100 protein-coding genes and 8 pseudogenes (2 of these 108 running past the window's edge) are annotated in these 115,343 nt (G+C 49.6%); 53 read left to right on the top strand and 55 right to left on the bottom strand.

What is annotated here, in order from left to right; translation table 11 throughout:
• Positions 1-801 carry the 5' portion of a 7-bladed beta-propeller protein YncE gene (yncE, locus tag HA51_RS04295; RefSeq protein WP_084932322.1) on the bottom strand. 258 nt of this gene lie to the left of the window's left edge, so the window shows 801 of its 1,059 coding nt (coding positions 1-801); the start codon lies at positions 799-801; the stop codon falls past the left edge of the window.
• Positions 802-1,063: 262 nt separating this feature from the next.
• On the opposite strand from yncE, the gene HA51_RS04300 reads away from it, so the two are divergent.
• The 3 genes from HA51_RS04300 to HA51_RS04310 all read left to right on the top strand — a co-directional run bounded on the left by HA51_RS04300 (position 1,064) and on the right by HA51_RS04310 (position 4,484).
• Entirely contained in the window at positions 1,064-2,797 is a 1,734-nt protein-coding gene (locus HA51_RS04300; RefSeq protein WP_084932325.1) for an ABC transporter ATP-binding protein, read from the top strand.
• A gap of 202 nt (positions 2,798-2,999) precedes the next feature.
• Positions 3,000-3,554 carry a pyridoxamine 5'-phosphate oxidase family protein gene (locus tag HA51_RS04305; protein WP_169718768.1) on the top strand — a complete coding sequence of 185 codons (555 nt, stop codon included), beginning with the start codon at positions 3,000-3,002 and terminating at the stop codon, positions 3,552-3,554.
• Positions 3,555-3,917: 363 nt separating this feature from the next.
• On the top strand, positions 3,918-4,484 hold the full coding sequence (locus HA51_RS04310; RefSeq protein ID WP_245840155.1) for an alpha/beta hydrolase family protein: 567 nt from the start codon (positions 3,918-3,920) through the stop codon (positions 4,482-4,484).
• 457 nt (positions 4,485-4,941) lie between these two features.
• Here HA51_RS04310 and HA51_RS04315 read toward each other — a convergent pair whose 3' ends face one another.
• The 6 genes from HA51_RS04315 to HA51_RS04335 are packed head-to-tail and all read right to left on the bottom strand — an operon-like array spanning position 4,942 to position 9,602.
• Positions 4,942-5,256 (bottom strand): ASCH domain-containing protein, encoded by a 315-nt coding sequence (locus HA51_RS04315; protein ID WP_084932328.1) that lies wholly within the window; start codon positions 5,254-5,256, stop codon positions 4,942-4,944.
• A 34-nt stretch (positions 5,257-5,290) separates the two neighbouring features.
• The gene (locus HA51_RS04320; protein ID WP_245840156.1) at positions 5,291-6,070 is read right to left on the bottom strand and encodes an SAVED domain-containing protein; all 780 of its coding nucleotides are present in this window, start codon (positions 6,068-6,070) and stop codon (positions 5,291-5,293) included.
• Positions 6,071-6,081: 11 nt separating this feature from the next.
• Entirely contained in the window at positions 6,082-6,357 is a 276-nt protein-coding gene (locus HA51_RS27440) for a hypothetical protein (RefSeq protein WP_245840157.1), read from the bottom strand.
• Between the two features lie 8 nt (positions 6,358-6,365).
• Positions 6,366-6,836, bottom strand: coding sequence for a Mov34/MPN/PAD-1 family protein (locus HA51_RS04325; RefSeq protein ID WP_084932330.1), 471 nt, complete (start codon positions 6,834-6,836; stop codon positions 6,366-6,368).
• The gene (locus tag HA51_RS04330; protein ID WP_084932333.1) at positions 6,829-8,562 is read right to left on the bottom strand and encodes a ThiF family adenylyltransferase; all 1,734 of its coding nucleotides are present in this window, start codon (positions 8,560-8,562) and stop codon (positions 6,829-6,831) included. Before HA51_RS04330 ends, HA51_RS04325 begins: the two co-directional genes overlap by 8 nt.
• Positions 8,559-9,602, bottom strand: a complete 1,044-nt coding sequence (locus HA51_RS04335; RefSeq protein WP_084932335.1) for a nucleotidyltransferase domain-containing protein — start codon at positions 9,600-9,602, stop codon at positions 8,559-8,561. Before HA51_RS04335 ends, HA51_RS04330 begins: the two co-directional genes overlap by 4 nt.
• A gap of 182 nt (positions 9,603-9,784) precedes the next feature.
• Here HA51_RS04335 and HA51_RS04340 point away from each other — a divergent pair, with 182 nt between their 5' ends.
• Positions 9,785-9,988, top strand: a complete 204-nt coding sequence (locus HA51_RS04340) for a type 2 periplasmic-binding domain-containing protein (RefSeq protein ID WP_211282904.1) — start codon at positions 9,785-9,787, stop codon at positions 9,986-9,988.
• Positions 9,989-10,002: 14 nt separating this feature from the next.
• Here the strand turns inward: HA51_RS04340 and HA51_RS27445 are convergent.
• A pseudogene (locus tag HA51_RS27445) lies at positions 10,003-10,284 on the bottom strand (hypothetical protein).
• 917 nt (positions 10,285-11,201) lie between these two features.
• Here HA51_RS27445 and HA51_RS04350 point away from each other — a divergent pair.
• Together HA51_RS04350 and HA51_RS04355 are read left to right on the top strand one after the other, a co-directional pair.
• Positions 11,202-12,371 (top strand): FRG domain-containing protein, encoded by a 1,170-nt coding sequence (locus tag HA51_RS04350; RefSeq protein ID WP_245840158.1) that lies wholly within the window; start codon positions 11,202-11,204, stop codon positions 12,369-12,371.
• A gap of 209 nt (positions 12,372-12,580) precedes the next feature.
• Positions 12,581-14,263, top strand: coding sequence for a protein kinase domain-containing protein (locus HA51_RS04355; protein ID WP_158087357.1), 1,683 nt, complete (start codon positions 12,581-12,583; stop codon positions 14,261-14,263).
• A 398-nt stretch (positions 14,264-14,661) separates the two neighbouring features.
• Here HA51_RS04355 and HA51_RS04365 read toward each other — a convergent pair whose 3' ends face one another.
• Positions 14,662-15,432, bottom strand: a complete 771-nt coding sequence (locus tag HA51_RS04365) for a GntR family transcriptional regulator (RefSeq protein ID WP_084932342.1) — start codon at positions 15,430-15,432, stop codon at positions 14,662-14,664.
• A gap of 79 nt (positions 15,433-15,511) precedes the next feature.
• Between HA51_RS04365 and HA51_RS04370 the strand changes: the two genes are divergently transcribed.
• The 10 genes from HA51_RS04370 to HA51_RS04415 all read left to right on the top strand — a co-directional run bounded on the left by HA51_RS04370 (position 15,512) and on the right by HA51_RS04415 (position 25,735).
• Positions 15,512-16,792, top strand: a complete 1,281-nt coding sequence (locus tag HA51_RS04370; RefSeq protein ID WP_084932344.1) for a M20 family metallopeptidase — start codon at positions 15,512-15,514, stop codon at positions 16,790-16,792.
• A gap of 21 nt (positions 16,793-16,813) precedes the next feature.
• Positions 16,814-18,412 carry an ABC transporter substrate-binding protein gene (locus HA51_RS04375; RefSeq protein ID WP_084932346.1) on the top strand — a complete coding sequence of 533 codons (1,599 nt, stop codon included), beginning with the start codon at positions 16,814-16,816 and terminating at the stop codon, positions 18,410-18,412.
• 9 nt (positions 18,413-18,421) lie between these two features.
• On the top strand, positions 18,422-19,369 hold the full coding sequence (locus HA51_RS04380) for an ABC transporter permease (RefSeq protein WP_084932348.1): 948 nt from the start codon (positions 18,422-18,424) through the stop codon (positions 19,367-19,369).
• Positions 19,362-20,189 (top strand): ABC transporter permease, encoded by an 828-nt coding sequence (locus HA51_RS04385; RefSeq protein ID WP_045815319.1) that lies wholly within the window; start codon positions 19,362-19,364, stop codon positions 20,187-20,189. Before HA51_RS04380 ends, HA51_RS04385 begins: the two co-directional genes overlap by 8 nt.
• Complete coding sequence (locus HA51_RS04390; protein WP_084932350.1) at positions 20,189-21,826, top strand: dipeptide ABC transporter ATP-binding protein; 1,638 nt, start codon at positions 20,189-20,191, stop codon at positions 21,824-21,826. The genes HA51_RS04385 and HA51_RS04390 overlap by 1 nt, the downstream gene beginning before the upstream one ends.
• A 10-nt stretch (positions 21,827-21,836) precedes the next feature.
• Positions 21,837-23,063: a M20 family metallopeptidase gene (locus HA51_RS04395; protein ID WP_084932352.1), complete on the top strand. Its 1,227-nt coding sequence runs from the start codon at positions 21,837-21,839 to the stop codon at positions 23,061-23,063.
• Positions 23,063-24,178 carry a M24 family metallopeptidase gene (locus HA51_RS04400; RefSeq protein ID WP_084932354.1) on the top strand — a complete coding sequence of 372 codons (1,116 nt, stop codon included), beginning with the start codon at positions 23,063-23,065 and terminating at the stop codon, positions 24,176-24,178. Before HA51_RS04395 ends, HA51_RS04400 begins: the two co-directional genes overlap by 1 nt.
• Before the next feature lie 139 nt (positions 24,179-24,317).
• Positions 24,318-24,761, top strand: coding sequence for a type II RES/Xre toxin-antitoxin system antitoxin (parS, locus tag HA51_RS04405; RefSeq protein ID WP_084932704.1), 444 nt, complete (start codon positions 24,318-24,320; stop codon positions 24,759-24,761).
• Entirely contained in the window at positions 24,758-25,228 is a 471-nt protein-coding gene (locus tag HA51_RS04410) for an RES family NAD+ phosphorylase (RefSeq protein WP_084932356.1), read from the top strand. Before parS ends, HA51_RS04410 begins: the two co-directional genes overlap by 4 nt.
• 186 nt (positions 25,229-25,414) lie before the next feature.
• Positions 25,415-25,735, top strand: a complete 321-nt coding sequence (locus tag HA51_RS04415; RefSeq protein ID WP_084932358.1) for a contact-dependent growth inhibition system immunity protein — start codon at positions 25,415-25,417, stop codon at positions 25,733-25,735.
• A gap of 241 nt (positions 25,736-25,976) precedes the next feature.
• Here the strand turns inward: HA51_RS04415 and HA51_RS04420 are convergent, their stop codons facing one another.
• Positions 25,977-26,237 carry a hypothetical protein gene (locus HA51_RS04420; protein ID WP_084932360.1) on the bottom strand — a complete coding sequence of 87 codons (261 nt, stop codon included), beginning with the start codon at positions 26,235-26,237 and terminating at the stop codon, positions 25,977-25,979.
• A 440-nt stretch (positions 26,238-26,677) separates the two neighbouring features.
• Here HA51_RS04420 and HA51_RS04425 point away from each other — a divergent pair.
• Positions 26,678-26,964: pseudogene (locus tag HA51_RS04425) on the top strand (damage-inducible protein J).
• Positions 26,961-27,266: a type II toxin-antitoxin system RelE/ParE family toxin gene (locus tag HA51_RS04430; protein WP_084932362.1), complete on the top strand. Its 306-nt coding sequence runs from the start codon at positions 26,961-26,963 to the stop codon at positions 27,264-27,266. Before HA51_RS04425 ends, HA51_RS04430 begins: the two are co-directional and overlap by 4 nt.
• Before the next feature lie 249 nt (positions 27,267-27,515).
• On the opposite strand, the gene HA51_RS04435 is transcribed toward HA51_RS04430, so the two are convergent.
• On the bottom strand, positions 27,516-28,340 hold the full coding sequence (locus HA51_RS04435) for a shikimate 5-dehydrogenase (protein WP_084932364.1): 825 nt from the start codon (positions 28,338-28,340) through the stop codon (positions 27,516-27,518).
• Between the two features lie 144 nt (positions 28,341-28,484).
• Here HA51_RS04435 and HA51_RS04440 point away from each other — a divergent pair, with 144 nt between their 5' ends.
• The 3 genes from HA51_RS04440 (at position 28,485) to HA51_RS04450 (ending at position 32,925) form a co-directional block, all read left to right on the top strand.
• Positions 28,485-30,248, top strand: coding sequence for an SgrR family transcriptional regulator (locus tag HA51_RS04440; RefSeq protein ID WP_084932366.1), 1,764 nt, complete (start codon positions 28,485-28,487; stop codon positions 30,246-30,248).
• Between the two features lie 1,136 nt (positions 30,249-31,384).
• Positions 31,385-31,789 (top strand): hypothetical protein, encoded by a 405-nt coding sequence (locus tag HA51_RS04445; RefSeq protein WP_084932368.1) that lies wholly within the window; start codon positions 31,385-31,387, stop codon positions 31,787-31,789.
• Between the two features lie 11 nt (positions 31,790-31,800).
• On the top strand, positions 31,801-32,925 hold the full coding sequence (locus HA51_RS04450) for a hypothetical protein (protein ID WP_084932370.1): 1,125 nt from the start codon (positions 31,801-31,803) through the stop codon (positions 32,923-32,925).
• A 210-nt stretch (positions 32,926-33,135) separates the two neighbouring features.
• On the opposite strand, the gene HA51_RS04455 is transcribed toward HA51_RS04450, so the two are convergent.
• Positions 33,136-33,792, bottom strand: a complete 657-nt coding sequence (locus tag HA51_RS04455; RefSeq protein ID WP_084932372.1) for a hypothetical protein — start codon at positions 33,790-33,792, stop codon at positions 33,136-33,138.
• 211 nt (positions 33,793-34,003) lie between these two features.
• Here HA51_RS04455 and HA51_RS04460 point away from each other — a divergent pair.
• A pseudogene (locus HA51_RS04460) lies at positions 34,004-34,713 on the top strand (transposase); the annotation flags it as partial.
• Positions 34,689-34,871 (top strand): annotated as a pseudogene (locus HA51_RS27450) (ISNCY family transposase); the annotation flags it as partial. The pseudogenes HA51_RS04460 and HA51_RS27450, both read left to right, overlap by 25 nt.
• 423 nt (positions 34,872-35,294) lie before the next feature.
• On the opposite strand, the gene HA51_RS27455 reads toward HA51_RS27450, so the two are convergent.
• Both HA51_RS27455 and HA51_RS04465 read right to left on the bottom strand, forming a co-directional pair.
• Complete coding sequence (locus HA51_RS27455; protein ID WP_245840159.1) at positions 35,295-35,645, bottom strand: hypothetical protein; 351 nt, start codon at positions 35,643-35,645, stop codon at positions 35,295-35,297.
• A complete protein-coding gene (locus HA51_RS04465; protein ID WP_245840160.1) occupies positions 35,629-38,568 on the bottom strand; it encodes a P-loop NTPase fold protein in 2,940 nt (979 codons plus the stop codon). The genes HA51_RS27455 and HA51_RS04465 overlap by 17 nt, the downstream gene beginning before the upstream one ends.
• Before the next feature lie 1,004 nt (positions 38,569-39,572).
• On the opposite strand from HA51_RS04465, the pseudogene HA51_RS27460 reads away from it, so the two are divergent.
• The 8 genes and pseudogenes from HA51_RS27460 to HA51_RS27295 all read left to right on the top strand — a co-directional run.
• Positions 39,573-39,715, top strand: a pseudogene (locus HA51_RS27460) (ISNCY family transposase); the annotation flags it as partial.
• 401 nt (positions 39,716-40,116) lie between these two features.
• A complete protein-coding gene (locus tag HA51_RS04470) occupies positions 40,117-41,142 on the top strand; it encodes a LacI family DNA-binding transcriptional regulator (protein ID WP_245840161.1) in 1,026 nt (341 codons plus the stop codon).
• A gap of 404 nt (positions 41,143-41,546) precedes the next feature.
• Positions 41,547-42,275, top strand: coding sequence for a gluconate 2-dehydrogenase subunit 3 family protein (locus tag HA51_RS04475; RefSeq protein WP_084932374.1), 729 nt, complete (start codon positions 41,547-41,549; stop codon positions 42,273-42,275).
• A 16-nt stretch (positions 42,276-42,291) separates the two neighbouring features.
• Positions 42,292-44,061: a GMC family oxidoreductase gene (locus tag HA51_RS04480; RefSeq protein ID WP_084932376.1), complete on the top strand. Its 1,770-nt coding sequence runs from the start codon at positions 42,292-42,294 to the stop codon at positions 44,059-44,061.
• Between the two features lie 2 nt (positions 44,062-44,063).
• Positions 44,064-45,377, top strand: a complete 1,314-nt coding sequence (locus tag HA51_RS04485) for a cytochrome c (protein ID WP_084932378.1) — start codon at positions 44,064-44,066, stop codon at positions 45,375-45,377.
• Between the two features lie 538 nt (positions 45,378-45,915).
• Positions 45,916-47,094, top strand: a complete 1,179-nt coding sequence (locus tag HA51_RS04490; RefSeq protein WP_084932381.1) for a Gfo/Idh/MocA family protein — start codon at positions 45,916-45,918, stop codon at positions 47,092-47,094.
• Positions 47,095-47,104: 10 nt separating this feature from the next.
• The gene (locus tag HA51_RS04495) at positions 47,105-48,046 is read left to right on the top strand and encodes a sugar phosphate isomerase/epimerase family protein (RefSeq protein ID WP_084932383.1); all 942 of its coding nucleotides are present in this window, start codon (positions 47,105-47,107) and stop codon (positions 48,044-48,046) included.
• Between the two features lie 107 nt (positions 48,047-48,153).
• A pseudogene (locus HA51_RS27295) lies at positions 48,154-48,304 on the top strand (sugar porter family MFS transporter); the annotation flags it as partial.
• A 104-nt stretch (positions 48,305-48,408) separates the two neighbouring features.
• On the opposite strand, the gene HA51_RS04500 reads toward HA51_RS27295, so the two are convergent.
• The 3 genes from HA51_RS04500 to HA51_RS04510 form a co-directional block, all read right to left on the bottom strand.
• Positions 48,409-49,878, bottom strand: coding sequence for a sugar porter family MFS transporter (locus HA51_RS04500; RefSeq protein WP_084932386.1), 1,470 nt, complete (start codon positions 49,876-49,878; stop codon positions 48,409-48,411).
• Between the two features lie 478 nt (positions 49,879-50,356).
• Positions 50,357-51,184 carry a sugar phosphate isomerase/epimerase family protein gene (locus HA51_RS04505; RefSeq protein ID WP_084932388.1) on the bottom strand — a complete coding sequence of 276 codons (828 nt, stop codon included), beginning with the start codon at positions 51,182-51,184 and terminating at the stop codon, positions 50,357-50,359.
• A 13-nt stretch (positions 51,185-51,197) separates the two neighbouring features.
• On the bottom strand, positions 51,198-52,202 hold the full coding sequence (locus HA51_RS04510) for a LacI family DNA-binding transcriptional regulator (protein WP_084932390.1): 1,005 nt from the start codon (positions 52,200-52,202) through the stop codon (positions 51,198-51,200).
• Positions 52,203-52,555: 353 nt separating this feature from the next.
• Here HA51_RS04510 and HA51_RS04515 point away from each other — a divergent pair, with 353 nt between their 5' ends.
• Entirely contained in the window at positions 52,556-53,479 is a 924-nt protein-coding gene (locus HA51_RS04515) for a substrate-binding domain-containing protein (protein ID WP_084932392.1), read from the top strand.
• Positions 53,480-53,869: 390 nt separating this feature from the next.
• On the opposite strand, the gene HA51_RS04520 is transcribed toward HA51_RS04515, so the two are convergent.
• The 9 genes from HA51_RS04520 to HA51_RS04560 form a co-directional block, all read right to left on the bottom strand.
• Positions 53,870-55,141 (bottom strand): Glu/Leu/Phe/Val family dehydrogenase, encoded by a 1,272-nt coding sequence (locus HA51_RS04520; protein ID WP_084932394.1) that lies wholly within the window; start codon positions 55,139-55,141, stop codon positions 53,870-53,872.
• A 111-nt stretch (positions 55,142-55,252) separates the two neighbouring features.
• Complete coding sequence (locus tag HA51_RS04525; RefSeq protein ID WP_084932396.1) at positions 55,253-55,873, bottom strand: TetR/AcrR family transcriptional regulator; 621 nt, start codon at positions 55,871-55,873, stop codon at positions 55,253-55,255.
• 29 nt (positions 55,874-55,902) lie between these two features.
• A complete protein-coding gene (locus HA51_RS04530; RefSeq protein WP_084932398.1) occupies positions 55,903-57,054 on the bottom strand; it encodes a pyridoxal phosphate-dependent aminotransferase in 1,152 nt (383 codons plus the stop codon).
• A gap of 18 nt (positions 57,055-57,072) precedes the next feature.
• The gene (locus tag HA51_RS04535; RefSeq protein WP_084932400.1) at positions 57,073-57,882 is read right to left on the bottom strand and encodes an SDR family oxidoreductase; all 810 of its coding nucleotides are present in this window, start codon (positions 57,880-57,882) and stop codon (positions 57,073-57,075) included.
• A 3-nt stretch (positions 57,883-57,885) separates the two neighbouring features.
• Positions 57,886-59,568, bottom strand: a complete 1,683-nt coding sequence (locus HA51_RS04540) for a hydantoinase B/oxoprolinase family protein (protein ID WP_084932402.1) — start codon at positions 59,566-59,568, stop codon at positions 57,886-57,888.
• A complete protein-coding gene (locus tag HA51_RS04545; RefSeq protein WP_084932403.1) occupies positions 59,568-61,655 on the bottom strand; it encodes a hydantoinase/oxoprolinase family protein in 2,088 nt (695 codons plus the stop codon). Before HA51_RS04545 ends, HA51_RS04540 begins: the two co-directional genes overlap by 1 nt.
• Positions 61,656-61,694: 39 nt before the next feature.
• The gene (locus HA51_RS04550) at positions 61,695-63,035 is read right to left on the bottom strand and encodes an MFS transporter (RefSeq protein WP_084932405.1); all 1,341 of its coding nucleotides are present in this window, start codon (positions 63,033-63,035) and stop codon (positions 61,695-61,697) included.
• A 64-nt stretch (positions 63,036-63,099) separates the two neighbouring features.
• A complete protein-coding gene (locus HA51_RS04555) occupies positions 63,100-63,732 on the bottom strand; it encodes an RraA family protein (RefSeq protein ID WP_084932408.1) in 633 nt (210 codons plus the stop codon).
• Positions 63,733-64,251: 519 nt separating this feature from the next.
• Positions 64,252-64,935: a substrate-binding domain-containing protein gene (locus HA51_RS04560; RefSeq protein ID WP_158087358.1), complete on the bottom strand. Its 684-nt coding sequence runs from the start codon at positions 64,933-64,935 to the stop codon at positions 64,252-64,254.
• Positions 64,936-65,537: 602 nt separating this feature from the next.
• On the opposite strand from HA51_RS04560, the gene HA51_RS04565 reads away from it, so the two are divergent.
• Positions 65,538-67,946 (top strand): membrane-bound PQQ-dependent dehydrogenase, glucose/quinate/shikimate family, encoded by a 2,409-nt coding sequence (locus tag HA51_RS04565; RefSeq protein ID WP_245840162.1) that lies wholly within the window; start codon positions 65,538-65,540, stop codon positions 67,944-67,946.
• A gap of 66 nt (positions 67,947-68,012) precedes the next feature.
• Here the strand turns inward: HA51_RS04565 and HA51_RS04570 are convergent, their stop codons facing one another.
• Entirely contained in the window at positions 68,013-69,158 is a 1,146-nt protein-coding gene (locus HA51_RS04570; protein WP_084932414.1) for a phytanoyl-CoA dioxygenase family protein, read from the bottom strand.
• A gap of 137 nt (positions 69,159-69,295) precedes the next feature.
• Here HA51_RS04570 and HA51_RS04575 point away from each other — a divergent pair, with 137 nt between their 5' ends.
• The 4 genes from HA51_RS04575 to HA51_RS04590 all read left to right on the top strand — a co-directional run bounded on the left by HA51_RS04575 (position 69,296) and on the right by HA51_RS04590 (position 72,324).
• Entirely contained in the window at positions 69,296-70,312 is a 1,017-nt protein-coding gene (locus HA51_RS04575) for a LacI family DNA-binding transcriptional regulator (RefSeq protein WP_084932417.1), read from the top strand.
• Positions 70,313-70,755: 443 nt separating this feature from the next.
• Entirely contained in the window at positions 70,756-71,085 is a 330-nt protein-coding gene (locus HA51_RS04580) for a TIM barrel protein (RefSeq protein ID WP_211282905.1), read from the top strand.
• On the top strand, positions 71,085-71,894 hold the full coding sequence (locus tag HA51_RS04585) for an SDR family oxidoreductase (protein WP_084932419.1): 810 nt from the start codon (positions 71,085-71,087) through the stop codon (positions 71,892-71,894). The genes HA51_RS04580 and HA51_RS04585 overlap by 1 nt, the downstream gene beginning before the upstream one ends.
• A gap of 73 nt (positions 71,895-71,967) precedes the next feature.
• A complete protein-coding gene (locus HA51_RS04590; protein WP_084932421.1) occupies positions 71,968-72,324 on the top strand; it encodes a hypothetical protein in 357 nt (118 codons plus the stop codon).
• A gap of 106 nt (positions 72,325-72,430) precedes the next feature.
• On the opposite strand, the gene HA51_RS04595 is transcribed toward HA51_RS04590, so the two are convergent.
• From HA51_RS04595 to HA51_RS04605, 3 genes are all read right to left on the bottom strand, one after another.
• Positions 72,431-72,880 carry a cyclophilin-like fold protein gene (locus tag HA51_RS04595; RefSeq protein WP_084932423.1) on the bottom strand — a complete coding sequence of 150 codons (450 nt, stop codon included), beginning with the start codon at positions 72,878-72,880 and terminating at the stop codon, positions 72,431-72,433.
• A 186-nt stretch (positions 72,881-73,066) separates the two neighbouring features.
• Positions 73,067-73,804 carry an SDR family oxidoreductase gene (locus HA51_RS04600; RefSeq protein WP_084932425.1) on the bottom strand — a complete coding sequence of 246 codons (738 nt, stop codon included), beginning with the start codon at positions 73,802-73,804 and terminating at the stop codon, positions 73,067-73,069.
• A 151-nt stretch (positions 73,805-73,955) separates the two neighbouring features.
• The gene (locus tag HA51_RS04605) at positions 73,956-74,414 is read right to left on the bottom strand and encodes a (R)-mandelonitrile lyase (RefSeq protein ID WP_084932427.1); all 459 of its coding nucleotides are present in this window, start codon (positions 74,412-74,414) and stop codon (positions 73,956-73,958) included.
• 202 nt (positions 74,415-74,616) lie between these two features.
• Here HA51_RS04605 and HA51_RS04610 point away from each other — a divergent pair, with 202 nt between their 5' ends.
• Positions 74,617-75,558, top strand: a complete 942-nt coding sequence (locus HA51_RS04610) for a LysR family transcriptional regulator (protein WP_084932430.1) — start codon at positions 74,617-74,619, stop codon at positions 75,556-75,558.
• A gap of 230 nt (positions 75,559-75,788) precedes the next feature.
• Here HA51_RS04610 and ydfG read toward each other — a convergent pair whose 3' ends face one another.
• From ydfG to HA51_RS04630, 5 genes are read right to left on the bottom strand one after another with little or no spacing between them, the layout of a single operon-like run.
• Positions 75,789-76,538 (bottom strand): bifunctional NADP-dependent 3-hydroxy acid dehydrogenase/3-hydroxypropionate dehydrogenase YdfG, encoded by a 750-nt coding sequence (gene ydfG, locus HA51_RS04615; protein WP_139810635.1) that lies wholly within the window; start codon positions 76,536-76,538, stop codon positions 75,789-75,791.
• A 15-nt stretch (positions 76,539-76,553) separates the two neighbouring features.
• A complete protein-coding gene (locus HA51_RS26870) occupies positions 76,554-76,739 on the bottom strand; it encodes a tautomerase family protein (protein ID WP_139810636.1) in 186 nt (61 codons plus the stop codon).
• Between the two features lie 9 nt (positions 76,740-76,748).
• Entirely contained in the window at positions 76,749-77,297 is a 549-nt protein-coding gene (locus HA51_RS04620; protein WP_084932432.1) for a YbhB/YbcL family Raf kinase inhibitor-like protein, read from the bottom strand.
• A 21-nt stretch (positions 77,298-77,318) separates the two neighbouring features.
• A complete protein-coding gene (locus tag HA51_RS04625) occupies positions 77,319-77,612 on the bottom strand; it encodes a putative quinol monooxygenase (protein WP_084932434.1) in 294 nt (97 codons plus the stop codon).
• Between the two features lie 22 nt (positions 77,613-77,634).
• Positions 77,635-78,216: a cupin domain-containing protein gene (locus HA51_RS04630; RefSeq protein WP_084932437.1), complete on the bottom strand. Its 582-nt coding sequence runs from the start codon at positions 78,214-78,216 to the stop codon at positions 77,635-77,637.
• Positions 78,217-78,370: 154 nt separating this feature from the next.
• Between HA51_RS04630 and HA51_RS04635 the strand changes: the two genes are divergently transcribed.
• Genes HA51_RS04635 through HA51_RS04645 form a run of 3 tightly spaced genes read left to right on the top strand, consistent with a single transcriptional unit; the run spans position 78,371 to position 79,336 of the window.
• A complete protein-coding gene (locus HA51_RS04635) occupies positions 78,371-78,703 on the top strand; it encodes a PadR family transcriptional regulator (RefSeq protein WP_084932440.1) in 333 nt (110 codons plus the stop codon).
• 1 nt (position 78,704) lies between these two features.
• Positions 78,705-79,067, top strand: a complete 363-nt coding sequence (locus HA51_RS04640) for a hypothetical protein (RefSeq protein WP_084932442.1) — start codon at positions 78,705-78,707, stop codon at positions 79,065-79,067.
• A 14-nt stretch (positions 79,068-79,081) separates the two neighbouring features.
• Positions 79,082-79,336, top strand: coding sequence for a hypothetical protein (locus HA51_RS04645; RefSeq protein WP_139810637.1), 255 nt, complete (start codon positions 79,082-79,084; stop codon positions 79,334-79,336).
• A 6-nt stretch (positions 79,337-79,342) separates the two neighbouring features.
• Here HA51_RS04645 and HA51_RS04650 read toward each other — a convergent pair whose 3' ends face one another.
• The 3 genes from HA51_RS04650 to HA51_RS04660 form a co-directional block, all read right to left on the bottom strand.
• A complete protein-coding gene (locus HA51_RS04650; RefSeq protein WP_084932447.1) occupies positions 79,343-80,179 on the bottom strand; it encodes an aldo/keto reductase in 837 nt (278 codons plus the stop codon).
• Positions 80,160-81,488, bottom strand: coding sequence for an NTP/NDP exchange transporter (locus tag HA51_RS04655; RefSeq protein ID WP_245840163.1), 1,329 nt, complete (start codon positions 81,486-81,488; stop codon positions 80,160-80,162). Before HA51_RS04655 ends, HA51_RS04650 begins: the two co-directional genes overlap by 20 nt.
• 202 nt (positions 81,489-81,690) lie before the next feature.
• Positions 81,691-82,215: an outer membrane protein assembly factor BamB family protein gene (locus HA51_RS04660; RefSeq protein ID WP_245840164.1), complete on the bottom strand. Its 525-nt coding sequence runs from the start codon at positions 82,213-82,215 to the stop codon at positions 81,691-81,693.
• Positions 82,216-82,234: 19 nt separating this feature from the next.
• On the opposite strand from HA51_RS04660, the pseudogene HA51_RS04665 reads away from it, so the two are divergent.
• A pseudogene (locus HA51_RS04665) lies at positions 82,235-82,639 on the top strand (aldehyde dehydrogenase family protein); the annotation flags it as partial.
• Between the two features lie 500 nt (positions 82,640-83,139).
• A complete protein-coding gene (locus HA51_RS04670; protein WP_084932454.1) occupies positions 83,140-84,414 on the top strand; it encodes a Glu/Leu/Phe/Val family dehydrogenase in 1,275 nt (424 codons plus the stop codon).
• Positions 84,415-84,702: 288 nt separating this feature from the next.
• Here HA51_RS04670 and HA51_RS04675 read toward each other — a convergent pair whose 3' ends face one another.
• The 3 genes from HA51_RS04675 to HA51_RS04685 all read right to left on the bottom strand — a co-directional run bounded on the left by HA51_RS04675 (position 84,703) and on the right by HA51_RS04685 (position 88,555).
• The gene (locus tag HA51_RS04675; RefSeq protein WP_084932457.1) at positions 84,703-85,551 is read right to left on the bottom strand and encodes a DMT family transporter; all 849 of its coding nucleotides are present in this window, start codon (positions 85,549-85,551) and stop codon (positions 84,703-84,705) included.
• A 143-nt stretch (positions 85,552-85,694) separates the two neighbouring features.
• Positions 85,695-87,293 carry an acetolactate synthase large subunit gene (locus HA51_RS04680; protein ID WP_211282906.1) on the bottom strand — a complete coding sequence of 533 codons (1,599 nt, stop codon included), beginning with the start codon at positions 87,291-87,293 and terminating at the stop codon, positions 85,695-85,697.
• 56 nt (positions 87,294-87,349) lie between these two features.
• Positions 87,350-88,555: an amino acid aminotransferase gene (locus tag HA51_RS04685; RefSeq protein WP_084932459.1), complete on the bottom strand. Its 1,206-nt coding sequence runs from the start codon at positions 88,553-88,555 to the stop codon at positions 87,350-87,352.
• Between the two features lie 187 nt (positions 88,556-88,742).
• Between HA51_RS04685 and HA51_RS04690 the strand changes: the two genes are divergently transcribed.
• A complete protein-coding gene (locus tag HA51_RS04690; protein ID WP_084932461.1) occupies positions 88,743-89,210 on the top strand; it encodes an Lrp/AsnC family transcriptional regulator in 468 nt (155 codons plus the stop codon).
• 141 nt (positions 89,211-89,351) lie between these two features.
• Here HA51_RS04690 and HA51_RS04695 read toward each other — a convergent pair whose 3' ends face one another.
• The 7 genes and pseudogenes from HA51_RS04695 to gatZ form a co-directional block, all read right to left on the bottom strand.
• Positions 89,352-89,666 (bottom strand): hypothetical protein, encoded by a 315-nt coding sequence (locus HA51_RS04695; protein WP_084932463.1) that lies wholly within the window; start codon positions 89,664-89,666, stop codon positions 89,352-89,354.
• Between the two features lie 13 nt (positions 89,667-89,679).
• Positions 89,680-90,537, bottom strand: a complete 858-nt coding sequence (locus tag HA51_RS04700; RefSeq protein WP_084932466.1) for a tagatose bisphosphate family class II aldolase — start codon at positions 90,535-90,537, stop codon at positions 89,680-89,682.
• Positions 90,537-91,600: pseudogene (locus tag HA51_RS04705) on the bottom strand (zinc-binding dehydrogenase). The gene HA51_RS04700 and the pseudogene HA51_RS04705 overlap by 1 nt, the downstream one beginning before the upstream one ends.
• Positions 91,601-91,643: 43 nt before the next feature.
• The gene (locus HA51_RS04710; protein ID WP_084932469.1) at positions 91,644-93,026 is read right to left on the bottom strand and encodes a PTS galactitol transporter subunit IIC; all 1,383 of its coding nucleotides are present in this window, start codon (positions 93,024-93,026) and stop codon (positions 91,644-91,646) included.
• A 4-nt stretch (positions 93,027-93,030) separates the two neighbouring features.
• Positions 93,031-93,315 (bottom strand): PTS galactitol transporter subunit IIB, encoded by a 285-nt coding sequence (gatB, locus tag HA51_RS04715; protein ID WP_084932471.1) that lies wholly within the window; start codon positions 93,313-93,315, stop codon positions 93,031-93,033.
• A gap of 34 nt (positions 93,316-93,349) precedes the next feature.
• Entirely contained in the window at positions 93,350-93,808 is a 459-nt protein-coding gene (gene gatA / locus HA51_RS04720; protein ID WP_084932475.1) for a PTS galactitol transporter subunit IIA, read from the bottom strand.
• A complete protein-coding gene (gene gatZ / locus HA51_RS04725; protein WP_084932478.1) occupies positions 93,801-95,096 on the bottom strand; it encodes a tagatose-bisphosphate aldolase subunit GatZ in 1,296 nt (431 codons plus the stop codon). The genes gatA and gatZ overlap by 8 nt, the downstream gene beginning before the upstream one ends.
• Before the next feature lie 296 nt (positions 95,097-95,392).
• On the opposite strand from gatZ, the gene HA51_RS04730 reads away from it, so the two are divergent.
• A complete protein-coding gene (locus tag HA51_RS04730; RefSeq protein ID WP_084932481.1) occupies positions 95,393-96,172 on the top strand; it encodes a DeoR/GlpR family DNA-binding transcription regulator in 780 nt (259 codons plus the stop codon).
• Between the two features lie 24 nt (positions 96,173-96,196).
• Here the strand turns inward: HA51_RS04730 and xylB are convergent, their stop codons facing one another.
• The 3 genes from xylB to HA51_RS04745 all read right to left on the bottom strand — a co-directional run bounded on the left by xylB (position 96,197) and on the right by HA51_RS04745 (position 99,843).
• Positions 96,197-97,717, bottom strand: a complete 1,521-nt coding sequence (gene xylB, locus HA51_RS04735) for a xylulokinase (protein WP_084932483.1) — start codon at positions 97,715-97,717, stop codon at positions 96,197-96,199.
• An 87-nt stretch (positions 97,718-97,804) separates the two neighbouring features.
• Complete coding sequence (locus HA51_RS04740) at positions 97,805-98,644, bottom strand: SDR family NAD(P)-dependent oxidoreductase (protein ID WP_084932486.1); 840 nt, start codon at positions 98,642-98,644, stop codon at positions 97,805-97,807.
• On the bottom strand, positions 98,641-99,843 hold the full coding sequence (locus HA51_RS04745) for an MFS transporter (RefSeq protein WP_084932489.1): 1,203 nt from the start codon (positions 99,841-99,843) through the stop codon (positions 98,641-98,643). Before HA51_RS04745 ends, HA51_RS04740 begins: the two co-directional genes overlap by 4 nt.
• Positions 99,844-99,973: 130 nt before the next feature.
• Between HA51_RS04745 and HA51_RS04750 the strand changes: the two genes are divergently transcribed.
• Both HA51_RS04750 and HA51_RS04755 read left to right on the top strand, forming a co-directional pair.
• Complete coding sequence (locus HA51_RS04750) at positions 99,974-100,912, top strand: LysR family transcriptional regulator (protein ID WP_084932491.1); 939 nt, start codon at positions 99,974-99,976, stop codon at positions 100,910-100,912.
• 561 nt (positions 100,913-101,473) lie between these two features.
• Entirely contained in the window at positions 101,474-103,699 is a 2,226-nt protein-coding gene (locus tag HA51_RS04755) for a FepA family TonB-dependent siderophore receptor (protein WP_084932493.1), read from the top strand.
• Positions 103,700-103,770: 71 nt separating this feature from the next.
• Here the strand turns inward: HA51_RS04755 and HA51_RS04760 are convergent, their stop codons facing one another.
• The 4 genes from HA51_RS04760 to HA51_RS04775 form a co-directional block, all read right to left on the bottom strand.
• Positions 103,771-104,556 (bottom strand): SDR family oxidoreductase, encoded by a 786-nt coding sequence (locus HA51_RS04760; RefSeq protein ID WP_084932495.1) that lies wholly within the window; start codon positions 104,554-104,556, stop codon positions 103,771-103,773.
• A 66-nt stretch (positions 104,557-104,622) separates the two neighbouring features.
• Entirely contained in the window at positions 104,623-105,408 is a 786-nt protein-coding gene (locus tag HA51_RS04765) for an SDR family NAD(P)-dependent oxidoreductase (protein WP_084932498.1), read from the bottom strand.
• Positions 105,409-105,505: 97 nt separating this feature from the next.
• Complete coding sequence (locus HA51_RS04770) at positions 105,506-106,852, bottom strand: MFS transporter (protein ID WP_084932501.1); 1,347 nt, start codon at positions 106,850-106,852, stop codon at positions 105,506-105,508.
• 161 nt (positions 106,853-107,013) lie between these two features.
• A complete protein-coding gene (locus tag HA51_RS04775; protein WP_158087359.1) occupies positions 107,014-108,330 on the bottom strand; it encodes an MFS transporter in 1,317 nt (438 codons plus the stop codon).
• A gap of 421 nt (positions 108,331-108,751) precedes the next feature.
• On the opposite strand from HA51_RS04775, the gene HA51_RS04780 reads away from it, so the two are divergent.
• The 6 genes in view from HA51_RS04780 to HA51_RS04805 are tightly spaced (at most 53 nt apart) and all read left to right on the top strand, a layout consistent with a single transcriptional unit that may run on beyond the window.
• The gene (locus tag HA51_RS04780; protein ID WP_084932506.1) at positions 108,752-110,134 is read left to right on the top strand and encodes an MFS transporter; all 1,383 of its coding nucleotides are present in this window, start codon (positions 108,752-108,754) and stop codon (positions 110,132-110,134) included.
• Positions 110,135-110,179: 45 nt separating this feature from the next.
• Positions 110,180-111,214, top strand: coding sequence for an NAD(P)-dependent alcohol dehydrogenase (locus HA51_RS04785; RefSeq protein WP_084932508.1), 1,035 nt, complete (start codon positions 110,180-110,182; stop codon positions 111,212-111,214).
• Between the two features lie 52 nt (positions 111,215-111,266).
• A complete protein-coding gene (locus HA51_RS04790) occupies positions 111,267-112,124 on the top strand; it encodes a class II fructose-bisphosphate aldolase (protein ID WP_139810638.1) in 858 nt (285 codons plus the stop codon).
• Positions 112,125-112,177: 53 nt separating this feature from the next.
• Entirely contained in the window at positions 112,178-113,167 is a 990-nt protein-coding gene (locus HA51_RS04795; RefSeq protein WP_139810639.1) for a carbohydrate kinase family protein, read from the top strand.
• 31 nt (positions 113,168-113,198) lie between these two features.
• Complete coding sequence (locus HA51_RS04800; protein ID WP_084932516.1) at positions 113,199-114,323, top strand: mandelate racemase/muconate lactonizing enzyme family protein; 1,125 nt, start codon at positions 113,199-113,201, stop codon at positions 114,321-114,323.
• Positions 114,324-114,353: 30 nt separating this feature from the next.
• A protein-coding gene (locus HA51_RS04805) for an aldehyde dehydrogenase family protein (RefSeq protein WP_084932518.1) crosses the window boundary here: on the top strand, positions 114,354-115,343 show its 5' portion. Its footprint extends 453 nt past the window's final position; the window shows 990 of its 1,443 coding nt (coding positions 1-990); it begins with the start codon at positions 114,354-114,356; its stop codon lies off the right edge, out of view.

Below are 115,343 nucleotides of genomic sequence, written 5' to 3' on the forward strand. Positions count from 1 at the left end.
ATGAATGAGCTTACCGGAATCCAGTTGGACGACCAGCACATCTCGGGTGTTGGTATCGGCGATGTAGCCAATCCCCTTCTGAGTGTTGAGGGCGATATTCAGAAAATAATGATTAGTTTCTGCCGGGTCGACTTTTACCTTTGAGATGAGATCCGAGGACAGGCCATCCAATGTCAGGATTTCCCCTTTCCCGGTCACGGCATACACTTTATTGCCGGCTTCATCGACCGCGAAACCAACAGGCTCCATGTTTTCGAGCGTTTTGATCAGTTGTTGTTTCTGAGTATCTACCACCCACAGCAGTCCTTTGTCTTTACCACCAATACCCGATACGTACAGGCGATGGTGTTTTTTATCGAGAACCACTTCACGCACATGCGCTTTTTTCTCCGGAACGGCATCATCGCTCAACTGAATCGTGCGCAACTCTTTTCCGGTTTGGCTATCCAGCAAGGTGACGGAGCCATCCAGCGCGTTGCCGAGATACAGCAGGTGGTGCGCTTCATCCAATGCTACGGAAAACGTGCGACGCGTTGTAGGGATTCTCGAATCAACATGCAGCGAATCAGCGGCCAGCTGAAACACCATGCCAGACGTTTTATCCTTGTCAAACGAGGGCGATGATGCGACGAAGAGTGCATTACGATCTTTAACGAAAGCCATTTCATAGACACCATGCCCCAAGGGCTGCATCTTAAAATCCGCTTCATTTACAGGCTTAGCCATCCCAGAGGCAGAAACCATAAGTTGAGAGACCGCAAGGGAGAGTAGGGCACGCTTTGTAATTTTTTTGATAAGCATGAGATATTTCTTTACAGTTAATTACACGAAGCGGAATGATAATCACTATCAGTATCGTTATCAATAAGGAAAATTGACGAATTGTGGATTCAGCCTGGTGACAGCTTCTCGGCGGATTAACATGACACCGCAGCCAGAGTCAGGCTAAGGTTTGAACCGCCTGCCATGGATTAACGGTGAAGTGAAAGGTGTGCATTTCCGAAGATTATGTAGCGCCACTCATTAATGAAGTTATCGATTATAAAATCACAAGGAGGACGCTATGTTGCGCCGTTTTTTTAATTATTACCTCCCGTACAAACGGCTGTTTTTTCTGGATTTTGGTTGCGCGATAGTAGCTGGACTGCTGGAGCTCTCTTTTCCCATGGCAGTGCGAATGTTTATTGATAAATTACTGCCTGCCCAAAACTGGGAATTAATTGTCATTGCCTCCATCGCGTTATTAGCTATCTACCTGGTTAACACCGGTCTTATGGCCATTGTGAATTACTGGGGACATGCATTAGGCGTGGGTATCGAAACAGATATGCGCCGGGAAGCGTTTGAACATCTGCAAACTCTATCGCTGCGCTATTACGATAATACTAAAACCGGCCATATCATTACCCATGTCACCAAAGACCTTGAAGAAGTCGGCGAGATAGCCCATCACGGCCCGGAAGATCTGTTTCTTGCCATAATGACGTTTATCGGCGCGTTTATTCTGATGGTCAATATACATCTCAACCTGGCACTGATTACGCTGGTTCTCGTACCGGGTATGGTCTGGCTGGTCAGCCGCTATGGCGGTCAGATGACACAGACTTGGCAAAATCTTTTTCATCAGGTGGGTAATTTCAACACCCGCATTGAAGAAAGTATTGGCGGTATTCGGGTCGTAAAGGCGTTTGCCAATGAACATCAGGAATCCAAGCTGTTTACCCAGGATAACGCGCTGTATAAAAAAACCAAACTGCGCGCGTACCGCATCATGACCACAAGTATGACACTGAGTTACCTTTCAACGCGCTTAACTCAGCTGGTTATCATGGTCGCCGGAACGGCTTATGTGCTGCGAGGTGAGCTGAGCTATGGCGGGTTCGTCGGCTTTCTTTTGCTGACTGAAGTATTCTTCCGGCCTGTCGAAAAAATTTCGGCGGTTCTGGAGAGTTATCCAAAAGGCATCGCGGGTTTTCGCCGCTTCACCAACCTGATCGATACGCTGCCTGATATTGTTGACCGTCCTGATGCCCAAAGCGTAGCCACCCTGAAGGGCGATATTGTTTTTGATCATGTCTCTTTCGGCTATAGCGACACCCATCAGGTACTAAAAGACATCTCACTGACGATAAAAGCCGGGGAAACGGTCGCGTTCGTTGGGCAAAGCGGGGCGGGCAAAACCACGCTTTGTGCGCTGATCCCTCGTTTTTATGATATTCAGGACGGCGCCATTCGTATTGATGGCGTAGATGTGCGCGATTACCAGCAACGCGCACTGAGGAATCAGATAGGTATTGTGCAGCAAGATGTCTTTTTGTTCGGCGGCACCATTCGCGAGAATATTGCCTATGGCCGACTGGACGCCAGTGAAAGTGAAATCTTACAAGCGGCGCAACGAGCCCATCTCGACACCCTGATCAACAGCTTACCTGACGGATTAGATACCGTTGTGGGTGAGCGCGGAGTGAAACTCTCTGGCGGCCAAAAGCAGCGTCTGTCGATTGCCCGTGTCTTTCTGCGTAATCCGCCTATTTTGATACTGGATGAAGCAACCTCGGCTTTGGATACCGCGACAGAGCAGTCCATTCAACAATCGCTGAATGAGCTTTCACAAGGCCGCACCTCGCTGATTATCGCGCACCGCCTGTCAACCATACAGCATGCGGATCGCATTGTGGTCGTCGGAGATCAGCAGATTATTGAGGAGGGCAGCCATGATGCTCTGATGGCGAAGCAAGGCGTATACGCCGGGCTTTATCAGGCCCATCTGGCTGGAAAGTCCATCGCGACTTTTTGACGGGTCCGCGGCTTTACCTTGGATGGCGTAGAAGAGCAGGGTGGGGTGACGCACAGGTTTAATGAGGCCTGCTAGTGTTTTAAGGACACTGCAGGCAAACAAAGGGGCATTCGTGCTTTTGCGAGATATTGAAAACGGCTCAATTCCCTTCTCTTTTCTTCAATCACCCAATGCCGTTTGATCCTTCCAACTGGAGTAAGACATGACATTGCGTCTAGATGAGATTGATAGCGATAGCTGGAATGCACTGGAAAACGCCGTGAAAGACCCTGAAAGCGGTTTTCACTTCTTAACGGTGGCATCTGTGGATCAACATGGCAAGCCGCAGGCAAGGACAATGGTACTGCGTAATGTTAACCGCAAGCACCGCACGCTGGAGATACATACCGATATGCGTAGCCCGAAATGGCAGACATTGGGAAGCAACCGAGACGTATCGGTGTTGGGCTACAGCAACAGAACTCAGCTGCGACTGCAGGGAACCGCAGAACTCCACGTCGCGCACAGTGAAGTGGCTGCAAACGCATGGCAACAGTTATCGCGCAGGACTCAAAAAACCTATGCTGGAGCTGCGCCAGGAAGTGATATTGATACTTCACCTAACGAAGTAGGCAATCCCGAGAATCATTTTGGCGTGCTGCTTATCAGAATTTCATTACTTGATTGGTGCAGGTTGGCGCGTGAAAACAACCAAAGAGCCTTGCTGCAATATAACGTTGCCGGGACCCTGACCAGCTGCAAATGGGTAAATCCCTAGCTCAGGCGCGCACGCTTTTTCGGGGAGGGGGGGCATGACGAGATTTAGAAGGTTTTTAACCGGCTCAGCTGGCGTTCTGTAACGGTTCAGGGCTTGTGAGTTGTATCCAAAAACAAGACTGATCCGCAGTTAATTCGGCAGGGTTAAGATCATCGGCAGCCTGAATACATTCCCACTCTGCGGGCTCACTACCAAGTCGATGAGGGAAGGCCCGGCTAAACAGCAGCTATAGAGACAGGCTTTGCACCTCGCACACAAAAACACACAGGAATATTTTCTCCTTGAACAGCCCAGGCCGCACGATGCGGAAGGTCGGAACTAGGGTGGTGATTAGAATGTATGCTGTAACTATTGGATTCTTCGTTGCGGTGGGTGTTCCCCCGCTTTCTTTCGTCTCCTAACGTCTTTTTGCCAGGAGTGAGGCAGGAAATCGAAGAGTTTCTGGTCAGAAACAAGCTCGCCTTCGCAGACGGAGAAACCGTGATAACGGGCCACATGGATGAAGCTGAAAAGAAAGCCTTCATTTTGACACTCGACAGGATGGCGGAAAAAAGGAAGAAAACAGGGAAAGAGATAAGGGTCACTATCCCCCGCGTGTTAAATAATGAAGAGTCAAAATGCTTCTTTGAAGCCAACAGGGTGCTGTATCCGAAGATGGATATAAGAATCCCGTTTCTCACGGTCAGAGAAATCCTCAGATACAGACCCGCCCTGGATGCCGCGAAAGTGGTTTGCCCGACGCTGGTCGTCACTGCAGAGAACGATACCGTGAATCCACCTTCACAGGGGCTGGCATTATTTAATGCGGCAGGCGCCCGCGAGAAACGTTTATACCAGCAGAAAGACGCCCGCCATTACGACATGTACACGGGGATGTTTTTTAAGAAGGCCGTTCTTCTTCAGACCGAATGGTTTAATAAATACTTATAAAAGTGGTGTTGTTATTTCCCCCACCAGGGATTTTTTATAAAAGGCAACATGATCACCCGCTAATATTCACTCCGGTCCTGCTTTCAGTGCAGGACTCTTTCAGCCAACATTAACACGCCTGTTGATGACGCGCTCAACCAACCACTATGGCAGCTCTGGCTGCCCCCTTCCCAGAATTATTCACGCCCTGAATCCACCTGTGTTTTCTGCCTTCTTATACTCATATAACTAGGCGTTGGCCCCAAACAGGTTCAGCTCGATTCGGCCAAACTTTTCAACCCCATCAGCGACCGCTCTCTTAACAGCTGCGTAATTGCATGTGACTTGACTACCCGTTTGCATTTTACTTGACCTTCGCCAACAAAATGCAACCAGGTTGACAGGCAGCGAATAGCGGACCTTTTGTTTATGGCTACTGAAAACTCTATCCGTTAAACCTAACTTCCAAACGAGCAACCTACGTAAGAGGTACAAGATGGTGTATCACAGCTACCTCTGAATCAAGCCGTATGTCCGGATAGTGCTCCCGCATACCGCGTAGAAGCACATCATCAGGCCATTCCTCTAGCTTGCCCAGATAACACGCGACAGTGAAAAGCTTCATTGTTTTAACTTTAGTCACTTGCACTACAAAAGTGTCTGTATCGTCATCTGCATTCACATACTGCATCGGTCCCGGAATGATTTTTTCTTCACGCCAGCGAATGGTGTGTTGTTTCTTACCTGAACGCACATCAGGAATTAGTCGGGAGACTATCTTGAGGCTCTGCACTAATTGATCTCCTGTTAACCAGCCATCACCTAAATTAACTCACATCTCGACCAGTAATTCTTAAAGACCATTCATATTTATTGGCTGTGGAGTTCCAGTGCCATATTGTTACTATGCCATGTAAACCCTCTTGGTAGAGACTACCCAACCTGACGACAACTGATGCTTGAGAAGAAACAAAAAGATGTACTTCATCAGCCTGTTTTTTTAATTCTGACATAATGTAACTAAGGCTGTTTACTATTTTCTCTTGCTCCTCTTCCTCGGGAAGATTGTCAAATCGAAATCCTGTATTAAGTCGGGCGTGCAAAGTGTGACCTATAAATTCAGTAGGAAGATCTTTTTCTAAAATCTCCATCGTAAAAGAAATGGCAAGCCCTATGACTCTCCCATTATTTGATGGTACACGTTTGCTGTCAGTGATTTCTTCCCCATTGTAGAATTTTATCAAACTTGCATTTGTTGGAGGGGCATCAAGGGGATGGAAAGTGTTTTTGTTTCGGTCAAAATCAAATAACTTTCGAGGCAAATGCCCATCAGTCATAAAACTACCAAACATATAGAGGTATGGCACGCTGCCAAGAGCAGCAATATAAGCTGTTTCTGCACCAGTATGATGTATTCTTTCTCTAATTGTTTGCCGAATAAAACTTTCTTTGATTAAGTTATTATTCTTAACTCTTGAATCAAATGCTTTAAAGTCCACATGCAAAATTTTAGCTTTCTCTCTGAAAGAGAGTTTTCTCTCCGCGGCTTGCGGATCAATGTTTTCAAACCCATATGCACGAATTAGGGCAATGTCTCGCTTACTCAAATCCCGAAGGGCTAAGTATACGCAAACACACCATAAAATAAAGCCGATAGCAACAAAAAAAGACTAACCAGCATAGCAATGTCAGAATACCTTTGGTAATTTAAACTTACCCCATCAATGACATCATTATATCTTTTAATAAAAGTTTTAGAGAAAACAATGTTGAAAGTCCAACCGCCAACCAATCCTGTCATTCCTAAGCTCAACAAACCGAGCGTAAGTTTAGATAGTTGATCTTTAGGTCTAAAAATAATTTTTGCAAGGTAAATTAGTGTTGCTTTGTCCATGATTTATCTCAGAATTCCTGTCGCAGAAGATTTTCATCATCAAAATAGTAAAGCGCGTTTTTTTCTGTTCCAATAATTAGAAAAAACAGCCTTTTCCCTGGGTTGCGTAATGTACACTGCTTCCAGTCACTTATGTCGATATGTGAAGCGTGAGGGTTTTTCTCGGGATGAGTATGCCATGTGCCAAAATAAACCAGTTGACCTTCGGAGCTGTTATATAAGCGATCGACTATACGCTGATGCTCGGGGTCCCTTAGAGTAAAACTCATTCTTGAACAACGGTCTCCTTTCTGCGGGACTGTAATTTCGACTAATCCGTAACGCTCAGTCTCGATATCTTTATTACCAATAATAACTCCAAAAGCTTCTGGAGCCATCGGTCTGATCTGCCTATTCTCCAGCCAGATATCTCTTACTTTCTTTGAGATATAGAGACTGAAATGTTCAGTCTCCAAAGTTAGCGCGTCAAAATTATTCATTGCAGATATCACACGCATCATTGAGCAAAGGGAGCACCTCTAATGTCCGGGTGAATGCATGGTACCTCCCACTTAGTTTGAATCCATTCTCTGTCGCATTCTCAGCGTTTCCTTTCCAGCTCACTCTGGATGATTCCCTGATCTTACCAAGTAGAAATCTAATGCCGATATCAGCCGTAATGAGCGCGGTTTGAGTTGATGCTATGTAGGTATAAGGCAGAAATGCATCGCTACATCCAGCATGATTTTTAGTTAAATCTTGATTCGGAGCCAAAAAATTCAGATTAGAAGCCAGCCCTCTTGAAAAATCAGCGGGGTCGACATATGCACATCGTAAACACCCTTTTGTTTCGGGAATTGCCAGAACTGCGTGTCCACCTATACCATATCCTTCAACCCATGCATTAATCACCGGAACATTGATCTTTTCATTATTCAAGAATTCGTGAAATAATCTCTCTTGAGTAGGTGATCCTATTGCTATGATGATAAGGTCATACTTCATCAGTAATTCACGACGCCTTAAATCTAGTAACTTGTCAGTATAATTTTTAACTTCCAGCCATGGATATTTTTTGGTGAGGCTATGCCACAATGCTTGCGATTTATGGAATGATACATACATTGGAGGCAAAATATGGCGGTATAGGTTATTCAGGGAAAGTATATCTGGATCATATAAATCTAAACAGCCAACACCAGAGGCTGCGAGTTTATCTGCAATGTCTCCTCCTACAGAACCACACCCCACTATCATAACTTTTTTGTTAAGAAGGGATTGTTCTGCTCCACTCCTAGGCATAAGCCTTTCTTTGTTAAAAGTTAATATCTCGACAGGTTCAAGTAACCAGTCAACCAGATGAGACTGTTTGAAGGGCAGCGTTTTTCGACCTTTTCCAGAGTGCTTTTGGGAAAAATGAATTCCAAACCATGTGGTTCCCGAAGGAGTTCGAGCACTAAAGACTAACCAAAACTCATACGAACGCTTTTGAGCAAATTGTTGTGTTAATTTGGTAAGCACATCCACAGGTAGTTCTGACAGCAGACCAAGATACCAGTCAGCAAGTTCATCCTTGTTCCATGGTGCTGGTTTTGCCACGCTTACCGGCACAAAGAAACCTGTGCCATTTGAGGATTTGCGATCCTTTAGAATCTGATTAATTGGTGAAAAAGTATTTAAAGGAACTGAATCTTCTGAATATCCTAAAAAGTATTGACCAAAACCTAAGTGGCCTTTTCGTGGTTTAAGAACGCACAACTCTTCTGCTGTTTCGCTTTCAGTTAAACAAAGAAAAGGGGGGGTGTCTTGCTCGACGATGCTCAACCACCCAGCTTCAAATTCCCGAAGTAACTCCTGAGTATTCCATTCGTTATCACTCAAAGCCTGAGATAACAGAGCAACATGCCTTTTGAGCGATTCTTCAAAAGCGAGCTCTGGCCGTTCAAAATTCACAGAAACAGAATCAGGGACATTCACACAAATATTTGCAAATAGACTTCCAGGATAAAATGTGGTGTGAGCGAGCCTGGGGAGTGCTGATGGGTTGGCAAGGAAAAAGCTGGGCATTTTTGAGAGCTCAGCAACAGTGGGATGCCAAAGAGTAATTAGCAGACCATTAATTTCAAGCTCGGCGGTTAAGTATCCGATTTCTTCCGTCTTCGATGGAATTGCGGATACCTTGTATCCACATTCGTTCAAATGATTAAGGATGACTGAATAATTCATGCGCCTTGCGATGTCCCCACTACTCCGGAAGAAGCATAAACGGTTTTGACAGCATTTGACGAAGCAGAAGAAGTCGCTGTGCATTCAGGAAAGTCTTCACCAAATACACTTCGTAGCAACTCACACTGCTTAGACTCTTGCTCTTCATCAGAAACATTATCCAAGGTTTTCAAAAGAGCGTTAAGCTTGTTTCGAAACTGGGTACCTGTTGCAACACTACTGCAGTGGAAAATGTCCCTGTTAGGGCTTACTGGAAGCGCGACGTTGACTCTATATCTGTCCAACTCAACGAGAGTGAAATAACTACGATAGTTGAGAATGTGATTAATGGTCTCTCTCAGCGCAGTTAGATCATCAGGAAAACCTTCATCGTTAATCGAAGACTTAAAGGACTCCTTAACCATTACAGCAATCCCAATTGAGTGAATTTTGCGACGTACATCATCGCCAAAAGTGAAGTTTCTCCAGCGCTTGAGGTATCTGACAGTACGCCGATACTGGTTATGCTTATTCGAGCCATATGCTTCATCAGAAGCATAATCATTGACCCAATCGATCAGCTCACGCGGTGAGGCTCTAGCCCACTCACGATTCTCCTCATCTGAATGTCTCTTGCCAACGGCTAATTCGTACTGTCCATTGTCGTACTTGCGGTAAATTGGGATATCGATATGAAGATGTTCAGCCTTGTAATCAGCAGTTACACAAGGTTTTTTGATTTTGGCATTTTTAAAACCCCGTTGTTCAAGCACTTCCAGAACTGCAAGCTTGGGTGTTATTGGGTTTTCAGGCGCTAACTCCGCTTCAATAACAATGGCACGGTCAATGTCAAAATCCTGCCCTTTTTCCCGGATACCAGTGAAGGTTGCCAAAGACCCTTGAATGAAATCCTCAATGACCGGATATCCATCCTCTTTGAATCGGTTAACGATATCAGTTGTAATGCTGTCATCCTTGAGGCGGGCCGTTGTGTACTCTAGGTCCTTCCTGCCTAACTTAATAGCATCATGAAAATTCTTAAATTTGTTTTGAAGACTCATACTTACCCCGCATTTGTTGTGAACAAAATCTGAACTGGGGCCGTTTCGCTTTATTTCAAGTGCACAACTATTAAAAATAAGCCAGTTCTGATTGACGTAGGTGGTTGTGGGCGGCATTTGTGTCATTTAACGGCTTCTCATCAATGAAAAAACGTAATGGGAGAGTGGTGAAAGAGTAGGCCATGGCCGGCTGGGGAATCATTCTGCGTTCAGAGTGGGACGTTACGCCCCAAATTAATGATGGGGCGTTGGTCAGAGTACTGACTGACTACCGGTTACCGAATGCTGATATCGTGGCCCTCACTGGTGAAACGGCGTCAACCCGCTCACCGCGAACAGAGAATTTTATCAATATGCTGCGTGAAGCCCTTTCATCCCGTCCATGAGATGGCCGTTGACATCAGTTTTCAGAATTTCCTCTATGCGCATTCAGAATACACCGGCTAATGTCGAGATCCTGGATAGATAACCCGGAGCTGTCGAAAATGGTGACAACCATTTCTGAAACGCGACCCTGCACTTTGCCGGTTATTGCGCTGCCGATTGCAGTAAGCTTTGCATTTTTATGCGCATGCTGAAACTAACCTATCACCCGAGCCTGCGAGGGCAGCTCATAGAAAAGCCGCGCAGAACTGAACAGATCAAGGGGTAATTTCTGTTTCCCAACCGCATACGTGCCCATATTCACCACATATGTCCCGGGGCGTACCCATTCCGCGCGGAAAGTGGGGTGCGCGCAGGGGTAGCCGTAACAATGATATCCGCAATCTTGCAGGCATATTCAGCGTCGCTAATGCGCACGTCAAGACCACTTTCACGAAGCTACTGAGCCATTTTTTCAGCTCGCCTGGCATCTCGCCCTACAAACAGCACGGTTTTGATCGGACGGTTAGGATCGCATAAATGATCCAATGGCAAAAGGATGCTGACGACGGGGTTTACTGATAAAAGTATAATTAATTAAGGTTAAAAATTTTAAGTTTCAATTGGTGGCTTTGCCGGGGGGCAGGGATTTCCAACTTCCGATATTCCTTATTATATGAAGTTATAGTATTAGTAGTGGTAAGTGCTTTTTTAAAGGACGAATAAAAATATTTTTTTAAATATACAACAGTTATGAAACTGGTGTGTTATTGATCAATAAATAATAAAAATGGTGCGTCTCTGCTTGAATTCTGCGTCAGTTCGCGGGGTAAAGTGCCCAGAATTTAAATCTCAGTTGTCGGGCGGGTGAGAACATGTTTTCGCGCGTCTGTCCAGCGAAAACCACAGGAATAAATCGATCCGCCCCGGAACCTCTGCGAATCGGTTTTCCGGCTATTCTCCCGTATGCGGAAAATAACTTGGACAGCCATAATTAAAAAGCATGGTGACCGGCGACGTTTAAGGCATGAAAACTTACGTAACCCGCTGACGTAAAAAGATTAAGCGCGGAAAAAGGCGGGGCACGGCGCGTACTAGGCTCTCTAGGCTGTATGCCTAGTAACGCTGAGAAATAAATGGGGTACCAGATACAGTAGTTGATTCGAAGCTAAATTAGGTTAACAGTATCTGAACTTATGCATTTCAACTGAAGTCGGCTTCTGGACAAGGATCCATATGTTCAATCTGATTGTTGCACACGAATCTTACGAATTCTTTCAGCTTGACCGGGGTATTGGACGATTTCCGGTATCCCGCGTCTTTGAATCCACACCTGAAGAAATCAGAAAAAGCCTGCTTCCTCTCAGGGAGCAATCTTATAAGTTTCTGGAAAGCCTTCCGGTTATTTTCATGACAGAACCAGAAAATGAAGAGGGTGGAGAAAGTGACAAAGAGTTTTCTTTGGTGCGTTATGCCGAACTTCGTGAGTTAAAAATACAAAAAGTGAACAGGGAGACTTACATTGAGTTTAACTTTCAAATAATTAAAGACCTGGGCCACTGCACATTGCATCATGAAAAAGTGTATTCAGATATTCTCGGGCTAGGTACTTTTGGACTTCACCGTACTCACTGGGCTGTAAAGAATTCAACCGCAGAAAGTTTTTTAAAAATAATTGGGATTGAATATATTTTACCTGATAGCACAGAAAGTAAACCAGCTCAGCTGGACATGCATAAAACAGACGATGGAAAGCCTATTACGGATGTAAATACTTATCTGGATAAAATACTAAAGCATCCTTTTGACAATGACGAGGAAATATTTTACAGGGGGCACTCTGATCACAGGTACGAACTGGCACCTTCGTTATACCGTAAAACCTGCCAGGGAAACTTTCGTTATCGGCAGTTTGAGTCTGAGATGATCAATGAACTCCTTACCGTGCAGCCCACAGAATTTATGAGTGACAGATATATGCTTGATAAACTTGTGCGTATGCAACATTACGGACTTCCAACGAGATTGTTGGATATTACAACAAATCCTCTGGTAGCATTATATTTTGCCTGCTCTACGATCAAAGAGGAGAAAGGGGAGGAAGTTGACGGGAACGTCATCATAATGACAACCCGTAAAAGTCATATTAAGTTTTTTGATTCCGATACAGTCAGTTGTATAGCTAATCTCTCTCGCCTTCCTGAAGGCGTAAAAAAAACCTGGATTACGGGCAGGCCAGAGAAGCGTTCAACAAATCAGAACCCTGCGCACAACTTCTTCACCTTATTAAAGATGAAAAGTCTTACTTTCAACATCTTATTGAACCGGCCGATCTCCAGCGCCTCATCGTTGTTAAAGGAAGAATGTCGAATCCGCGAATCAATTCTCAGTCTGGGGCCTTTTTAATCTTTGGCGAGGATGCTGTGCTTCCTGAAACCGGCCTGAGTGAGATAAAAATAAGAAAACTTCGCATAAGTAATAAAGGAAAGTTGATGGAACAGCTGGCAAGATTTGGAATAACGGAAAGTACAGTCTATCCTGGCATAGAAAAAGCTGCCGGGGAGATCGCTAAAAAATATGACAAAAGCAAAAAATAACTTAAAATGGAGGGTGATATGATTTGGGCTAATAATGTAGATTTTAAAAATAACTGGATCAAGGAAAATGAAATTGGTGGAGGAGGTCAGGGCGAGGCGTGGAAAGTATCCAGTAAAAAGGATGGCAGATTTGCATTTCTGAAAATAATTAAATCAAAAAAAGATAAAGAGCGACGCGCAAGGTTTTTCAGGGAGGCGACTATTTATGACACAATGGATTCAGATAAGATACCAAAATTAATTGAGAGTAACGCACATCAGCATAATGATATGTCTTTTACTCCCTATATTGTCACAGAATTTATTACGGGTGACACGCTCGATAAATGGTGCGAGAAAAATCCTCATACTGACCTTTCGTTAGCCATAGGCATCACAAACGGCATTGCTGAGGTCGTCAGTCAGTGTCACAAATCTGGCATCGTTCATCGGGATATCAAACCTCAAAATATCATATTAAAAGATGAAAATCCTCTGAAACCCTGTCTTCTGGACTTTGGGCTAAACTATCATGAAATGACTGAATTGAATTTCAGCACATTGGACCAGCAAGAAGTAGGCAACCGATTCCTGAGATTACCGGAATTAGCAGCAGGAAGCCTTAACAAGCAGGACCCTCGATCAGACATTTCATTCACTGCAGGCATACTTTTTTACTTGATAACCGGTAACCATCCGGACCTTCTTATGGATGATGATGGAGCAATGCCTCATCAACGTAAAAAATTTGCATCCTCGTTCAGTGCCATTCCCGCCCAGCAGAGAACTAAACTTCTTTCCTTTTTTGATAACTGCTTTAGCTACAGAACCGAAAACCGGTATAAAGACACTGAAATTTTCATCAACCGTTTAAACCAGATTTTACAATCAGAGGATATATCTATGTCAGAGGAGGATGATTATGAAAAGATTAATCAGCTCTTATCAGAACCCTCCGAATCATTCCGGACGCAAAAATTCACTGCACTAGAGGGTGCTTTTAATAAAGTCAGGGACGTTCTGCACTCAATGGCTTCCAGAATGCCTCACTTAATATTATCACCGAGAAGTCCTGAATACGATGACAACAGTTGTACAGCAAAGTGCACATGGAAGAAAAAAGGAGCAGATGATGCCTTCGTGATGACAATTGTTAAAATAGCATTAACAGGCAGTGAATTTGTTTTTTCCATTTCAGGAAATGAAATATACAGGACAGAATTCAAGAATCCTGTATGGGATCAGGAATTTGAAAACGCGATTAGTAAAAACATTCTTCCAAAAATAATATCTGCACTGAACAATCCCTACCTCCACATTCCTGAACTTGAATACTTTCAGGAAATCCAGCCATTCACTCAATTTTCTGACGCAAAGCATGAAGCCGAGAGCAGGAATAAAAAAATAATCACGTTTGTTTATGATAACAGTAAAAAAAACAGGGGCGATCTGAATAGAGTCCTGATGTACTTTCTGCAAAATGCCAAGACCCGGGAACTAATGAATGAAAACTTCACCACAGCTTTAGTGCCGATTGAGGATTTTTCAAATTACTCACAATGTCTTGAAGCAGAATCTATGGAAACGGCTCGATGGGTATTACTGGATCGAAGCCTTAACTTTATAGATCAGAAGGTTATTTACGCCAATTCTGAAGAAGCAGAAAAAATTATGGAAAATTTGACGCATAAGTTCAAGGAGCCATTTTTTTCTGAAGACTGATACCTTGTTTCATTAAAGACTATAGTACGGCACTGGCAGTTAACAGGTAGAAGAAAAACGACACAAACGGATGGTGCGCGGAAGCGCACCTCTTAAACTTCAGGCTTAATCTTTTTTATAGGGCATTGAACTAAACCGTTCTGGTCTGAAACTAGCAAGCATAATGTGCTTCACGCCTAAGCGCATTTCCTCAGCAATCCTCTCGCCCAAGATAAGTCCCAACTGCAATCATCACACTGGCTTTCCCCGCGTCCTCGATGATCTCTCCATCCAGTGCTATAAAGCCCCATACTAGATGTTCGATAAGATGCGGTAGGCTGACCCAACCTTCTTCCGGATTAGAAATGGCTGTATGGGGAAGGCTCGCCTTGTTAACCTGCACATCTACGCGACCCACCTTACCTGATTTCATTCACATACATAAAATGCTCGGTACTGAATCGATGATGCGCCAAAATCACCGGTATCGCGCTTTGGTCGAAAGAGACCTCATCAATCACCATCACCGCATGAGGTAAGGTCAATTCCAGCAGGGCGGCATCCTCACTGTTCGCCAGTGCAGCGGTAATTTGCTCCCGAACTGCCGCTACGCGAACGTCATAGTGTTCAAACAGAAAACGATACAGTAAGGGCGGCAACTGCTCGGCGGCGGGGAAGTCGGGTAAACGAGCAGCGGGCAGCACCAGGGTCTCATGCATCGCGGCAAAGCCTTTCACCCGACGCAGACGTTTAAGGCGTATCACCTCATCCCCCGTCGCAATCTGCAATTTTTCTGCTTCCAGCGCACTCGCCTGGCTCACCTGATAATCCAGCAGCCTGGTTTCTGAATGAAGCAAACCACCGGTTTTGTCATGCAGACGGAAATACTGGAAGAAGTGACTTAAATTGTGCAGCGGTGCCCAGCCGGTCACCACCGTGCCGGTTTTGCGACGGCGCATCAACATTCCTTCCGTCGTCAGCGCGGCCAGCGCTTTTCGCACCGTGCCTACCGAGACACCAAACTTTGCCGCCAGGCTGTTTTCACTCGGCAAAATGGTGCCTGCTGGCAACTCACCCTGCAGGATGGACTCGCTGATATGGCGTTTCACCACTTCATACAACGGCGCGCCTTCTCCCTCGCTTAAACGGGAGAATTGGGGCGTGTCGTCTGCGTCATAGTTTTTTTGCATGTTTCTGATTACCGATTGACCTGCATCCTTGAATTGCATTATCTATAAACTATATAGAAATACAACAGACGATAACCCTATGTTGCAGAATTCTCGCCTTAACAGTGCGTTAGAGAAAATTGCGGATGACTCCGCACAGATAACTGACGATATGCAGCGCATGCTGGCGGTGGATACCTGCTTTCCACCGGGTAATGGCTATGCACAATTTGCCGACCTGATGACGCAGTTGTTAACGCCAATGCGCTTCAGCTTTGAGCGCGTTTCAGTGCCGGAAGATCTTTGGCAAGCGCCCGATGGCAGCGCCTACGGCGAGCGAGTGAATTTGCTGGCAACGCTTAACTGTGGCGCAGCCGAAAACTGCAATCTCTACTTTCACACCGATACGGTGCCTGCGGGGGATGGCTGGCGATTTCCTCCGCTGGCACTCACTGTGGCAGAGGGCAAACTGTTTGGGCGTGGGGCGGCGGACATGAAAGGGACGATCGTGGCGGCGATGGCGGCGATTCGTGCGGCACAGGTCTGCAATCTGCCGCTGCGTTTCAATCCGGTCTTTCTGCTGTGTACCGATGAAGAGGGTGGGTTGTATCCCGGCATTCGTTACCTCGCCGAACAGCAGCGGTTCGCCGGGCATCTGTTGAGCTTCAACGGTGGCGCGGTGCCGCGCATCTGGGCAGGCTGCTTTGGCAGTATCGATCTCAAAATCATTATCACCGGGCGTTCCGCGCATTCCGGCGATCCGCTGCACGGTATCAACGCCATCGAAGCGGCACTGCCGCTGATGAACGCACTCTATCAACTGAAAGGCCAAGTGGAACAGCGTGCCTCGGCAATGCCTGCGCCACCGCATTACCAGGGCAAACCGCTGACCTCACTGTTGACGCTGGCTGCCGCACAGGGTGGCAGCAAAGGCTCGACCATCCCCGAACGTTTTGAACTGCTGATCAATCGACGCTATGCCCCCGAAGAGGCGTTTGACGATGTCTGGCAGGAGTTGACCCACTGCATCCATCAAGCGATGCAAGGCAGCCCTGCGCTGGATGTCAGCGTGCAAATGATTGGTCATCTGGCCCCGGTGGCCAATCCTGATGGTCCGCACTGGCCACGCTGGCAGGCCGCGCTGAGTCGGGGATTTGGTTTCAAAGCGAAGGAGTTTAAACCCTGGGGATCCTCAACCAGTTCGGATATGGGTTGGGTTCAGCAGGCCGGTATGCAGGAAATTTTACTGGGCGGTTTAGCCCGCCCCGACAACCGCATTCATGCCGCCGATGAGTACACAACGATGGCAGATGTTATCGCACTTTCGCAGTCCATTCTGGCGTATCTCGCCGATGAGTTTCAGCCAACCCAGGGTATTTAACAAACTAACGAGGAAGAGAAGATGTGCGCGATGAAAGGGTTAAACCGCAGACAGTTTATCACCAGCTCTACCGCTCTGACCGGTGCCGCCATGTTGCCCTGGTCGTTCTCGGCCCATGCCGCAGCAGTGACCAGTGCGACGCCGGGAGGCACACCACGTAAAGGCGGCGTACTGCGTATTAGTGTCGATCAGGCGGTCAGCGTGCTGAATCCGCATCAGGTGCGCGTCAACCCGGAGTATCTGGTCGCGGAGTTGCTCTACAGCGGCCTGACACGCCTGACGCAGGAGATGAAAGCCGAAGCAGACCTGGCCCAATCCTGGCAGGCGAGCGCCGATCTCAAGCAGTGGACTTTCACCCTGCGTCCAAACCTCAAGTTCAGCGATGGCACGGCCTTAACCTCGGCAGATGTGGTGGCCAGCTTGCAGGCGTTGCTCGATCCCAAAAATGCGTCACCGGCCCTGCATAACATCGGTCCGATTAAGGCGGTGAGCGCCACCGATGCTAACACCGTGCTGATTGAAACCGATGCCCCTTATGCTGACCTGCCGGTGATGCTGGCTTATCCAGACGCCAAAATCATTCCCGCCAGCATTGCGCAGGGTCAGTACGACAAACTCACCAAAGCCTCGCTGGGTGCGGGACCATTCCAGCTGGTTTCCTACGATCCAGAACGCAAGATTGTGGTGAAGCGCAACCCGCATTACTACGATCCGGCGCGTCCGTATCTGGATGGCGTGGAAGTGGTGGTCTATCCCGATGGCATCGCAGAAAGCTCGGCGCTGATCTCCGGTGATACCGATTTGATGCTGAGCGCACAGTCGAGCGAATTTGCGCGTCTCTCCAAATCGTCTGGTGTGTTGCCACTGCGGGTGGCATCCGGTCAGTTCCTCAATGTAAACATGGGTTGCGATCAAAAGCCGTTTAACGACGTGCGCGTGCGTCAGGCGCTGGCACTGTGCGTTGATCGCCCAGCATCGGTGGACTTTGTTGCCGATGGCCTCGGTTCACCAGGCAACGATACGCCGATCAACGCCTCTTACCCTTACTTTGCTAACCTGGCGAAAAAAGCGGTGGATTACAGCAAAGCCAAAGCCTTACTGGCGGACGCGGGGTATCCCAACGGCCTCGATTTAACGTTGATTGCCTCGGATAAACCGGCGACTCGCACCCAGTTGGGTATCGCATTGCGTGAGATGGCCAAGCAAGGCGGCTTCCGCATTGAAGTGCAGACTATGGCACACAGCACTTATCTCGATCAGGTATGGAAAAAAGGCAATTTCTACGTCGGTTTCTACAACATGCAACCCACGCCGGATGCGGTGTTCTCACTGCTGTACACCTCGACCGCGTCATGGAACGAAACACGCTGGAACAACGCCGATTTCGATAGTGCGGTCAACGCCGCCCGTGAAACCAACGATGATGCCCAGCGCACCACGTTGTACGGCAAAGCACAACAGTTGATGCATGACGAAGTGCCTTCGCTGATTCCGACCTTCTTCGATTTGCTGGCTGCCAGCCGCGATTACGTCGGCGGATATCATCTGCATCCGCGCGGTGCGGTGTTCCGTCTCGACCATACCTGGTTAACTGACAAAGCGCCTAAGCGTTTAGTGTAAGGAGCGACCGTGACAGCAAGTTATCTGCTTAAACGCCTGCTGCTGATGATCTACACCTTACTGGTGGTGTCATTGCTGGTCTTTGGCATCACACAGCTGTTGCCAGCGGACGCCGCTGTCACCTTGCTGGGCCAAAACGCCACGCCAGAGGCACTCGCCGCGGTGCGCGAACGGCTGGGACTGGATGCGCCAGCATGGTTGCAGTATTGGCATTGGCTAAGCCAGGCGTTGCAGGGCAATTTTGGTGTGTCGATGCGCAATGGGCTGGAAGTGGGGCCGACGTTGTTGACCGCACTGTCGCGATCGCTGTTGCTCGCGGTGTGTGCACTGTTGCTGATGCTGGTGATCGCCATTCCGCTCGGTATCTGGGCGGCAGTGCGTCGCGGTAAAACCGCCGATGTGCTGGTCAGCGTCATCTCCTACATCGGCATCTCTTTCCCGGAGTTTGTCACCGCCACGCTGGTGCTGCTGCTGTTTGCTGACGTCTGGCAGATTCTGCCTGCCACCGGCTATGTGCCGCTGAGTGAAAACTTCATCAGTGGCGTACAGCACCTGATCTTGCCGTCAATTACCGTGGCGCTGATTCTGGTGGCGCACGTCTCGCGCATGGTGCGTTCGGAGATGGTCGATGTGTTGCACACCGACTACATCCGCGCCGCCTGGCTGAAAGGCCTGTCGCGCCGCCGCATTCTCTGGCGCCACGCACTGCGCAATGGCTTGTTGCCGACCATCACCATTGTGGCGTTGGATGTCGGCTACCTCCTCGGCGGCATTGTGGTGGTCGAGGAAATCTTTGCCATACCCGGTATTGGCCGTGAACTGATTGTTGCCGTGCAGGCGCGCGATCTGCCCACCATTCAGGCCGGTGTGATGATTCTCGCCGCGACCTATTCGGTGGTGAATTTCCTCGCCGATTTGGCCTATGTGGTTCTGGATAAGCGAATTTCCTATGCCTGATATTTTAAAACGTTTGCTGCGTTCACCGCAGGGCGCGGTAGGGGTGCTGATTATCCTGCTGTCGCTGCTGATGGTGGTGGGCGGGGCGCATGTCGCGCCCTTCGATCCTGAATCAATCTCGATTCTGACACGTTACAAACCCCCGAGTGCCGAGCACTGGTTTGGCACCGACCAAATGGGGCGTGACATCTTCAGCCGGGTAATGGTTGGCGCACGCTCCACCATCGTGCTGTCACTGCTGGCAACCGCGTTAGCCATGGTGATTGGCTCAGTGCTGGGCACCGCCAGTGCCTATCTGGGCGGCAAGTTCGATGAGTTTATGATGCGCACCATGGATGCGGTGATGGCGATCCCCAGCCTGCTGTTTGCCTTGTTAATCGTCAGCACACTGGGTCAGAGCAGCATGAATGCAGTGCTGGCTATCACCATCGCGTTTGTGCCGGGTATGGTGCGTATTTCACGCAGCGTGGCGCTGGCGGCGCGGCAGCAGGATTATATCAACGCGGCGATTGCCCGTGGTGAAGCCGGACACTACATCATTCTGCGCGAGATGCTGCCGAACATCCTGGCACCGATCATCGTGGAAGCCACCATCCGCGTGGCCTTCGCCATCATGCTGTTTGCCACCCTGAGTTTCCTCGGTTTAGGCGCACAGCCACCCGAGCCCGAGTGGGGGCTGATGGTCTCCGAAGCCCGCACTTATTTCTTCACCGCACCGTGGATGATGATGATCCCGGGCCTGGCGATCGCGTTGGTGGCGATTGGTTTTAATTTACTGGGTGACGGGCTGCGAGACGTGCTCAACCCAAGGAGCCACTGATGAGTGTGAAGCCTGAGCCGGTGCTGTCGGTGGAAAATTACAGCCTTGATTACGCGTTACAAAACGGTGAGTCACTGCCGGTGCTGCGCGATATTACGTTAAACGTGATGCCCGGCGAAGTGCTGGGTTTAGTGGGGGAATCCGGTTCGGGTAAAACCACGCTCGGTTGGGCGATCATGCGCTGGCTGGCGGGTAATGCGCGCGAGAAGTGGGGCGACATCCGCCTCAACGGAGAAAGCCTGCTCAGTCTGCCGGCCCCTAAACTGATGGCTCTGCGTGGCGCGAAGCTGGGGATGATTTTTCAGGACCCGAGTGCCTCGCTCAATCCAACATTAACGTTGGGAGAGCAGGTAACGGAAGTGCTACGGCGCCATCGCGGTTTAACCGCACGTGAAGCGCAGGAATTGGGCGAGTCGCTGTTAAATGACGTCGAGCTCAAGCATCCGGCACGCATGATGCGCCGTTATCCGCATCAGGTTTCCGGTGGAGAGAAGCAGCGCATATTAATCGCCACGGCTTTCGCCTGTCAGCCGGACTGCATGATCTTCGATGAACCGACCACTGCGCTGGATGTCATCAGCTCGGCGCAGATCCTCGATCTCTATGAACGTCTGCGCGAAGAGACGGGGGTGGCCTCACTGTATATTTCCCACGATCTGGCATTGGTGGCGAAAGTCGCCGATCGCGTTTGCGTGCTGGAAAAGGGCCGCATTGTTGAGCAGGCCGACACGCAGAGTTTGTTTAGCGCACCGCAGAACAGCTATACCCGCAAATTGATCTCAGCAGTGCCCAATCCGCAACAGCGCCTGGTGCAGGATGCTGCCGGATCGCAGCCGCTGCTGACACTGGACGCGCTCACCATCGATTACGGCCATCAAGGCTTTGTCGATCGCTTGCTGAAACGCGAGGCGAATACCACGCGCGCGGCCAATGCGGTCTCGCTCACCGTGCATCAGGGCGAAATCCTTGGCGTGGTGGGCGAGTCGGGCTCAGGAAAATCGTCGCTGGGCAAAGCCATTACCGGGCTGGTGCCGTTCAGCGGTGAGATCGATTTCTGCGGCTATGCGCTGCAAGGACGTGCGCAGATGGACAAGGAGTATCGCCGCCGCGTGCAGATGATCTTTCAGCATCCCGATGCCTCGCTGAATCCGCGCATGACCATTGGTGAAATCATTGCGCGTCCGCTGCGCTTATACGGTTTGCCTCCGGGAGAAACGGAAGCGCAAGCCGTGGCGCGCCTGTTAGAAGAAGTGCGGTTGCCTGCAGAGTTTGCCACGCGCTATCCGCATGCGCTGTCCGGCGGTCAGAAACAGCGTGTTGCTATCGCACGCGCTTTTGCCAATCCACCGGATTTAGTGATTTGCGATGAAATCACCGCTGCGCTGGATGTGTCTGTGCAGGCCACCATCATCGAGCTGTTGCTGGAACTGCGCCGCCGCTACGGCACCGCATACCTGTTTATCACCCACGACCTCAACCTGATACGCCAAATCGCCCATCGCGTGGCGGTGATGTATCGCGGCGATGTGGTGGAAGTGCTGCCCGGCGAGAACATGAGCGCGCTGGCGCAGCATCCTTATACCCGTGCACTGCTTGAAGCGGTGCACGTTCCCGACTTATCCCAATCCGTTGCTTAACGAGAAACGCATGAATCCTGAACAGTTAATTCATCATATCAATCGCGAGTTTTGCCTCTCTTTCCTGGCAAAAATGGTGCAGCACAAAAGCTACAGCGCCACCGATGGCGAGCGTGAGTTAGCCAGTTATATGGCAGAACAGATGACGCAGCTGGGCCTTGAAACCGAATTGCAAAAAGTCCCGGGCGACCGTCTCAATGCCATCGGCCGTCTGGCGGGCAGCGGCGGCGGCAACAGCCTGCTGTTCAATGGCCATCTGGACACCAATCCCGTGACCGAAGGCTGGACGGTGGACCCTTGGGCAGGAAAAATTGACGACCAGTTCATTTACGGCATTGGCGTCTCGAACATGAAAGCGGGCGATGCAGCCTATTTCTGTGCGCTGAAAACGCTGATTGATGCGGGCGTGAAACTCAAAGGTGACGTGATCCTCACCTACGTGGTGGGCGAATTGCAGGGCGGTATCGGCACGCTGGCGGCGATTGAACAGGGCGTGCGTGCTGACTACTTCATCAATGCGGAACCGACCGATCTGCAGGCGCTTACCATGCATGCCGGTTCGCTGATGTTCACCATTGAACTCACTGGCGATACCCGCCATCTGTCGAAACGTGAAGAAGCCGTCGATGCGATCAACGCCGCCGTTGAGCTGATTCCGCAGATTAACGGCATGGTGTTCAGTGGCGCGAAAAGTGATGAGCATCTGAAAATTAACCGTGGACACATCGGCACCGTACACGGCGCGCTGGGACGCGATCTGGAAGAGTGGCGCCCGCCTCAGGTGGCCGACTTTGTGCGTCTGAAAGGGTCGGCTCGCTTCGCGCCGGGCCAAACTGTCGAGGGCGTGTTAGCGGATCTGCAGGCACTGCTGGATACGTTGTGCCAGCGCTTCCCCGGCCTGAAAGCCGAGCTGTTCGATGACGGTATCCGCGATAAACCCACCATGTTGCCTTTCGAAGTCTCGCCAGAGTCACCGATTGTCAAAGCGGTCAATCGCGGCTGGAAAACGGTGCGTGGTACCGAGCAACCTACGGGAGTGATCACGCCACCAGCCTTCTTTGGTACTGACGCTGCACATCTTTATCAGCATGCGGGCATGGAAGGTATCGTGTGCGGCCCTGGCGGGAAATACAACACCATGCCGGATGAACGCGTTGAGATAACCGAATTCCTCGATATGGTGCGCATCTATCTGCTCGCCATTCTGGAGATCTGCCAGCCAGTTGAGAACGCATAATGAATGCTGCCGCGTTAAGCCGCCTGCGTGCCACTATGCAGCAGGCCAATGTGGATGTGATGATCATCGATCATGGTGAACTGCTGGCCTGGTTGACCGGCTATACCGTGTCGGAAACCTTGTATCGCGCTTGCCTGGTACCGCTTAACGGCGATCCCTGGATGGTGTTACGTCAGTTGGATGAAGCGCCCTGTCGGGCGCAATCTCCTTCGCTGACAGTAGAAAGCTATCGCGACGATCAGGACCCGTGGTCTGCGGTGGCGCAAAGTCTGGTTCGACGCGGTTATCAGCGAGCGCGCCTTGGCGCGGATTATACCTCCTATGGCATGACAATGCACAGCTGGCAGCAGCTGTCGCGCCATTTACCGGAGGTACAGTGGAGCGATTTAACCGGCGTGAGCGATCGGCTGCGCAGCGTAAAATTCCCGGCGGAACTGGAGGCGCTGCGTCAGGCCTCCGCCATTGCCGATACCACGCTGGAGGCGATTGGCAGGGAAGTGAAGGGCGACTGGCGTGTGCGGGATGTCGCCGCGCTAGCGGCTGGCGAGTTTTTGCGTCTGGGTGCGGATACCGGAGAAACCGGGCCAATTGTCATCGCCAGCGGCGATAACGGTTTTCTTCACGCGAGCGGTCACGAGCAGCGTTTACAGCGTGGCGATGTGCTCCACGTTGAGCTGATTCCCAAAGTGAAACATTACAGCGCCAGGCTGATGCGGCCATTTATTGTCGGTGAGATTTCGCCACAGCGTGCCGCACTGGCACAACAGTTAATCGCTATTCAGGATCAACAATTTACCGCAATGAAGCCGGGGATGAGCGCGCGTGACGTGGATGCAATTGCTCGTGAGGCGGTGCTCAGCAGTAGCTTGCGCGCGGATTATCCTAATATCACGGGTTATGCGCTGGGGCTGTATACGCGCACGCCGCGCCCGAGTGATTTTTCCTGCTGTTTCCATGCGAAAGCCGAGTGGAAACTGGAGGAAGATATGGTGTTCCACATGTACATTTCAGCGCAGAGCCTAGCCTTTAGCGAAACGGTGCGCGTAACACCGCAAGGGGCTGAGCGACTGACAACCTTACCGCGCCAGCTGCTCGCGCTACCGGAAAACAAATAAACAGGAGGGAGCATAGCGCGTGATATTTTGCCAACTCTGGGCAGCCAAAAAAGCCAGCAACGCAAAGTCACCTCACCGCTGATGTTTGCGCACATATCACCATATGGTTATAATGAAACAACCAAATGGAGGTTTGATGATGAAAACATTTAGCTTGTCCACGACTCAGGTCAGACCGCCCCGTTTATGGCAGGTCGCGGGGTTACATAGCTCTGACGGTGTAGCGCTGTTAGGCCAGATTAGCGAAGGTCTTGAGGGCAAGGTTGCCAACGTAATACTCGACTGGGCCAAAATCACGCAAAATGATCTCCGTAAAATGTCAGGCATTCCATCAACAACCTTCAGTCGCAGCATGAAGGCGCGCTTCAGTTCAGATCAAAGCGAACGACTGGTGCGTATCATTCGCGTTATTGACCGTGCGGTTGAATTGTTTGAGGGCAACAAAGAAGAAGCTCAGAAGTGGCTGAATGAGCCAAACAGGGCGCTGAGCTGGAAGGTCCCCGCAGACCTGATGGCATCCGAAACCGGCGCTTACGAAGTCATGAAGTTGATTACGCGTCTGGAGCACGGGGTTTATTCTTGATTCTCTACCGGCTGACCAAAACCAAGCATCTGACAACTGCCTGGACAGGTTATGGCGCTAAAGAGGCGGGAGGGCGATGGAACAGTGTTGGGGTTCCAATGGTCTATGTCTCTGAGACTGCATCGCTCACTATGCTGGAGACGCTCGTACATCTGAACGCGCCGCAAATCATGGACTCATTCACGCTACTGCGCATCGATATTCCTGACGAACAGATTCAGGATACCGATATGCAACAAATACCTGAAAACTGGTCTGATGAAGATGCGCCCCAGGAACTGGCCGCATACGGAGATGCGTGGTGTTTTACCAATAGCTCGATAGCATTGCGAGTACCGAGTGCTCTGTCGCCAGTGGAGTACAATTTTCTGTTAAACCCGCAGCATCCAGATTTTTATGGGATTGCTCAAAAAGCTGAGGCGATCCCGTTCAGATTTGATAGAAGGCTAAGGCCTGATCGAAGCTAACGTCTATCAGTGCTGTAATGGGTGAACACGTGCACTTGGGAACATGCTCTCCTATCTAAACTTTTCACGGCCACAGGCATCGTTGTGAAGCGCGGTTCCAGCACGGCTATCCCCGCATCTCTCTTGAGTTCAGGCCATATCATGGTAAGCCATATTTCGAACTGACCGCCTTTCCGGAGCTATAACATGGACAGAATCAATATCAGCGCTCTCGATGACCTCATTGTCATTTACTTCGGTCAGGACTATGACCTCTTTGACGACAGTGAAGAGATCGAGCCAAAAATAGATGCCTTCCTCGCTGCATCACACAAGGGCTTGCAACATGCGGTCATCGATGACATCGACTTGTTCCTATTGGAGTGTGATGATCTGGAGGCAGATTTCAGGGCGCATTACCGTGGCACGTTTGTTCCTGAAAACTGGGGAACAACGCCAGCTAAATTTCTGGATTTAGTTAAAGCCCGGATCCGCTTACACCTGCAGGTTTCCGGACATTTAGACTAAAGGGTGTGATGGAATAGTGGCCTCTGAACTGGGGTTGAATCGATGCTAATAGCAGAGCCAAAGCAGTAACCATATTTCTGGTTCAAAGGCTGAAGCAGCATTAATAGTTAGAGCACGGGTATCTACGCGACATGGCTACATAACTGTTTTCACAATACCCAAGACTTCGGCAGTGAACTTAACGGCGTTAAAGTCAGCCAGAACAAGAAAGGCACGCGTAATCTGGATATCAACAACAGTATTAGCTAATGGTCACTGGTCGCGGTTTTAAATGATTAATATGATGCCAGACATCCCAAATTTCAAAAGGATCTTTATTTCCGTTGCCAGCATAAAGAAAACGTTGAGGCTGCTTCGTCATTCTTCCCTTCAGAACCGCATGAAATGATAATTTTTCATGTTTACCCGTTACAGGATTAAGTACTTCAATATGGGTGCTACTGCGTGGCGCTTTACTAACATAGGGTTTGCGACCCTCAATGAAAATAATGCAATCGTCCATATACCCTCCAGTTAGTCAACGACTTAAAGGATAGCCGTTGATAAGAGAAAGGCGATAGGGAATGTTCCTAGAAACATAAAGTGACATTCAACATCAATTTTCTTTAAGAAAATTCTTTATCGCTCTTACAGCTACTTCAATAACTTTCTTTACCATACGGTAATATGAGTGAAATTATTATGATCACATATCGCTTTGCTAATAACTTTCGAAATAGATACAAAAGTAGAGGTGAAATTAAGAAGATAAACCACAAGCGGGGAAATGTTACGTGTGGTCTTAAGCATCTCAACCGGCTCAGTTGACATCCTGTAAAGGTTCAGGCTTGTATCTTGTATTTAATACCGATAAGTCGACAATCAAAGAGCAGACCGGAGATGACAATCAGGAACGCTGACCTTACAATAACAACACAAGTGACACCACGCGAGGCGATGAGAATGAGCAGCACCATCCACTTCAGAATAGACGAAGAGACGAAACGGCTGGCAATGCAGGCGGCAGAGCGTCAACAGATGAGCCTGACGGAGCTGATGCGTCAGCGAGCGGAAGAGCTGGCCGCCGAAGAACGCCGTCATCAGAGTAGTGAGCATGAAGGCTGGCTGGAAGAGCAGATAGCACAGGCGTTCAGCGTCATGAGGCAGGTGAAGGCGAGTACATCAGCAATGATGATATGGAAAGCCGGATGAATACGCTGAAACATCAGGCCAAGCGGGGTAAGCTGTGACCATTAGGGTTGAGTGGGAAAAACCTGCTCAGGCCGACAGAGAAAACATCTTCCTTTATCTGAACCGCGAGGCGAGCGCGATGGTGGCTATCGCAGCAGATGACCGTCTGGCGGGCATGGTGACTATCCTGACGGAAAACCCGCTCGCCGGGGTGAAAGCCGGGCGTTTGGAGCGTCAGCGTAAGCTTGTGGTGCCTCACTTCCCGTTTATCATCGTCTACGTTGCCGAAAAAGAGCGGGTGCGCATCCTGCGCGTGCTACATACCTCCCGCAAGATAGCAGGCCGCTACAGCCAGAGCTGAGCCTGAACAGCGAGTTATCCCGTAATCCCTCAATAACCTAAAAAAATAAGACGTTCACGACCGTAGCCACAAAGGGTGTTTGCTCACAGTGATTAAAAATGGGGATGTTGAGTGCATACTTGGACATCTTATTTAACATAATAACTGTATAAATACCGTTATTCATAGGGTACACCTTCTATTTTTATGTCATCGGATAACGAGTATCGATAGGTATTTATATAAAAGACTGAGGTGTGATGCTGTGCTCTAAGCCCCGGCGCGAGCGTGATGAGCCGCCTTTTGAAACAGTTCATTATCGGGCCTTACGCCGGTATAGAGAACAAATTGCTCAACAGCCTGAATAGCAAATACTTCAGCGCCAGTAATGACAGTCTTGTTCTTGTTTCTGGCATAGGTGACCAGCGGCGTTTCTGCAGGGAGAGCCACGACCTCAAAGATGACCTGTGCCTGTTCAATCTGCAGCTGAGTAAAGGAAAGTTTGTCTGCGTCGTCTCCATTTTCCATACCGATTGGCGTTGCGTTAATGAGAAGCTCAGCGTTCAGATCCCCCATCTCTTTATGCCATTCAAAGCCATAAAGTTTGGCTAATTCAGGGCCGGTTTTTTCATTTTTGGCAACAATAACCCCTTTACTGAAACCAGCATCTTTGAGTGCGCAGGCTACCGCTTTAGCCATACCGCCGCTGCCGCGAAGGACAAAGGTAAATTTGGTGGGAATCTGAAACTGCTTCAGCAGAGTGGCTATAGCAATGTAGTCGGTGTTAAAGGCTTTGAGATAGCCGTCGTTATTAACAATGGTATTTACCGAGTTGATGGCTTTTGCGGAGGAATCGAGTTCATCCAGCATCGGAATACACTCTTCTTTGAACGGCATTGAGATTGCACAACCGCGAATGCCCAATGCGCGAACGCCGCCGATAGAGGCTTTCAAATCCCGCGTAGTAAAAGCCTTATACAAGTAATCGAGATCCATCGCATCGTAGAGATAATTATGAAAGCGCGTGCCAAAATTACTCGGTCTTGCGGCCAATGACATGCAGATAGTGGTGTCTTTGTTTAAATTTTTAGTCATAACGAACGCCTTCATAAAAATATTTCTGTTATCAACTGGGATTTAACCGCAGGTTTGACCATCAGCCGTTGCGGTGTTGAAAATAATGGCTTAAAAAGATGAGATTAAAAACTGCTGAAGTTTATACATCGGAGTTCCTCTTTTATGGCTGGTCGACGGCTTGAACAACAGTATCTACGCCTGCTGAATTTCTTCCCGACACAAAGCGGTAGTACCACCCTGCAGGAGTTGGCGGATAAACTTCACTGCAGTAAAAGGCACATGCGTAGCTTGTTAGTTCAGATGCAAACATTGGGTTGGGTTGACTGGTTATCGGTTGCAGGGAGAGGGCATCGGTCACAGTTGAACCTGCTGAGAAATTCCCATCAACTGCTGGTTGAAAAGGCTGATAAGCTCATCGAAGAAGGCAATTTTGACGAAGCAATAAGCCTGCTTGGCGAAGAAAAACAACTGGTGACTTCGCTGCTTCGAAGTAAGCTGGGTTATAGCATTCGTAATGATTATCAGTCGCTTAGTGTGCCGTATTACCGCACTATGCCTAATCTATACCCCGGAACTCCGCTGCGTCGTTCCGAGCTGCATCTTGTTAGGCAAATTTTTAATGGGCTCACCCGTGTTAATGAGGATACTGGCGAGATTGAGCCTGACCTCGCACATCAATGGCGCCATGTTGACGACCTGCATTGGCGATTCTATTTGCGACCCGGCGTCTTGTTTCACGACGGACGGGAGCTGACCAGCCAGGATGTCGTTGAATCGTTGACTCGCTCTACACACAAGCCTCTTTTCTCTCATATTCAGCGGATCTACCAGAGCGGTACGCTATGTGTGGTGGTTGAGCTAAGTCAGGCAGACCCACAGCTTCCGCTTTTATTGTCTCATCCGACGGCGCTGATTTTGCCCGTCGATCACGCCTTGCATGCTGATTTTGCCTCACATCCAATCGGCACCGGACCGTATCAGGTGAGTGAAAATAATGACTGGCGTCTGCTTTTAAAGGCTTATGACCGCTACTTCGGCTTTCGGGCGCTGCTTGATGAGGTGGAAGTGTTGATGTGGCCAGCTCTAGCCACACTGTCATTAGGTGATAAAGCTACCAAATCGACAGCAGTTAATGCCGTGCCTGCGCAGTCTGCCACCTGGTTGAGTTCAAGCATTAGTGACGTGGATTATGTTGCCGGTCACGCGGTTAACTTCACGGGGAAACCATCTGATCTTTCAAGCGAGATGTTTCTTGAGCGCGGTGGATATTTTTTGCTATGTGACAGTCGTTCCAGCCAATGGCAGAACATTGAAAAGCGGCGCTGGCTGCGCGAAAAACTCAATCCTAACCTGTTAATACAGAAACTGATCGAGCCGATCCGACAATTTTGGGTGCCCACAGGCAGCCTGTTACCTTCATGGTTTCACTGCATGGATGCCGGTAAATCGCAGGCGCCGAAGATACCTTGCCGCTTAAAGTTGGCTTATCACGCACAGCATCCAGAATACCGGATGTTGGCAGGCGTTATGAGAGATGTTCTTGCCGATTCAGGCGTCGAGCTTGAACTCATCGAATTAGAGTACGAACGTTGGGCCTCGGGAGAGGTAAAAGTGGACCTCTGGTTGGGAACAGTCAACTTTCCTGTTCCCGAAGCCTGGAACGTAGGGGCATGGTTGTTGGGAATGCCGTTGTTAAAAGACCACATTTCTGGTGGTAACGCCGAAATTTTCAACCAATGGTTGCAGGAGTGGCGAGGAGGGACTTTGACCTCTCAGCAATTAATGCAAAATGTGGTCGGTGAAGGCTGGCTGCAGCCGCTGTTTCATCATTGGATGCGCCTGAAAGGGCCTGAACAGGCACATGGGATCCATCTTAACAATCTTGGCTGGTTTGATTTTAAGTCGACATGGATGGAGCCGGAGTAACCTGGCAATCGGTTCTGGGGCTCGGTTATACGCTTTTCAGCCGGCGCGATCTTCTTTTCTATTCATCGGTGAGTAGAGCAGCCCAATAATGAAAGACATAGGTTCTGATGTGCTTTATCAGGAAAAATTATTTTTATTCTTCGTTGTTCCAATAAAGCATTCTTTAATGAGATCTCAGTTAGCCAAAAGTGGGGGGAACAGCAAGCTATTTTCAATGGGATACATAATTTAACATAATAAGTATTTAGTGCACTTTGGTATCTATATGATAATAATGAAATAATCATTGTGTCATTAGCCTACTGACTATGGTTGAGCAACGCGTGAGGCTTAGAGGCTATACGTCTCCTAAAGGAAATTCGAATTTCAATGATATCCAGATATTTAGCACTACGGTGTGCACCATTTTCCGGCATGATCTGTCGACTGTTGAAAGTGGCCAAAATCTTCTTTGCCGTCGTTACATTCACACAGGATCAGATTTTTGCCTTTAGGACTGTAAGTTCCTTAGCTTAATTTGATGCAGTCAGCAAAGCATCGATTTTAAGCTTACGGTCTTCACAGGCGTCAAAAGGCCATCATCTTGACTAAAAGATAATTCCTGATAATTTTAATGCTGCAGGAAATGATGAATCGATGTGTCCAGCAGGATCTTCTATGTCGGCTGTTTTTCATCAGGATAAATATCATGGTCTGACTCGTTATAGATTGGCACGCATCGCCCTCCACGCAGGTGGACGTGCTAGTTGTCGATCCATTTAGATATGTACTACGGACGGACGAGCGCAATAAGAAGAAGTGGTTTACAAAAAGATGCGGCTGTTGGAGTTCACCGCACATCAGGCTGAACGAAGCTGTGGATGAGGCGATCGGGCGCGTTACGTTCTTGAGACAGATCACGCGTCTTACACATAAATTACGTTTGCATGTTGCTGAAAGCACTACAGGATCTACACTGGCACAAGTGCATCAACACTAAGGAGATTTAAAAAACGGATGTTTGCAATGAACATGGCTGCGCAGCACTAAGTTAAGTATCAGATTCTTGGGGATGAGACAAAAGCCGCACTAAAAGAGACAATCTAATAAAAAAAATGTATTCTTGAACATACCTACTTCAAAAGGATTTGCTCAGTATGACGCAACAAAATAAACCTGTATATAGACACAAAGATGATCACCGAATTCCTAAATGGAATTGGGTTAAAAAGAGTAAGTGGATTGTTAGCATTAAGGAAGAAGAAGATATCTTCAATACTGGATACAGTGCAAATTGGTTTTTTAAAAATGACATTTGGTCTCTAAAGTATACTAACGATAATTTATGCGTAATCGGAGAAGATTACAGACCAGAAATTCTAAAAAAAGGTCAAAAATATGCTGAACTGGTTGTGGCAAAATTTATTGTAGATCAGGGATGCTGGCATGGATACCCGGTCAACCCCCTTACCGACCCACCTGATTCATCATTATTAACAGTATGGTCTCAGACACCAGGAATACCTAAAAGAAAGATCATGAAAATACATACAATTAGGTAAAGGAGATAGATATGTTCGATATTAAAATAAATATTTCCGGAGACTTCATTGAATCCTATATCTATTCTGGCGTCCTATTTACTGTTGATACTAATGGAGTGCTTTGCTCTTACAGTTGGAAGCATTTAATTGAAAGATATCTGGATTCTTATCCTGAATACTTTGAAATAAAAGATAAGCTTTTAGATTTCAGAAAAGGGTGTAATTCTTCATTACATAAAGACTTTACTATCAATATAGATAGAAATTTCTTAAATCGGCACCAGAAGGGTACTTGTACAGATTTAAATGTATGGTGTACTGATTTGGATGTCAAAGACAATATTATGTATATAGCTTCTGAAAATGGAGTTGAAACAATTCCTTTCATAGATGAATGGAATAATGGCGTCGTGCAGCATTTCGTTCGCCCGGAAAAAGTATGGTCTGGAGCTAAAATCTTTGGACTTAGCACTGGCTCATGGGGCAGAACTATCTTAGCCGCAGGAACAAAGGGTGCAATTGAAATAGTAAATAATAAAGTTGATCAGATCAAGAAAATAGGATTCTCCAAAAAAATCGAGAAGGAAATTAACAGTGATGTTATTCTCGGTTGTGAATGGAATTCTCAGTCAACGTTAGCCATTCTTGACGGAATTGATAAAAAGATAGCATACAAATTTAATGATATAGGAAGTGACTCAGTTTTCAAAGATAATAAAAATGCTCATTCTTTACTTGGGAAGCTTAGCCGTGAAGATAAAGAAAAAAAAATTAACAGTGTCTTAAAATCCTTGGAAAATGAAGATTTTAAAAATATTCCAATTGAAAAATTCACTCATACTTGGCTTGAGTCAAATGCTTTGCATGCAATTGATTATAATAATAAAAAATATGTTTTCAAAGGAAAAAGCTGGATTGAGAGTAGTAAGGAAAATTTTTTCAACGATATCGATATAGTCAGGCTAAAAAATATTACGGCAGGCAGTTTTCTTGAAACTGAAGATGAACACTTATTCAGAATGGTAGAAGATAATAAACACCATCTTCCAGATAACTTTACATCTTGGAGGGTGTTTCCAAGATCTAAAAACTATCAGGATAGAATTCACATCGTTTATGACGACCATTTGCAAATAAGAATATTTGATTGTTAGTTTTTATAATTTCCACAACTCTGTGAGGGCAACTTAGCCCTCTTTTATTATTTTACTTTGCGTTTTCAGCAACGTCATACAAAGGGGCGGCATTTGGTTTGCTAGCCCCAAGATCACTTACTCGCAGGCATCAAACCATTCTGTACTTTTCCGCCAAAAGATTTAGCTTAATTATTTCATGAGCAAACCTTAGTCGCGGTGCAGGTTTATTTAACGTTCTGGTTTCATCTGTATATCTGATGTAACATGCATAGCTTCTGCATTCAACAATACATTAAGACGTTTAATAGTGAACCGGCAAAACCAAACTCGGGCAGCATGAACCGTAAATGGCATATAAATCAAGAAACCTAAAATCGCATTTATCATGTTAAGACCAAATGCAATTTCACTACCCATCACCATGATACGTTCCTCAGTCGAAGAGTAGACTAACTGATCTAATACCTCGGTCTGGTATTTATAACCGAAATAATAAGCAATTAACCCAACAACTAGAAATGATATCCGAATACCCCTTCTATACTCTCTCTTTTTATATAGTTCAGAATACTCGAACCTAACAGGTACTAGGGTGGTATTCAGTTCAATAATTGAGACCATTCGGCGACCAGTAGCGTAGGTATTCATAATCTCAAAACCATTATTCCTGTTAAGAATAATTTTAAGTTCATCATATTTAGGCGCCCTCATTTTATGAAGCTTCGCAATTAATGACTCCACAACATATGCTTTTGGCACTTCACGATGCAACTCATTCGAAAGCTTTTCAATGAGATTATTTTTATCTTTCCTGGAAGTCTGAAGCAAAGAATACAACTGGTATAAAAGCGGTAGTATAGCAATGATTGCGCCTGGAATCGTCATAACATCCTCCTTTAAAATAAAAACATTATCGTCGGCCACTAAAATTTCTTGATACCCTGATCATAAGTTTCATCAAAAAATTGAAGAATTTTCTACAGTTACTGTAAGTATCCCTGCAAAACGGACCATTCACATTTAGAGATCTTCCGGCATACTGATTGTGTCCTCGGAGGAGATCGCCATGCGCAAAGCATGATTTACCGAACACCAGATCATCGCCGTTCTGAAGTCCGTCGAAGCCGGACGCACCGTTAAGGATGTCTGCCGCGGGGCCGGGATCTCTGAGGCTTCGTACTACAACTGGAAAGCGAAGTTCGGCGTCATGGAAGCCTCTGATATCAAAAAGATGAAGGATCTTGAGGATGAAAACCGCCGACTGAAACAGATGTTTGCGGACCTGAGTCTCGAGTACCGCCCCCTGAAAGACGTTATTGAAATAAAAGCTTTAAAACCAGCGATAAAGCGTGGGCTGGTAAGCTATCTGACCGCGCAGTTTGCCATGAGCTTACGTCAGGCATGCAGGACATTGTCGCTGAGCAGGACTGTATTCGTTATCAGCCAGATACGCGACGTGATGAGCCGGTGATTATGGCGCTGACCGTGGCGGCTGAACGTTATCCGCGATACGCTTTAAAAAGATTTTTTTCAGGTGCTGCGCAGGCTGGGCAATACATGGAACCATAAAAGGGTTCACCGTATTTACTGCCTGTTGAAACTGAATTTTCATCGTAAGGGAAAACAGCGCCTGCCAGTGCGTAACCGGCTCCGCTGGCGACGCCAGAGGCGATGAACCAGAGTTGGTCCATCGATTTTATGCACGATGCGCTGGTGTGCGGCAGGCGCTTCAGGACCTTCAACGTGGTGGATGATTTTAACCGCGAAGCACTGGCGATCCAGACTTTGGTCCGAAACTCGCCTGCGAGAGCCTGGCCAAACTGTACGACGCGGTTCTATCTAAAGAGACCGTGATACAGTCAGGCTTCTGGAACCCGCGCAGGCATCGCTCCCCTAAAATTCAGCTACCTCTCTACCGGCGTGCGTGTGTTGGCGAGCTGATACAGATTGACGGCTGCGATCACCGCTGTGACTATCAAGGCAAAGGATAGGGATTGCATCTGATGTCGGCATCGCTGGAGTTTATCTATGACATTGCCGCGAAGGTTACCGGCATTAAAGGTGTCGTATAAAATGTGGTTCCCAATAAGATCGCATCTTATGAGTTCTTGGACTTTATTCCCATCAGCGATGATCTGGCGGAGAATGCATCCAGGCCGATGATGCTATCGATTAACATGTTGCGTATAGTCTATGTACAGGCTGCTCAAGCTTCAGCTTAAAGATGCATACAGTTTCAGGTGGAAAGCCGTCACTTATGAAGCGAATGCGCTTATGGAAAGGAGGCTTTTTAATTTTTTTTACGCCCTTGATTCATCAGCTTTCAATAACGACACAGAAAGCTGGAAACATAACAGCCCCTATAAGAGCTGTTATATTTTGGGAGGTTATTCTGAAAGGGCAGAAGGTGTTTGCTCAGCTTTCTGTTGTAACCTTTTTTTTATGTACTGTGAAGATTCTACCAGTTTGGGGAAAAGCTCAATATTTTCACACACGATGAGGCTTACGCTTTCTGCATCTTCCGTGTTCCAGCTGCTCAAAGTTAGATTTTGTGCATCCAGCCAGCCCCGGAGCACCTCATCATCAACAGATCGCGGAAATAAAGCAGCCACAGCCCGGCGCGAAGTTCTTTTTTCAGGTTCTTTGAACGCAAGAACATCTTTAAAGTCCCTGATAACCGCAATACGTCTCTCAATACTCCTGTCGGTTTCGAGTAGGATATCATGAAGTTCCAGCAAAATTTCTGCCTGCAGATCTGCATGCAAAACAGACAACAAGAACCGGACGTTTTTTGCCATGGCTTGGATCTGACACATCAGCGGAACGGTACCACTCAGCAAACCATGGTGCTGCATTCCTAGCTGCTACGAACCGATCCGAACTTGCCATCCGGCTGAGAATAATTTTTCTATTATCTCCAAGCAGGACAATTGCTGCGTAAAGGCTCTCCTTATCGGTGAAACAAGACTGGCTCAGAATGATAATTTTATCCATCACCAGTGGAAGCGAATTAGTGCTGAACACGTCATCAATAAACTGACTGTCGAGGCTCTCCAAATTTTCTTCCCTGATTCGCTCGCAAAATTTTTCTTCCCTGTCAATTAACGGCTTAAGCAGATTGATTTTCCCCGGAAGCTTGGCAATTTCAGGATAGAAACTACCAGCATAAGATAAGGTCTGGATAGCATCGAGATGATCATTAAGAATAATGTCCGCTATAGCAGGTTTCACGTAGGGTGCGGCTGTTTCATTACTCAGCGATTTAAGTACCGTATGGAATGAAGTCATATAACGGAAATAACTGGCAAGATACTTAATGAAATCGTCATTCTCTGCGTATTCCTGTGCAAAGCTTTCAATGCCGGTATAATCATCGATTGCAACCATGTGAGCGACAATCTGGGCCGCAAACTCTTCTGGGTATTCTTCCTGAATAGCCCTCTGATATGGTATGCGTTGTATTAACCCTTTGGCATACCACTCTTTGTTAAATATTAATTTCCTGAATTTAATTTTTTCAGTTATCTGCGTATTACCTAACAGTTCACGATAAGCGCCTGATACACTTTCTGGTAAGTTATTCTCTTTATTTTCTACCAGTTTGTTTACTGAAGCACTAGCCAGACCAAAGAAGCGGATAATTTCATCATTGAATATGTCACTTCCCTCATCACCCAACTCAAAGCGAAGCATTTTCTCTTTTTCTTCTTCAATGAGTGACAGTGAGGGGATTTCAAGGTTTGAAAACTGCTTATGTCTGTTCAGGAGGTATAAAGAATAAACCTCTCCTGAGAGATCTCTTGTGATTTTATTCAGCAGGCTGTAACCCAGAAATCCTGAGTAAATATCTGCTTCGGCTAGCAATTCGTTAACATAAGTTTCATCGTTCTGGGGTGTGCTCTGCAGGCGGCTAAGATCTCTGATAATAAAATCGGTCTGCCGGTTGATGAAGTCTTCCAGCCCGATATGCATTTCTTTTATCAGCTTACTGAGACTCAGACTGAAATTCTGCCGGAATGGTTCTCTCTCTGTCAAAGCATATGAGGCATTAAGCGCCCGCACTGAACTTTGAATTTCCGGGCTAATCTTGTTAATTGATGAGTCAGGCAGTTTAACAATAGTCTCGAGCCAGTCTTTTATCGACATTCTGTGAGCACACCGTTGCCAAGCATGACTGAAACCATAGAGTACTAATAGCTTTTCGATTGAAGCGAAATCTTTGTTCTTGACAGCATCAGTGAGCGGCATATCCAATAACTCAGAAAGCGCAAGCTCAACAGGTGCCTGGAAGTGAATACTCATAAGATATTCGCTCCAGCGCCTTGTTTCATTGAGGAAAATCCGGTTCAGCTGCTTCTGCGTAGCCAGAACTTTGTCCTCATATTCAGTTAACTGCATATTGGCATTTTCACCGTCAGAAAATCTGAGCAGCGTCGTCACATCTGATTCATTATACCGAACGAAAATGACATACAGAGCTAGCAAAACATATTCCTCCGGTGCTGAAACAGGTACAGTCTTCTGGAGTATATAAAGGTCGTTAACCAACTTTTTGAGTAGGCGTGGCGTAATCCGTGGGTATTCTCCCGGACGCCAGCGCTCCAGAATCAGCATCGTTTCTTCACACGAGAAATCGGCCTTGTTATTACATACAGTCTCTTTCCACATCACGCGAAATGCATCCTGCCATCCGGCTGTAATCAACGGCGGCACGGTGAACGTGACGGGAATGCGTTTGGCGATAAATTCCCGACCGGTATGCCCCTCAACAAGTAGCGATTTTGCCACGTGACGAGCAGAATAAGGAACAATGATGCGAAACTGCTTATGCGTGGTGCCTGCGATAAGCTCCATGTCGCTCCAGAGTTCTTTCACTTTATCCGCGCCAATGCGATCAAGATTATCAATTATCAGGATAAATTTTGCGCCGGAAGGCACGGTTGAGCTTTCTGTAAATCCGGTCAGCGCATTAGTTAATTCAATCGTGCCGATTTCTCTGCTGATAAGCCAGGTTTCTGAAATCTTGTCGACGCTGTTTTGCTTGAAAAGATCGCCCACGCTAATAACATCTTCAACACTGCCGAGCTTTCGATTTTTTTGGCGAGATTTATACTTCAGCCACAACAGAAGCATTCCTGGTGAAAGCAGTGCAAGGAATTCTAATAACAGGACCGGTTTTACAATGGTGCTGCCTGGCTTTAAATAAGCATTCAGATCAAGCAGAAGATATCTGACCATTTGTACAGAAAGAAGTGATAAAAGGATAAAACTCACCGTCCACCAACTGAGCCTGCTACTCACCTTTTTGTCATATTCAACAATATTACCCAGCGCCTTGTTCCTGAGCATTTCCAACTTAGCTTTATTAACCCCTGGGATTACACTTATACCATTGTAAATCACTTCAATCAGCGCTTTTTTCGTATTGCCATAATGATAAAGTTCGGCATCAAAGTTGATGAAGGTGTAATCCGGAGTTAACTTCTTTTTGAGGAAATGAATAATTGTCGATTTACCCGATCCAAGTTCGCCCTCCAGACCCAGTATATTTATGTCCTGATCTTTGATGACCTCTGCCATTTTATCAGCAACATTTCTGTGACTCTCGCCTTTGAAAAGGTCGCTATCGGAAGGCGTTTCCTGCTGAAGTATCAGTGCCACGGGCTCTCCTTTCTGCCATAGAATCTGAGTAAGTTTTTTGCTGAGCGGCCAAGTGATCGCTTATGTATTCATCAGGCAATCTCACCTTTTCATCATAATCGCCTAGGTGAGAATTTTCCTAGTCACTTTTTTAGCTCCCATAGTTCTTTTTTTGTGCATATTTGACAGGTTCCGAATACAACACACCGTTAAGCGGAATAGCCACAAAAGGATTAATAGTCAGCATCATTTCCTTTTTATCCACTCTAACTTTTCACGAAAATTATATTATTATCAGCATGTTGGAGAGGAATTCAAGTCTGTACAATCACATAACTGAATCAGCAAAGCGCATCACTGTATGATGGTCAAACCGGGTCAGGTCCCCTGGTCTGCCGTTCGGATCTTCAATACTTACGTGGTGGCAGAGTCGAGCATACGTATTGCTTATCAGCACCAGACTTAAAGGATGTGTCTACTTTTGCGACACCGTGATTTACTCTCCTCCGGGCCAGAAAGATGCCACCCGCACTCGCCTTAAGCTGGTGTGGGTCACAATTTTGATGCGAGGTTTTAAGCTTTCATCCTCTGTTTACTCTCCGAGGAACACCGCGGAGCCGGATTTCCCTTCTACATCCTCTCTTTGAAATGCTTGTCCTGACCAAGTGTCCGGGGGTAGTGCCTAATGCGCCCTCACCCGATTTTTTTATTATTTATTTTATAATCAGTATTATATGGACATCTTCCTGCGATAACGGCCGCTGAAGATCTCGTTTTTTATTCTGAACCCACTGAGTTATTCTTCGATCACGGGAGAAAAGCCGAAAACCCATCCTCAATGGATCCTGAGCGGATCTATTTAATTTTCTTGAATTGCTCCCGTCGATCTCGATGAGCCGCCAAATCTGCAGTTTTGAACATAACACCCGTTATCAGAAATTTTACATGAAATTGATAAAAATTAAATTTATCAAGAATGATGTATTTAAACTAGACGCGTCGGGTTACCTGCTGAGGAATCTATTATGGCGGCTTCTGGTGCAAAGTTTTTCACGATGAATGAAGTTAACCGACTTAAAGTCATTCAGGACATTGCCGACCGGCGCTGACAACCCACCTCGCGGCTAAACGTCTCGGCATTTCCGACCGGCACTGTCGCCGCATGCTCCATGCGCTACCATGCATTTATATGAAAAGACAATCCAATATGGCCCATCCGAAATACTGTTAATCGGTTTGTCGAATAAACGCTTTTTCATGGAAATCCCCTCACGTCGTAATTGAAGATATTATTAACTTTGCTGTGTACTAAATCTGATCGGTCTCTGTTGGCTCATATGATGATGGTTAAGCGAATTGATGAGAAACTAGCCAACGGCCTACCTACTAATTAGTCAATGACTGATATATCAATACTTAAAGCTGGATCACAAAACGTTTGCAATCGGGTGCAAAGATCAAACATAATCACAACATTCGTAGGGGAAAGCGCGACCAAATGCTTCATAACTTTGAGCAAAGCTTGGTATCCAACAAGATTCGCGTTCAACGCAGAAGAGGTTCAATTGCATGTCTGAGCGCGAAATGGCCAATAAATTAGACAAGCGGACCAGGGCTACAGCGACAGATGTTGCCCAAAAGGCAGGTGTATCAAAGTGGACAGTGTCACGAGCCTTTACACCTGGCGCGTCTATTTCTGACAAAGCCAGAGAAGATGTGCTCGCGGCTGCTAAAGAGCTTGGGTATCGCCCTAACCTACTCGCACGTAGTTTGTCTCAAAAACGCACGCATATTATTGGCGTTGTGGTGGATGAACTAAAAAACCCGCATTCGATGATGATGCTGGATGAAGTGACCAGGCAGCTACAGTCCCGCGGCTACATGGCACTGATGCTGAATATTACGGGTGAAAATTATCGTTCCGTGATGTCCCTGGCCGAACAACTTCAGGTGGATGGAATCCTGTTCCTTGGTACAGCTTTGACACCGGAGTTTGTTGCAATTGCAAATGATCTCCATAAGGTACCTCTTGTTCAGGTTTCAAGAAACATCGGCGGAAAAGGAATTGATGTCGTAAACATTGATGGCTACAGAGCAGGCAAAGTGATTGCCCGCCTGCTCTTAGAGCAAGGCCATCAACGTTTTGGTTACATGGCTGGGCCAGGGGGAGAAGAAGGACATCTTCAGCGCAAAATGGGATATGTCGATGAGTTAAAAGCACATGGCCACGAGTTAGATCTGGAGCTTGAAACAGAACATTATGATCGCATGCTGGGCTATCAGGCAATGCAACGATACCTGTTAGAAATGCCGGTCTCACAGAGAGTTGATGCCTTATTCTGCGAGAACGACATCTTAGCTTTAGGCGCGATGGCAGCCCTTAGAGACATTTCTCCAGAGATACAACTGGCACTTGTCGGCTTTGATGACATAGAAGAATCAGAAATTCCAGGGTGTGATTTGACCTCCTACAGTCAACGTTTGGACCGCCTGATGCATGAAGCCATATGCCGTCTGATTGATGGCAAAGGATCTGAAAAATCTGGCTGGGAGCAGGGAGAGATCCGTATCAGACGTTCTCACTTGAAGCATTAACTGGAAAAATCATGCAGCATTTTGCACCCGGTCACACACCTGACCAGTTAACGTGAAATTCCTGTGAAAATATTAATTTTATGTATTGATGTTGGGCTTCAAAAACACATGATCACTGCTGTATAAAACAATATATATCAGAAACAATTATTTTAAAGGAGTTGGCTCTCGTTATATTAATAATTAAAAACTCTTACTCTACGCTTTACCTCAGTAAATTTTAGCGACTCTTTTAGAGACGCCTGTTAATGCGATTAAATTATCGCAGGCAAAACTGCGCTTAAAAAACGTGGTGTCGTGTTCTTTTACAGGGCGAGTGGGCTTAAGCCTGCTCATTTTTTACTGCACTGAAGTGCAGAAACAGTGATGACCGGTCGTAAACCGTTTCGTTGAAGGTATTTACTATGAATCGAAGAGAAGCGCTCTTTTCCCTGGGTTCTATCGTGGCAACTGCCGCGGTTGTTCCCAAACTTCGTGCAGAAGAATTGCATAACGTTCCGCTGGAAACGCAACTCAGCGCAGACCACATGCCGCAGCCAGCGTGGCAGAAAGGTTATCAGGTCCTCACTGATGAGAAGGATCGCAAAACGTTAACGGCTATTTTTAACCGTCTCATTCCTGCCGATAAGCTGGGACCATCAGCAAGTGAAGCAGGATGCATTGAGTTCATCGACAGTGAACTCGCGGGTGACTATGGCAGTGGCGCAGCCTTATATCTTGAAGGCCCCCTTAATCCTGGAAATGAAGAAGCCCTGATGGGCAGCCCGCAATTCCTCGCTCCTCCTCGTGAACGTTATCTAACCGGTCTGAAAGCATTAAACGCATGGTCTGAAGAGCATCTCAAGAAAGCTTTCTTTGAACTTGAAAGTGAACAGATTGATGCATTTCTCAAAGAGATGGAAAAGGGAAAAATAGATTTAGGCAACGGCGTTAACAGTCAGGCTTTCTTTGAACTCATGCTGCAGAACGTACGGGAAGGTTATTTGGCCGACCCCATTTACGGCGGTAACAAAAATATGGTCGGTTGGAAAATGATCGGCTTCCCGGGGGCTCGCTACGACTATCGCCCATATATTGAGCGTCGAAATGAAAATCTTCAGTTAATCCCCGTTAGCCTGATCCCTGATAATTAATCCCGGAGCTTTACAAATGTCACAAATAAGAAAAAAAGCTGACGTCGTTATCGTCGGCTTAGGTTGGGCTGGCTCCGTGATGGCAGAAGAGCTGACGCGCGCAGGCCTTGAAGTCGTCGCAATTGAACGCGGCGCATGGCGTGATACTTCTACTGATTTCCCGGTAGCGGTCGATCCTGATGAGCTTCGCTGGCGTACACGCCGTAAAATTATGCAGCCTATGAGTGTGGAAACCACAACTTTCCGTAACCGTAGCGATCAAGAGGCAGCTCCAGTGCGTAACTGGTCCGCATTCCAGTTTGGCTGGAACGTCGGTGGCGCAGGGACACACTGGGCCGGGATGTCCTGGCGTTTCACCCCATGGGATTTTGAAATCGCCACACAGACCCGCGAACGCTACGGCGCCGCGAAAATGAAAGGTCTGCAACTGCAGGACTGGGGCGTGACCTATGATGAGATGGCCCCTTTTTACGATCGCTTCGAACGTATTGCCGGTACATCAGGCAAAGCCGGTAATCTGAACGGCCAGCCGCAGGCAGACGGGAATATCTTTGAAGGCTCGCGCAGTCGTGAATACCCGACGCCTCCGCTGAAAGATACCCACTGGATGCGCAAGTACCGTGAGACCACCCAGAAAATGGGTTATCACCCGTTCACGGTACCAGCTGGTAATATTTCTCAGGCCTACGTCAACCCTCTGGGTGTGACCATGGGACCTTGTACCTATTGCGGATTCTGTGATTTCCACGGTTGCGGTAACTTCTCCAAGTCCTCACCGCAGGCCTGTATTCTCCCGGCCCTGATGCGCCGCAAAAACTTCACGCTGTTGACCAACACGGAAGTGCTTCATGCCGTTAAGCATGAAGATGGCAAAACCGTAAAAGGTGTGAAGTTCATTTCAGAAGACGGCAAAGAAGGCTTCCAGCCGGCAGATATCGTATGTATCACCGCCTACCAGATGGACAACGTACGTCTGATGCTGCTGTCTGGCGTGGGTGAGCAATACGATCCACGCACCGGCCGCGGTACCATCGGCCGTAACTATAACTACCAGACCTGCTCCAGTGTTACCGGATTCTTTGATAACGAATACATGAACCCGTTTATCGGCGGGGGCGCCCTTGCCGTACAAATCGATGATTTTAACGGCGACAACTTCGACCACAGCCACCTGGACTTCATTGGGGGTGCCGGGATCATGGGCTTCTCAACCAATGGTCGTCCTATTCAGAACATGGATGGTCTGCGTCCAGGTACACCTCGCTGGGGTAGTGAATGGAAAGCGGGCTACGCGCGTGATTATCAGACCGCAGGCACTATCTTCTGTCAGGGTACCTCAATGCCTGTCCGAGAAGCATACCTGGATCTCGACCCGGTTTACAAAGATCGCCACGGCCAGCCGCTGATGCGTATGACGTTTGACTGGAACAAAAACGATGTACGCATGGCGAATTACGTTACCGACCGCGCGATCGACATCATGAAGGAAATTGGTGGTAAGCATCTTGTCATCGATAACCAGTCAGAGAAGAGCTGGAACCCCTACATGCAGCACAGCTCGCATACCATTGGTGGTGCCGTGATGGGTGCTGATCCGACGACATCTGCCCTTAACCCTTACCTTCAGAGTTGGGATGCACATAACCTCTTTGTCGTCGGCGCTTCAGCCTTCCCGAACAATGGTGGCTATAACCCAACCGTTACAGTAGGTGCGCTGGCGATCCGCGCTGCGCAGGCTATCTACCAAAAGTACATTAATAATCCGTCGCCGCTGGTAGGAGCATAATTGTGAGCATGAAAAAGAAACTTGTTTATGGCGCAGCTATCGTTCTAGTGCTGGCAGGTTTAGCTGGAAGTTATCGCTTGTGGGCCGTGCTCGAAAGTTCGCGTTCACAAGTGGCGGATAACAATGTCAAGCTGGCCGATTTCAAGAGTAATGATGCAGAAGCCATTAAGCGCGGTGAATACGTCATGCGACTGGCCGACTGTGCAGCCTGCCACAACGCCTCCTTTAACGGTGGGTATAAAATCGATACTCCCTTTGGCGCGCTGGAAACCTCAAATATCACGCCAGACCGTGAGACCGGCATCGGTAATATGACTGAGCGTGATTTTTTCACCGCCGTGCGTCAAGGGCGGGGTACGCATGGATTCCTTTATCCAGCGATGCCTTACACTGCTTATGCCAAAATGACAGATGCAGACATGCATGATCTCTGGGCCTATTTTTCGACTATCGCCCCAGTTAAACATGATGTCGATGAAAATGCGGGAATGCACTTCCCGTATAACATCCGTCTGGCCATGCTTGGCTGGAACGTGCTGTTCTTTGATAATTCTGGGTTTACAGCAGCCTCAGCTAATGATGCAGCATGGAACCGGGGTAAGTATCTCGTTGACGGCCCGGCACACTGCAGCGTATGCCATACCGCGCGCAATGCACTTGGGGGAGAAATCAGTAGCGCTTACCTTCAGGGCGGAAATCTGGGTGACTGGTACGCACCGGATATTACCCCAAATCCTCACGCGGGGATCGGTGACTGGAGTAATGACCAGATTGCAGATTATCTGAAGACCGGCTCAAACGGTACCAGCGTGGCTGCAGGTCCAATGGCAGAAGCCGTGGAGCACTCAACGCAGTACTTCAACAAGGACGATTTGCAGGCTATTGCAACATATCTGCGTGCTCTTCCAGCATCTTCGACGCCTGCTGAGCCGCCCTTCCACATGGATGCAGCTCGCGCAAAAGATGCCGCCCTGAGTTATGAGGTTAACTGCTCTGCCTGCCACGGTCTGCAGGGAGAAGGTATCACCGGTATGGTGCCGGCGTTTGCCGGGAACCGCGCAATGCAAAACGATCCTACGAATATGATCCACGCCATGCTAACGGGGGCACGCGCACCACACACTGAAGAGCGGCAGACTGCTGCGGGCATGCCATCATTCGCCTGGAAGATGAACGATCAGCAGATTACTGATGTTCTGAATTATGTGCGAAATAGCTGGGGTAATGAAGCCAGTGAGGTGAAGGTAGAAGACGTAGCTAAGATGCGTAAAGACACCGGTGCTAACGAGAAACTCAAAACACCGACAATGCAGTAAATAAACTGGCCCGGCTTTTACCGGGCCATTTTTTCCTCAAACCCGATTTAATGCCCGCGAAGCCAAAAGCAGCCTTAATTTCAAAATCTCATCTGCCATTCCCATTTCTTAGCCGACAAATAGTTTTGTGACAGATATCAAACTTACTGGTTTTGTATTCATAAGCATTAAATCATGGCCTTAATATTGCTTAATCGCTAATGAATATATTGAGAAACCGAAGTAAAAATAAAAAATTAACCTAATTTTCATTAAGTTAAACGCAAATATTGGCCGATTTATTTTCCTGAACTTTAACCGATCAACAGTGAACCACTTTGTCGGTAAAAGCAATATACCTGCTCTGCACCCGGGTGCAATATGTTGCCATTTTGTGATCCATTCCTGAAAGTTAAATAGTGACCTCTTTACATTAAACCCTGCATGTTCAACATTTGGGCTGAAGCAAAAATCAGCTGGACTTTTATTAAGCTTATTTGCACCCGGGTGCAAGGAAGCATCAGAAAGCGAAGCCTCAAATTAATCATCAGGAGTTGGCATGTTAAACGGTGAAAGAGTAATTCCCCGCCCACTGCGCTGGGGCATGATCGGTGGCGGCAGACTGAGCCAGGTTGGTTATAAACACCGCAGCGGCGCGTTGCGTGACAATACGGCTTATCAGCTGGTCTCTTCGGCATTCGACGTTGATGCCACGCGTGGCCGCGACTTCGGAGTGAACCTCGGGCTCGATCCAGACCGTTGCTATGATAACTATCAGCAGCTTCTCGAACGTGAAACCACTCGCGACGATGGTGTGGAAGTTGTCTCTGTGGCCACACCCAACGGTACCCACTATGAGATCACAAAAGCAGCGCTGACTGCAGGAATTCACGTCATTTGTGAAAAGCCACTGTTCTTCACCTCTGCTGAAGCACGGGAGATTAAAGAACTGGCAGAACAGAAAGGTCTTATTGTCGGCGTAACCTATGGTTTCTCGGGCCATCCTCTGCTGATGCAAATGCGCGCAATGATCGCCAACGGTGAGCTCGGTGACATCCGTATGGTCGACATGCAATATACTCACGGCTTCAGTGCAAACGACTCTGCCGATAAATTCAGCGATGCCCAGAAATGGCGCGTAGACCCGAAAATTGCCGGTCCGACATTTGTTCTGGGCGATATCTCCACCCACACCTTCTATATTTCGCAGCTGTTGATGCCGCAGCAAAAAATCTCTTCCCTGCTGTGCGATCGCCAGAGCTTCATTCCTTCACGTGCACCGCTTGAAGATAACGCAATGGTTCTTATCCGCTATGAAGGTGGCGCTGTAGGGCGCATGTGGGCTTCCTCAATTAATGCCGGTTCAATGGACAGCCAGAGCATTCGCGTGATTGGTTCACGCGCAAGCCTTGAGTGGACTGACTCTAATCCGGGCGAACTAAAGTACGAAGTTCAGGGCCAGCCAAATCAGACCATGCACCACGGTATGCCATACCTGCATGAAAGTGCGCTGGCAGATGAGCGTCTCGGCGCGCTTCACACCGAAGGGCTCGCTGAATCCTGGGCAAACATTTACCTGAAGTTTGCCATCGCCATTAGCGCTAAACAGCGTGGTGACAACGAAACGCTGAACAACCTTGTATATCCGGATATTAATGCCGGCATTGAGGGTGTTCGCTGGCTCGAGAACTGCGTGCGCTCGGCTGACAACGGCTCCACCTGGGTTAACTACGAATAAGGTTTTAATAATGAAACTCTCCTTCTGTACTGACAGTCTGGGCCATCTGCCTTTCGAAGAGATGCTTGATAAACTGGTTTCCATGGGCGTTTATGGCGTGGAAATGACTACCGGTGGCTGGTCATCAGCACCGCACCTGCGCACTGATGAACTGCTGACCGACGCCGGCAAGCGTAAAAAAATTCTGGATGCGCTGGCAGAACGTGGCATGTCAATTGCGGCACTGAACGTATCCGGTAACCCACTGGAACCGGGCGAGCTGGGTAAAAAACACCGCGCTGATACTGAGAAAACGCTGGAGTTAGCGGGCCACCTTGGCGTGAAAAAAATCGTTATGATGAGCGGGTTACCGCCTGCCGCTCCAGGTGACACGGTACCAAACTGGATCACCTACACCGTCAGCTGGCCGCCGACGCTGAAGAACTGTCTCGATTACCAGTGGAACGAAGTGGCCATCCCTTACTGGGAAAGTCTAGTAAAGCAGGCAAAAGAGTGCGGCGTTGAAAAATTCGCGCTGGAAAACTTCAGCTCGATGCTGGTATGGAACCCGGAAACGCTGTTCCGCCTGCGCGATGCGGTAGGACCGATGGTCGGCCTGAACCTTGACCCGAGCCACCTGATCTGGATGGGTGCCGACCCGATTGCCGCGGCGCGCGCTTTGGGCCCCGCCATTCACCATTGCCACGGTAAAGATGTTCGTCTTGAACGTGGTCTGGTTAACGTGAATGGCCTGCTGGAGACTAAGCCGGTTGAAGACGTTGCCAACCGTGCGTGGAACTACGTTGCTGTGGGCTGCGGTCAGGATCTCCAGTGGTGGAAAGAGTTCTTCTCTGTGGTTCGCATGATGGGCTACAACGACTGGGTTTCTCTGGAAATGGAAGACCTGACCATGTCCGTTGACGCCGGCGTGACCAGCTCTGTCAAGGCACTTCAGCAGACCATCAGTCAATAACACTCGCCTCAGAGGGAGCTCAAAACGTCACGGGCTCCCCCTTCTCATCTTTGCTTCATATACATAATTCAAAAACACAGTCTTCCGGATTCAAACTGGAGCCTGCAATGGAACAATATATTTCTAAGAATACTGCTTCCGGGCCGAACAGTAAGGGCGGAACTCGTCCGCTAGTCAAAGTTTGCCACCCTCGGCGGCCTGCTATTTGTCTATGACACCGGTGTCATTTCCGGCGCCCTGCTTTTCATGGGGCCAGAGTTCACTAGGGATGTTCGTTGAACGAATCAGATAATGAAAATGCCAGTCAGGTAATTAACCCACTGGCATTTTTTATTCAGGCTAGTTTTGGTTTCTGTGACAAATCAGATATGGAAGTGCTTGTCAGCCATGCTGACCGGCGCCGTGGGAACAGCCTCTTTCCCCTCTTCCGGTTCAATGTCAAATTTACGCAGAACAAGCCCCTGCACTTTTTCGAGTGATACGCCTGCAGTTTCCGGTAGATATCTGAAAGTGAAGAAGTACATACCCAGAGAGAAGACAGCAAACAGCAACAGTGGGAAACCACCGTGGAACATTTCCTGCAGCATTACGCTGCTGTTCATGATTGGGAACGTCGTACTGATGACGAAGTTGGCCAGAGACATTGCGCAAATGGAAAGACCAACACAGATTGAACGGATTTCTGTAGGGAAGATTTCACCCAGTACAGTCCACACGATCTGGCCCCAGGTAATGCCAAAGAACACCATATAAGCAAACAGGCCAATTACCGGCAGGATGCCTGGGAGATGATAGAAGAATGCCACGAAGGAGTAGGCCAGGAAAATTGCTGAAGTAATCGCCCCCAGAAGCAACAGCTTACGGCGGCCAACTTTATCAATCAGTGACATACCAATGATAACGCCGACCAGCTGGCACACTGACAGCCAGAAGGTTTGCAACAGTGCTGAGTCCGTGTCACTTGAAACATTTTTCAGCAGCGTTGGGCCAAAATACTGAATAACGTTGATACCACTCAGTTGGTTACCGATAGCCAGACCAATACCCACCACCAGCAGTGGAACCGTATAACGATTCAGACGGAACTGGCTTCTCTGCTTCAGAACCGCTGGGTCATGCGCGAACGAGTTTTTGATTTCCTGGAAAACGGTTTGCGCATGTTCGCGGTTCGAGATTTTGGTGAGTGTATCCAGTGCTTCCTTATGGCGGCCCTTTAGGACATTCCAGCGCGGCGACTCAGGAATAAATGCAATCAGTCCGATGAACAGTGCGCAGGGAACCAGTGCGGTCGCCAGTATCCAGCGCCAGCCAATGCCAATCATCACCTCAGGCAGCAGGGATTTGGTGATGAAGTAGTTTGTCAGCAAAACAACACACTGCCCGCCAACACAGCACACTGAGTAAAGTGCCGTTGTGCGCCCACGGAATTTAGAGGGTGAAAGCTCAGCGAGGTAAATAGGTGAGATAACTGCAGCCAGACCAATAGCCAACCCGCCAATCATGCGGAAGATAACAAAGGTTGTGAAGTTGTGCGCCAGAGCGGTGCCCACAACCGAAACGGTGAAGAGCAGAGCCGTTATAGCCAGTGATTTTTTACGTCCGAGGCGATCGCTTACCTTTGAGGCCACTAAACAGCCCACAAGGCTTCCGACCAGGATATTTGAAACAGCCCAGCCAGTTTCAGCCGGTCCAAGTTTGAAATATTCACTGAGGGGTTCAATAGCACCAGAAATAATGGAAGAGTCGTATCCCATCAGCAGTCCACCAAATGCAGCCACCGTACAGCAAAGCATTACGTACTTCATATTATAACTGTGTTGCCTGGTATTCATATAAACCCCCACCCCTTGGAATTTAATTTCATAACACACAAAGGGATCTTATTTTGTTGTTGATAGAGTGACATCAAAAATGATGATACATGAAATGATTTTTCTATCATCTTCAGAAGTGAACTATTTCTTCAAAGTGTGATTTCAGTTCAATAAAAATTTAAATTAATTTGAATATCCTTAAAATAACAATATAAATCATTAAGTTAAAATAAATCCCTTGCAAATAATCAGCCCCATTCAATGATAGCATTCTATCAAAAAACAAGATTGCAAAAAATAGGCGGGTATTTACCCACCTAAAATTACTTTCCGACCTTTATTATTATTACAGGGATTAAATTTAACCTAAGAATTTTAAAGGACGCAAAAAATAGCCGCCAAAACTTGAAATGGCGGCATTATCACTGCTTGCAAAGCCTTAAAAACCCTTAAGGCAGGACCAGAAGAAATAAAAATAAGACTGGCCTTTCTGAATTTATTTAACGCCATACTCATGCAGACTGTCGATACAGGACTTTGCAATATCCGCAAGGTCTAATTCCCAGTGATGTGGACTCAACAGCTCCGGACACCAGCCCCCTTTGTATCCAGTCTGCTGTACTGCCTCAAGCCAGGCAGGGATATCCACCTCGCCTTTATCCGGGGCATAATCGCGCTGGACCCACTCATCCCACTCTTCACCCGGGCGAGCAGCTCGGCCATCACAGAAATGAATGCCGTAAATCAGGTTCACATCCATGTTTGCAACTTCTTCAGGACGCGTATTGCCGCCGGCGTGCAGATGCCAGAAGTCTACAACCAGGCCGATGTTGTCACGTCCGCAGGCGGCTATCATGTCCAGACCCTGTTGTAAGGAGTTGAACGCCGTAAAGGCCACCACTTCAATCTGGAATTTGATCCCCAGTGGCTTACCAATATCAGCAATAGCACAGATGTTATCCCGCAAAATGGCGTTTCGTTCTTCTTCTGGAAGATGATCCAGTTCAGTCAGAGCCATGATTTGCACGACAGGGCAGTTCAGTTCAGCTGCCGCGCGGCAAATGCGCTGCGCCTCTTGCAGTAATGCTGCACGCTCTTCAGGCTGGTGGCGACCAATGCGCTTTAGAGCGTTGATACAGGTTATCTCTACCTTATTTTCAGCCATCAAATGTCTGAACTGCTCGTAGGTCCCCCCGTTTTCCAGATAACGGTAGAGGTGCTCCGGCAGAATTTCCAGGCCATCAAAACCGGCTTCACGTGCCAGGCGTAACTGCGTTACGGCGTTGCTGTACCAGACAGATACACCGTGCAAAGATAACTTCATGATCACTCCTTGGTCAGGCTTTCAGGTGAGAGCGCCTGATACGCAGTTCTCCCTGTTGCCATGCATTATCAATATTTACTCGTCCGTCTATAAGACGGTTAAGAGCCTCATTCACAAGTCTGTCAATGCGCTGACTGAACGTAGTCAATTGCCAGTTCAGCGCCTGCGCTTCATCGATATCGTCGAAGCCGGCAATCCCTAGATGCCATTCAGGTGCTAATTCCTGCCGAGCTGACATCGCGCCTAGGGCAAGTACATCGTTTTCACAGAACAGTGCTTCAATTCGCCTTTCTGTCGGAGTTGAGAGAAGGTAGTCGCTGATCGCGTTCCAGCCCATCTCTTTGTCATATCCTCCGGCGTTTAGTACTACATCCAACTGATGTCCTGCTTTGGCCAACCCAGCTTCAAACCCCTCTTTACGGAAGGTATGTGACGATGGCGTATCGGGTCCCACCATGTAACCAAAACGACTGTAGCCCTGCGCAACCATTAACTCGGAGATCTGCATTCCGGCACCCATGCCGTCTATTGCAACTACCTCTATATCCGCCGCATTGCTATACCTGCATACCTGCACCAAAGGAACACGGTAGAGGTCCTGCGACAGGCTGATAAGCTCAGCTGACAAAACCGTGCCAAGAAACAGGATCCCGTCTACCTGAAACTGATCTGCCTGTGCCATCACCGATGGATAATGAGCATCGGCGGAGATATTCAACATCATCGCCATGTAGCCCCTGCTTTGCAGTTGCCGTGATGCCTCATCAAGAAGCATTAGCGTATGAGGATTTTTCATCTCATCAATAACGACGCCAATAATGTGCGTTTTCTTCTTAGCCAGGCTCCTTGCCAGGAGATTAGGGCGATATCCCAGATCACGGGCGACACTCAGTACGCGTTCTCTGGCGCTGTCCGAGATTGACGCACCAGGCATAAAGGCTCTGGATACCGTCCACTTCGAAACACCAGCCAGGCGCGCCACATCACTGGCGGTCACCCTGCTCTCTTTTGATTTCATTTACTCATCCAGGTCAGATATTTTCTGATATTGAACGAGAAAACGTTCTGAAAAGAAACCTACACCCTCTCGACGGGTATATTTCATCTTCGAACAAGTGCGTGCGCTGAGTATGCCCCTCAATTGCACCCGGGTGCAATTTGTTTCATGCACCCGGGTGCTAGATTTATTTATTTTGTGATCGGAACAAAAATTTCGTAATAACACCCGTTGACTATTTACTTAGCGTGCCTGAGATTCAGTGTTAACAACTTGTTTCACGCTCGATAAATCATGTTACCAGCCGAGCATTCGCTCGAAATTGCACCCGGGTGCAATATTAAAAATAATCAACCTCCCTACAGGATGACAACATGAATAAAATCAAATGGCTGTTGGCAGTTGTATGTTTATGTAGCACGTTTTTTGTTCAGGCCAAGACCTATATGGTCGGTGTCGCGCTTGCTAACCTTGATCTTAACTTCGTATCCATTCTGCGAAGCCAGATGGAGAAGCAACTCAACGAGAAAGGAATGAAGAGCCAGTTCGCTGATGCCAAAGGAGATGTCTCTCTGCAAATCCAGCAGGTGGATGATTTCATCAACCAAGGGGTAAACGCTATTATTTTAAACCCGGTCGATACTCAGGGTGTCATGCCTATAATCAAAGCCGCGCAAAACGCTAACATCCCCCTCATTTTCGTTAACCGTAAGCCTGAAGTGAAGCTGACAGGAAAAATGTCTTATGTCGGGTCAGATTCAGCTCTGAGTGGGAAAATGGAAATCGAAGCGCTGGCTGAACGTATGAATAACAAAGGGAACATCGCGATCCTCATGGGTTCCCTTTCCACTGAAGAGGCCCGCCAGCGTACCAAAGCCGTAGAAGATTTCGTCAGTGCTCATCCAGGAATGAAGGTTATCCAAAAGCAAACGGCTAACTGGCAGCGTAACGAAGCCGTTGATAAAACCTTGTCCTGGCTCCAGGACGGTAATGACATCAATGCGATTGTCGCTAACAACGACGAAATGGCGATTGGTGCCATCATGGCCCTGGAGCAGCTGAACAAAAAAGGCGTGCTGGTTGCAGGTATTGACGGTACCCCAGACGGTCTGCAATTTATCAAAAACGGAAAAATGGCGGTGACCATTTTCCAGGACGCTAAAGGCCAGGCGATTGGCGCCGTCAACGTCGCCAGTGACATGCTTGAAGGTAAGAAAACTGAGACGTTTAACTGGATCCCCTACCAGACTGTGACCCAAGCCAACTACCAAGAGTTTAGCGAAAAGAATCAGAAATAATCTGTTGTTATCGGTGTGGGAAAGCGGTTACTGATGACATGCTGATGAAAGTTAACAGCGTTAAGAAACTGGCGTGTCATGACGCTCAAAGCGATGGCTTCTATAAGTGTAAGGTTGAACACCCTTTGTGGGTAAGCGTCAAACAACCGGTGAGCTGACCTTTATCAAGGGTGATGATGGCTGGCAGGTTGTACAGTAATCTTCACTTTCAGTATCCAATATAAAAACCGCCTAAAGGCGGTTTTTATATCGTTACCATTCGCTGAACTGAGAAAAGTGTGGTGATCACGGTCTGTTAACTACCCACGCCACCCAAGCCCTCTAATTTAAGCATCAGGCTTTCCTGCCACTCATTTAGAGTCATCAGGCTTAATTTTTTCATCCTCGATTTCAGGGATATAAACCTCGCTCACGGCGTGCTTCCAGAATCCGCTCACATGCTACAGCATATGCAGCCGTTCGCAGCGTCACGCCAAGCTCGAGTGATTTATTCCACACGGCCAACAGTGCCTGTTCCATAATGCGGTCAAGCCGCTCGTTGATTTCATCCTCACTCCAGAAGAAGCTGGAGAAATCCTGCACCCATTCAAAATAGCTGACCGTTACGCCACCCGCATTGCAGATCACATCCGGAACCACGGTAATGCCGCGTTCTTTCAAAATGTCATCAGCTGCAGGTAATGTTGGACCATTCGCCCCTTCCAGCACGAGTTTGCAGACTAGCTTGCGGGCGCGATCTGCTGTGATTTGTCCTTCCAGGGCAGCGGGCACCACAATATCGTATCCCTGCTCCCAGAAAGCCTCATGACTGACCGACATGGCACCGCGATAACCGCTAATGCTACCTGTTTGTTGTTGCCATTCTGTCAGCGCAGCAACGTCTATGCCGCTGGCGTTGTAAAGTGTCGCGCTGTGGTCCTGCACGGCCACGATCAGCGCACCGGCTTCACTGAAGAGTTCAGCCGCCACACTTCCCACATTGCCAAATCCCTGAACGGCGACGCGCGCATTCTCCAGCGGCAGGTTAATACGCTGCGCCATCGCCCTGCCCGTGACAAATACGCCACGGCCCGTTGCTTTAACGCGCCCAAGCGATCCGCCTAAATGAATCGGCTTGCCGGTGACCACACCGGTGCTGGTTGCGCCAACATTCATCGACCAGGTGTCCATCATCCACGCCATAACCTGTGGGTTGGTACCGACGTCCGGTGCAGGAATGTCCTGCTGCGGCCCGATGATGCTGCCAATTTCGCTGGTATAACGACGCGTCAGACGTTCCAGCTCTTTTCTGGACAACTCGCGTGGGTCAACACGCACACCGCCCTTGGCGCCACCAAACGGCAGATTGATTGCCGCGCACTTCACCGTCATCCACGCAGACAACGCCATCACTTCTTCCAGTGTCACATCGGGATGAAAGCGAACGCCGCCTTTCCCCGGCCCGCGCGACAGGTTGTGCTGTACGCGGTATCCCTCGAAATGCCTGACGCTGCCATCATCCATCTCCAAGGGGATATCAACGATCAGTGCCCGTTTTGGGTGACGTAAGGTATCCGCCCATTTAGACAGATCGCCGAGATAAGGCAGGACGCGCTCCACCTGAGCCAGGTACGTTGCCCAGGCTGAATTTTTATCTTCTGAAACATACGAAAGTGCACTCATTATGTCCCCTTAACACCTTCAGGCATCGCGGAATTCAGGACGCACGCAGCCCTCACAGTGATTGTGATATTGATTAGATTGAGAAAACAGGCCGCAGATTTGCGGCCCGGGTTAGCGTGTGCGGCTGGCCTCGATGGTAAAGTCATTGGCGGTCGCAAAACCGCGCAATCCCCCGACAAGCACCGCCATCAGTTGAGTTCCCACCTGCTTTTCCGTCAGGCCAACGGTATTCAGCAAATCGAAAATTTCTCGCGGATCGAAAAGGATATTCCAGAGAAAAATCGCCTTGTCGCCGATATCTGGCAGATCCATTTCGTCCATGGATTCACGCAGGGCAGGTCGAAGTGCATCAGCCTGCACCTGCAGATATTCAGCCCCTTCCCACAAACGCTCCAGATATCCTCGGCGGTTACGCATCGGAACCATGGCGGCGCCACGTTCACGGACCAGTTTTACCCAGTAGCGACTGACGCTTTCGAGCTTCTCCAGGCCACTGCAACGCTGCCCGATACTGTAGTCCAGCAGCAGTTGCCCCACTTCCTGACGATAGGCATTCAGCACTTCCTCTACCGACGTAAACTGACGATAGGCAGTCGCAACGGAAACGCCCGCTTCTGCGGCGATCTCCGTCAGGCTTATCGGGCTTTCTGAACGCTCAAACAGCCGGGCGCCCGCCTGAATGAGGTTTTTACGGTTTCTTTCGGTATCACTGCGCATCGGTTTTCCCGTCATAGTGGGTTTTGCTTCCTGTTACTTATTCATTACTTAAAACTTGCCAGCGCGCGTTTCAGGCGTCGGACACCCTCAGCTATGGCTTCACTGCCTGCAGCATACGAGAGGCGCAGATGACGTTCACCCGCCGCACCAAATTCGCTACCCGGACGCACCGCAATGCCCTGCTCGCGCAGCAGTGCCACCATATCAATCGCCGGGATCGGCAGCGAGTACGATGGGAAGCAATAGAACGCGCCTTCCGGCTCATTCAGCGACAGCTCCGGGATCGCGTACAACCCTTCCATCATTAACTGACGACGCTCGCGATAGACATCATACATACGTTTCACATCATCTTTGCACTGCGTGAGCGCAACCAGTGCTGCACGCTGGACCGCACTGTTCACCGATCCGTTAACGGTATTATGCACACGCGCCGCCGCAGTAATCATCTCAACGGGGCCGGCCAGATAACCAACACGCCAGCCCGTCATCGCATAGCTTTTGGAGAAGGTCTGGCAAAACAGCGTGCGTCCGGCAAAGGCAGGGACCTGCAGTACCGAAGTAAACGGACGATCGGTAAACACCAGATCGCTGTAGGCCTCGTCCGCAATCACCAGCGTGTTATGCCGGTTTACCAGCCGCCCCAGCGTTTCAATTTCTTCACGGCTGTGAACAATACCCGTTGGATTGCCCGGATTACAGAATACAAATAATTTCGCGCCTTCCAGTGCCTGATCAAGACTATCGAGATCCCAGTGCAGATCGCTACGGCACGGCATGGGCACACAAATCCCCCCCGCCATGTTAACCAGATCGGCATACAGCGAATAGGTCGGATCGGGGATCACCACGCGATCGCCGGGGTTAACGATGGAGAGGATGGCGGCCGCGAGACCCGCCGTTCCGCCGTGTGTGACCAGAATTTCACCGGCTTTGACTGGATTGCCGGTTTGTTCTGACACCTCTTCTGCCAGCGCCTGGCAAAGCGCCTTATCACCCAGCAATGGTGCATAGTGCGTGTAGCCCTGCTGTAACGCTTCCACGGCCGCCTGGACGATACGTGGTGGAGTATCAAAATCAGGCTCGCCCATTGCCAGCGAAATCATGTCGCTGCTGGAGGCAGGCTGCTGCACGCGCAGTGAGGTACGTTCGACTCGCAGAACAGCTTCCGCTGCTTTAAAAATGTTGGCAGACATAGTTCACCTTCTCCGGGTTCAGAGTTTTTGTTCGCGTTCGGCCTGGCATTCTGCCGGGGCATTTTTCCAGCGACTAATTTCCAGGTCACCAGAGACATCGCGCAGGAAAGTCGGCGCGACGATCAGTTCTTCAATGACCGTGCGCGGCGGCAGGCTGGCGCAGAGCAAAATCGCCTCAGCAACATCTTCCGGTTGCACCATATGGTCACGAATACTCTGTTGAGGCGGGTTAGCGCGGTTATCCATAATCGGGGTATTCACTTCGCCCGGCAGGATGCAGGTTGAACGGATCCCGTCGTTACGGAAGGTGTTGTGCAGATAGGTCATAAAGTTGCGCACCGCCGCTTTCGCCGCACCGTAGGCCGCGCCACCCAGCAGATTCGGACGCAGTGCTGCGAGCGAAGAAACCGTGATAATAGTGCCGTTCTTACGCGCCAGCATCGTTGGCAGCAGTGCCTGCGTCAGCAGGAACACCGCCTTCATGTTGACCTCCTGCACTTGGTCCCACTCAGCTTCGTCAATCCAGCGCGCATTCAGCGTTTTACTGGCGCTGCCTGCATTGTTAACCAGCACGTCAACCTCACCCAGTTCCGCAAGGGTCCATTGCACCAGCGCATTAACCTCTGACTTGCTGCCGATGTCAGCCGCGTAAGCCCAGGCTTCACCCCCGGCGGCACGTATTGAGGAAACGACATCATCAAGTACAGCTTTACGGCGTCCCACCAGCACCACGCGCGCGCCACGTTGCGCGAATCCTGAGGCGGCAGCCTGACCAATACCGCTTCCTGCGCCAGTGACAATCACCACTTTTCCCGTTAACTGATCCATGACTTATCCTCGTTTAAGTTGTGCAACGTCCACGCCGTAATCACACAGCGCACCGGCTTCGGTGATGTAACCTTCCTGCAGATCCCATAAAATCGCCTGCTTATCACGCTCGGCTACGGGCATTTTTCCGCCACCGCCTGGCATCTGAATGGTGACTTCATCGCCGGGAAGAACATCATGGCGCCCTACCGGTTTCGCCAGCGATTCACCGTTAATCGCCACGAAGTTCGGTGCACCCGGTGCGGCACCCAGCACGCCCTCTGCCGCGTGTTTCTGTCGTGAATAAAACATGCTGTGCGAAAGCGGATATTTGCTGGTATTTCGGATCACCATGCGCTGCGCGACACCGCCGCGATAGCGACCGGCACCGCCGGAATCCGGCACGATCGCCTTTTGCAGGAACAGCAACGGCGTGGCAGATTCAATCAGCTCGACTGGCGTGGAAGACATGTTGCCCGGGAAGCCGGTCACAATACCGTCGGCTGATGGACGCGCGCCTGTGCCACCGTTGACGCACAGGCTTTCAACAAACCTGCGGCCATCATCAAACTGTCCGGCGAACACGTCACAGGTGACCGGCGCACTGCCAGAGTGCCCCATTACCCGGTCCGGCATGATTTCCGACAGCGCTGTGAAGATGGCGGCGTGTGCCATATGTCCAACGCGGTTGCGCATCTCAACCGCGCAAGGAGGGCGCGCATTGGCTATTGAACCCTCTGGCGCCGTCACACGAATGGACTTGAAGCAGCCTTCGTTATTCGGCAGATGCGGTTCCAGCAGACATTTCAGCGGATAAACGCTGTAAGCGTAGGTAAAGGACATCGGGCAGTTGCTGCCAAACAGTGACTCCGCAGACGAACCGGCGTAGTCAATGGTGATGTTGCTGCCATCCACAATCACCGCCACGTTGAGATGGATATCACCTTCATAGTCACCAATATCCACCGCAGCTTCATAGCGACCATCCGGTACCGCTTCAATCGCTTTGCGCATCGCCGCTTCGGTCAGTGAGTGGATCTTTTCCGCCAGCGGCGTTACGGACTCCAGCTTCAGGTCATCCATCAGGCCGAGCAGCCCGTTGGCGCCTATCTGATTGGCAGCCAGCATGGCATGCAGATCTCCTTCAACCTGATCGGGTGAGCGAACGTTGGCGAGGAACAGATCCAGCAACTGCTGGTTCACCTTGCCCTCAATCATTAATTTGCTGGGCGGGATGAGGAACCCTTCTTCATACATATCGCGTGAAGAGCCCATGTTCAGCGAGCCGCCGATATCTGACATGTGCGCAGCGGCACCGGTAAAGGCTACCAGCTTGCCATCGCGGAATACGGGGGTCACCACGGTCACGTCATTCAGGTGACCCGTACCGAGCCACGGATCGTTGGTGATCAGACTGTCACCCGGCTTGAGCGTCTCTGCCGGAAACTTAGCCAGCAAATGGCGCACCGTTGCGGGCAGTGTGCCGATGAAGACAGGCACGCTGGTTTTGGGTTGCGCCAGCGAACTGCCGCTGGCATCCATCAGCAGGCAGGAGTAATCCCCCACCTCGCGGATAATGCTGGAGAACGCCATGTTGACCAGCGTCGCGGCAGCTTCTTCAGAAATACTCACCAGACGATCCCAGGTTATGCGTAGGCTAATCGGATCGTCGAGGAAACGCAGATTCTCAGGGGTTGCTATCGCCATCAGTTCAGCTCCATCAAAATATTGCCTTGCTCATCCAGCTGCGCTGATGCGCCCGGACCGACATAAATCGCGCACTCTTTTTCCTGCAACAGCGCCGGGCCGTGCACAGATTCACCGGTAACCAGCAAGCTGCGAGGGATCACGCGGCACGGGCTGTAACCCTGCTCACGCCCGAGGTAAACCTGCAGATTCTTCTCGCGAGCATCAGGCTCGACATGACGGATTTGATCGCTGGTATTCAGGTTTGGCGGCGTGGTCTGCACGCGTCCGCGCCAGTTCACGACTTCAACGCCCTGCCCAGGCAATGTGCGGCCGAAGCGGGCCAGGTGCGCGGCCTCAAAGGTATCCACCAGCGCCTGAACATCGCCCTCCGCGAGGAAAGATTCTGGCAGTGTCACCGTTAACTCTGAGCCCTGCCCGATATAGCGCACCCCTGCCAGCATTTGCTGAATAGCCGTTTTAGGATCGGCATTGGCGGCAGCCAGTGTGGTCATCGCCTCATCAAAACCTTCAGAGAAGACGGCACTGACGCGCTTAACATCTACACCAGGAAGCAGCCGACAGCGATCGGCACGCACAAAGTCAGCGCTCGGCGGAGCAGTCAGCAGACCGAACGCGGAGTAAACGCCCGCCCCGTTGGGGAAATAAACGCGTTTCACATCGAGTTGTTTGGCCAGCGACCAGGCATGGCTTGGACCTGCACCGCCGAAGGCCAGCATGGTCATCTGCGACGGGCTAACGTTTTTCTCAACAGAATGGGTGCGCAGCGCTTCTGACATCTTGCTGTTCGCCACTTCGTGAATGCCCCAGGCCGCGTCTTCGATGCTCAGGCCCAGCGGTTCAGCCACACGACGTACTGCTGCGCGGGCTGCCTCAACATCGAGGCGCATACGTCCGCCAAGGAAGGCATCCGGGTCCAGTAATCCCAGCACCAGGTTGGCATCGGTCACGGTGGGTTGTTCGCCACCGCGAGCATAGCAGGCCGGTCCCGGCCAGGCGCTGGCGCTCTCCGGACCAATCTCCAGCAGGCCGAGTGAATCGACGCGCGCGATACTGCCGCCGCCCGCCCCGATTTCGATCATATCCACCACCGGCAGCTTGACCGGCAGACCGCTGCCTTTCAGCAACCGGTCCGCACGCCCCACTTCGTAATCGGTAGTGATAGACGGCTCCCCGTTACGCACCACACAAGCCTTAGCCGTAGTGCCGCCCATATCAAAAGCCAGCACCTGATGTTCCGCGTTTTTACGTGCAAAGGCCGCTGTCGCGACGATACCGCCCGCTGGACCCGATTCGATGATACGGGTGGGATAATCAGCTGCCACCTGCGGCGCCATCAGCCCGCCATTGGACCCCATCACCAGCCAGTCACAGGTAAAGCCACCCTCACGCAGCTTGTCTTCCAGTCGTGCCATATAGCGGCGCGCTTTAGGCTGTACAAAGGCGTTCATCGCCGTCAGCACACCGCGATCATACTCACGGATTTCGCGTGAAACTTTATGCGATACCGAGATCGACACGCCCGGCAGTTCGCTGCTCAGGATGGTTTCAACCTGGTTTTCATGTTCAGGCCAGGCGTAAGCGTGCATACACAACACCGCGACCGCTTCGTAGCCTTTTTCGCGCAGTTCAGCGGCCAGACGAACCACCTCACTCTCATCCAGAGGGGTGATCACTTCGCCCCGCGCCGTGACACGCTCAGTGATTTCATAAGCCTGTGAGCGTGGCAGCAGAAGCTGCGCGGGCGCACCGTTCAGATCATAGATGTCATAGCGGTACTCACGGCCCAGCACCAGCACATCACGAAAGCCGCGCGTGACAACGAAAGCTGTTTTCGCCCCACGACGCTCCAGCAAGGCGTTGATCGCGAGCGTAGTGCCGTGCGTGATGGTATGGATATCACCCGCTTTCAGCCCTGCCATTTCAACTAGCTGCGTCAGACCTGTATAAGCCCCTTCTGAAGGGTCTTCGGGCGTGGTGAGCGTTTTATGGCGAATGGCCTCACCCGTCATATCATTCAACAACACCAGATCGGTAAAGGTGCCACCAATATCAAACCCTATCCGCCAGGGTGATGCGTTTTTCATAATGACCTCGAAATCCAGAGAGTTTGCTGTTCCGCCGGGTTACTCGTCAGCCAGTGGCTTGCCTGCGGTTTCTTTCATATAAATGGCGCTAATCAGTGTGAGAGCCGCGGTGAAAATCACCATATAACTGGGAATGCTGGCAATGCCGGTCAGGCCAATCAGCCAGGTCATCAGCAGCGGCGCGGAGCCACCAAAGATGACCGTTGAGAGATTGAAACCAATGCTGTAGGCGCTGTAGCGCACGTTGGTCGGGAACATTTCTGCCAGCGCGGCCTGGATCACCGCCGCATGCCCCGCAAAAGCAAAGGCGAGCAGAATGGCAGCCATACAGGCCAGCGGGAACATGCCCAGCGTCAGCAGCCAGAAACAGGGCCATGCCAGAACGCCCATAGCAATCGCAGAGGCAATCAGCAGCGGTTTACGACCCAGCCGGTCGGAAAGCCAGGCCATCAGTGGGATCGCGCCGACAATGGTCAGCAGTCCGCAGGCTGTCACCATCAGGCTCTGAATCTGCTGAAAGTGCATCACCTTATTGAGATAGGTCGGCATGTATACGAACAGGATGTAGTAGCCCGGACCATTCACCGCGGGCAGTGTAATCGCCAGGCCAATTGCCTTCAGGTGGCGTTTCGAAGAGAGCACTTCACGAATCGGATTGCGAACTACGCGTTTGCTGGCCTTCACCATTTGAAAGTGCGGCGTGTCTTCAATACGGGTACGGATGTAGACACCAATCAGCGCCATGGGGATCGCCAGCAGGAATGGCACACGCCACATCCAGCTGTTCATGGCATCAATGCCAAAGATGTTGATTAATCCACTGATCAACAGGCTGCCGAACAGCAGCGCGATGAATGAACCCATCACTAACGGCGACATCACCACCGCGCGGCGGTGATCCTCCGCATATTCCGCCACAAAGGATCCTGCGCCAGAGACTTCACCGCCTGCCGAAAAGCCCTGCACAATGCGTAACAGGATCAGCATCGCGGGGGCGGCCCAGCCAATACTGGCATAACTTGGCAGCATGCCAATCGCGGCCGTTGCCAGTGAAATCAGTAACAGCAGGATGGCGAGCAGTTTCTGACGACCGATTTTGTCGCCCAGATAGCCGCAGATGACGCCGCCAAAAGGGCGTACAAAGAAGCTGACGGTAAAGCCGACATAGGTGAGCATCAGTCCGGCGTCCGTGGTGTTCATGTCGCTCGCCGAAAATACCAGCACCAGCGAGCTCACCAGCAGACCGTAAATACCATAGTCATACCATTCAACAAACGAACCCACGCCACCGGCTATAGATGCACGTCTGACAACATTATTTCTGGTCGATCCTTCCTTCGGCAATGCGTAATCCATAGCTGCAACATGTGATTTCGTCATGGTTTTGCCCTGAAAATGAGTGTGATAGTTACCTGTTATAAAGGACTGGGAAACGCCTCAGGCCTTACTGGTATTGACGGTTCACTTCTGCGGTCATTTCCGCCTCACGACGCGCGACTTCACGCACTTCTGCCAGCACGGCTTCTGCACGCCAGAAAGGAATGATGATGATGCCGTCCTGATCGCCGACCACAATATCGCCTGCAGCACAGACCACACCGCCAATCGCCACAGGTTCTCCAATCACGCCCGGTCCATTTTTGAACGGGCCCGCAGGTGAAACACCACGGCTAAAGGTGGGCAGGCCGGTAGACTCAATCACTTTACGGTCGCGGACAGCGCCATCGATCACCTGTGCGACAGCACCGGCGTGCTGGAAGCGCTGCGTGAGTTGCTCACCGATCAGCGCGCGGTCAATGTGCCCCTGACCGTTCACCATCACCACATCGCCCGGCTGGATATGATCCAGTGCGCGGATCACCGCAGCGTTGTCGCCAGGCGTCACCAACACAGGGAAAGCAAATCCAACAAAATCGGTTTGTGTAGTGACCGGAACAATACCGGCGTCACACATATTCAACCGCTCCATGGCATCGCCAATATTCGCGACAGGAAATTCAGCAAAATCAGAGAGCCATTTTTTATCTGGACGCGTCCAGGTTGGGTTAATACGAACATACGCGGTTTCAAGTGCCATGAAGTTACCTTAAAGTGAAAAATGATTATCAAGTGAGAATTTTTTATCACTTTAGAAATCATTCAGGCAACCTGATTTTTACGGAAAGGAGGACTTCAATCACACTTCTTAACAGTAAGTATAGGAATGATTAGTAATGGAGCTTACGTAACAAAATGATTAATAACGCTTTTTAATTAATTTAAATTAAAATACTTTTCCCGTTGGATTGCGTTTAGCTGTCCATACGGTTTTCTTATTTATAAATTTGATGGGTCGCACAAATGAGGTGCAAAGAATGCATTTAGTTGGGATTAAAATCACAATATAAGTGCAATTAGTCTGTATGCCCTTGACAGAGTTTCCATCGGCGCTATTTCAGGATGAATTGATGCACCATGAATGCACAAAAGAATATTTGCAGATGTGATGACGGCATATCGCCACACTAAGCGATAGAGGAAAAATATTTAGCACCGACCTGCTCATCAGGCACAGCACTAGCCCAGGACCGGATGCCCTTAGGCAGTTGTTTCAGGGTCACAGATTAAACGGAGTAACAACATTCACTTTCGAGAACGCGTCACTGTGATCAATAACGGGTAAAAAGCCATGAAACGTCAGCAGTATTCTAAAAACCTCTCTGGCATCACTTTGTAAATCGTGTTGGATAACCGCATTAATTTTACGGTCGTTGAGAAGAAAGCGATTCTCTTCGTCTACATCATGGCCAATGTAGCTAAGCACTTCACGCTCCGCCTGTTTGAACGCTCTGAGGATCGCAGCATTCCCACCGCCAACGCAATAAACCGCTTTCAAATTTAGATGTCGGTTTAATGCATCCAGCATGACGTCAAAAGTCATTCCGTCTACGCCATATCCCTCACTGACCCAAACAGGTTTAACAGACGGCAGCATGCTTTTTAATCCCTGACAAAATCCCTGCACACGCTGTGCTTCACCCAGAAAATTCTGGCTACTTAAAACCACAGCCACATCCAGCTCAGCTTCCTTGATCCATTGCGACATTAAGTATGCAGCGGTCATGCCGGCCGAAATATTATCCATACCCACATAGCGGAGTCGTTTACTGTCAGGGACATCAGTCACTAATGTCACGACAGGAACACGGTGTTTTTGTAATTCTTCAATAGTTTTACTGATGACAGCATTATTTTCTGCTTTAAGGATGATGCCATAACTGTCATTTGCGCACTTCATCATGAGTTTCCTCATTTCATTTGTGGTTATGGTTTCGACACAATGAAATCGCAAACGCAATTGGAACGCAGAAAAATGACTCATTTCATCTATGAGCGCATCGCACACTAAACGGCTGAAGCGCTCGGGCGTGTGCAAAATAACATCGAAGGGGATGGTTCGTCCGCTCGCCAGCCTGAGCGGCTATTTGCTTGAGGGTGAACTTCATTTTGAGGTCTTTTTGAGGTCTTTAAGTACTTTTGTTATTTAAATGTACATGATAATGTTTTGCCGCGTAACTAAATTTAAGCAAAAGTTTAAAAATGATAACTGAGACTTAAGCATTAGTTTGCAGACGCCAAATCTGCAAATTTTAAGATCAGGGTGAACGTCATGTATTAATTACATCTCAAACATCCCATTTGGGTGGATTATTTCCATCTCGAACCCTCATTCAAAAAAATAACTCCTTGGTTTATCGCTAAGGAGCGGTTAGCTATGCCTTATTTACAATGGCGAAAAGCTTTTTATCACGGGGAGCAATTAAAGCAATATTCTTTTTAAACACGATCCTTACTAAAGGGATGGGTATTTAACGCAAGGGTTACTTAATCATGAAAAGTGGTATGTCTATATTCACAAAGTTAGTGGGGATAATTCTAATTATCCTCGGACTGGCTTTGGCTGCAGGTGGAATTTATTTAATTAGCCTGGGTGGCTCCTGGTTTTATCTCCCCGCTGGGCTGGCCATGGCGGGTTGTGGTGCGGGTTTCGTGCGAGCTAAAGCATGGACCCTTTATTTATCATTCGTCTTGCTCGCCGTCAGCCTTATCTGGGCTTTCACTGAGGTCGGTACCGACTTCTGGCAACTTGTTCCGCGCACCGTCGCTTTCCTTGTTGTCTTCATCCTGGCCGCAATGTGCTCGCAAGTTCTCACCAATAACGCTGGCCGCCCTGCTCTGCCTAAAATGGCTTCGGTCATCGTGTCACTGGTGGCCATTGTTTCACTCGTTGCCGTCTTCGCTAACATGTTCCGCGTACATCCGGAAGTGGAAACCGATGCCAGCGCGGGTCCTGTGAAAGTCATTGATCAAGCGGCTGAAGATAAGAGTGGTGATGACTGGACGGCGTGGGGCCGCAATACTTTGGGGCAACGCTTCGCTCAATTCCAGCAAATCAATACCACCAACGTTAAGGACCTGAAAGTCGCGTGGACCTATCGCACCGGTGACTTGGCGATTGATGGTGCTGAATATCAGACCACGCCGTTAAAAGTGGCTGACACCGTTTATCTGTGTACTCCGCTGAGTAAAGTGATTGCGGTTGATGCCACCACGGGCAAGGAGAAGTGGCGTTTCGATCCACATCCGGAAGTATTCGAAAGCGACAAAGGCTGGAAGCGATGCCGTGGGGTAGGCTATGCCGACCTCGACCAGTTGCCGACTAATAACCCCACCACGGGCGGAGTGGCTACGGCGGCTGTTTCTTCTGCTGCCACCTGTCGCAAACGCATTATTGAAACCACCATTGATGCCCGCATCGTGGCGCTGGATGCCGAAACCGGCAAACTCTGTGAAGACTTCGGCAACGGGGGTTATGTCGATCTGACACAGAACATGCCCGCTGACGCCAAAGGCGGCCAGCAGGGTAGCTATAACGTGACCTCTGCGCCACTGGTGGCCGATGGCGTGATCATGGTGGGTGGTCGTCTGAACGATAACCTCACCGTGGGCGAGCCTGGCGGCGTGGTCCGTGGATATGATGTGGTCAGCGGAAAGATCCTTTGGGCCTGGGATGCGAAACGCGGTGCCAGCGACAGTAGCCCGCTGCCAGCCGGAGAGACTTACCCCCTTGAAACACCTAACTTCTGGGGCACAGCCGCTTACGATCCTAAACTGGGTCTGGCCTATTTCCCGACAGGCAACCAGACGCCTGACTTCTGGACCGGTGACCGTCATCCGTACTCGAACGAGTACAACGATGCCATCGTGGCTGTTGATCTGAAAACCGGTAAAGAGCGTTGGCACTTCCGCACCGCCAACATTGACCAGTTCGACTATGACGTATCCTCCCAACCGATTCTGTATGACCTGCCTGGGAAAGAGGGCCAGACAACACCGGTGATCATTCAGCTGACCAAGCGCGGTGAAGTCTTTGTCTTGGATCGCCGCACCGGTAAGCCAGTTATCCCGGTTGAATATCGTAAAGTCGCAACCGATGCAATGCCGGGCATGCAAGTGGCCGAAACTCAACCGTTCTCTGCCATCTCAGTGGGTACAACCCAGCTGAAAGAGAGCGACATGTGGGGCGCGTCAATCTTCGATCAGCTTTACTGCCGTATTCAATTCAAGCAGATGCGCTCGGAAGGTCCATTTACCCCTCTTTCTGACAAACAACGTACGCTGATTTATCCGGGCTACTACGGTGGCTTTAACTGGGGCGGTGGTGCGCTTGATATGTCTACCGGTACGTTGATCGTCAACGACATCCGCATGGCACAATGGGGTCAGTTCATCAAGCGTGAAGACGCTGATCGCAGAGGGCTGAAGGCCACTACTGAAGGTGAATACTCTGAACAGTTGGGTACCCCTTGGGGCGTAGAACGTGGAATGTTTATGTCGCCACTGGGCGTACCTTGCTTTAAACCACCGTTTGGCTCGATGACAGCGATTGACCTGACGACCGGGAAAACTCGCTGGCAGGTCCCGGTTGGCAGTATCCAGGATGCACCGATTCATGGTGTAGCGCCAGGCATCAACATCCCACTGGGTATGCCAACGATGGGCGGTCCATTGGTCACCAAAGGTGGATTGACCTTCTTCCATGGATCACTCGACTACTACGTGCGCGCTTTTGACAACAATACCGGTAAAGAGCTGTGGCGTGGACGTCTGCCAGTCGGTGGTCAGGGAGCACCAATGACCTATATGGGCAAAGACGGTAAACAATATATCGTCGTGGTGGCTGGCGGTGCGACACGCACCGGAACCAATGACAACCGCGGTGACTACGTTATTGCTTATGCACTCCCTTAACTGCCAGGCTGATGCTTAGCAGAAAATAAAAAAACGGGCGCTGTTAACAGCGCCCGTTTTTCTTCCTCAAGCTTTTCGCTTTAACGTCTGTGCATCCAGTTCTGAATGAAATCTTTCAACACTCCACTGCTCATTCAACGCCTCAGTAACCAGCTGCTGTTGCGTTTTAGGCACCATTCCTCCAACAGGCGGATCGGTATCAAGGTTGGTCGGGAATGAATAGCCGCGGGCTGCCACCTCGATCAACGCCTTGGTTTTATCGGCTGGTTTACGGCTTTCCAACAAAATCGGGTACACCAGTTTAAGCAAGTGTTCATGATTCACTTCTTCCATCGGAACGCCAAACGCCGATGAGATCTGCAACAGGTTGGCCGTCCTGACGTGACTTTCGGTTGTGTTATTACCAGCAGCATGGAAAAGCGCAGGATTGAAGAATAATCCATCCCCTTTCTTCAGGGGTAACTGCACAAAATTCTCTGCGAAATATTGGGCAAATTCGGGCTGTCTGTAAGCGATATAGCCCAACTCATATTGATGTGACCAAGGCAGTAACTGCGTCGGACCAGAGGCCAGCGGCATGTCAGAATGGGCAACTGCACCCTGCAACGTCAGATACTGCGTCAGGATTTGTACCGGTATGGGAAATTCAGCAGCGAATGCACTTTGCTGGAAACCAAGGTGGTAGTCACGGTGAGGTTGCTGCGCTTCACCGCCTGGGCGAACCTGATTAACCTGTGAAGTCATGCGCCAGGCGGGACCCAGCCAGGCAGTACAAATCAGGTTGAGCATCGGGTTGGCATAGTACTCGGCAAAGACTTCAGGGCTGGTTTCGCCAAGCTTTTGCAGCGCGTTCCAGATCCTTCCATTGTTGCCTGCTTTGGAGAAATGGTCCGCCTGAACTTTCGACGCGGCCTCTTCACGCATGATTTTCTCAAATGCTGCTGAAGCTCTGTCGATGACGGATACATCAGAGAACAGATTTTTGACAACAAAAACGCCAGGCCCATAGGAAAGCGCTTTATGGAGTTCACTTAGTACTGACCGTTTGTCCGTGGCGGCTGCATCTTCCAACGTTGAACGATCATAGATAATCACCTCAGATTGCACTGCAGCGGATAAAGGGTAATCAGCAGCATTCACGCGCTGATTGCAGAAGGTTTTGAAATCATCTACAGAAACCTGACCCTCAGTTGCGAAATATTCTGGAGACATAACGACCTCATTTTATTTTAATCATTGCAGGGTTTGCTTAACGCATCTTCAGCCCAACGACTGGCTTGCTACACCACAAGCTAGCAGTTACATTGAGTTAACAAAACATCAAAAACCCCTCAAAAAAACCTCAGAATATGAAGCAGTTTACCCTTAAGCAGATATCTGCACAGTCAGGCCTCAGTCTGGCAACGGTTGATCGGGCTCTCCATCAGCGGGGCAACGTTCACCCACAGACCGAGCACCGGATACGTCAGGCAATCGCCGACCTTGAATTACAGCAGAAAGCCAGCCTTGCAAAAGGGCGAACCATTTATATTGACGTCATTCTCCATACTCCCGAACGATTTAGTGAGTTAGTGCGTGAAGCCTTCGTCAGCCAGATATCCAGCTTCGTTTCATTCCGCATTCAACTCCGTTTTCACTGCTATGAAGACCTGAGCTTCTCCGAGATTAAAACGCTGATAAAGAAGTGTGCCGTGGACAGTCATGGCATTGTGCTCAAGCTCCAGCATTCGCCAGAAATGATCCCGGTCATCGAGGGACTGATACGTCAACGCGTACCTGTTGTGACTATCGTGACCGATATTCCCGGCAGCGCCCGACTGCGCTATATCGGTATGGACAATTACAGCGCCGGAAAAGCGGCCGCATTGATCATGTCGAAATGGCTATCGCCCGAGAATGGCACTATCGCGACGATTGTGGGGAGTGAGGACTTCACCGGGGAGATGGAGAGGTGTGAAGGTTTTACCAAAGCCATTACTCAGTTCAAGCCAGATTGCAGAATCGTACAATTAGCCGGCGGTTATGGCATTGACCACCAGATGTACGATTACGTCAACAAGGCATTGGAAAAGGAAAAAGACATCATAGCGGTCTATACCGTCGGGGGCGGAAATGCCGGGATCCTCAGGGCATTAGATGAACATAGCATCACTATCCGTGCTTTTATTGGACACGATCTCGATCGTGAAAACAGAGCCTTGATGCAGGCTGGTAAAATTGATGTATTAATTGAACATAATTTACAGCTTGATGCCCAGAATGCGCTAAAAACGCTATTGGAATTCCATAATTTTTTACCTGTGAACGAAGTGCAGCAGCTTTATTCAAAAGTAAATATCATCACCCGATATAACATGCACACATAACTTTTTGAAAGTCTTCATAAACTTCGCTGACAATAGCGCCCTGTAGAGCATCTTTATATACCGGCCTAAACACAGGGCTCCGAAATATAATCAAAAATCCCCTGATGCACTGCCACCAGCCGGAATCGTTTTTCAATTCTCTTTAGAGAATCAACGTCGAAAGTGTTCACGGCTGTTCTCTGCACAGGGGAAGACTCTCGGTTTTTTAAAAAGTTATCGGTATTTAGGTGTGATCCAAACGTTACCCTGCTCGTGGCTGTCCACCACTGCATCGACAAAGGCCACCCCTTTCAGTCCGTCATAAATCTGGGGAACGGCAGCGCCGATATGCGGTCATCAACCGACTGCAGAATGCCAAAGGCGGTGCATCTTTTAACAACCTGCTAAAAGACTGTCGCGTTAAGGAACACTTCCAAGTCGATTTCGTGGCGAATGCGCAGTCAATGGGTGCACTGGCACTTAAAGTCGCCTCACTCGATGAACTTCAGGAAGCAATTGTCTGGGCTAAGGTGCTCTCCTCACTCGACTGGAATAAAGACAGCTTCCTGGATGCGGTACTCAAGGGTGTTTATACCGTACCCGGTGACGGTATGATCGATTTTGATGAACTGACCCGCACACTGGCCAACTTAGGTTATCAGGGCTGGTTTGTGGTGGAAGCGGAACAGGACCCGGCTAAAGCCCCTCCGCTTGAATATGCACGCATTGGTCATGGCACGCTGCAAAAAGCACTTCACGCAGCGGGATATACACTTGTCGAAGGAATAATTTAATGAATCAGTTAGCAGGTAAAGTTGCCGTTGTTACCGGAGGTACACAAGGACTGGGCGCCGCTATTGCGCACCATTTTGCGCAGAATGGTGCAACGGGCGTCGTCATTTGCGGACGCAATGAGACTAAAGGTAAAGAGGTTGCCGCGAAACTTAACGCCTTAGGAAAAACGCGTGTTGAATTTGTTCAGGCCGATCTTTCCTCTGTCGAAGACTGCCGTAAAGTCATTGCCGCGACTGATGAGATCTTCAATCGCGTCGATATCCTGGTGAATGCCGGTGGGATGACCGATCGTGGTTCCATTCTTGATACCGAGCCCGAGCTGTTCGACAAAATGTTCGCCACTAATGTGCGCGGCCCCTTCTTCCTGATGCAGGAAACCATCAAGGTGATGCGTCGCGAGAATATTGAGGGCAGCATTGTTAATATCTGCTCAATGTCAGCTCTGGCAGGGCAGCCATTTATTGCCGCTTATTGCTCATCCAAAGGTGCACTCGCCACGCTGACGCGCAACACCGCCTATGCCTTATTACGCAACCGCATCCGTGTAAATGGCCTGAATATTGGCTGGATGGCATCAGAGGGTGAAGACCGCATCATGCGTACCTATCACGGCGCGGAAGAAAACTGGCTTGAAAAAGCCGCTGCGGAACAGCCATTTGGCCGACTGATTTCGCCAGAAGAAGTGGCGCGCGCTGTGGCGTTTCTCGCCAGCGAAGAGTCAGGTTTAATGACCGGCTCCATGGTCAATTATGACCAGACCATTTGGGGAGCATACGACCAGGCGGACACGCCAGATGCACCACTTTAATTTAATCTAAAATTATCAGCCTGCGCTGCGGGCTGATAGCCGTATCTTAATAAATTGAATTGATGAGGCTGCTATGAATATCAAACAACTCAGTGACATTCATAATTTCTATATGCACTTCCTGGCTAAAATAACGTTTATTCAAACCAGCAGGCGTGCCCTGAATGATAATGAACAGGACAAAAAGTCAGAGTTGGCAGAATGGTTAAATCAACACAAAGCAGATAAAACATTTGGCGAAAATGTCCGCCATGAAATCTTTCATATGCTGGAACTCATTGAAGATACACCAGTCAGTTTACTGGAAAGCAAAGTCGCCAAATTAGAGCGAAACTGCGAGATTATTTGCAATAAAATGAAAGAGGATAACTTTATCAACCGAATCTCTATCAGATCGCAAACAAAACCTAATGTGATGCTGCAACTCTAAGAATATTAAAACGACACCTGTAAGACCGGATACGGTCTTTCTTTGAGTACATGAATTATCTCCCGCAGGTCCTGGAAATCGTCCGCATCCTTTTCCTCTCAGTTGATTAGTCGCTTTTCGCTTTAGATTTCCCTGCTAACTCAAACTTCACGCTGGTATTACCGGTCTGTCTGAATACATCCACACCGGAATGGATGCGCCCTATCTTCTGCAGGTTGCTGATCCGCTCGCCGTTCTGCTCATACATAATCACAAAGCTGTGTCGGGGGGCCCAATATACGATGTCACCTACTTCATAGGCGCTTGTCTGAGTTTCACTGGTTGGCAGCGCGTCGGGAAAGCGATAGCACATTTCACGGTTGTAAAGATCCTCCATGGGCAAGGTGAGCGGGAACCGGGAGATCAGCGCCCGTGTCGTGGCATTATCATAAAACGTGGCAATCATCGTGTGGTCGCCAGCCGTAATTTTCACTTTAACCCCGGTGGCGTCGGCAGCCGCTACAGCAAATGATGCAGCGCTGATCGATGCCAATACGAGCAGAGTTGATTTAAACATAAAGTCTCCAGTTTCATCTTGTCAGTCCGGGAAAGACAATTCAGGCGTAAAAAAGCTCGCAGGCAGCCGCAGCGCCCGGAGAGTTTATTTGTCATGGTATTGAGTCTGTGAACGCCCCTGCCGGGAAAATATCCTCAGAAAACGGGGTAAGCCGCCGGGCGCTCATGTGTGCGCCAGGCAGGATAATTAATAGAGCTGAGCCGTCGGACGGAACAGAATTTCGTTGACGTCCACCTCATCAGGCTGACTGATGGCAAACGCCACAACGCGGGCAAACGAGCTGGCTGGGATTGCATTCTCGTAACTTTTTGCCATGCCTTTCGCAACGTCCTCATCGGTGATGGTGCCGGTCAGCTCGGTATCTACCGCGCCGGGTGAAACGATGGTGGTGCGGATATTCCAGGGCTTCACTTCCTGTCGTAGGCCTTCTGAAATGGCTCTCACCGCCCATTTGGTGCCCGCGTAGACGGCGCCGCCCGGGCCGACCTTATGCCCGGCGACGGAAGACACGTTGATTATCTGTCCGGACTTCTGCGCTTTCATTTTCGGCAGCGCCGCTGCAATACCGTACAGTACGCCTTTGATGTTGACGTCGATCATGCGATCCCATTCGTCCACCTTAAGCTTGTCGAGCATGGAGCTTGGCATTAGGCCGGCGTTATTGATAAGCACATCAATACGGCCGTGCAGCTCAACCGCCCGATCAACCAGCGCCTGAACCTGATGACGGTCAGTCACGTCGGTGCTGAGAACGGCACGTGCATTCAGTCCCAGATCGCTGGCCAGGCTTTCGAGCCTGTCGAGACGGCGCGCGCCCAATACCACTTTTGCGCCCTGAGAGGCAAGATGGCGTGCCGTTTCGGCACCCAACCCACTGCTGGCTCCGGTGATAACAACAACTTTATTTTCAATATTCTGCGACATACTGTTCTCCTTTACGGCAGACCATAAGACGGCCATTACCGTGATTCACGTTGTTCAAATACCGTCTTAAAAACCGGCGCGACGGAAAAGGTATTCGGCCAACCGGCATAGCAGGTTAGATGACTGAGTGCGCCGGACGCCTGTTCCCGGCTCAGCGATACTGTTCGTCAGTGACGGGCTCCTGCCACTGCACGTTACTTCCGTCCGCCATATACGTCATCGCCAGGTGGCTCATCGGCGACGTGGCCGTCGCGCCGTGCCAGTGGCGCACCGTTGCCGGTATCCACACCACGTCGCCCGGGCTGATATCCTGACGCGCTTTACCCTCTTCCTGCACCCAGCCCTTTCCTGCCGTAACCATCAATAATTGTCCTGCCGGATGCGTATGCCAGACGGTTCGCGCGCCCGGCGAGAAATCCACCTGACCCAGGTTTGCACGGGTGCTGTCGTTGGGCAGCAGCAGAGGGCTGATAACTGCCTGCCCCGTAAAGTTCTCAGCTTTGCCCACGACAGAAGGCGTCTGACCGTTACGGCGAATCTCAATCTCTTCAGCAGATACCTGTGTCGTGCCAAGCACTGCCATTGCTGCCGCTGCGATAATACCTTTCATCTGGTGTACTCCTTTTTTCGGTCCCCGGCTTCAGCCGCACTCAGCCTGCATAAGGCCGGACAATGAGGTTACGGAGACTGACGCTGTTCAGCCGAATCGCCGCTCGGCATCTGATTAATTTATGAACATGGAAAGTATATCGGAGGACTTATTCAGTGATTAGATGCTAAATTCAGATTGAAATAATAAGGAGAACTTTTAAATGGCAGGCGAAAACCTTAACGACCTCGCGGCGTTCATGGTGGTGGCGAAAGAGCAGAATTTTACGCGCGCCGCCAAGCGACTGGGTGTTTCTCAGTCTGCTCTGAGCCAGACAGTCCGGGGGCTTGAAGCGCGGCTGGGGCTGCGATTATTGAACCGCACCACACGCCGAGTCGTACCGACTGAAGCCGGTGAGCGTCTCATGGCGTCCGTGGGTCCCCGTATTGAAGAAATTCAGCAGCAGCTGATGGAACTGACCGAATTACGCGACAAACCTGCAGGTACGATACGCCTGACGTCGACTGAGTATGCTGCTGAGTCGGTGTTGTGGCCGGCCGTTAACAAGCTCGTTGAGGAGTACCCGGACATCAAAGTTGAAATTCTGACTGATTATGGTCTGGTTGATATCGTGAAAGACCGCTTTGATGCCGGTATCCGTCCGGGTGAAACCATTGCCAAGGACATGATTGCTGTCAGGGTGGGACCTCCAATGCGCATGGCCGTAGCGGGATCGCCGGCATATTTCAGCAGACGGACGGCTCCCGAAACCCCACAGCAACTGCCTGAACACTGCTGTATCAACCTGCGTCTTTCCGGACACGGAGGCCTATACGCATGGGAGTTTGAGAAGGATGGACGCGAGCTGAACGTCCGGGTGGATGGACAGCTGGTCTTTAATACCGGCAGCATGATCCTCAGAGCGGCGCTCTCCGATCGGGGTCTCGCCTATCTGCCTGAGGGACAGCTGGAGCCTTATTTTGCGTCTGGAGAGTTAATAAGGGTGTTGGAAGAATGGTGCGAACCTTTTTCTGGCTATCATCTTTATTACCCCAGCCATCGTCAGCCTACGCCAGCATTTGCTCTGCTGGTGGATGCGCTTCGCTATTCGATGACTCCTTCAAAGGGCATGAAGAACAAACCTTTAAAGAAATTAAGAGATTGAATAGATGGTGAAAAATCTCAGCAGCCCAAACTCTCAACTAAGAAAGAAACAGAGGTTAAAACATAAGATTGGTCACTAAAACACTAATCGACGGGAAAGTGTGGATTGAATATTAGACTTGTTAATATTCCTGAGGCAGAAGGAATTAATGAAGTGAAGTTCGTGAGAACTTTAAGTCAGAAGAGAAGTCATGTGGAAGTAGCGACCACCCTAAAGGTGGCCGTTTTATTTTATTCACCTTTAGCGACACGCAACCCGCCATATGACTGGCACACTGGCATCATTTCCAGGGTGTTGATATTGACGTGTGCTGGAAGATTGCTGATCCACCAAATCGCCTCGGTGATATCAGATGGCATCAGCGGTTGAGTGTTCTCATAAGTCTGCTCCACTCGCCCTTCATCACCTTTAAAACGCACGTTGGAGAATTCAGTGCCCCCCACCAGACCCGGCTCAACGTTGGTCACGCGGACGGCTGTACCAAACAGGTCCGTGCGAAGATTGAGGCTAAACTGATGCACAAACGCTTTAGACGCACCGTATACGTTGCCACCAGCGTATGGCCAGCTACCCGCAGTAGACCCTAGGTTTATAATGTGGCCACGGTTTCTCTCAACCATGCCCGGTAGCACCACATGCGTCATATGCACCAAGCCATTGATGTTCACATCAATCATGCGGCGCCAGTCATCCATGCTGGCGTTCTGAGCAGGTTCAAGCCCCAATGCCAAACCAGCATTGTTGATCAGCACGTCAATCTCACGCCATTCCGGTGGCAACTGTGCCATAAAGTCATTAACGGCGGCAGCAACGCTGACATCTAACGCCAGGGGATAAATATTGTCACCCCCTACCGCTTTAAGCTCATCTAATTTGTTCTGGCGACGGCCCGTTGCAATAACACGATGACCATTTTGCGCATAGCGCAGCGCCAGGTCCCAACCAAACCCGGATGTTGCTCCGGTAATCAAAATCAACATGCTTTATTCCACTTCTTACATTTCGCTAAAAGGGATACCGCCGCGAGACTTATTCTCTTTTGGCGTTTCGATAAGTGAGACCACAATGTACTCATCCTTGACTGGCAAGCTCTCTTTAACGGCTTTATAAATGCCATCCAGCAGTTTTCTTTTCTGTTCAGGCGTACGGCCACTCACCATATTTACGATAATCTCTGGCATGCTGTTCCCTTATTTTTTCGGAAAAACGAATTGACCGACCAAACCTGCTGAAGCCAAAGCATGGCCTTTTAGTTGCGCCATCACAGCTTCTTTGGTCAGACCTTTTTGCAAGGCATCCGGCGCAATGTCGGTGGCGATCAACGTGAAGTTGTAGTTGTGAACATCAGCATTCACGGGTGGGCATGGACCGAAATAGCCTTGAATATTTTTGCTATTCGTTCCAGCCGTGTATCCCGTCACGTGTGTGAGATCGCGCTGAGCAAAGTGATTGCGTTTACCATCGATGCCATAACCAATGAAATGTGTGACGCCGAGGCCATTCGCACCCTGTGGATCTTCAATCAACAGCACAAAGCTTTTGGTATCTGCAGGCGCATCCTTCCAGCTCAAAGCAGGAGAAATGTTCTCTCCAGGACATTGTCCGCCTGCTCCCATAGAGACAGGTAACTTGCCGGTATTGTGGAAATCGCTGGCGTGCAGGCTGAAGGGCGCGGCCATGGCACCCGCTGAACAAAGGAGCAGACCAGCAAGCAGGCTAAGTTTTTGATATGAGATCATTGAAATTTCCTTTTTAGTCACTTAAATATCAACGCTTTTTATTTCGGGTTCACCGGCGACCAGAGGTTGGGTTTCCGCGAGCAACTGTTTGAAATGGGGCTGGATGAAATGAAACGCTATGGCTTCATCGCCCTGCCATTTTTCATGGATTAGAAAGGTATTTTCATCTTCCTGACTCGTGTACAAGTCATAATGAATACAGCCCGGCTCAGCGCGACTGGGAGCAATACAGCGGGTGATGGCGGCATTGAGGGCATCAGCCTGACCTCGTTTGGCCACAAATTTTGCAATCACCAATTTGATACCATTGCTCATTTCTTGTCTCCTGGGTGTTGAATCAAATCACAGCGCCTTGTTGGCTGAAAAAATGACGAGTGCCTTTATTGAGTTTTTCCATCGAAACTTTCTGTAAGGTTTCAGGATTAATAGCGGAGCGACAGACATCCCAGCTTTTGCCTTTCAGATAGCAGGCAGACACAGCAAAATCGGGAGTGGAGGAGATATGTTGCTGCCCAGTACCGGCAGGCAGGAAAATCATGTCACCCACGTTTGCCAGAACTGTTTTGCCCTTATTTCCCCCTACCCGCAGCTCACCACTGCCCGCAGTCACAACGAAAATAACGTGCGTGCGGCTATGGAAATGTAGATAGCTAAAGGGTTTACCCTGCCACTGCTTTGACCAGCCGGTTTTTTCCAGTTCACTTAACAATGTCTGGTGCGAGTCGCTGGCGTCGGCAATGTGCATCACCGGTAGTTCAGGATGGTTAGGAACCCAATCATCAGATGTGAAGAACCACTGTTGAATGTGATGCGCTGTCTTTGTGTCTGACTGAGCGGAGGCTTTTGCCGCTAACGAGGGGAATAGCAATGCCAGCAAAGCTGATCGCTGAATAAAGTGACGTCGCGTGAAGTGAACCATATCTCTCCCTGAAAAAGATCGTCATTAACAAATGGGTGTAAAAATGCGCATAAATTCTGATGACCACATACCTAGATAAACTAGGTATCGTTTGTAATGAAGTCAAGTTAAGATAAACGTGATGTGTATCTTTCTTTGTAAGTAGGTAATAAGCATGAGAAGTAGTTCTGACGATAACCTCAAAAGCCATATTGAAATGGTCATTCTGGCCGCTCTTGAACGTGGGCCATGCCACGGTTATGCCTTGATCGAACTTATTCACCAATTAACAGATGGGGTTTTATCCTTCCAGGAAGGAACGGTATACCCTTTGCTACACCGCATGGAGCAACGCGGTATCATCGCCGCTGAATGGGAAATTGCCCCTTCTAAGCGTAAGCGTCGTGTTTATCAGCTGACCAAAGAAGGCCAGCAAGAATTACTGAACAAGCGCGAAGCCTGGGATAATTATGCTGGCGCGATTACCTCATTGCTGCAGAGACCGTAATATGTCCATCCTCTTCGAACTGCCTGAACCGGCTCAGCGCTACTTGCAGGATTTGTGGCATGAGCTTCGCTTTGAACAAAAGTACGCCGACACCATCTGCCTGGAAATTGGCGAGCATTTTTATGAAGCGATTGAATGCAGTAACGAAACGCCCGAGATAGCAGCGTTGAAAGCAACACAGCGTTTTGGCTCGCCACAACACCTGGCCGCAGAGTTTGCCGTGGCGCTGGTGCTACGTAAGTTGCGTGCCACGCTGTTTATCAACCTGAGCATCATCATCGCCATTATCATTGCGGTGTTTACCTGCCTGACCAACCACAACGGCGGGCCCGCGTCATCATTGCAGTGTTGTGTGGTTGCCTGACGTGGGCTGCATTAATGGCTATTCATAGGAATCAGTTAGAAGGCGCACGCCTCTATCACTGGCTTTGTACCCCAATGATTGCCTGCCAGACGGCATCCTGTGCGCTGATTCTGGCGCTGCTTTGGAATATTCACAGCAGTGCAGAGAGTTCCATTTACTACCACACGTTTGAATTGGCGGCAGTTGTGGCGCTCTCAATACGCATGCTCCACCTGAAATTACGCAGTCGCAGCATGTGCGCGTTATGGAAACGCGCAGCAGCACATTAAAGTCTGTTAACGCGTTTCAAGTGGCATCTTCTGAGTCGGCGCTGGGAACGCTTCATCCAGCACTTTCAAGTCAGATAGTTGTAGCTCAATATGCAGCGCGGCGGCATTCTCACGTATATGTGCGGCTTCACCTGACTCAGGAATGGCAATCATGTTGCCATTACGAATCGCCCAAGCCAGCAATATTGTAGATGGACCCGTTTGGTATTTTGCTGCCAGTTGAGTGATCAACGGATGACGCAGCAGCGAAGCCCCCTCCCCGCCTAAAGGGGAGTAAGCCATCATCGGCATTTGGTGTTGCTGGCACCATGGAATGAGATCAAACTCTACGCCACGACTGGCGGGATTATAGAAAATCTGGTTAGTTGCACACTGATCGCCGTGCTCGATGGCAAACAAATCTTCCATGTCCTTAACATCAAAGTTCGAGACGCCCCAGGCTTTGATCTTTCCCTGTTGTTTTAGCTTTTCAAAACCCGGCACTACCTCCGTCAAGATGCTGCTAAAACGCCAGTGCAAGAGGTACAGGTCGAGGCATTCTGTGTTCAAGCGTTTTAGCGTGGCTTCACAGCTTCGCTCCATAAGCAGCCGGTTGGCATGGTACGGATAGATCTTTGAAACCAGATAAACTTTGTCTCGTACGCCATGCAGCGCTTTACCAATCAGCGTTTCTGAACGACCACTGCCGTACATTTCAGCCGTATCAATGAGCTGCATTCCGGCATCAATGCCCGCGCGTAATGCATTGATCTCCGAAGTCTCACTGTGACGTCCCTGTCCCAAATGCCAGCTTCCCATACCAATCGGCGCAATGTTGTGACCATCAATAGTGACTGTTTTCATTGAGTTTTCCTCCGTGCTGTTCAAAGCGATGTTCATCCAGTTTATTTTGACGACGCCCTAACCATTGGCTATTGAATAGCCAGGCCAGTGAAAGCGGTATTGCGAAACTTGCCAACAGGCTGCCGGTTAGCCCTGCTGCGCTCATCATTGCCCAACTCCAGGCGCCAACCTGATCACCGGCACGATAAACCGCCGTATCAATGACATTTTTAGCTTTGTATTTGTCTTCACGGTTCAGCACGGTGAAAAGCACCTCACGCGCGGGCCGTGCGAACGCAAAATTACTCACGCGGCGTAAAATAGAAAAGATAACCACTGACCATAACAATGGCCAGTAAGCCAGACTCGCGAAGCCCAGCACAGTGATAACGGGCAGCAACGAAAGTACCCAGCGAGTACCATAGCGCGACATGACGCGGCTGGTAATGAACAGTTGAGTGAGCAGCGTTAGTACATTAACGATCAGGTCGGTCGTGGCAAAAAACGCGGTGCGGTCGCTATCTGTTTGAAATAAATGACGCACCAGGTCTGCCTGGCGGAAATAGATCAATGTTGAGGTAATGGAATAAAACAGCATATAAAGACAGATGTTGAGTAGATAAGGCGAAGTAAAAATACGGGCTATACCTGAGAAAGTCCCTCCACCTAACGGCCGGTTTTGTTGCTCCTGAGCTTCACCTGGCTCAGCGAGATGCGTGAAACCGTTGAGACGATGCACGCACGCTACGGCGCACTCAAGCAGAAGTGCCGCCAGAACAAACAGGCCATAGGTATTGAGATGCTGTGCTAACAGTGCCGTGGTGGCAGAACCAATAATGGCGCCGAGTGTTGCCCCTGCTGCCATCATGGCAAACAAGCGAGTCGCGCGTTCCCGCGAAAAAATATCCGATACCAGCGACCAGAATACTGAAACCACGTAAAGATTAAACACTGAGAGCCACACAAAGAATACGCGCCCCAACCACACCTGCTGTGAGGCAGCCAGCGTGAATTTTAAAACCGCAAAGATAAGCAGATGGCTAATAAAAAACCGATAGACCAGCGGGATAAAACGTTTACGCGGAAATTTACGAGAGAGTGCAGCAAAGGGAATATTCAGCGCCAAAATGGCCAGTAATGTTGCGGTGAATAGCCATTGCAGATTATGCAAGCCACCATCTATACCAAAGGTGTCACGAATCGGTCTGAGAACGTAATACGCTGACAGCACGCAAAAAATGTAGGTCATGCACCAGATTAATGCCTGAACTTCCTCTGGCCTGACCGGGGTTAAACGTAACCAGAATGGTACGCGATCTTCCTTCTTCACATTCACTCCTGAAATCAGCATTCCTTAATACCTATTTAATCTAGGTATGTAGGTTTTGCCTGTCAACTGGATGTGATCAACCTCACAAGCTTTAAGTTGTTGGAGAAGTGGTCAAAACCAACGAGGGCGAGGGATTCAAGAGAAGAAAGGAAGTTGTAAAACTCTGTTAAAAGCAGGCGACATTTGCTGCCGCCTGCTTTAATTAGGCTTTGTTAGGTAATGCGTATGCGATCACTTCATCGCCTTCAGGGGTCATCATTCCATGATGTCCACCAGCCATGATAATCAGGAACTGCTGACCATTGACTTCATAGGTCATTGGAGTTGCCTGGCCGCCAGCGGGTAATTCATCTTTCCACAGCGTTTTACCCGTCTTAACGTCAATCGCGCGCAGATAGTCATCCGTTGTTGCACCGACAAAGGCCAGGCCACTTTGAGTGGTCAAGACACCACCGTTGTTTGGCAATCCGATTTGCAGTGGCAGCATAGAGTGAAGTACCCACGGCCCGTTGCGTTCCGCAGTACCCAGCGGACGATCCCACAACGTTTTGCCGGTAGCCAGATCAATAGCTTTAATCATGCCAAATGGCGGCTGCTTACAAATAACACCAATGTTAGACACCCAGCCAGTATTAACGTCCTGACCATAAGGCAGACCCGCCTGAGGACGGTTACGTCCTGGAGGTGGGGTTTTATAACGTGGATCACCCATCCAGAAGACGCCCATGGCATCATCAACCGCACGTGTGACCAGCTTCCCGCATATGGAAAGCGTGCTGGGATATATCCAAAAGGGTATTGAAGAAGGGGCGACATTCCTGGCTGGAGGCAAGCGCATAATCGAAGGTGAGTTCAGTAAAGGCGCTTATGTTGCTCCCACTTTATTCACCAATTGTACCAACGATATGACTATCGTTCGGGAGGAGATCTTTGGCCCGGTCATGAGCATTCTGACCTATGAAACAGAAGATGAAGTCATCCGCCGAGCTAATGATAAAGAGTTTGGTTTGGTTGCAGGGATTTGCACTAAAGATCTCGCACGCGCGCATCGCACTATTCACCAGTTGGAAGCAGGTATTTGCGGGATCAACGGATGGGGTGAATCGCCTGCCGAAATGCCAGTCGGTGGATATAAACAATCGGGTGTGGGTGATGTGGTTAACGATCAAAAACCGGGTCGTGTTAACAAAAGTGAGCGCGTTATTTTCATTGCCTGCGGTATGTCGGTGTTCGATATCAGCTGGGGTTACGAACTGATGCAAACCGCCCGCGAGCGCGGCATTGGTCAGGAACTGAATCTGTGGGATAAGCCTAGTCAGGCTTGATCAGATGGGCTGCCTGGTCAGCAGCCCGAACTGGCTTCTGGACAAAGCCAGTTTATCCTGTGTCGTGGTGATAAGGATTTTCCTGGACCATTTTCGCCCAGGCATTAATGTATATGGAATTTAAATTTAGCTCGCCCTGATTACTCCAGCGTTTAATCGTAATATTCAGTACGCTCCCATTTCAGGGCGAGCACTTTTATTTATAAACGCCATCTATGTCCCTGCAACACCTGCTGAGATGAAATCAATGCAGTCTATTTATTTCACTAATCCTTGGCGCTCAGCAGAATGTTATCCAATGTCATCTGCATACGGAAAATGAATAAATGAGCAAACCACTTTCTTACGTATCTGAAGATCCACATTCACCATGGGCGACCTATTTAGCTCAGGTTGATCGTGTCATGCCCTATTTGGGCGATCTCTCTCGCTGGGCCGATACTTTACGCCACCCTAAGCGCGCGTTTATTGTTGATATCCCGCTTGAGATGGATGATGGCACGGTGCGCCACTTCGAAGGTTTTCGCGTACAACACAACCTGTCCCGTGGACCGGGCAAAGGTGGCATTCGTTATCATCCCGACGTCAACCTTGAAGAAGTTATGGCGCTGTCGGCCTGGATGACCGTTAAATGTGCTGTGATTAACCTGCCGTTTGGCGGTGCTAAAGGCGGCATTCGTGTCGATCCTCGTGAACTCTCCATCAAAGAACTGGAACGCCTGACGCGTCGCTATACCAGTGAAATTGGCAATATTATCGGGCCGCAGCGCGATATCCCGGCGCCTGATGTGGGTACAAATGCACAGGTCATGGCCTGGATCATGGATACGTGGTCGATGAATGCAGGTGCAACCAGTACTGGTGTGGTTACGGGAAAACCGGTTCATCTGGGTGGGTCCTTAGGACGCGTTACGGCCACGGGGCGTGGCGTTTTTGTTACCGGACGCGCTGCGGCCAAGAACATCGGGCTTACGGTCGAACGCAGCCGAGTTGCCGTTCAGGGATTTGGTAACGTTGGCAGTGTGGCGGTAGGGTTGTTCCAGGAAGCTGGTGCACATATCGTTGCCGTGCAGGATCACAGCACCACGCTTTGGAATAATGAAGGCATTGATATTCCCGCTTTACAGAGCTGGCAGCAAAAGCACGGTGCTATTGCCGGTTTCCCTGGCGCAAGAGTCATCTCTAGCGAAGACTTTTGGCTTAAGGATTTCGACATTCTGATCCCCGCGGCACTGGAAGGACAAATCACTGCTGAGCGTGCACATAAACTCACCTGTAAATTAGTCCTTGAAGGCGCTAACGGCCCTACACTGCCGGAAGCTGACGATATTCTGCGCCAGCGTGGAGTGACCATAGTGCCAGATGTACTGTGCAACGCCGGTGGCGTAACAGTCAGTTATTTTGAGTGGGTACAGGATTTTTCCAGCTATTTCTGGGGGGAGGATGAGATCAATTCTCGTCTGGATATGATTATGTCACAGGCATTTGAAGCCGTGTGGCAGAAAGCCGAATCATTAGGTGTGACACTACGTACAGCAGCCTATGCCGTTGGCTGCGAGCGCATTTTGATCGCGCGCAAAGAGCGTGGCATATATCCATAATTCTTAGATTAAAGTTTAATACTTTATTATAGGGGCTTGGCCCCTATATATAGGATATTTTTATTTATTATCTTTAAAAGCAAAGCATTTAATATGAAATGCTGCGGACAGCAAATCATCATCAATCGATTCAACCCTTAGTATCACCTTTAAATTACTAACTAATATAAATTTTAAACATAACATCCGCATACCGCAGCATATTTAAGAATGCCGTACTGCCAATCTAGAGAGAACAACTTCAAATGCTGAGCTATTCACAATGAACTATGTTTTATCGCTTCAGATTCAATTAATAGTTGCAGGTTTGGAACGAATAACCAAAAGAATACCAATCAGTACAACCAAGGTTGAAGTCATTTTGCGAACGTCTAATGACTCATTAAGGAAAAATGCACCCCCCAACATTGCCAGGCAAGGCACACTCAGTTGTAAAGTGCTCGCAGTGACAGAGTCGAGATTTGGTAACAATGAGTACCAAATTACATAAGCTGCAGCTGAGGCTGCTGCCCCTGATAATATTGACAGTGTCACTCCAACACTGTCCATGTGTAAATCTTCGCTAAAGAAAAATGAAATTCCAAGCGCCATTGGAACCGCTAGAATGAAATTCTGAGACGTTGTAAGCCCGGGATTCAATGTTTTTTTGCCAGCAATTGTATATGCAGCCCAGCAGATCCCAGAGAGAAGCATGAGTAATGCGCTGCTGACAGGTGGAGATTTCGAGCCTGGAAGAAGTAAAATTAACAAACCGAGTAATGCCACAATAACGCCGATGATACGAGTCGTTCCCATACGTTCGCCGCATCTAACACCGTAAAGGACCATAGTTAGTTGGACAGATCCGAATAGTATTAGAGCCCCTGCTCCCGCATCGAGCTTTACATAAGCTATTGAGAAAAAAACTGCATATCCCATAAGATACAAGCTGTTAAGCAGAGTGTTTTTGGTTATTTTAAATAGAACTGATTTGAACGTAAAGGGAAGCAAAATTAGAGCCCCGCTGATTAGGCGAAGATTGCTAAACGTTACAGCATCAATATGGCCCCCCTTTAACGCTATTTTGCACAGAAGTGAATTTGCGGCAAAGGCAACCATGACTGTCGGGATAGTCAGTACCAGAGAAAAATTCCTCATCTAAATGTCCTCTCCCGATGCCATTAACTTAAAACTTTCTGCATGACATCTTTGATTAATATGTTGTGAAACCACTAATTATTGATGAGTGTTGAGTAATAACCGGATTTTACCCCGGTTGTACGCAAGATAGATGATAAAAGTTATACGGAAGCTGCAATGAGGAAGGGACCGTTATACTTCATTGCAGATTTAAAGATGTCTGAAAACTGGCTCGGGGTGCTGGCCACTGCAGCTTCAACCCCCATGCTGTTTGCCATACGCACCCAATCAATGACAGGCCCATTAATGTCAAAAACAGCTGAGGCTTGCGGCCCCTCTGTAGCTCCAACATTGATGAGTTCATCACGTAAAATTGCGTAGGTATTATTAGCATAGATGACAACTGTAACGTCCAGCTGCTCCTTGGCCATTGTCCAGAGAGACTGAATTGTATACATTGCGCTACCATCACCCTCCAGCACAATGACCTTTCTGTCGGGGCAAGCTACAGATGCCCCCACTGCCATTGGAAGACCATGTCCAATGGCACCCCCTGTTGTTTGCAAATAGTCACTCGGTGCGGCACAGTCGAATATTGCAAAATGCCCCGCGCTAGCCGTAATGCTTTCATCGCAGATGATGGCGTTTACTGGCAAATTGTCTGCCACAATTCTGCCCACTTCAGCACTCGTCAGTGCATTCAGGCCAAGGCTGAACTTAGGAAGGCTATCCCGCACTAACGTTGGTGTCGGGGGAGCCCCAATGTAGTCAGCCAGTGCTATAAGTGCGGAAGTTCCATCTTCATGAGGGAATGAAAGTGTCATGACACCGCATCCTGCTGGAGTCAACTCATTAGGCAGTCCGGGATAGGCGAAGAAAGCTACAGGAGGTTGAGTTCCAACAAGGACCATCATTTCAATTCCTTTAAGGAATTCTATTGCCGGTGTTGGCCGATAAGGTAATCGTTCCACTTTAACACGACCCGCCCCTTTTTGAATTTTAGGCGTGTACGTGTCACAAACCAGTCGGGCGCCTGTAAGCGACGCGATACGTCCTGCTGCTATAAGTCCTTCATCTTCCAATACATCGCCGCGCAACATAATAGCGACTTTTTTACTCTTAAGGATTGCCGCAACTTGCGAAATCGCCTCATCACTTACCTGCGCACGAGGGGCTTCAGGTAGCTTCTGCGCAGGGCGTTCTGCAGCGTCCCAGGCAGCATCCGCAGGTAGTATTAAACTGGCAATCTGTCCGGGATGCGCCCTCGCCGCCTGAACGGCCAGCGCAGTATCTGCTGCTACACTACGAGCATCGCGTGTGGTACGGACCCAGTGAGAGACCGTCCGGGCAAAAGTCTCAACCTCCGAAGTCAGCGGCGCCTCAAAACGCCGGTGATGAGTAGCATGATCGCCAATGATATTAATCACAGGTGACCCTGCCTTGCGGGCGTTATGCAAACACGCTAGCCCATTACCCATTCCCGGCCCTAGGTGCAGAAGCGTTGCGGCCGGTTTACCGGTCATGCGTGCATAGCCATCAGCCGCGCCGGTTACCACCCCTTCAAACAAACCGAGGATTGGCCGCATACCCTCCACGCGGTCCAGTGCACTGACAAAGTGCATTTCTGAAGTACCTGGGTTTGCGAAGCAGACTTCTACTCCTGTATTAACCAGCGTTCGCAGCAGCGACTCTGCACCGTTCATTTGTTTTTCATTTTTCATATCGTTTTCAATGCCGGTAGCGTTGTTTTTTGACGTCATTTGATAGAACCAAAATTTTCGGTTAAGCAGACAGCACGTGTCATGCGGAGAACTGTTCAGTTATCTTGCGTAGTACCTGGAACTTCACTTCGTTGTGTTACGGCTAAAATAGCCTTAGCCACATAGCGCGCTGACTGCTCCGTAAGCCCTGCGATGTTAATCCGGCCTTCATCAGTGCCATAAATTGCGTATTCGGTTCTAAGCTGTTCCATCTGCTGCTGACTCAAAGGAAGGAGAGAAAACATTCCGCTATGCTGATGAATTCCTGCAAATCCGTTCAGACCAACCTCTAAAAGGGCTTGGGCCAGCGTGGTCCTTACAGACTGAATACGCTGACGCATCACATCGAGTTCAGCTAACCATTCAGTGGGAGAAGAGAACAATTCGGCCGCTATAGCTGCGCCATGTTCCGGCGGCATTGAATAAGTGCGGCGGGCACTTTGTTCAAACGTTTTTCTAATGAGAGGTAGGGAATGAGTTTCGGCAGTGACGACATAGGCGACGCCCACACGCTCGCAGTACAGTCCCATGTTTTTTGAGCAGGTGGCTGCAATCAAAACTGTTTCGAGTTTCTGAACCATTAACCGCAAGCCTGCAGCATCTGTGTCCATTCCCTCACCCAACCCATGATAGGCCATATCAATAATCGGGATTAATTGCTTGTTTAAGCAAAAATCAGCGATCTCTTCCCATTGACTGAATGAAGGGTCGATGCCTGCAGGGTTATGGCAGCAGCCCTGGATGAGAAGTACATCGCCTGGCACTGTATTGTTCAATCCAGAGAAAAGTGCGGCCAGGTCCAACCCTTGCACATTTGCTTTCCATGGATAAATATCAACTCTAAGCCCACCTGAAGCCATTAAAGGGCGGTGATTGACATACCCCGGGTCGGAAGTCCATACCGTAGCACACGGGTTCGCAGCAGCGACCAGCTCAGCAAGCATCCTCAACGCACCTGCACCACCGACTGATTGTGTTGCTACCAGCTCTTTTAGTCTCGGGTTGCCTGAACCGAGTAAAATTTTTGCCATGCCATCACAAAACGCTTTGTTACCGGCCATTGTCTTGTAAGTTTTTGGAGCAGCATTTTCTGCAAGTTTTCTTTCAGCCTGTTTCACCGCTTCCAGTACAGGTGTTAAGCCAGTTTCATCACGGTACATACCCAGGATTAGATCCAATTTTCCAGGACGATGATCAATAGCGAATCGTTCTGTTATATCCCACAGCGTATCCCTTGCAGCAGGGGGTAAAGATTTGAACATTTGACCACCTCGATTTAAAACCTGGATGTAATACTTTGATGTTTCGATGCTCTGGCATTTCCACTTGGTTCTACTTACAAATGAAGAAAGCCAATAGTTAAAATTTATCACTTAGCTCAGGGCATTAATTGCCATTTATGATAACTTTATCGTTCAAATGAGCAATTTTATGCCAGCATGAGGACGTATGGATTCAAGAGACAGACTTATCATCGCCGAGCTTCAGAAAGATGGCCGGTTGACCAATCAGGAACTGGCTGAAAGAGTCAATCTGTCGCCATCTCCCTGCCTAAGGCGGTTAAAAAACCTTGAAGAGCAGAAGATGATTACTGGCTATACGGCAATCATCGATGAGAAAGCGTATGGGCTTGGGGTAACGGCATTTGTGCGGATACGTCTCATTTCTCACAGCCGAGAGATCGTTGATGAATTCGAGAAAGCAATAGGGCTGCTGGATGAAGTGATGGAATGTTATTTGATGACCGGGAGCGATGACTATCTGCTCAAGATACTCGTTGAAGAATTAAGCAGCTACGAAGGATTTGTCAGGAAAAAGTTACATTCAGTACCCGGCATCGCTTCTCTGGATACCAGCTTTGCATATGGAATGGTCAAACGAAATCTTACCTTCCCAAACATTCACAAAAATCGTTGATAACCCCTACGGACTTCCTTAACGATTGTCCAGGCTGTCTTTCGGCGGAGAATCATCAGCCTTATTGCTTAACACCTCATGTGCTGAATCTGCTGATACAGAAATGCCTACACCCGAGTGCAGGCTATTTCTGCTACAAGATTACTCATTCATGATGTATTTAAAAGTTCTGACACCCGCCGTCAGACAAATGAAGCGCGACGTGCGGTAAATTTTTAATAGCTGCCTTTCCATCACATCTGGATGTAACTTTTGATTTTGTATCATCAGCCATTCGATATCCTGGAAAACTACTCTGCTAAAAAGTTTCCTGTTTTTGGCCTGGTTAAGCCAGCCGCTGATATGCCTCTTTCTCCCCTTGAGAGTGAAGTTGTTCCCTTCTTTGCGAAACATCCTCACCGACACCAGAAGAGAGTAATAGAACCGGCTCAGTGACTTTACCGATGCGATATCCATTTTCTGTACCCTGCTACCTGAGCTTACCTTCACTACCGCACATGCGAATTTTCTCCTGCACCACGTGCTTCATTGCCCGCTTGCCCGGCTCCATATACTCGCGCGGATCGTTGGCGTGCGGGTGCTCTCCGAAAAACGCTTTTACCGCATCGGAGAAGGCGATTTTAAGTTCTGTCGCCACATTCACTTTGCAGATACCCAGTTCAATAGACTGCCGCAGCATCGTTTCTGGGATGCCCGATGCGCCGTGCAGCACCAGCGGAATATCCACACGCTCGCGAATTTGCGCCAGGCGTGCAAAATCCAGCTTTGGTTCCCCCTGATACATGCCGTGCGCCGAGCCGATGGCGACGGCGAGAGAATCAATGCCGGTGCGCTGCACGTATTCTGCTGCCTTGAGGGGATCGGTAAAGAAGCTATCTTTTTCATCCACCACGATGTCGTCTTCCTGACCCCCGAGGCGTCCCAGCTCAGCCTCAACGCTGGCATCGTAGCGATGGCAGAGGCGTACGGCCTGCACCACTTTCTCAATATTCTGCTCAAAGGCGAAGTGCGAGGCATCAATCATTACAGAGCGCACACCCGCCTTCACTTTAGCCTCAATATCAGACAGATCTTCATGATGATCGAGATGCAGCGCGATGGGTAAATCGTACTTCTGTGCCGCCTGTTCACAGATAGCCACCAGATAACCCAGTCCGGCATATTTATAGGTGCCCGTGGTGCCTGCCATAATCACGGGCGATCCCAGTTCCGCTGCCGTTTCCGCAATCACCTGCACGGTTTCGAGGTTATGTACGTTAAACGCAGGCACGGCATAACCGCCCTGTTGCGCCTTAACAAGCATGGCGCGATTAGAGACGAGATACATTAGGCCGGTCCTCCGACATGAGTTGAGAAGTCGAGCATGATTTTGCCGCTCATGGGTTTACCGTTCAGCTCGGTCACCGCGCCAGCATATTGCTCAGCGTCACCCTGCACGGCGATGAGTGCGGAGAGATCGATCTTTCCGGCTTCAAATAGCTGAGTCGCCTGTGCCCATTCCACGCCGGGCCACGCACCGGAGTAGTTCATCCAGCTGCCCAGCACCTTCAGTTCCTTGCGCAGAATCTGACCGAATGTGGCGCTGCTCAGGTTCAGGTCTTTATGGAGTGTGCCAATCAGACCCACCTGAGCCTGCGGGCCTGCAATCTGAATGCTGAGCTCAACGGTCTGCGGCGCACCTGCCGTTTCCAGAATGAGCTGGTCGAAACGTCGGTTATTCATCTCGTAACGGATGTCATCTGCCGTCATTTCCGCGCTGTTGAACACAAAGTCCGCGCCCAGTTGCTTTGACAGCGCCAGGCGCTCCGGATTGATATCAATGGCGGTCACCGAGCGGGCGCCCAGCGCTTTGGCGCACTGCATCGCCAGCAGCCAATGGTGCCCGCCCCAACAATAATCACTTCTTTATCGCGGCAGCCGCCCGCCAGCTCGATGGTATGCAGGCTGACCGTCATCGGCTCAAAAAAAGCGCCTTCGACAGGCGAGGTGCAGGCTGGCAGGCGAAACAGGTTCTGTCGCGGGACCACGATAAATTCGCGGTTGCCACCGTTGCTTCTTGAACCAATAAAACTGTAGTTGCGGCACTGAGACCACAGCTGACGGCTGCACTCTTCGCAGTCAAAACAGGGTTGAAGCGGCACGCAGGAAACCAGGTCACCTGCTTTTAAGTCACTCACGCCAGCACCGGTTTCGGTCACGCGGCCGCAGAACTCGTGTCCAAGCGTGATCGGGTAGAAATGGGCTCCTTCGTGAAAGATGCGCGGAATATCTGAACCGCAGAGTCCGGAGCAGATAACCTGCACCAGTACATCATCACCGGCTTCAATCTGAGGCAACGGCTGTTCTTCAACCGTAACGCTGCCTCCGGCGTGTATCACGACAGATTTCATGGGGTAAACTCCGGGAAGAACGGGGGACCTGCCCCCCCGTAGGTTATTTCGCTAAAGAATTACTCTGGGAAAGGGTGTTATCCGGCTCAGGCTGGGTCTGCATAGCCTGACGCGCTCTGCGCCAGGTCAACGCCACGCCCAGCAGATAAACGGTGCCAATCACCACCAGCGCGGTGACGTTCTGCCAGGTCAGGAACTGAATCAGCAGGTAAGTCACCGGTGAACCGCCCTGGTCCATTGAAGCAACCTGGCCGCCCGCTTTCAGCGCGCCGGCGTTGGCGGCAAGCTGGGTATGCAGCCCGATAGTCTGAGTGGCAATCCACAGCGTCATGCCCATGATGATGATGCCGGAGATCAGGGTGCGGAACAGGTTGCCCTGGTGTACGGCAACGGCCATGGCCACGAAGAAACCAATGGTGGCGAGGTCGCCGAACGGCAGCACGCGGTTACCCGGCACGAACACGGCAATCAGGATCGTCAGTGGAATAAAGATGAGGCTGGCGGAGACCACTGAGGTATGGCCCAGCAGCAGCGCCGGATCGAGGCCAATCAGAAACTCCCGACCACCAAATTTTGCCTGCAGGCGCTTGCGGGCCTGTTTAGCAATCGGGTTAAGGCCATCCATGATAGGTTTGATCACCCTTGGCATCAGCAACATAACCGCCGCCGTCTTCACGGCAAGTTGCAATACGCCCTTGGCGTCGTAGCCTGCCAGCAGGCCGATCACGATCCCCATAATGAAGCCGACAGTTACCGGCTCACCAAAGGCACCGAAGCGCTTCTGCACATCATCCGCACTGAAGTGAATACGCTTCAGACCCGGGATTTTATCAATGATAACGTCCACCAAGACTGCCACCGGCCCCATATAGGCAGAGGAACCGTGCGGAACGGCGATCCCGTCAAGATCGAAATAGTTTTTGGTATCGCGCGCAAACCAGTCGCCCAGTTTGTACGCGAAGGCCGCATGCAGCACCACGCCCAGAATACCCAGCCAGTAAGAACCCGTCGCCAGATGCAGCATCGCGCCGGTGAACGTCATGTGCCAGATGTTCCAGATATCCACGTTCACCACGCGCGTCATGCGGGTGACCAGCATCAGAATGTTCACCGCAATCGCAATCGGAATGGCGACCAGCGCAATCTGTGACGCCCAGGTCATCGGCGACGATCCCGGCCAGCCCACATCGACCACATCAAGTCCGATTTCGAAGTTAGCCGCCATGGCTTTGGCGGCAGGCCCGATGGAGTCAAGCATCAGGCCAATCACCAGGCCAATACCAACAAAGCCGATACCGATAAACAGGCCGGACTTAAAGGCATCGCCCACTTTCATCCCGAGGCAGACGGAGAAAATGATGATCACGATCGGCAGCATCACTGTCGGACCGAGATCGAGGATGTAACGCATGATTTCAGTAAACATAGGATTACCCCTGCAGAACGGTCAGGATTTTTTCCCGCAGCGCATTAATACCCACGCCTGAGATGAACGGCATGCCGTGCACCACCGGGATATCACCAAACTGACGGTCAACGCGGGCCGTAGTACAAATCAGGTCCACACCATCCATGTAGGTTTCGATCTCGTTAACGCGGCACTGTACGATTTCGACGGTAATGCTGTTCTCTTCGCAGAGATCTTTGATTTCTTCTGCCGCCATGGTTGAGGTGGCGACGGCGCCGCCACAGGCAACGATCACTTTACGTTTCATTCTTATTCTCCGGGTGCAGGGTCAGATGTTGTTATCAGGCCGCCGGTGCAAGCAGGCGGTGGGTAAAGCAGTCAGCCAGTTCGCTCTCAGGCGCGCTTAGCAGACTTTCGATAAATTCGGGTTGCTGCAGCTGGCCAAACAGTGACTTCAGCAGGTTCAGTTGCTGCTCAGGGTGCGTCACAACCAGCGCGATGATGAGCTCGGCCCCAATCATTCCGTCATCATCGGCCTGCTGAAACTGCACCGGGGATGCCGGGCGTATCAGATAAATAGCGGGCTCGATAGCGTGTGACGCATCGCAGTGCGGAATGGCAACGGCATGTCCGTCCAGCGCGATGCCGGTCGGGTAGGCGGCTTCGCGTTCATGCAGCGCAGCCGGATAGCTGTCTCGACAGATGCCGTCGCGCACCATTTTCTGGCCGATATGATTCAGCGCCTCTTTGGCATCCACAAAGCTCAGGCCGGATGAGACGATAAGGCGGTAGTTATGCATGGCTTACCTCTTTTTGCAGGTTCAGTTCAGGTTCACATCCAAAGGCGTAGTCGCGCAGGACGTCCTGAATCTTGTCGATGATGAGGGTGTGGGGATCGGCGCTGATGGTACCGCTCAGAACGCGGTCGAACTGCTTAGGCAGATACTGGCTCAGCAGACCCAGCGGTAAATCAACGGCGTTCAGGTTGGCGACCAGCGCGTCGAAGGCACTCACGATGCGCGCATTTGGCCAGTAATAGCGGATGCGATCTGAAAGGCTGTAATGGATATCCACCAGCGAGTCGGAAAACGCCGGACGGTAATATTTTTTCCAGTAGCCAGGCTCGTTGAGCATCACCTGATCGATCACCGCGAGGATCTGGCTCTGCTTTTCGGGGGCAATCAGCGTTTTTTCGATTTCGGCCAGCGCAAAGATGGCTTCGCGCAGCGCAAACGTCAGCGCCGGCCCCACTTTCAGGATGGCGAAGTGATCTTTTACCAGCGCACGATACGCAGTCCGGGTCTGATAGTCGGTCGAGTGTGCTTCATACACCACGGGCGTTGATTCAATATATTTGCTGAGTTCACGTGCTTCGGCGGGTGCGTAGTGAATCACGCTGCTGTGATCGAACTCCACGCCTGGTTGCACCACCAGCCCGATGATGCGGCCAATCGCGTCATCCAGACCAGTGGCACGAAACGCTTTGTGATGTACGGCCAGCGTATGTGCTGCATCTTCCGGACGGGTGACGTGTACCTCGTTGATGGCGTGTGCTTCGCCGCCCGGTACGGGGACTTCAGTACCAATGATGTAGGTCAGCACAGCTTTCTGAACGTCCGTCGCAGTTTCTTCGGCTACGCGGCACAGTTCGGCGGCGCGCTCAGCCACGACTTCCGGTGGCAAGGGAACCGGATCTCCCGCGCAGGACATGGAGGCATCGAGATGAATTTTGCTGAAACCAGCTTTCACGTATGCGGCAATCAGCACGCGGGATTTTTCCATCGCCTGTTCTGCAGGCTCACCCTGCCAGACATTGGGACCGAGATGATCGCCACCGAGGATCAGACGCTCTGCTGGGAAGCCGACACGTGCGGCGATATCCAGAACGTAATCGCGAAAACCCTCTGGTTGCATGCCGGTGTATCCACCAAACTGATTGACCTGATTTGATGTCGCCTCAATCAGCACCTGACGATTGGTGTGCAAATCGAAACGCAATGCGGCTTCAATAACCAGTGGATGCGCGGAACAGACTGAGCAGATACCGCAATCAAGACCGTCTTTGTGCTGCTGAATAATATTTTTCATTTGTCCTCCGAAAGTATGCTTAATAACATCACAATCTTTCGTTTTTAGTACAATTCCTTTCTTTTGTTTATGTGATCATGATCTATTTATTTTCGCATTGTTTCTTTATTTTTCGTTTTCAATCCTTGCGTCCAGCATGTAAAACGAAAGCTCCATTAAAATATTTTCGTTATATAACATTAAGTTAATTTACCTTGTGCGCATGAGGCTACCATTAACCCTCCTACTTTCAGTATTGCCGTTTTACTTTCTTATCCTTTCGTTTTACGATTAACCTTCAGCTAAGAGGATGGTTTATGAACGCGTTTGAACGCAGAAACAGGATTGTTGATATGGTCAACAGCACCGGTAGCCGGCTGGTGACAGACATCTCTGCCGAATTAGGCGTTACGGAAGTCACGGTGCGGGCAGATATCCGGCTGCTGGAAGAGCGGGGACTGGTCACCCGGTTTCACGGCGGTGCAGCCAGCATTGAGGCTTCGGCTAACGACGCCAACGCCGCCCACACTGAAGTGAGTCTCAATGAACGTTATCAGCTTGCCGCTGATCCCAAACAGCGCATTGCTCAAGAGGCTGCCAAACTGGTGAAAGAAGGGGATACCGTGATTCTCGACAGCGGCAGCACCACGAAGCTGTTAGCCGAAGCCTTGGCCGAGAGGCAAAACATCACAGTGATCACCAACAGCCTGCCCGCTGCCACCATCTTGTCTAACAACAAAGACATCATTCTGGTGGTATGTGGTGGCACCGTGCGCCATAAAACCGCCTCGCTGCACGGCAGTATTGCCGAACTGGCATTACGCGACGTGTCAGCCAATCTGATGTTCGTGGGGGCGGATGGATTAGACGTCGAAAACGGGATCACGACCTTTAACGAAGGGTTTGCTGTCAGCGCTGTGATGGCAGCCGCCTCAAGACAGGTGATTGTCCTGACAGACTCCTCCAAATTCGGCCGTAAAGGATTTAATCAGGTCCTTGCGCTCGACAAAATTCATACGGTGATCACCGATGTGGATGCGCCTGCTGAGGCGCTGGCAGAACTGAGGAAAAAGGGTAAGAAGGTGATTGTGGCATGATGGCGCTGCCTGCCGTCTACCTACTCAGTGAGTAGTTTCATTCAGATAGCGGGCTTTGAGTCGATCCACCTCAGCGTGATAGTCCTGACAGATCTGCCGGTATTGCTCGCTAATAACAGGATCAGGCGCAATCGTCTCACCCTGTTCAGAGGTAAGCCATTCAGGTAGCAGCTCTGACAGGGGAACCGTTTCAGCATGAGACGTACTGTTGCGATAACACCAGTGCGCCTGAATGGCTGCACCCAGTGCCGCCGCGTCTGGTACGGCCGGTCTGGTTACGGTGAGCCCGGTAATATCGGCAATCATTCCGCACCAGGCTCTGCTGTTTGCGCCGCCACCAATAATACTCACACTGTCGAATACCAGCCCTCTGGCATTGAAAATTTCAATGCCTTTGCAGAGATTAAACGTCACCCCTTCGACCACTGAGCGTATCAGATGCGGTTTGGTAAAGTTCGCCATGGTGATCCCCGAGATTTCTCCACGCGCACCGGGCAGATTAGGCAATCGTGCACCGTTCAGCCACGGAAACGAAAACAGCCCTTCCGCTCCGGGTTTACTCGCCATCAGGTAGTTGTCGAAATCTTTAATGTCGATATCCATCAACTGTCTGTAGCTATTGATGGCGTTGGTCACGTTCATCGTGCTGATAAGCGGCAACCAGGCTCCGGTCGAGGAACAGAAGGTATTGATATCCTCAAATCCGCTGCAATCGATCTGTTCGGGCTGGCAGGTGGATAAGGTCCCTGAGGTGCCCAGACTCATCGTCACCTGGCCGGGCGCGATATTGCCTGTGCCGATCGCTGACATCATGTTATCGCCGCCGCCACTGGACACCACTATGCCGGTTGAAAGCCCCAGATACGCGGCAGCCTCAGCACGAAGTAAGCCCTGTGCCTGATGGGAAGCAATGATTTCGGGTAGCTTAGTAATCAGGCCGGGGTCTATCAGTTCCAGGACCGAAGTACGCCAGGTTTTCAGCCGGGTATCGAAATAGCCCGTTCCGGAGGCATCACCCGGCTCGGTGCGGAATATCCCGGTGAGGAAATAATTGAGATAGTCATGTGGCAGCATCACTTTGTCGATGCGTTCGTAATGTGCAGATTCATGCTGCTTAACCCACAACAGCTTTCCCAGCGTAAACGCTACCGGGACCGGGATACCAATGTCAGCACTCAGGCTTTGGCCATAAACGGACTGATATTCCCGCAGGAAATGCGTCAGCTCGGAAGCACTTTCCGTATCGCACCAGAGTTTAGCCGGACGGATCACGGCGTCATGCTGGTCGAGAATCACCAGTCCGTGTTGTTGTCCTGAAACACCCATCCCGATGATTTCATCGTGACCGATACCGGTTTTTTCCATCACATCCCGCACCCCTGCCCGCATGGCATTGAGCCAGTCAGCGGGATGCTGCTCTTTCTTTCCGGGTCTTTCGTTCAGCAGAGAGTGAGCATGAAAACTGGTCGCCAGCACGTGCTGATTTTCGGCATCCCACAACAGCACCTTGGTGCCCTGCGTCCCACAATCAATTCCCAGAAACATGGCTACTCCGGCCGCGGTTATTTCAATCAAGTTGAGGATTAAACCAGGACCGGGTGGCACGTATGGGTTAAAGCCTTTCAGCGTAAATCAACGGTTAACCCACTGGTTAAAAGCGTCCTGATAATCCGGATGCCAGCGTGACAGTGCTGGACGATTCTCAATGATATCCTGCAATGCCCAGGCGATGCGCTTTTTATCTAAGTCAGCAGATACGGCATTATCCGGACAAATGATGTAGAAGTCTCCCGCCCTGAAATGCGCCACGAAATAATCAACGACCTGGCTGGCGGTCCAGGCTTCATCGGGCTTAGCATTCATTTTCTCATCGAGGCCAGGCGAGTTCATATCTGTCCAGGTGTATCCGGGCACCAGCAGGTGTGCCGTTACGCGCCCTGATGTGACCCTCATTAGCTCGTGAGCCAATTGTTCGGTCAATACTTTCATGGCCGCTTTGCCTGCACTGTATGCCGCATTGCCCGGCGGCGTCGTGATCCCCTCTTTGGACCCCAGGTTAACAATCGCACCCTTTACTGATGCCTCCAGCATCACGGGGACAAAAAGATGCTGAACCGACACTGCGGACAGCAAATTGATCTCAAGATTTTGCCGCCATTTTTCTGGAGCATCCCAGGGGCCCGCGCCGGCTTTTACGCCAGCATTGTTGACGACCAGGACAACCTCACCAAACTGCTCCAGGGTCTTATCACGAAGTTGAGTCAGGTCCTCAATACAGGAGACATCTCCGGTCACGACACAGCATTCAGTCTTGAGGCTGGCGGCAAGCGCAGACAGGGAAGCTTCATCACGATCAAACAGGCTCAGCAACATCCCTTCATTGCTGAGGTGTCGTGCTAAAGCTGCACCAATACCCTTTGCAGCGCCAGTGATAACCGCGACACGTCCGGGGGCAATAATTGAATCTGTCATTGCTGACTCCATTTGTTGATGTGAACGGAAAAATACATCAGTGATAGCGCTAATGCGGAGAACACCACACCTACCCAACCGGTAGAAATCCACGAGCCACCGGCAGAAATTGCCCACCCGCCAAAAGCGGCACCCAGTGCATTAGAAATATTGAATGCACTGTGCGTGAGTGATGAGGCTAATGTCTGAGCATCACCCGCAATATTCATCATGTGCGCCTGGAGTGCCGGGACCAGCGCGAAACCATTTCCAAGCAGGAAAACTGCAATCAGTACCGGAAGTTTCCATGAGCCAACCAGCGAGAACAAAGCCAGCATGACCAGGTTCCAGACGATTAAGCCAAAGATGGAGGGGATGAGCGCTTTGTCAGCCAGTCGGCCGCCGATGATGTTCCCTGTGACCATGCCAATCCCCCACAGCACCAGAATCCAGGGTACCGAATGCAGTTTGAAACCGCTGATCTCGGTCAGGGCGGGCGTAATGAAACTGTAAACGGCAAACATGCCAGCGAAGCTGACGGATGCCACGCCAAAGGTCATGATAATTTGCGGGCTGCGGAGCGCACTCAGCTCTTTAACGGGTGAGGTATTAGCATCCGCTTTTTTTGCAGGAACAAAGAGCATAACCATGAGCGCTGTCATCGCCATGCCTGCCGCAACCATAGCGAATGACACTCGCCATCCCAGTGCTTGCCCACCCCAGGTAACGAGCGGTACACCCGCGACATTGGCCACCGCGAGACCCAGCATCACGTAAGCAATATAGCGAGCTTTCTGATTGGCCGGGACCATCGACGCCGCAACCAGCGCAGAAACGCCATACCATGCGCCATGTGGAAGGCCTGAGATGAATCGTGCTGTGAGCAATGAGCCATAACTCCAGGCTGTCGCGCTTAAGCCGTATCCCACAAGTGCGATGGACAGTAACAGCAGCAATAACATTTTTCGGGGCCATCGCGCGCCAATAATGGCAAATGCCGGCGCTCCTATGACCACACCCGCAGCGTAAGCACTGATATAACTTCCCGCAGTGGGGATAGACACCCCAGTCCCTTTTGCCAGGTCAGGTAACAGACTCATTGGAGAAAATTCGCCTGTGCCAATGAATAATCCCCCTGACCCCAATGCCAGCATGGCCAAAAAGAGGCCAGAGGGAGGATGAACAGTTTCTCTTTGTGAATCGCAAGTCTGTTCAGACATAACGCTTGAATCTCCCTGTTGAAAAGTTGCTATAGTTGAGTCGTATTGCACCTTAGTCGACAAAGGTGCGATTACTGTTGAGTTTTTCCGTATTGTTTATTGAATTAAAATCAACCTTGAGTGGGTAATCATGCCTGTAAGACCTCTGTCCAGACTTTCACGCAGTGATTTAGCCGATCTCAACGCCTTTAAGGCGGTTGAGAGAACACGCAGTTTTACTAAAGCGGCCATAGAACTGGGCATTACCACCTCGGCCTTGAGCCATTCGGTACGCAACCTTGAAGAACGATTGGGGGTCCGTCTGCTAAACCGAACCAGCAGGACGGTTGCCCCGACTGAGGCAGGGGCTAATCTGGCATTGCGTCTTGAGGTGGGATTTAAAGAAATCAGTGAAGCGCTGGACGATATCAATCGCATGCGCGATCGCCCTGTGGGCCGACTACGGCTCAATGTTCTCAGCGACGGCGCCCGACTGATCATTGCCAGACATCTCCCCAAATTTGTCAGCTTGTATCCCGATGTTGAAGTTGAGATAACCGTTGATGACAGAATGGTGGACATCGTGTCGGAGGGCTTCGATGCGGGTTTACGCTTTGGTAATACCGTGCCGGAAGATTTTGTCGCTATCCGCCTTGGTACCGAACTCAAATGGGTCGCCGTCGCCTCACCGCGCTATCTATATCTGCGAACCCCGCCGCAAATGCCTGAAGATCTTCGCTCTCATTCCTGTCTGCAGATGCGCACAGGACAGGGGACCATCTATAAGTGGGAGTTTAGGCGTGGAGAGGATTACCGCGTAATCGATGCGCCGGGTCAGATTTGCGTCAGTGAAACAGCTTTAGCAATAGAATTAGCCCTCGCCGGCGCGGGTATCGCTTATTGTCTGGAACAACGCGTCAATACCTACCTTAGTGATGGCAGTTTGCGGGTCGTTTTACCGGATTGGTCCCCTACAGAGTCCGCGATTTATCTCTATTATCCTGGGCATCGTCGTGTTCCCCAAGGGTTGAGGGAATTGATTGACGTATTGAGAGAGGGCATTGAACATGAACATACCACTCAGCAATGAGCCAGTAGTAGATTGATGTTAGACCTTTCGTGATCGCTCTAATGCCATGATTCTAACTAAATATCCTTCTATGGCAGAGCAATGCCTGATCTTGGCAACTCGACCTCCAAATGTTCTTTAATTAATTTTTATTAGGTGCGGTTTTAGACTTGTATCACCCCCATGCAATAACGGAAATTAATTATCTATCTACTCGCTATATCTTATGGCTGCGTCATAAGACCCTTTTATTTATATCCCATTAATATGTAGTACTAATCAAAAAAAACACCTCATGGCACATTTTTCTTAGATTTTATTTCATTCATGATGATAATGAGAATGATTACCATTAACGTAACGACGATGCATTGTGGAGACTTTACGATCAAGGAATGATTAATTAGAAATAACCACAAAAAATCAGTCAAACAAACGCTAAAGCGGAGGATGCGAGCGTCGGTATTTAATGACTGCAACATTTTTAAACTTTAATTAATGAGGGGATAATAGTAGAGCCTCGGGAACTTTAATTCATCATAGAATCCACAGATAACAATTACTCAATCAAAGAAAAGCAAAATGACAAAATTAAGCAGTATATCTCTAGGAATAGGTATTATTCTGGGTACTATCTCGACCAATGCATTCACTCAAGATAATAGTCTTCATTTGCTGGATAATGATAAAAACATATCCGACAGCGAAACAGTAAAGAAACCATCACCCCAGCAAAAGAGACCGACAGAAAATACACTGGAAGTTAATGCTCCAAACTTGCTGAGACAACAACTTGGAGCATCAACCATCACTAGTGAGGACATTAGAAAAAACCCGCCTATTAATGACCTTTCCGATATCATCAGGAAAATGCCCGGTGTTAACCTGACGGGCAACAGTACCACCGGTGCCAGGGGAAACAATCGCCAGATCGACATTCGCGGCATGGGGCCTGAAAACACGCTGATTTTGATTGATGGCAATCCGGTGACTTCCAGAAATTCTGTACGTTACAGCTGGACCGGTGAGCGCGATACCCGTGGTGACACTAACTGGGTCCCTGCTGAAATGGTAGACCACATTGATGTGCTGAGGGGGCCTGCGGCTGCACACTATGGTTCAGGTGCGATGGGGGGTGTGGTAAACATCATTACCAAAAGACCCACAAATGATTGGCATGGCGCATTGAATTTCTTTACCAACCAGCCCGAAGACAAAAAGCAAGGAACCACCAACCGCATGGGGTTCAACCTCAGCGGTGCGCTGATTGAAGATGTATTGACCATGCGCTTATATGGCAATATGAATAAAACTAAAGGTGATGCTGTTGATATCAATAAAGATGCCAACGCAAATGCTGCTGGTAGAGAAGGCGTAAGAAACAGAGATATCAATCTGGCTCTATCATGGAAGCCCACAGCGACTGACATCTTTGACTTAACCTACAGCTATAGTCGCCAAGGCAATATTTATGCCGGGGATAGCCAGTACGCTAATGGCAGAGAGACTTATAAGAATCAGTTAATTGGTTCTGAAACCAATCGCATGTATCGCCAGGCATATAACCTGACTTACAACGGTATCTTCGACTGGGGCCAGTCTAAAACATCCATGAACTTTGAACGTACCCTTAACAGTCGCCTAAACGAAGGACTAACCGGCGGCGTTGAAGGTATGATAACCAGCCCAACGGATTTCGTTGATAGTTCATACAACGCCTATCGCTTCAATGAAGAATTAACCATTCCTTTTACACTTCTATTAGACAATACGCTTACTGCAGGTGTTGAAATGAACAGAGAGGAATTACACGATCCAGCGTCAATGAGTATGAACGCAACAGGATTAAACATTGATGGTGTGTCTGGCTTAGCCTCGCAAAGGACTACCAAAACCTCTCAAAACACCTCGGCGATTTACCTTGAAGACTCAATCGTGAACGATATGGGTTCTGTATTCATTCCAGGATTACGCTTCGACTATGGCTCCAAATTCGGCAGCAATCTGAGCCCGAGTTTAAACATTTCTCAAGAAATCACCGAAAACCTCAAATTGAAAGCGGGTATCGCGAAAGTATTTAAGTCTCCTAACCTTTACCAGATAAGTGAAGGATATCTACTTTCAAGCCGTGGGAATGGCTGCGCTATGTTGAATGAAAATAGCTGCTATCTCATGGGGAATGAGGACTTATCGGCGGAAACCAGCGTCAATAAGGAAATTGGCCTTCAATGGACGGATGAGGATTTTGAAACCAGCCTGACATTCTTCCGTAATGACTATCAAAACAAAATCGTTACTGGGGATCAGTCCATTGGGACCGTGGGTAACTATGATGTGTATCGCTGGATGAACGGTGGCAAAGCTCTTGTTCAGGGGCTGGAAGGTAGCCTTGAGTTCCCTGTTTATAAAGACGTGTTGAAATTCAGAACTAATGCCACATATATGCTCACATCAAAATCCAAGAAAACGGGCAACCCACTTTCTCTGGTGCCTAAATACACCATTAACAGCTTCCTGGACTGGAACATCAACGATTCATTATCCGCGAACTTGAGCTGGTCTTCATACGGAAGAGTCCATCCTAAAAGCTACCCGGATAACGAGAAAACAACTTCTGTTAACAAAACCGAACAACCAGCCTACTCAATCTTCAACATTGGATTCGATTACAGCCCAATCAAAAATGTGGATATTGGTGTCGGTGTGACTAACTTCCTTGACAAAAAATTGTATCGTTCTTCGGAAGGTGCTCAGACGTTTAACCAACCCGGCCGAGAGTTCTATGGCAAACTTTCACTCTCATTCTGATTGCTTCAGCTAATCGTTGCCCTCAGAGAGCCCAGTAGTGGGCTCTCTTCAGCATTGCCACTTCAATAGCATTAAACGAAATAAATCCCACCATCAACAACAATCGACTGCCCTGTCACGTAGGCTGAATCTTCAGAGGCCAGGAAAGAAACGACTGCCGCGACATCTTCCGGCTTAGCGTATCGTCCCAAGGCGATATTCGGCAGCATTTTGGCAAACTGACTGCCTTTGGGTTTGTTTTCAAATGTCGTGACGACATCATCAATACTGTCCCACATCGGTGTCTCCACGACGCCAGGACTGTAGATATTGGCAGTGATGCCATATTTTGCCAGCTCCAGTGCCACGGTTTGGTTCAGACCACGCACTGCAAACTTCGAGGCAACATAAGCGGATTGCCACTCACCGCCTTTATGCGCGCTGACTGAGCCCGCGGCTATTAAACGCCCACCTTGCCCTTGTTTAATCATTTGGGCCGCAGCGGCGCGGTAGCAGTTAAAAACGCCTTTAACGTTCACCGCCAGAGTCTTATCCAGAATCTCCGGGGTGGTTTCCATAAAGTGAACGGTTTCAGCAATACCGGCGTTTGCCACCATCACATCCAGCCCACGATAGGCCTCGACGTGACCCGCCACCAGCGCATCGACATCTGCCTGACGGCTCACGTCACCGGTGGTCACACGGCAAGTTCCTCCCGCCTTTTCAATCATTTCAGCAGTCTTTTCAATGGCGTCCTGCGCGCGAACAAGATCGTTGATGGTCACCGCTAGCCCATCTTTTGCTAAACGCAAAGCAATGCCTCGTCCGATACCCTGCCCCGCGCCCGTGATAATGGCGGTACGTTTTGCATTAGTCATTTTCAGTCTCCAGAATACAGTCGGTTTCATTGGACCCTGCCCTTTCCAGGCAGGGCCCGAAAGGGTTTAGCTATGACGAACGGCACCGCCTTCAGCACGCAGCAGTGCACCGCGTGTCGCGTTGGAAGCCGGAGTACAGAGATAAACAATGAGATTGGCAACGTCATCTGCTTCCGCAAACTTGCCCAATAGTGACGTGCCTTCGTTAACCTCGAAATGGTGTTGTTCGAAGGTCTCGAAGTCTTGATCGCCGCAGGCTCGATAGACCCACTCACTGAGCGTTGCGCCGGGAGCAACGCAATTAACTGTGACATTGGTGCGAGAGAATATTTCAGCAATACAGCGTGACAGACGAATAATGCCCGCTTTGACGACGCCGTAGTCAACGATGTTGGCTGGTGTCACTAAACCGGCTTCACTGGTCATAAAGATGATGCGACCGAAGCCTTTCTTTTGCAGGATTGGGACATAATGGCGCGTCAGACGCACGGCACTCATGACATTGAAGTCCCACTGATATTGCCAGTCTTCATCATTGAGTTCGAGGAAAGGCACGGTGCGATAGGTTCCGCCCGCCATATTAATCAAAATGTCGATATCCTTGACCGCATTGGTGACTGCGCGGCAGCCTTCCGCCGTCGCGACATCCCCCAGCACCGTCATGACTTCTGCACCAGGTACGCGCTCTCTGATAGCCTGCGCGGCGGTATCGAGGCGCTCCTGTGAGCGCCCGTTTATCCATACGCTGGCTCCCCGTGCTGCCAACCCCTGTGCAGTAGAGAGGCCGATACCACTTACTGCCGCAGTGATAAGCGCTGTTTTACCGGTTAAGTCGAGATTCATTAGTGCCATTTTTCCTACTCCTTAGGTTGTATTGCGTTTTATGCAGACGTGCTAATCCGAGGCCTATTGCTGTAATAAACCCGTCAGGAATGCTTTGTTTATTTAACTAATCTGCTTCCAGCTCACCGGAATTAAAAGGTTCGCTGATAGCGTGCGGATTAGGTTCTTTATGGGATCGAATGTTTTTGATCACGAATAAGCTGAGCACAGACAATATGCCCGCCCCACCGAACAAGACGATGTAATTCATACCGACACCCGCAGCCAGCAGAATAGCCGAGGTAATTGTGAGTAATACGCTGGGCAGCGTCATTGCCATATTCACGATGCCCAGATCCGCACCGATAGTGGTTGAATCAATGGTGGCTGAAGTGGCAATAGCGACAAATAACCCTTCAAAAAAACCAAAGCCAATCGCAATCAACAATAAACCGAGGTAATAACCTTCTAAATTTTGTAATGCCAGTAATATCACCACACCACAGGCCATAAATACTGGTGCAAAAGAGTAAACTTTTCTTCGCGCACCTAGCCTGTCAGCAATATACCCCGCGATGGGCGCCATGATGCAGGAAACCAGGTTGAGAATAGTCGCACCAATAAAGACCACTCCAGGTAAATTCTGCCGCGATACATGCACATAGTCTTGTGCGAAATAGACCAGATAAGTTTGGGTGACACCAATGGTGCAGTTAATCAGGAAGAAAGAAAGCAGTGCATAGCCAAAACTGTGATCGCTACTGATACGCCGTTTGATAACGCTAAAAAGGCTGGCCATCTCTTTAACGCTGGCGCGCTTAGCACTGCGGCGCTCCAACACTTTGTCACTGAAGGTAAAGACAAACAGACAAATAAAGAAAATAAAGAACGCTGCCGGGATCATGAAAATCAACACAGGTGAATCCGGCAGCATCTTTATGGTAAAGGTGCCGAGCAGAATACCTGATTGCCGGCTCATACCCGCAAACCCTGAGGTAATACCTCGCTGATGCTGTGGGACTCGGTCAGTTAGCACTGACAATAAAGTAGTCAAGGTGGCGTTGGCGCTGATTTGCACAATGATCCAACCGACAAAGATGGCCGGGATAGTCTCTCCAATCCCCATAAGAAACGAACCAATAAAGGTGCCTATTGCACCAAACAGAATATAAGGGCGGCGCATGCCGTACCGACAATATGTCCGGTCGCTCAGATAACCAAAAGCATAATTGCTGATTACTGCGATCAGAGCACCTATACCACTGACTAGCGCATAGTTTGCATCTTTATTAAGAGGGTCGATATCTCCGATACGCAGGGCTAATCCCACTGAGGCCGGTGTCATGACCGCTGCCCAAAGTCCCACTTGTGATAAGGTCCAGACAAGAACATACGTCCATTTAACAGGAGGCATATCCGTTTCATTTTTTATAACGTTTTTGTTCAATGTATCGGAATTGAATCTATCTGCCATAACGTCACTCCAGTTTCATTCAATGATGTAGGGTTGGTTATTATGGTGATGCATCAATCCCTGGCAGAAATATTACATTAGCAATGATTATCCACATCACAGCCCAGGGGGATTCACCCTCCTGTAAGCAAGTGCGGATTTATTATTAAAGTTATAAATATTTAGTCCGTGACATATTCCGCACGTGGTGTCGGTGTTTTGCTGGACTTAATTCTGCCAATAGTAAATAACGCCAGCAGTGAAAGTAGACCTGAACCCCCATACAGCACAATATAGTTTGCCCCTATCCCCGCACTGACCAATACCATTGCAGAAAATGTGAGTAAGATGCCGGGAGTACTCACAGCCATATTGATGATGCCCAGATCGGCCCCCACATTGGCATCCTGTTTACCCGTGGCGGAAGTCGTGGCAACCGCAATAAACAGGCCTTCAAATACACCAAATCCAATCGCAATAAGCGCATAACCCGTGTAATAGCCATAGAGGTTCGGGAAGAACAACAATGACACAACCCCTGCCGCAAGAAACACGGAGGAAAATTTAAACACTTTGCGTCTGGCATTAATACGGTCAGCAATATAACCGGCAATCGGAGCCGTGAGGCAAGAGAAGGCGTTCATGATGAGCACGGCATAGAAGGCCACCGTCGTAATTTCATTACGCGGAATATGCACATAATCACTGGCAAAATAAACCAGGTAGGTCTGACCGACTGCGATCGTACATTGCAGCAGGAAAATGGACCCCAGTGTCCAGCCAAACGTATGCTCACTGCGAACTCGACGATAAATCATACCAAACACACCAAAAATTTCTGCTGCACGAACAGGCATAGCTTCTGAGCGCGCCAACTTTTTATCCTCAAACATCATGAGAAAAATAAGGGTGAACAGGATGAATACACAGGCAGGCAGAACAAATACCAGTACCAGACTGTCAGGAATCAGCTTGATGATAAAGGTCCCGGTTAATACGCCCAGAGTACGACACATGCCAGAAAACCCAGAAGCAATGCCGCGCTGACTGGCGGGGACCTTGTCGGCGATAACCGCTAGAAATGTAGTAATCGCTGCATTCGCGCTGAACTGCAATATCAGCCAACCAATAAACAGTTGTGGGATATTCAACGCCGTACCCATCAGTGCAGCCCCCGCCAGGCTGCCAATCGCCCCACCAACCATATAGGGGCGTCGCATACCAAATCGTGACGTGGTTCTGTCGCTTAAATACCCCCAAAGATAGTTAGAAAAAATAGCCACAATGGCGCCAATACAAGAAATGGTGGAATAAATGAAGTCTTTATTTTCAGGCGCAATATCCGCCACTCTGAGTGCTAAACCCACATTGGCTGGCGTCAATAACGATGCCCACAAGCCCAACTGTGCCAGGGTCCAGACGGTGATAAACAGCCAGCTAACCCGCTGCTCCTTTGCCAAAATAACTGCCCCGCTTTGGTCTGAATATTTTCCATTCACGATCGTGATCCTCAAATAGGCATAACCTGTTTAATAGTGATTTTATTTTTGCTAACTCGAATCAGCATACAAGTACACGAATTGAAAACTCACAAGACCGAATGGCGTATTTTGTGAACGATGTCTGCTTATTCAGCTTTCAACACCCGTTTTATCGATAAGTAAGAAAAATCCGCATTGATCGTAAAAATGCCACTTCAATCAGTACAAAAATGACTAGAAACATAAACATTTAATTAATTATCAACAAGTTGAATAATGTCAGTTGATCGCCATCACACTTTTTTAAAACACTAATTGTTTAAAAGATGACTTCTTTTTATATTGCTAACTCGACGCAGCATTTAACGTGTCGTTTACAAATTCCAGGCAAGCGAATCCAAATCAGCCCTACACTGAATACAGACTTGGAGTTATAACAATGAGTTACGAACAAGGCATCTACAAAAATGCTGGAAACAGCGCTCCTGTTGGTCCAACGGGTAGTAAAAAAGATAAAGACATTCCTCCCGTTCGCTGGACGTTTGTACTGAGCTGGACGCTCGCGCAACTGGGACTATGGGCGGCGGTCATGACACCGGCTTCCGTGGGCCTCGCATTACGCATCGCCGACATTGACCCAATAAACAAAGATTCACATTACGCGCTGGTTTCCGGTGTCGGCGCACTCTTCGCCGTGGTCAGTAACTATGCCTTCGGATACTTGAGCGATCGCACCACTTCCCGCTTTGGTATGCGCCGCCCGTACATGTTAGCTGGCGCTATCGGCACAATGGTCGGTTCAGCGCTCATGGGCATGGGTCATACCATTCCCGTAGTTTTTGCGGGTTGGATCGTTGTTCAAATCTGCGCGAATGCCGCCCTGACCACCTTTCTGTCGGTGTTGACGGACCGCATTCCACCTCAACAGCGCGGCATCACCTCAGGATTTGCCGGGATGTGTCGAACCTCCGGCATCATTTTGGGTACGCTGACCATCAAGCTTCTGCCTGATTCTCCAGTGCAAATCTTCCTTATCCCGGCAGGTGTGTTTCTCTTCTTTGCTGTCATCTTCATCTTCACTTTCGGTGACAAGGTGCTGAGTAAGGATGAAGCCAGTAAGGTCAGCAAAATCAGCGTGATTGAGATGGCGAGCATCTTCAAAGTGGCTCGCGAGAAGATCCAGTACGACAGCAGCTTCGGCTGGGTGCTGCTCTCCATCTTCCTGATCCAATGCACCATCTCTGTTTCTCAGATGTATCTGGTCTATTTCGCCAGCGACTATCTGCACATTCTGCGTAAAGACCTGCCAAGCGTAGTGTTTATTGGCGCCATGATCCTCAACCTGGCATCGTGTGCCACAGCACCGGTTGCAGGCTACATCGCTGATAAGCTGGGGGCTCGTCGTAAAACCTTCTGCTGCGCCCCGATACTGATGGCCGCCGGCATCGCCACCATGATCTCCATTCCCAGTCTGCATGGCTATTACATCGGTCTTTTCCTGATTGCCGTCGGTTTTGGCGTGTTTGAAGGTTTGTTCGTGGCTATCGCCACCACAACGACTCGCGGTTCTACCAGCATCGGCAGCGACCTTGGTTTGATTAACATGGCGATGACACTCCCAAGCGTGGCGTTAACAGCCGCCTCCGCAGGCCTGATTGCCAGCGGCATCGGTATGAACTACGTCATTTTGTTCGGCGGTGCCGGCGCCCTCTCCCTGCTGAGCCTGTTGTTCATTCGCAAGATCCGCTCACACAAAATCGGACATCCATCAGAACAACACGACGCTTCTTTGTCCTACGAGCCGAAAGCTGAACTGAAGTAAACACACTGCATTCCTGAAATTGACGTTGAGAACACGAGGTATGTCATGAAGAACAGAGCCGCATTTGTGCTTGATAACAGAAAAATGGAAGTTCGCGATACGGTAATGCCGGAGCTACACCCGGATGAAGTGATGATCCGCATGAAGAAAATCGGTGTGTGTGGTTCTGATGTACACTTTTATGAGCATGGCGAGCCGGAATTTCCGGATGTATATCCCTTTATCCTCGGGCACGAAGGTGCGGGGGAAGTGGTAGAGGTTGGCGCTGCAGTCAGCCACCTGAAGGCGGGCGATCGCGTTTGTCTGGAGCCGGGCGTGCCCTGTCGTGTGTGTGAGTGGTGCACCAGCGGTAAGTACAACCTCTGTCCAACGGTTTATTTCCCGTCAGCGCCGCGCGCGTTGGGAATGATGCGCAACTTCATTACGCATAAAGCGGACCTGTGCTTCAAGTTGCCAGACAACGTCTCCTTCCAGGAAGGCGCGCTGGTGGAACCCCTGGCGGTGGGCATTCATGCGGTGCGCGAATCCGGCATTAAAATGGGTCAAAGCGCGACCATTTTGGGTAGCGGCTGTATCGGTTTAGTCACCCTGCTCTCGCTCAAGGCGGCTGGCGTGGACGATATTACCGTCGTAGATATCCATGATATCCGCCTCGAAAAAGCCAAAGAGCTGGGCGCGCGCCATCTTATTAATGCCAGCAACACTGACATGATCTCAGCGGTTAAGGATGTCTATGGTGGCATCGGCCCGGACTTCATTTTTGAGACTGCAGGAAACAGGGTAACAGCCAGCAACAGCGTACCGATGATCAAACGCGGCGGCACTATCATGATCATCGGCAATGTGGTCGGCGATACACCGGTGAATTTCCAGATGCTCGGCAATAAAGAAGCCACCATCAAAGCGACGTTCCGCTATCGCAATATCTATCCCTCTGCGCTGAGCGCTCTTTCCTCCGGTCGTATCAACGTCAACAGCATCGTGTCTGATTTCTACAAATTCGAAGACACGCAGAGCGCGTTTGAAGACTCCATCAATAACAAAGCGACCGTGGTGAAAGCCATGATCGATTTGGAGTGAATTCTGTATCACCCCTGAAGTGCAAGATTCAATTAATCGAGAGGATATCACTGTGCAATTAGTCTCAATGAAAGAATTAATGGACCACGCATTTGCCAATAACTATGCGGTTCCGGCGTTTAATGTCTGCAATATGGAAATGATGCGGGGTGTGCTGGAAACAGCAGCGGAATTACGTTCTCCCGTGATCCTCGGTATTCATCCCCATGAAGTGGCCTATTTTGGCAATGCGGAAACGGCCGTTGCAGTTGCCACCAGCCTGGCGGCGCAATTTGAAGGCAAATTCGCGATTCACTTGGATCATGGTGGCTCGCTGGATGAAGTGATGCAGTGCGTGCGCGGTGGTTTCAGTAGCGTGATGTTTGATGGCTCGCCGTTCCCACTGGAAGAAAACATTGCTATCACTAAAAAAGTCGTCGAACTGACCCGCTCAATTGGCGTCACCGTTGAGGCAGAAATCGGCACCATCGGTATGACCTCGGAGTTTGGAGAGAAGCTGGAAAATGCCCACCTGTCCGATCCCGTTTCAGCACAGCGTCTGGCTGAAACCGGCATCGACTGCCTGGCGGTGGCGATCGGTAATGCCCATGGCTGGTATGACGGGGAGCCTAAGCTGGAATTTGAGCTGCTGGAAACCATCATCCAGAAAGTCAAAATCCCATTAGTTCTCCACGGTGGTTCTGGCATCCCGGTGGAATCGATCCGTCGCGCCATCCGCATGGGTATTGCCAAAGTTAACGTCGGCATCGCGCTGCGTCAGGCCTTTATCGATGAGATGAAAGACTTTATGGCGAAGAATCCAGAAGAGACTGGCGTGATGTCGATTCTTGGGTCCGCGAAAAACAAAATGAAAGCACCGGTTAAGCAATATATGGAAATCTGCATGTCGATTGGTCAGCTGGATAAATAACGCAGCATGTGCGAGTGATTAATGCCGATTACACGTTTATTCAGGGGAAAGAGATGAAACAGCCGCAATTGGATAACCAACCACCTGAAATTATTTGCGTAGGGATGGCGCTGGTCGATTTTCTGGCAAAAGGCGTGGAAACTTTCCCGCGCCCCGGCAGTACCGGGGTTGTGGAGAGTATTTCCATGTCGACAGGTGGGGATGCCATTAATCAGGCAATAACACTCGCCAAGCTGGGGCACGCCGTGTCCCTGTTTGGTATCGTGGGAAATGACCAGCAGGGACACTATGTAATCAACGAATGCCATCAGTATGGCATTCAAACCAGTGGCATGTTTATCGACCAGAAACAGCCAACCTCCACCAGCGTGGTGCTGATTGATGCCAAGGGTGAGCGGAGTTTCCTTGCAAGTCGCAACTCACTGATTTTCCAACAAGGACCGGAACACATCAATCTTGATTTGGTGCAGAACGGCGTCAAAATTGTTTCTATAGGCAGCCTGTTTTGCTCTGAAAAGCTGGATCTTCAGGCACTACCTGCGCTGCTTAAAAAGGCCAAAAGTGTTGGCGCAACGACCATCGCGGACCTGATTTGTGACCGCAGTAGCGGAACGCTTGAAGAGATGCGTGAAGCCTTCCGTTATCTTGACATCATCGTACCGAGCTATGACGAAGCGGTACATTTTACCGGCATGACCGACCCTATTGCCGCGGCCAAAGTCTTCCAGACATACGGCGTCAACACCGTCATCGTGAAGCTTGGATCGCGTGGAGCGATCGCCGTTTCACGTGACTGGGGGGAAGTGCTGCATGTCCCCGTTTTCCCCACTAATGTGGTCGATACCACCGGTTCCGGTGACAACTTTATGGCTGGATTAGTTTCAGGTCTGGCGCAAGGTATTGGGCTGGCAGAATGCATGAAGCTCGGTGCCGCTGTTGCCGCTCTTTCAGTACAGGCCGTTGGAGCCTCTGCGGGTGTCAGGGATGTACAACAGGTCGCAGAATTTATTGAAGCCCACACACAGCAACTTACTCACCCCTGATTTTCAAACCTGGATGTATTAAGGATTAAACATGAAACACAAGATTCAGAAGATCGATGTTCACCTGGTATCCGGTCCGGTTGCAGACAACTACACCGACGCCACGCGTAAAGTCGAGACCGTGGGTTATACCGTGGTGAGGGTGACCACCGATCAGGGGCTGGAAGGCATTGGCATTACCTATCATGAAGTGGGCGGTGAAGCGACACGCGATCTGATTATGCACAATATGGCGCCGCGCCTGGTGGGCCGAGATCCCTTCGATACCGAACTGATTTGGCAGGATTTCTTTGGTTATATGCGCGGTGTTGGCCGTAAAGGCCTGATGTTCTGCGCCCTCAGTGCCATTGATGTTGCCTTGTGGGACCTCAAAGGAAAAATCGTCAATCTGCCACTGTATAAACTGTTCGGCGGCGGACGCACCAAAGTGCCGGTCTATGCCAGCGGCGGCTGGACGTCGTTCTCGGACGAGCAGTTGGTCGCAGAAATGAAAGAGATGGTGGCCGAGGGCTATACCAAAATCAAATTCAAAGTTGGCGTTGAAGGTGGCCACAACCCGAACCGCGATCTGGTACGCGTGCGTAAAGTCCGTGAAGCGGTAGGCGACGATATTGATCTGCTGCTGGATGCGAATAACTGTTGGGATGCGGCAACCGCAGTACGTTTTGCCAACCGGGCCGCAGAATTTAACCCGCTACTGCTGGAAGAGCCGGTGTTCGCTGACGATATTCCGGGTCTGGCACGCTTCAAGAAAGGCACCGATATCCCCCTGGCGACCGGCGAACACGAATACACCAAATTCGGTGTGCGTGACCTGCTTTTAGCGGAAGCGGCAGATATCGTGCAGGTCGATATTGCCCGCGCCGGTGGCTTCACCGAAATGCTGAAGTGCGGCGCACTGACCCAGGCGTGGAACGTGAAATTCGCGCCGCATGCTATGGAGAATATCCATATCCATCTGGTCAGTACCTTCCATAATGCCCCGTTCCTAGAGCGCCTGCGCATTTTCGAAGATATCACCGCCAAAGTGTTCATCGACGCACCGCTGCCGAAGAATGGCTTTATGGAAATCCCCGATCTGCCGGGTCTGGGCCTTACCCTCAATATGGACTTCATCAAAGAAGCAGATGAAGTCGGTCGTACAAAAAAATTCTGAGTCTGAATAATTGCTCACAGGAGATATGTGATGAAAATGCTGATTGGTGAAAAATTTGTCGATGCCAGTAATGGTCAGACGGATGACGTGGTCAACCCGGCAACCGGAAAATTCATTGATACCGTGCCCAGTGCTACTAAAGAAGATGTGCAGATTGCCATCAGTAACGCAGTTGAAGCACAGGCGCAGTGGGCGGCCCTGACCGTGCGGGAGCGCACCGACAAGATCCTGAAGGCTGCCAGCCTGATCAAAGAACGTCGTCTGGAACTGGGCAAACTGCTGTCGCAAGAGTCGGGCAAACCTTATATGGCTGAAGCGGTATGGGAGTTTGACTCCGTCGCTTACATCCTCGAAGGCGGCTGCGAAGTGGCAAAACACCACTATGGCAAAACCATGCCGAAAGCCATTGAGCCGGGCTACGACAAAGATATTCAGTTTACTGTGCACGAGCCACTGGGCGTGATCGCCTGTATTATCCCGTTCAACTTCCCACCTGCCCTGTGGTCGTTCAAAGTGGGTGCGGCACTGGCTGCCGGTAACGCGGTGATCGTCAAAGCGCCGACTTTTAACCCACTCTCCATCATCAAGCTGCATGAAATCCTGGTTGAAGTTGGCATTCCAGGCGCGGTGGCACAGTGCCTGACTGGTGGCGGCTCTACCGTTGGTGGCGCACTGACCTCAGATCCTCGTGTAGCCAGCGTCAACTTCACCGGCAGCACTGCAACAGGTATTGCGATTGCGAAAAGCGCAGCAGCTAACCTGACTCAGTGCTACTTCGAGCTGGGCGGCAATGATGCGCTGATCATTTGTGACGATGCTGATTTGGATTTGGCTGTCTCAGAAGCTGGCGATAAGTCACGTAACTCTGGCCAGGCTTGCACTGCATCGAAACGCTTCATCGTGCACAACTCAATCAAAGAGGAGTTCGTGCGTCGTTTGGTTGATGAGCGCCTTTCTAAGCTGGTGCTGGGCGACCCAATGAGTGAGAAAACCACGATGGGGCCAATGATCAGCGAATCA

Source organism: Pantoea rwandensis, from assembly GCF_002095475.1.
GTDB classification, from domain to species: domain Bacteria; phylum Pseudomonadota; class Gammaproteobacteria; order Enterobacterales; family Enterobacteriaceae; genus Pantoea; species Pantoea rwandensis.

What these genes read in the sequence shown, in the direction of transcription:
- HA51_RS04550 (WP_084932405.1), bottom strand. Translation starts at nt 63,035, where the DNA reads ATGACGAAATCACATGTTGCAGCTATGGATTACGCATTGCCGAAGGAA.
- HA51_RS04770 (WP_084932501.1), bottom strand. Translation starts at nt 106,852, where the DNA reads ATGGCAGATAGATTCAATTCCGATACATTGAACAAAAACGTTATAAAA.
- HA51_RS04600 (WP_084932425.1), bottom strand. Translation starts at nt 73,804, where the DNA reads ATGTCGCAGAATATTGAAAATAAAGTTGTTGTTATCACCGGAGCCAGC.
- HA51_RS04645 (WP_139810637.1), top strand. Translation starts at nt 79,082, where the DNA reads ATGGCTATTCATAGGAATCAGTTAGAAGGCGCACGCCTCTATCACTGG.
- HA51_RS04365 (WP_084932342.1), bottom strand. Translation starts at nt 15,432, where the DNA reads ATGCAAAAAAACTATGACGCAGACGACACGCCCCAATTCTCCCGTTTA.
- HA51_RS04500 (WP_084932386.1), bottom strand. Translation starts at nt 49,878, where the DNA reads ATGAATACCAGGCAACACAGTTATAATATGAAGTACGTAATGCTTTGC.
- HA51_RS04300 (WP_084932325.1), top strand. Translation starts at nt 1,064, where the DNA reads ATGTTGCGCCGTTTTTTTAATTATTACCTCCCGTACAAACGGCTGTTT.
- HA51_RS04525 (WP_084932396.1), bottom strand. Translation starts at nt 55,873, where the DNA reads ATGACGGGAAAACCGATGCGCAGTGATACCGAAAGAAACCGTAAAAAC.
- parS (WP_084932704.1), top strand. Translation starts at nt 24,318, where the DNA reads ATGAAAACATTTAGCTTGTCCACGACTCAGGTCAGACCGCCCCGTTTA.
- gatB (WP_084932471.1), bottom strand. Translation starts at nt 93,315, where the DNA reads ATGAAACGTAAAGTGATCGTTGCCTGTGGCGGCGCCGTCGCCACCTCA.
- HA51_RS04690 (WP_084932461.1), top strand. Translation starts at nt 88,743, where the DNA reads ATGGATTCAAGAGACAGACTTATCATCGCCGAGCTTCAGAAAGATGGC.
- HA51_RS27440 (WP_245840157.1), bottom strand. Translation starts at nt 6,357, where the DNA reads ATGGACAAAGCAACACTAATTTACCTTGCAAAAATTATTTTTAGACCT.
- HA51_RS04760 (WP_084932495.1), bottom strand. Translation starts at nt 104,556, where the DNA reads ATGACTAATGCAAAACGTACCGCCATTATCACGGGCGCGGGGCAGGGT.
- HA51_RS04755 (WP_084932493.1), top strand. Translation starts at nt 101,474, where the DNA reads ATGACAAAATTAAGCAGTATATCTCTAGGAATAGGTATTATTCTGGGT.
- HA51_RS04590 (WP_084932421.1), top strand. Translation starts at nt 71,968, where the DNA reads ATGAATATCAAACAACTCAGTGACATTCATAATTTCTATATGCACTTC.
- gatZ (WP_084932478.1), bottom strand. Translation starts at nt 95,096, where the DNA reads ATGAAAAATATTATTCAGCAGCACAAAGACGGTCTTGATTGCGGTATC.
- HA51_RS04450 (WP_084932370.1), top strand. Translation starts at nt 31,801, where the DNA reads ATGTTCGATATTAAAATAAATATTTCCGGAGACTTCATTGAATCCTAT.
- HA51_RS04635 (WP_084932440.1), top strand. Translation starts at nt 78,371, where the DNA reads ATGAGAAGTAGTTCTGACGATAACCTCAAAAGCCATATTGAAATGGTC.
- HA51_RS04800 (WP_084932516.1), top strand. Translation starts at nt 113,199, where the DNA reads ATGAAACACAAGATTCAGAAGATCGATGTTCACCTGGTATCCGGTCCG.
- HA51_RS04335 (WP_084932335.1), bottom strand. Translation starts at nt 9,602, where the DNA reads ATGAGTCTTCAAAACAAATTTAAGAATTTTCATGATGCTATTAAGTTA.
- HA51_RS04540 (WP_084932402.1), bottom strand. Translation starts at nt 59,568, where the DNA reads ATGGCGATAGCAACCCCTGAGAATCTGCGTTTCCTCGACGATCCGATT.
- HA51_RS04660 (WP_245840164.1), bottom strand. Translation starts at nt 82,215, where the DNA reads ATGGGCGTCTTCTGGATGGGTGATCCACGTTATAAAACCCCACCTCCA.
- HA51_RS04475 (WP_084932374.1), top strand. Translation starts at nt 41,547, where the DNA reads ATGAATCGAAGAGAAGCGCTCTTTTCCCTGGGTTCTATCGTGGCAACT.
- HA51_RS04370 (WP_084932344.1), top strand. Translation starts at nt 15,512, where the DNA reads ATGTTGCAGAATTCTCGCCTTAACAGTGCGTTAGAGAAAATTGCGGAT.
- HA51_RS04520 (WP_084932394.1), bottom strand. Translation starts at nt 55,141, where the DNA reads ATGAGTGCACTTTCGTATGTTTCAGAAGATAAAAATTCAGCCTGGGCA.
- HA51_RS04575 (WP_084932417.1), top strand. Translation starts at nt 69,296, where the DNA reads ATGAAGCAGTTTACCCTTAAGCAGATATCTGCACAGTCAGGCCTCAGT.
- HA51_RS04325 (WP_084932330.1), bottom strand. Translation starts at nt 6,836, where the DNA reads ATGAATAATTTTGACGCGCTAACTTTGGAGACTGAACATTTCAGTCTC.
- HA51_RS04630 (WP_084932437.1), bottom strand. Translation starts at nt 78,216, where the DNA reads ATGGTTCACTTCACGCGACGTCACTTTATTCAGCGATCAGCTTTGCTG.
- HA51_RS04675 (WP_084932457.1), bottom strand. Translation starts at nt 85,551, where the DNA reads ATGAGGAATTTTTCTCTGGTACTGACTATCCCGACAGTCATGGTTGCC.
- HA51_RS04400 (WP_084932354.1), top strand. Translation starts at nt 23,063, where the DNA reads ATGAATGCTGCCGCGTTAAGCCGCCTGCGTGCCACTATGCAGCAGGCC.
- HA51_RS04395 (WP_084932352.1), top strand. Translation starts at nt 21,837, where the DNA reads ATGAATCCTGAACAGTTAATTCATCATATCAATCGCGAGTTTTGCCTC.
- HA51_RS04385 (WP_045815319.1), top strand. Translation starts at nt 19,362, where the DNA reads ATGCCTGATATTTTAAAACGTTTGCTGCGTTCACCGCAGGGCGCGGTA.
- HA51_RS04330 (WP_084932333.1), bottom strand. Translation starts at nt 8,562, where the DNA reads ATGAATTATTCAGTCATCCTTAATCATTTGAACGAATGTGGATACAAG.
- HA51_RS04435 (WP_084932364.1), bottom strand. Translation starts at nt 28,340, where the DNA reads ATGACTAAAAATTTAAACAAAGACACCACTATCTGCATGTCATTGGCC.
- HA51_RS04795 (WP_139810639.1), top strand. Translation starts at nt 112,178, where the DNA reads ATGAAACAGCCGCAATTGGATAACCAACCACCTGAAATTATTTGCGTA.
- HA51_RS04620 (WP_084932432.1), bottom strand. Translation starts at nt 77,297, where the DNA reads ATGATCTCATATCAAAAACTTAGCCTGCTTGCTGGTCTGCTCCTTTGT.
- HA51_RS04585 (WP_084932419.1), top strand. Translation starts at nt 71,085, where the DNA reads ATGAATCAGTTAGCAGGTAAAGTTGCCGTTGTTACCGGAGGTACACAA.
- HA51_RS04580 (WP_211282905.1), top strand. Translation starts at nt 70,756, where the DNA reads ATGGGTGCACTGGCACTTAAAGTCGCCTCACTCGATGAACTTCAGGAA.
- HA51_RS04375 (WP_084932346.1), top strand. Translation starts at nt 16,814, where the DNA reads ATGTGCGCGATGAAAGGGTTAAACCGCAGACAGTTTATCACCAGCTCT.
- HA51_RS04625 (WP_084932434.1), bottom strand. Translation starts at nt 77,612, where the DNA reads ATGAGCAATGGTATCAAATTGGTGATTGCAAAATTTGTGGCCAAACGA.
- HA51_RS04445 (WP_084932368.1), top strand. Translation starts at nt 31,385, where the DNA reads ATGACGCAACAAAATAAACCTGTATATAGACACAAAGATGATCACCGA.
- HA51_RS04480 (WP_084932376.1), top strand. Translation starts at nt 42,292, where the DNA reads ATGTCACAAATAAGAAAAAAAGCTGACGTCGTTATCGTCGGCTTAGGT.
- HA51_RS04685 (WP_084932459.1), bottom strand. Translation starts at nt 88,555, where the DNA reads ATGTTCAAATCTTTACCCCCTGCTGCAAGGGATACGCTGTGGGATATA.
- HA51_RS04610 (WP_084932430.1), top strand. Translation starts at nt 74,617, where the DNA reads ATGGCAGGCGAAAACCTTAACGACCTCGCGGCGTTCATGGTGGTGGCG.
- HA51_RS04640 (WP_084932442.1), top strand. Translation starts at nt 78,705, where the DNA reads ATGTCCATCCTCTTCGAACTGCCTGAACCGGCTCAGCGCTACTTGCAG.
- HA51_RS04490 (WP_084932381.1), top strand. Translation starts at nt 45,916, where the DNA reads ATGTTAAACGGTGAAAGAGTAATTCCCCGCCCACTGCGCTGGGGCATG.
- HA51_RS04780 (WP_084932506.1), top strand. Translation starts at nt 108,752, where the DNA reads ATGAGTTACGAACAAGGCATCTACAAAAATGCTGGAAACAGCGCTCCT.
- HA51_RS04340 (WP_211282904.1), top strand. Translation starts at nt 9,785, where the DNA reads ATGGCCGGCTGGGGAATCATTCTGCGTTCAGAGTGGGACGTTACGCCC.
- HA51_RS04440 (WP_084932366.1), top strand. Translation starts at nt 28,485, where the DNA reads ATGGCTGGTCGACGGCTTGAACAACAGTATCTACGCCTGCTGAATTTC.
- xylB (WP_084932483.1), bottom strand. Translation starts at nt 97,717, where the DNA reads ATGTTTCTGGGAATTGATTGTGGGACGCAGGGCACCAAGGTGCTGTTG.
- gatA (WP_084932475.1), bottom strand. Translation starts at nt 93,808, where the DNA reads ATGCATAACTACCGCCTTATCGTCTCATCCGGCCTGAGCTTTGTGGAT.
- ydfG (WP_139810635.1), bottom strand. Translation starts at nt 76,538, where the DNA reads ATGTTGATTTTGATTACCGGAGCAACATCCGGGTTTGGTTGGGACCTG.
- HA51_RS04650 (WP_084932447.1), bottom strand. Translation starts at nt 80,179, where the DNA reads ATGAAAACAGTCACTATTGATGGTCACAACATTGCGCCGATTGGTATG.
- HA51_RS04595 (WP_084932423.1), bottom strand. Translation starts at nt 72,880, where the DNA reads ATGTTTAAATCAACTCTGCTCGTATTGGCATCGATCAGCGCTGCATCA.
- HA51_RS04515 (WP_084932392.1), top strand. Translation starts at nt 52,556, where the DNA reads ATGAATAAAATCAAATGGCTGTTGGCAGTTGTATGTTTATGTAGCACG.
- HA51_RS04415 (WP_084932358.1), top strand. Translation starts at nt 25,415, where the DNA reads ATGGACAGAATCAATATCAGCGCTCTCGATGACCTCATTGTCATTTAC.
- HA51_RS04700 (WP_084932466.1), bottom strand. Translation starts at nt 90,537, where the DNA reads ATGTATCTCGTCTCTAATCGCGCCATGCTTGTTAAGGCGCAACAGGGC.
- HA51_RS04785 (WP_084932508.1), top strand. Translation starts at nt 110,180, where the DNA reads ATGAAGAACAGAGCCGCATTTGTGCTTGATAACAGAAAAATGGAAGTT.
- HA51_RS04420 (WP_084932360.1), bottom strand. Translation starts at nt 26,237, where the DNA reads ATGGACGATTGCATTATTTTCATTGAGGGTCGCAAACCCTATGTTAGT.
- HA51_RS04740 (WP_084932486.1), bottom strand. Translation starts at nt 98,644, where the DNA reads ATGACAGATTCAATTATTGCCCCCGGACGTGTCGCGGTTATCACTGGC.
- HA51_RS04560 (WP_158087358.1), bottom strand. Translation starts at nt 64,935, where the DNA reads ATGATGAAGTGCGCAAATGACAGTTATGGCATCATCCTTAAAGCAGAA.
- HA51_RS04555 (WP_084932408.1), bottom strand. Translation starts at nt 63,732, where the DNA reads ATGGCACTTGAAACCGCGTATGTTCGTATTAACCCAACCTGGACGCGT.
- HA51_RS04745 (WP_084932489.1), bottom strand. Translation starts at nt 99,843, where the DNA reads ATGTCTGAACAGACTTGCGATTCACAAAGAGAAACTGTTCATCCTCCC.
- HA51_RS04765 (WP_084932498.1), bottom strand. Translation starts at nt 105,408, where the DNA reads ATGGCACTAATGAATCTCGACTTAACCGGTAAAACAGCGCTTATCACT.
- HA51_RS04495 (WP_084932383.1), top strand. Translation starts at nt 47,105, where the DNA reads ATGAAACTCTCCTTCTGTACTGACAGTCTGGGCCATCTGCCTTTCGAA.
- HA51_RS04355 (WP_158087357.1), top strand. Translation starts at nt 12,581, where the DNA reads ATGATTTGGGCTAATAATGTAGATTTTAAAAATAACTGGATCAAGGAA.
- HA51_RS04530 (WP_084932398.1), bottom strand. Translation starts at nt 57,054, where the DNA reads ATGTCTGCCAACATTTTTAAAGCAGCGGAAGCTGTTCTGCGAGTCGAA.
- HA51_RS04455 (WP_084932372.1), bottom strand. Translation starts at nt 33,792, where the DNA reads ATGACGATTCCAGGCGCAATCATTGCTATACTACCGCTTTTATACCAG.
- HA51_RS04510 (WP_084932390.1), bottom strand. Translation starts at nt 52,202, where the DNA reads ATGAAATCAAAAGAGAGCAGGGTGACCGCCAGTGATGTGGCGCGCCTG.
- HA51_RS04680 (WP_211282906.1), bottom strand. Translation starts at nt 87,293, where the DNA reads ATGACGTCAAAAAACAACGCTACCGGCATTGAAAACGATATGAAAAAT.
- HA51_RS04505 (WP_084932388.1), bottom strand. Translation starts at nt 51,184, where the DNA reads ATGAAGTTATCTTTGCACGGTGTATCTGTCTGGTACAGCAACGCCGTA.
- HA51_RS04605 (WP_084932427.1), bottom strand. Translation starts at nt 74,414, where the DNA reads ATGAAAGGTATTATCGCAGCGGCAGCAATGGCAGTGCTTGGCACGACA.
- HA51_RS04670 (WP_084932454.1), top strand. Translation starts at nt 83,140, where the DNA reads ATGAGCAAACCACTTTCTTACGTATCTGAAGATCCACATTCACCATGG.
- HA51_RS04535 (WP_084932400.1), bottom strand. Translation starts at nt 57,882, where the DNA reads ATGGATCAGTTAACGGGAAAAGTGGTGATTGTCACTGGCGCAGGAAGC.
- HA51_RS04570 (WP_084932414.1), bottom strand. Translation starts at nt 69,158, where the DNA reads ATGTCTCCAGAATATTTCGCAACTGAGGGTCAGGTTTCTGTAGATGAT.
- HA51_RS04750 (WP_084932491.1), top strand. Translation starts at nt 99,974, where the DNA reads ATGCCTGTAAGACCTCTGTCCAGACTTTCACGCAGTGATTTAGCCGAT.
- HA51_RS04350 (WP_245840158.1), top strand. Translation starts at nt 11,202, where the DNA reads ATGTTCAATCTGATTGTTGCACACGAATCTTACGAATTCTTTCAGCTT.
- HA51_RS26870 (WP_139810636.1), bottom strand. Translation starts at nt 76,739, where the DNA reads ATGCCAGAGATTATCGTAAATATGGTGAGTGGCCGTACGCCTGAACAG.
- HA51_RS04390 (WP_084932350.1), top strand. Translation starts at nt 20,189, where the DNA reads ATGAGTGTGAAGCCTGAGCCGGTGCTGTCGGTGGAAAATTACAGCCTT.
- HA51_RS04545 (WP_084932403.1), bottom strand. Translation starts at nt 61,655, where the DNA reads ATGAAAAACGCATCACCCTGGCGGATAGGGTTTGATATTGGTGGCACC.
- HA51_RS04710 (WP_084932469.1), bottom strand. Translation starts at nt 93,026, where the DNA reads ATGTTTACTGAAATCATGCGTTACATCCTCGATCTCGGTCCGACAGTG.
- HA51_RS04305 (WP_169718768.1), top strand. Translation starts at nt 3,000, where the DNA reads ATGACATTGCGTCTAGATGAGATTGATAGCGATAGCTGGAATGCACTG.
- HA51_RS04730 (WP_084932481.1), top strand. Translation starts at nt 95,393, where the DNA reads ATGAACGCGTTTGAACGCAGAAACAGGATTGTTGATATGGTCAACAGC.
- HA51_RS04470 (WP_245840161.1), top strand. Translation starts at nt 40,117, where the DNA reads ATGTCTGAGCGCGAAATGGCCAATAAATTAGACAAGCGGACCAGGGCT.
- HA51_RS04565 (WP_245840162.1), top strand. Translation starts at nt 65,538, where the DNA reads ATGTCTATATTCACAAAGTTAGTGGGGATAATTCTAATTATCCTCGGA.
- HA51_RS04695 (WP_084932463.1), bottom strand. Translation starts at nt 89,666, where the DNA reads ATGGATATCGCATCGGTAAAGTCACTGAGCCGGTTCTATTACTCTCTT.